The following is a 115,343-nucleotide window of genomic DNA, read 5'->3' on the forward strand; positions in this document are numbered from 1 at the left end:
TGTAGGGATGGCTGGGGTTGGCGAACAGGTCGGCGGTCGGCGCGATCTCGACGAGCCGCCCCTTCTCGAACACCGCGACGCGATCGGCGATGTTGCGCACCACGGCAAGGTCGTGGGTGATGAAGATGTAGGTCAGTCGGCGCGCCTGACGGATGTCGGCCAAGAGCTTCAGCACGCGTGCCTGAACCAGCACGTCGAGCGCCGAGGTCGGCTCGTCGAGCACCAGAAGCTCCGACTGGCAGGCGAGCGCCCGGGCGATGGCAACGCGCTGGCGCTGGCCGCCGGACAGCGCGGCGGGCGAACGGTCGGCATAGTCGGCGGGCAGCCCAACCTCTTCCAGGAGTTCGCCGACCCGCGCCTTGCGCCCGGCCCGGTCGCCGATGGCGTGCACGTCGAGGGCGAGCCGGATCGAGGCCCCGACGCTGCGGCGCGGATTGAGCGATGACAACGGGTTCTGCTGGACGAGCTGGATCGCCTGTTTGAGGGCCAGCGACCGGACGTCGGGTAGCTCCTTGTCCTGAAACAGAAGCGCGCCCGAGGTCGGCTGGTAGATGCCGAGTACGATGTTGGCGATTGTGCTCTTGCCCGAGCCGCTTTCGCCGACCACCGCCAGGCACTCACCGGCCGACACGCTGAACGAGACGCCGTCGAGCGCGCGTACCGAGGTGCCGCCGGCATCGAAGGTCTTGGTGACGTCGATCACCTGGAGAAGGGGCTTCATGGCCTGAGCTCCGCTTCCGAGTAGCCGGGGTGGGCGACGAGCGGGTCGTAGAAGCCGGTCTGCTCCTCGTCGATTTCCGGAATACCCTCTCCGGTGATGCGGGGAACGGCGGCCATCAGCGCCCGCGTGTAGGGATGGAGCGGCGCCTCGAACAGGCCCTCGGTCGGCCCCTGCTCGACGATGCGGCCCTTGTAGATGACGTAGACGCGGTCGGCGAACTCGCGGACGACGCCGAGGTTGTGCGAGATGAACAGCATGGAGGCGCCATGGCGGGCCACCAGTTGCTGCATCAGGGCCAGCGTCTGGGCCTGCACCGTCACATCGAGCGCCGTGCCCGGCTCGTCGGCCAAAAGCAGCGACGGGCTGTTGGCAAGCGCCATGGCGATCAGCACGCGCTGGTTCATGCCGCCCGACAGCTGGAAGGCGTAGGAGTCCAGAACCCGCCCGGGATCGGCGATGGCGACATCATCGAGCGCCGCCACCGCCCGCTCCCGCGCCTCGGCCGCGCCGATGCCCGGATTGCCGCGCCGCAGCACCTCGTGGAACAGCGTGCCGATGGTGTAAACCGGATTGAGCGACGACGTCGGATCCTGAAAGATCATAGAGATGCGGTCGCCCCTCAGCGCCTCGCGCTCCCGGCGCGACAAAGTTCCGAGGTCGCGCCCCTCGAAGGCCATTCGCCCCGAGTAGCGGGCGCCGCGCAGCTCCTGCACGAGGCCCAGCACGAGGCGGGCGGTGACCGACTTGCCGGATCCGCTTTCGCCCACCAGGGCGACGCGCTCGCCCTTGGCGATGTGCAGCGAGATGCCGTGCAGCACCTCCGCCGTGCCGGCCCAGCCACGGAAACCCAGCCGGAGGTCGTCGATGGCAAGCGTCGGCGCGGTCATTGGTCGACCCCCAGGATTTCGCGCAGCGCGTCGCCGATCAGGTTGAAGCCGAACACCACGACGAGGATGGCGAGCCCCGGAAATACCGTCAGCCACCAGCTGTCCGGCAGGTACTTGGCGCCCTCGGCCACCATCGACCCGAGGTCGGGGGTGGGCGGCTGCACGCCGAGCCCCAGGAAGGACAGAGAGGAAGCGATCAGAATGACGAAGCCAAAGTCGATGGTCATCTTGGTCAGGATCGACGGCACGCAGTTCGGCAGGATCTCGCGGAACATTACATGCAGCCGCGAGGCGCCGATCACCTCGGCGGCCAGCACATAGCCTTCCTCGCGCTCCGAGCGGGTCAGGTTGTAGACGAGACGGGCGTACCAGGGCCACCACATGACGGTGACCGCCATCATGCCGTTGGTCAGGGACGGCTCCAGCAAGCCCATCATCGACATGGCCAACACCAGTGGCGGAATGGACAGGAAGACGTCGGTGATGCGCATCAGCACAAACTCGGTCCGCCCGCCAATGTAGCCGGCGATCAGTCCCACTGTGACGCCCACCGGTACGGCGAGCGCCAGCACGACGACGCCGAGGGTGAGCGAGATGCGATAGGCGAACAGGATGCGGCTGAAGATGTCGCGGCCGACCAGGTCGGTGCCGAACAGGTAAGGCCACTCCGGCGCCTTGTTGAAGTTGAGGAAGTCGACGACGGCGCCCTTGTGGTCGGGGAACGGCGCCACGTAGTCGGCGAAGACGGCCGCCAGCACGACAAGGCCCACCAGAGTCAGCCCGAGCACCGACAGCGGGTTGCGCAGGAGGATGAACAGCGCTCGCTTCATGACGACCTCTGGGACAGGCGGATGCGCGGGTTGATCAGCGCCACCAGGAGATCGACCACGATGTTGACGATCAGGAACATGGCCGAAATGATCAGCACGGTGCCGACGATGGCGTTGAGATCCTTGCGCAGGATGACCGCCACGCCGTAGCGCGACAGGCCCGGCCAGGCGAAGATCTGCTCGACCAGGAAGGCGTTGCCCAGCATGGACGCCAGATCGAGGCCGATCACCGTCAGCGAGGGGATCATCGACGGCTTGAAGGCGAAGCGCCGGGCAATGCGCCCCTGCGGGAAGCCGAAGGCCAGCGCCATCTCGATGAAAGGCTTGCGGTAGGTCTCGACCATGTTGGCGCGGGTGAGGCGCGCCGACTGGCCGATTCCGGCAAACGACAGCGCGAAAGCCGGCAGCGCCAGATGCCAGAGGGCGTTACCGAATGCGGCAAGGTCGCCGGAGATCAGGCTGTCGATTGTCAGGAAGCCGGTCACATGAGGCACGGCGAAGCTGTCGGAGATGCGGCCGGCGATCGGGAAGACCGGCAGGAAATAGGCGAAAACCAGCATCAGGATCACCGCCCAGACGAAATCGGGCGCCGACACGCCGAGCATGGTGAACAGGCGGATGGCGTGGTCGAGCGGCCGGTCGCGGTAGCGGGCGGCAAGCATGCCGAGCGGTACACCGATGAGGATCATCGTCGTGCCGGCAAAGAACACCAGTTCCAGCGTCGCCGGCAGGTAGGCGGCAATGTCGGCGGTGACGGGGCGGTTGGAATAGAGCGACTGGCCGAGGTCGCCGCGCGCCAGATCCGCAATGAAATAGCCGTATTGCACCACGAAGGCGTCGTTGAGGTGCAGCTTGTCGCGCAGGGCCTCCACGGCCTCGGTGGACGCGTTCGGGCCGAGGGCGATGCGGGCGGGATCGCCGGGAATGACCCGGGCGATGGTGAAGATCAGCATCGATACGCCCACGAGCACGATGAACGACGTGGCGATCCGCTTGATCAGCAGACGGACGACTGGCGACATTGGGATGGTTTCCGGGGGACGACGGAGGCGGATCGCTCGGATCCGCCTCGGCATCGGTCAGGGATGCATTTCCATGAGGCGGAACGTGAAGCCGAAGGCGGCGACGCGGAACGCCTTGGCCGGATCCTCGAGGGCCGGCACGCTCACCTTGTCGGAAGCCGCAAACACTGCCCGCTGGTTCTGCGCATAGATCGTGGGCGCCAGCGCGATGAGCCGCTTGTCGAGCGCCTTGTAGATCTCGCTGCGCTCGGCCTCGCTGGCACTCGCCCGGCCCTTGTCGAGCAAGCTGTCGACCTCGGCATCCTTCAGATACTCCGGTGACATCCAGGTGCCGCCGGCGCTGGAATGATACATGCTATAGAGCAGCGTATCGGTGTCGCCGTCCATGGTGTCGACGAACACCTGCGACACGTTGGGCGTGTTCTCGGGCTTGGTCACCTGCTCGGTAAACAGCGTCCAGGGAACCTTCTTGATCTCGGACTTGACGCCGATCTGGTTGAGGTTGGCCTGGAGAAGCAGCGCGAAACGCTCTTCGAGCGGAACCTCGCCGATCCAAGACAGCTCGACGTTCATGTCCTCGGGCTTGTACTTGCACTTGGCAAGATGGGCCTTGGCAGCTTCGAGGTCCTGCTTGAAGGCCGGCGCATCGGGGTCGGCGCCCATGCCGCCCACCGGGATGGCGCCGGTGGACGGCGCGCCCTGCGAGACGGTGTCGGTCACCGCCACCATCTTGATGCCGGTCGAATAGTCAAAGGCGTTGACGATGGCGAGCCGGCACTCCTGATCGTCGAAGGGCGGCTTGGCGGTGTTGAGCTTGATGTAGAGCTGGGCGGTGCCGGATTCGGTCAGAAGCTTGAATCCATCCTTGGAAAGCGACTTCAGCACCTCCGGCGGCAGCCACTGCGAGGAGATGTCGTGCTCGCCCCGGCTGATCAGCGTGCGGACGGTCGCCGCTTCGAGGCCGTAGCGCAGGCGCACCTTGTCAGGCGCCACCGCCGGCACACCAAGGAAATAGCCGGGGTTCTTGGCCATGACGGTTTCGGCCTGGGGATCATGCGAGACGACCGAGTAGGCGCCGGAGCCGGCCGTGTGCAGGTTGAGCCAGCCTTGGCCCCAGTCCTTCATCTCACCCTCGCCATCGCCGAGGTGCTCCATCACCAGCTTCTTGTCGACGATCGGCAGGCGAACCAGCGCGGCGACGAAGGGCGCATAGGGGAACTTGGTGGTGAACTTGACGGTCGAAGCATCGACCGCCTCGGCCTTCTCGACATTATCGAACAGGAAGGAGAAGCCGCTCTTGATCGCCATCATGCGATCGAAGGAGAACACCACGTCATCGGCGGTCAGCGCGTTGCCGCTCTGGAACTTGACGTCCGGGCGCAGCTTGAAAGTGAAGCTGTTGCCATCTTGGGTCCAGCTCTCGGCCAGGAAGGGCTGGTAGCCGGCTTCGCCCTGCTTGGGGATGACCAGCGTGTCGTAGACATTGAACATCAGGATGGAGTCGGCGTAGTCGGTGGCCTTCGCCGGGTCGAGTTCGCCGATCGGCGTCTCGTCGAGGCGCAGCGTCGTTTCGGCCGAAGCGACACCGACGAGGGCGGCGCTGGCCAGCAGGGATGCGGCTAGCAGTCTTGAAGGCATGTTCATGTTGCGGTCCCCTCTTTTTTGATTGGCTTTGTTGAGTATCGCTTCCGTTTGGCGGCTCGGTTGATGGCAATCGCCCCCTCGCCCTTGGCCGACGCCGGCGGGTCGGAATAGACGTCGCCGAACACGTCGACAGTGCAGGTGTGCAGCACCACCGTCGTCTGGTCGGTGTGGTTCCAGGTGGCGTGGACGCGCGACGACGGAAAGTGTGCGCTGTCACCCTGGTTGAGCACAGTGGAGACGCCGTCGATCTCCAGCGTCAGCGAGCCGCTGACGATGTAGAAGATCTCCTCGCCATCATGGGAAAAGCGCTCGCTCTGATAGCCGGGCGGCTCGTGCATGATGACCGACCGCAACACGTTGCCGGGAAAAGCCGCCGACAGCCGCTCATAGACGACGCTGGTCTTCTGCGGACCGCCGAGCCCGAAGGTGATGCGGTCGTTGTGGCGGGTGAAGGGCTCCGGCGTCGCCTTCGAGGACAGGAAATCGCTGGCCTTCATCTCAAGGATCGAACAGACTGATATCAGTGACGTCAGCGACGGTATGGTGAGCCCGCGCTCGATCTGGGAAATGAAGCCGTTGGAGAAGCCCGAGCGCGAGGCGACTTCGCTGAGCGTCAGGCCCAGCTCCTTGCGGCGAAGCCTCAGCTTCTGCCCCAGTGAGCCGACGGAGTTGTCATCTTCCCCAGTCTGGTCCTGTCGCGCCATGCCGCCCGTCCGTTTTTAGCTATAGTGAAATAGTCGGGTGGATAGAGCGCATCGGTCAAGGCAGATTTTTAGGCTGACTAAAATCCACTAAGTCATTGTTCAATGTAGGCATGCCCTGGCGTGCTTGCTCAGAGTGCAACAAGACTGCTTGTATTTTGTGCATTCCATGCCGCACGGGCGGACTGCTTGGGCGACATTGAATGGCGCCTTTTGCCAAAACTCAGTGCTTCGGATTCATTTGCCGCGGTGAGAGCGTGCCCCGCCCGCGCCTCGTCTCCCGGAGGCTGTTCGGCCGACGAGACGAAAAATGTCAGGCTATCTTCGCCACGCGATCCCTCGGAAAGCGGACCTCCACCCTGAGACCGCGCGCATCCGTCCGGTTGGCGATGATCAGTCTCGCTCCGATACGCCGAGCGGCAAGATCGGCAATGGTCAGGCCGAGACCACTGCCCGTCCCGCTTCTTTGGCGGCCACGAAAAAAGCGCCTGGTCACCTCATCGAGCTCGTCCTCGGGAATACCGGGACCATCATCCTCGATGGCCATGCCCAGGTTCTCGGGAAGCGCCAGCCAGGCGATACGGCCGGATGCACCGATGTACTCGACGGCGTTCTCATGAAGATTGCGGATGACAAGATAGAGATTGTCATGATCGGCAAGCACCTCCAGCCCGTCGAGCGCGTCGTCAACAACAACGGCAATATCCGGACGATGCGGCAAACCGGCAACGACCTCGCGAACCAAGGCGGCGAGGACCAACCGCCCGCCGTCGGGCTCGCTTTCAGTCAGTGCCTCCAGCCGCGCCAGCGCCAGGAGCTGGCGAACGAGACGGCTGGCGCGGTCGACCGATGTGATGATTTGTCGAAGCGCTCCATCGCGGACCTGCTCGTCTTTTGCCGCCAGGGCCACCTGCGCTTGGGTTTTCAAACCCGCGAGCGGGGTCCTGAGTTCGTGGGCGGCAAAGGCGGTCATCTCCTTCTCGTGGCGGCGCGCCGCGTCGACCTTGACGAGCAGGCCGTTCAGAGAGGCGATGAGCGGTTTCACCTCGTCCGGCGCTCCCTCGCTCGCCACCGGTGTTATGTCGTCGCCATCGCGGCGGGCTATCTCACCGGCGATCCGGCTGAGCGGCGCCAGCCCACGGCCGAGGCTCGCCCAGATCATCAGCCCCAGCAACGGCATCGCCAAAAGCGCCGGGCCGACGAGACCGACGATCAAATCGCGCGCCAGCCGGGCCCGCAGGCCGATCCGGTCGCCTACTGCCACGCGAACGTCATGCACGGAATCCACGACGGTATAGACGCGCCAAGTCTCGCCGTTGACCAGACGATCGGAAAATCCTTCCGCCTCCTCGGCCAGATTGCCCTCCGGCGCCCCATCCGACCGGGCGAGCAACCGGCCGCTCAGCGACCAGACCTGGCAGGACAACTGCCGGCTATAGGTGAAATCGGCAGCCGTTACGGCAGCCATGCCTGCCGTTTCCAGGCCGGAACTTGCCACCATGGAATGAACCATGCGGGCCGCCTCCTGCAGGCGAGTGTCAAGCACGTGTTCGAGTTCGGCCCGGTTGGCGTAATAGATCCACCCGACGGCGCATATCCAGATGGCGGCGGTCGCGGAAACCAGCAGCAGGAACAGGCGGCGGCGCAGAGAGGTCATGGTTCGGTCCTCAGCCTGTACCCGAGGCCGCGGACCGTCTCGATCGCCGCTCGACCGACCTTGGTGCGCAGGTTGTGGATGTGAACCTCGACGGCGTTGCTCTCCACCTCCTCCTGCCAGCCGTAGAGCCGGTCTTCCAGCTCGGTGCGCGAGCGGATGGCGCCGGGCCACTCCATCAACGCGGCGAGCACCGCAAACTCCCGCCGCGACAGCGACACCGCCTTGCCCGCGACTGTCACGACGGAGGTCGCGGGGTCGAGCACGATGCCAGCCACGGCGAGCACCGGACCGGCCCGCCCCTCTCGGCGGCGTGCAATGGCGCGTAGTCGGGCGGCCAACTCGTCGAGATCGAAAGGTTTGCCGAGATAGTCGTCGGCGCCGGCATCGAGACCGGCGATCCGGTCCACCGTCTCATCGAGGGCGGTGAGCAACAGCACCGGCGTCGCATCGCCCTGTCGCCTGAGGTCGGCCAGAATGTCGAGGCCGGCACCATCTGGCAGCATGCGGTCAAGCACCACCGCGTCGAACCGTGTGGCTGACATCGCGGCGCGTGCGTCGGCCGCCGTGAATACCACGTCGACCGTCGATCCCGTCAGCCCGAGCCCGACCTTCAGTCCATCGGCCAGCACCGGATCGTCCTCGACAACCAAGATGCGCATCGCGCTTTCCCCAGACTCCAACACACGTTCGCTCGAAGGGCCTTGCCTGCCTTAAGGCTGGCTTAAGGTCGAGCGACACTATGGCCTTGTCCAGCGGAATCAGCGAGGCGACCGGCGGCATGTTTTCTTCGATCAAGGCGAGATTGGCCCTCATCCTTCTGGTGCCGCTTCTGTTTTCGCCGTTGACCGCCCGAGCCGAGACGCCGCCGACGGCCGACAAGGTGTTCGTGCTCAACGCCGGTCGCGACGGCGGCGGCGCGTTGCGCCTTTCCTGGGCGGTGGCGCCCGGCGCCTATCTCTACCGCGACAGCCTGAAGGCGACGCTCGCCGGCTCCGACCTTCCGCTGACGCCGCCGCCGGGCGAAACCAAGGACGACCCCAACTTCGGCCCGGTCGAGGTCTACCATGACGCCGTCGCCCTGGCAGTTCCCGGCCTGCCGCAAAACGGCGTCCTCGATGTCACCTATCAGGGGTGTGCCGAGTCCGGCATCTGCTACCCACCAGTCAGGAGCCAGGTCGATCTCGCCTCGCTCACCATTACGCAGCGGCCGCGCGCCTCGCTCCTGGCAGACACGCCGCAGCCGCCCGTTTCTCAAGCTCCCGTCCCGCCCCCGAGTGGAACGCCGGACGACGCAAAGGCCGACGCGGCATTGTCCGGCGGTCTCTTTGCCGTCATTCCCGCCTTCGTCGGTTTCGGGCTGCTTCTCGCCTTCACCCCTTGCGTCTTCCCGATGATCCCCATCCTCTCGGGACTGCTGGTCGGTGCCGGGCGCCCATCGGCTGTGCCCGGCTTCTTGCTGTCGACAGCCTATGTGCTGGCCATGGCCTCGGCCTACGGTCTGGCCGGCCTCGTCGCCGGCTGGAGCGGCGCAAATCTTCAGGTCCTGTTGCAGACGCCGTTGGTGCTCGGCTTCTCGGTCGCCATTTTCGTTGCGCTGGCGCTCGCCATGTTCGGCTTGTTCGAGCTGGCGCTGCCGTCGTCCATCGTGACGCGGATTGCCAACCGGCCGGTTCGCGGCGGTTCGATTGGTGGCGCGGCGCTCCTCGGCTTCGGTTCGGCGCTGGTAATCGGCCCCTGCGTCACGCCGCCACTCGCCGCTGCCATGCTCTACGCCATCGACACGGGAGATGCGGCGCGCGGTGGCGCAGCGTTGTTCGCCCTCGGGCTCGGCATGGGTCTGCCTCTGGTCCTGGCCGGCACCTTCGGCGTGCGCTTTCTGCCCAAGTCAGGTCCCTGGCTCGATGGCTTCCGCCGCGTCTTCGGCCTCGCTTTTCTTGGCGTCGCCGTCATGCTGGCCGCTCGCCTTCTGCCGGGCCCGGCCGGGCTGGCGCTTTGGGGAATCTGGGCTCTCATCGTCGCCGTCTTCCTCGGCGCGTTCGATCGGCTGGAACGCACGAGCCCCTGGAATGCCCGACTTACCAAGGCGCTGGGTTTCTCGGCGGCACTTTACGGCGCGGTGCTGATCGTCGGCGCAGCCGGTGGCAGCGGAGATCTTTACAGACCGCTCGCCTTCCTCTCCGACCGCGAGGTCGTAGAAGCGACCGCCTCGCCCTCGACATTGCCGGCCGACTTCAACCGCGCCTTCGCCGCCGAGGCATCGTCGGGCAAGCCGGTGCTCGTGCTGTTTACAGCCGACTGGTGCTCCATCTGCAAATCCAACGAGAAGATCCTCGCCAAACCCGACATCAGCGCTCGCCTCGCCCGTACGGCTCGGATCACCGTCGACATCACCGCCCAGACCGCCGAGGCCGAGGAACTGATGGAGCGCTTTCGCGTAGTCGGACCACCAGCTTTGTTTCTGCTCGATACCAACGGGCGGGAAATCACCGGTTCACGCCTGATTGGCGCCTTCAGCGCCGACGATCTGGCCGCCCGCCTCGGCGCCCTTGGCGCCTGACACTTCCACGAAAGGAACTCCATGCAACGACGCACCTTCCTCGCTGGCGCGACCGCCACGCTGGCCCTCGGCCTTGGCTCCGCCCAGGCACTCGCGGCCGACGTGAGCCTTGACGACGTCCTCCACGATCCCGATGCGCCGGAAGTCGGCAATCCCAAGGGGGACCTCACCATCGTCGCCTTCACCGACTACAATTGCCCATTCTGCAAGAAGGCTGCGCCGGACCTCACCCGCGCCGTCCGCGAGGACGGCAACATCCGCCTCGTCTACAAGGATTGGCCGATCCTGACGCAGGCCTCCGTCTATGGCGCCCGCATGGCCTTGGCCGCCCAGTATCAGGGGGCTTACGAGCGCGCTCACCACGCCCTGATGGCGATCAACGGCCGCGCCGTGTCGCAGGAAGACATGGAAAGGGCGATTGAGGCAGCCGACATAGACATGCCGCGCCTCAAGGCCGACCTCGAAGCCAGGAAGAAAGACATCACTGCGCTGCTCGCACGCAACATGGATCAGGCCGACGCGCTTGGTCTCCAGGGCACGCCGACCTACCTCATCGGGCCTCTTCTCGCCTCTACTCTGGACTACGACGGTTTCCGGGAAGCCATTGCCGAAGCCCGCAGCCGTCAGGCCGGAGACACCCAATGAGACTTGCAGCCATCTTCGCCCTCGCCCCCCTGTTGCTCGCAGCCTGCGTCGCTTCGCCATATGGGCCGACCATGCCACCCCTGCCGGCGGTCACCGCCGCAAGTCCCGGTGCCGGGGTCACCGTTCCCCCACCGCAATACCGTCGCCAACTGGTCGCCGATCCGACGGGCGCCGCTCCTGGCACCATCGTCGTCGATCCGGCAAGCCGTTATCTTTATCTGGTGCAAGAGGACGGCATGGCGCTTCGCTACGGCGTCGGCGTCGGCAAGGCCGGCATGGAGTGGTCCGGCAAAGCCAGGGTCGCCTTCAAGCGGGAATGGCCGCGCTGGACGCCAACTCGCGACATGATCGCCCGCGATCCCCAACGCTATGCCCAATGGGCCGGCGGCATGGAAGGCGGCGAAGGCAACCCGCTTGGCGCCCGCGCCCTCTATCTGTTCGAGGGGGGCAAGGACACGCTCTACCGCATCCACGGCACCAACGAACCGGCCTCGATCGGCAAGGCAATGTCGTCGGGTTGCATCCGCCTGATGAACGAGGACATCATCGATCTCTACAATCGTGTCCCCGCCGGCACGTCTGTCATCGTCCTTCCGGTCCAGCAAGCGGGGGCGTGAGCGCACAACAGCAAGGTGCAGGATGGGGATCGGTTTCAGTCGGCACGCGCACGACACTTTTCGACATTCTGGCTGATCGCCGCCAGAAGTGTCGATCGATTGAAGTTCGTCGTGTCGACCACTGCCCCCAGGGCGCCCTCCGTCATGACCGCAATACGATCGGAAAGGCTCAGGAGCTCGTCGAGATCGTCGGAAATCAGCAAGACGGCGGTGCCTGTCTCAGCCAACGCACGGATCTGGCGATGGGTTTCGCTCTTTGCACCGATATCGACGCCGGCAGTCGGCTGATCGAGGAGCAGCACCTTGGGCTTGGCGAGCGCAGCGCGTGCCATCAGCACCTTCTGGGCATTGCCGCCGCTGAGATGCCCCACAGGGCGTCCCGGATCTTTTGGCAGGATGCGGAAGCGATCAATGGCGTCTTCGATGACATGGCAGGCGAGATCGCGGCGCACCAGTCCCCAGTACCCGAGATAGGTGCCGAGCGCCGTCAACTCCATGTTGGAAGCGATCGAAGCCTGAAGCGCCAAGCCGGTCAGCTTGCGATCCTCCGGCACCATGGCAATGCCATAGCGGGCCGCCCGCCCCGGCGTGATCTTGCCGATGGCCTCCCCGTCGATGCGCAGCGTGCCGCTGGCTGCGATATCGCCGAGGATGGCGCGGGCAAGGCTGGTGCGTCCCGAGCCCACGAGCCCGGCGACGCCGACAATCTCGCCGGGCGCGAGCGCAAGGTTGGCGGGCGGTCGCCCATGTACCGAGAAGTCGATCAGCTCAAGTATCGCCTTGCCGATCGACCGTTCCTGGCATTTGTCGGCGACCGGGCGAGCGGCACTGACCATCGTCTTCTCATCTCCGGTCAAGAGGCGCGCCATGTCCTCGATATCCATGCTCTCGGTGGCAGCGGAGGCGACGACGGCACCGTCGCGCAGTACCGTCACTCGGTCCGTCACCTCCTTGATCTCGTCGAGAAAGTGGCTGACGTAGATGATGCCGACACCTGAGGCGGCGAGCCGTCTCATGATCTCGAACAGGCGGGTGCGTTCATGGGGAGCAAGGCGCGCCGTCGGCTCGTCCATGATCAGCACACGGGCACGACGCGCCAATGCCTTGGCGATTTCGGTCATCTGCTTGCCGGCGACGCCGAGGTGGCGCACCGGCGTATCCAGCGGGACATCCAGCTCAAACTCCGCGATTTCGCGTTCGGAGCGCCGGCGCAGATCTCCATGCGGCAGCAAGAAACCACCCAACCTACCGGGTTCTCGTCCGAGGGCGATGTTTTCGGCAACCGTGAACTCGGGAACCAGGGCAAAATCCTGATAGATCACTGCGATCTGGTTGTCGGCCGCGGCGTGCGGTGTGCGCAGGTCCACGGATTTGCTATTGATGGCAATGGAGCCTGAGTAGTCCGGGTAGAGACCGGAGACGACCTTGATCAAGGTCGACTTGCCGGCTCCGTTGTGCCCGATCAAGGCGTGGATTTCGCCCTGTCGGAGATCGAAGTCGACTCCCTTCAGAACCTCGACCGAGGAAAACGACTTGTGGATGTTCCTCAGTTCGAGCAGGTGATTTTCCCGCCGAAGATCCGTCGAGGAGCCAACTTCGGTCATGACGTCAATCTCCCCAAGCTGCCGGGAACTTGTCGGCGTTTTCCTTGGTGACGATCGGCAGGTCCAGGTAGTGGTTGGGCTGCGGCACGGCGTCCTTGTGCCCGTCCAGCCAGAGGATCGCGTCCTTGACGGCATTGGCGCCCTGCGGCGACGGATCCTGATTGACGGTCCCGTAGACGGTGCCCTTCAGGATGGCGTTGCGGACGTTGGCGGGGTAGTCGCCCATGATGAACTTGACGTCGGTGCGGTCGTGCTGGACGGCAAAATTGGCACCGTTGACCGCTTCCGGCCCCTGGTCGAGGATGACGTCGAGCGCGCCCTCGGGGTACTTGCTCAGGAAGTCCTGCGTGACCGCCAAGGCCTGGGCGCTATCCCAGTTGGCGACCTGAGTTTCGACAAGCTTGATGTCGGGATAGCTCTTGAGGGTGTCCTCGAGGCCGGCCTTGCGGTTGAGCTGCGGCGACATGCCGAGCGTTCCCATGATGTAGGCGACCTTGCCCTTGCCGCCGATCGCCTGGGCGAGAAGCTTGCCCTGGATCTGGCCGAAGGCGTAATCGTCTGCCCCAACGTAGGTGACGATCTCGGCGCCGCCGCTTGTGTCGACGCGGGTATTGACGGCAATCACCGGGATGTTGGCCGCATTGGCCAGACGAACGGCGGGGACAATGCCCTTGGGATCGCTCGCCGTGAGCAGGATAAGATCAACCTGCTGGGCGATGAACTGCTGCACCAGCGAAATCTCTGTGGTGAGGTCGGCCTTGCCACCCTGGATGTCAAGCGAGACGCCCTCGGCCTTGGCCGTGTCGCGCGCCGCCTTCATCATGTTGGAATAGAAGGGCTGCGCCGTATCCCAGACCATAAATCCGATGCGGTAGGGCTTGTCCGCGGCGTTGGCCCATTGGGCACAGCCGATGAGGGCCACCGCGGCCACCGATGCTATTGTTGTCCACTTCATCATGCTTCCTCCACTTGTTGATCCGTTTCAGTCTCTGCCTGCTCGCTTGCGCTGGTAACTGTCGACACCGACGGCGACGAGGATGACGACGCCGGTGATCGCGGGTTGCCAGTAAGGAGAAATGCCCGTGAGATTGAGGATGTTGGCGATGATGCCGAGCAGAAACGTCCCCAGCACCACGCGCCCCACGCTCCCAACGCCCCCGCTCAGCGGAACGCCCCCGACGACGACGGCGGCGATGGCCGAGAGCGGCCAGTCGGTGGCGCTCGCCGGCTGGCCGATGCCAGTGGTGCCGAGTAGCACCACGCCGGCCAACCCGGCATAAAGGCCGCCGAGGCCATAGGTCACGAGGGTGACGCGGTCGACGTTGACCCCGGCGAGGCGCGCGGCATCCTTGTTGCCGCCGACCATGAAAACGTAGTGACCGAAGGTGGTGAACCGCAGCAGCGCCCAGGTCGCCAGCGCAATCGCGGCGAAGATCAGCGTCGGGATCGGCAGGAAGGCGATCTTGCCGAGACCGATGGTCGTGAAGGACTCCGGCACACCATAAATCGGTTCCGCCGAGGTGGCGATGAATAGGAGGCCGGTGACCAGCACCTCGACGCCAAGCGTCGCGACGAAGGGCGTGATGCCCACCTTGGCAATGCAGAAGCCGTTGAGAAGGCCGACCGCCAGCCCGAGCGCCAGCGCCGCGACGATGCCGAGCGGAATGGACACCCCGGCGACGAGGGCGGCGGCGGCCACCGACGACATGGCTCCGACCGCCCCGACCGACAGGTCGAAACCGCCAAGGATGATCATCAGCAACATGCCGCAGGAGACGATGCCGATGATCGAGTTGCGCTGGAGAAGATTGGACAGGTTGCCCCACGTCAAGAAGTAGGGAACGAGCAGGGAGGCCAGCACAAAGGCCAGGACCAAGATCGCCAGTAGCGCGAACTGCGAATGCCGGACGAGCCGAGTGATACCGATGCGGCGTCGGCGCGCGAGGTCGGAGTTACCGTTCAGAACCGCGGTCATCTTGTTTGTTTCCGTGAGAATGTGTGAGCCTGCGTTCGCTAGGTCCCGCGGCGAGCCCCTGTCGGGCCCGCCACGGCCAGACAGACGGTCCCTCACTTCAGGTAGCCGAGGTGCGCCTTCTGAAGTGAGATCATGGTGTCGAGCAGATCGGCGGCGGCCTTGGCGTCGTGGCAGACCGGATCGACCAGGATTGCCTGCAACGCCGCCTCCTTGGACCCGCGCAGCACCGCCTCGGTGGTCATGTCGTTGACCGGCACCTGCGTCATCAGCAACGCCGCGAAGGCCTTCGGATAGGGATCGAGCCGGACGCCGTGGATGCCCTTGCCATCGATGATGCCCGGCACCTCGACCATCTGGTTGGCCGGCAGGTAATCGATGAGGCCGTCGTTCGGCACGTTGACCGCCAGCTCGCCATGATGGCTGTCGTTGAGGATGCCCTCGATGATCGGCACCACGCGCCAATACTCTTCCGGTGGCGTCCCATCGGCGATGCGGCGCAGCGCCTCGTCATGGTTGGAGCGCATGGTCGCCTTGTAGCTCGAATAGAACTCCAGGATACCCCGGTGATCGACGACGCTGGCCGCCCAAGGGATGTACTCGCCGAAGTGGCTATCGGTGGTGATCGGCAGATGTCCGAACCGCTTCAGGATTTCCTGGAACAGGGCGCGTTCGCCAATATAGCCGAACACCGCCGGCGCCTTGGCAAAATAGGCTGGAGCCTTGGCGCGGATGTCGGGATAGGCGTCCTTGCCGCTGTCCTTGTAGGTCGCCTCTACCAGAACGCTGAAGTGATTGAAGCCACCAGCCTTGATGTCGAGATTTTCAACAGGGGTGTTCAGCAACAGCGGCAGATGCTCGATGAGCGAGGCGACCTCGTGGCAGATGCCGACATATTTCAGATGCGGGAACTTGGTGTGGACCGCCTGGGAGATGCGCACCATCGGGTTGCTGAGGTTGAAGACGAATGCGTCAGGGCAGACGGCGGAGATCCGCTCGCAAATGCCAAGGATCGGCGGAATGATACGCAGGGCATGGAACAGGCCGCCCGGCCCGCCATTCTCCCCGTAGACCTGGCGGAAGCCGTATTGCATCGGCACTTTCCAATCCTCTTCCCAGAGGGTATGGCGATCGCCGACCTCGATGGAGATCATGCAAAAGTTGGCCGACTTGAGTGCATCGTCGAGCGAGGTCGTCGCCTCGATCTTGTAGGGCAGCCCCTTGTCGCGAACGTAGCGGCTGGCGACGCCCTCGACGAAGGCGAGCGCCTCGGGGTTGATGTCGTTGAGAACGATCGTGGCCCCCTCCAGCGACTTGCAGCGCAGGATGTCGCCGACGGTTCCCAGACCGAACATGGCACTGCCGGCGCCGATCAGAACGATTCTTGTGCTCATGACGAGCCTCCTTGGTTGGAACTTGAAAATGAGGGCCCCGTCGGCCGCACCGATGGCGCGTCCGCGAAAGCTTTGAAACAGTGAACCTTGGCTACCGACCGAAGCGGTATTCGGTGTGGTGGGTGTAGACCTCTCCCGGCCGCAGCACGGAGTTGGGGAAGTGCGGTCTGTTGATTGAATCCGGGAATACTTGCGGTTCGAGACAGAAGCCGGAGCGCGCCGTCAGGCGCTCGCCGTCAAGCCCGGGCGCCGACACGTCCAGCGTCTCCGCGTCGAACACCTGCAAACCTGGCTGATCGGTCCAGACCTCCATCGCGACGTCACCGCTCGATGATGTCGCGCGCGCCGCTCGTGCCAGAACACCGTGTGAGCGCAGCACGACATTGCCGTCGTAATGGAACGGCTGGCCATCCCTCTCGAACAGGAAGGGCCGTTCCGTGCGGAAATCCCAGGGCGTCCTCTCGACGGAGCGGATCTCCCCGGTTGGGATCAGGTCTGCATCCGTGGGCGTGAAGAAATCGGAGTCGAGCGCGAGGCGCTGATGGAGGACGTCGCCACGGCCGTCGAGATTGAAGTAGGCGTGATTGGTGAGGTTGATCGGCGTCGCCTTGTCGGTCGTGGCCGAGTAGACGATCTGGAGCGTTGCCGGCTCCAGTAGGCGATAGGTGACGGTGGTCGTCAGCCGTCCAGGGAAGCCGTCCTCTCCATCCTCAGCAACAACCGCCAATGTAACCGATCGGCTATCGACATCGACGACCGTCCAGTTGCGAGCGCCGAAACCGTAGTCGCCACTGTGGAGTGTGTGCCGATCTTCCTGGTTGCGCGGCAAGCCGTATGACCGTCCGTCGAGTTCGAAGCGACCGCCCGCGATGCGGTTGGCCACCCGCCCCGGCACCGCGCCGAGGTGCCAATGCTTGTTGTCGATGTAAGCCTCGAGCGTCGTGAAGCCGAGGAGAACTCGTCGCAAGCCTTCCGGCGCGGGAACCTTGAGGTCGCGAAGGATGGCCCCGAAGGTGATCACCTTCATCTCGGTCCCGGCTTCGGTTCGCAGCGTCAGCTCGTGAACCTCCTCCCCCTTGAACCGGCCGAACGAAACGAGTTCCTTCATGACTTCTCCTCGCAATCTACGTGCGGGACTACGTCTGACCAAGGCATCCACCGACAGGACTGAGATGTTCGCTCGGACGAGCGAATACTCCCGTAACAACCGCCCTTGGCGGCCGAGTGCCGGTCCTGCAAGGGAACTTGTCTAGGCTATCTCACCCTGACGCAACTTGGCGTAGTGCTACGGTTAAATACCGAAGCCTCCTCCCACACCTCGTTTCCTGTTGCCGCAACCGATATACCGGTATACTGATCGCGTCAAGAAAGCTGGCGACCTGTTAGGTATTTGCGCAGATGCCTGCATCGATCGGAGTTGGTGGAAACGAGGTGGGGGCTATGAGATCACATAGGAGAGAAGCCGGAGTTGAGGGCGCAGCTCTCCTGCGCCGCTCAATGACCGCCGGGGTCATATCGACGGATCGATACGATCTCACTAAGTTGGCACTCGAAAACCGATCTCAGGAAACCTGAAAGATGCGTGCGCCCTCTTCTCTGCAAGCTCTTGCCGCGACCGGCTCGGAAGGTTCGAGATTCGGCTTCTCATCGGATCTGCTCGACAACGGTCGCCCCAAGGCCGGGCAGATCTACGAACTGATCCGGGAAGCAATCATTTCCATGAAGCTGCTTCCCGGGGCGCCGATCCCCGAGAAGGAAATCTGCGAAGCGCTCGGCACATCGCGAACCCCACTGCGCGAGGCCATCATTCAACTCGCCGCCGAAAACCTCGTCGTGGTCAGGCCGAGTGGCGGCACCTTCGTCAATCTCATTGTGGTGCACGAGGTGCTCGATGGTCAGGTCACGCGCGACACTCTGGAAAAGCGCCTCGTCCGTCTGGCGGCCCGACGCTTCACCTCAGCCGCTTCCAGCCAGTTCGAGATCTCGCTGTTCCAGCAGAAGAAAGCAGCAGAAAGAAGGGACATCGACGAGTTCTTCGCCCTCGACAACGGTTTTCACAAGATGATCTGTGACTGCTCGGGCTTTCCGAGTGCCTGGCGCACACTCCATAGCGCGACCGGCCAGCTGGATCGTATTCGCCGTTATGCTCTTCCCAAGGGCGATCACTTCGTGGATAGCCTCAAGGAACACACCGAGATCTTCCATCACCTGCAAAACCGTGACGAGGACGCGGCCGTCACGGCCTTTCAGGTGCATATCGACAGCCTCTTTCACGAAGTTGACCTGATTAGCCAACTCGACCCAGACATGGTGTCCGCTGCGTCGCATGTTACGATCGCCGACATCAGATAGCCCCACCAAGTTCTCTCCGACCAACCCGCTCACGCTTACAGGGACTATCGCCGCATCGGTCCGCTCATCCCGGCGCGAAGAGCGCCCCACCTGCCCGGTAGATGACGTAAGCGGCGACGATGAAGACGACGGCGGCGAAAACGCGGTTGAGGGCGTCCTTGTTGGCTGACAAGCGGCTCGCAAGGCTGAGGCCGACAAGGCCTCCCCCGAGACCGCCGGCCAGGAACTCGGCGGCGACGCCCCAGTCGATGAGACCGGAAACCGCATAGTTGGCAGCCGTCGTCAATCCAAAGACTCCGACGGCCATCAGCGAGGTGCCAACAGCGTTGATGGTGGCCATGCCGGTGGCAAGGATCAGGGCCGGCACGATGAGGAAGCCGCCACCGATACCGAAGAAGCCGGAGGCGGCGCCTGTCAGCACGGCCATGGCGGCGGCGCGGTAGCAGCTTCCTCGGGTGATCGGCGGCCGCTCTCCTGGCATGAGCTTGCGCGGCCGCAGCATGGAGGCGCCGACGGCGACCATGGCGAGGCCAAACAGGAACAGAAGCGCATCGCCGTCGATCAGCTTGCCGAGCGTTGATCCGAGGAAGGCGCCGACCATGCCGAAGGCCGAGAAGACGAAGGCGCAGCGCCAGAGCACGTGGCCCTTGCGCGCATGTCCAGCGAGATTGGCAAAAGCGTTGAGCGAGACGGCCAAAGCGCCGGTGCCAAGCGCAACGTGCGGCGAGGCGACGCCAACGAAATAGAGCAACAGGGGCGTTGCCAGCACCGATCCGCCCCCGCCGATCAGGCCGAGGACGAAGCCGGACAGGGCGCCGGACAACACGGCGGCAAAGGCTTCAAACAGCACGTCGGTTACTCCCTCGGTCGCATTGGCGCATCCCCGCCCCGAAGCACCTTTTCCGAGCCGACGTTTCCGCCGGCTCGGTCGTCGCTTCAGGAAAGGCGCGGCCGTCAGGCCAGCGTCTTCTTCGAGAAGTACCAGTCGGTGGTTTCGAGGCCGGCGGCGAGGCGGGCCTTGACGTCATCGACGGTGACCGGCGCGCCAACCAATACCTTGTCGCCCGGCTGCCAGCCTTCGGGGGTGGCGACGCCGTTCTTGAGGCTTGTCTGCAATCCCTTGACGAGGCGCATGATCTCGGCCACCGACCGACCATTGGTCATCGGGTAGTATACCATGGCGCGGAGGATGCCTTCGGGATCGATGATGAAGGTGGCCCGCACGGCCGACGTGTCGCCGGCGCCCGGATGGATCATGCCGTAGGCCATGGCAACGTCCATCTTCAGATCCTCGATGATCGGGAAGGGAATGGCGACGCCGAACTTCTCCTCGATGTTCCGAACCCAGGCGATGTGCGAGAAGATGCTGTCGATGGACAGGCCGAGCAGCTCGGTATCGATCGACTTGAACTCATCGGCGGCCTTGGCGAAAGCCATGAACTCGGTGGTGCAGACCGGCGTGAAGTCGGCCGGATGGGAAAACAGCACCAGCCACTTGCCCTTGTAGTCGGCGAGAGAGCGAGGGCCGAAGGTGGTCTTGGCCGAGAAGGCGGGCGCCGGCTCGTTGATGCGCGGCAAGCTGACGACCGGGGCGGTCGCCGCCGGAGCTACGGGAGCGGCCGCAGGGGCGGCGGCGACAACGGCCGGCGCGGCGACGGCCTTGGGGGCGGAATCGGTGCAGCTCATAATGTTTCCTTTCGGTTGGGGTTGATTGGTGGTTAGGATCTCAAAGGCCGTCGAGCGGCACCTTGAGGAAGCGCTTGCCAGCGGCGTCCGGCTCGGGCAGACGGCCTGCCTTCATGTTGACCTGCAGCGAGGGCAGGATCAGCCGAGGCATGGAGAGCGTCGCATCCCTGGCGGTGCGCTTGTCGACGAACTCCTGTTCGCCGATTCCGTCACCGACGTGGATGTTGCGGGCGCGCTCCTCGGCCACCGTCGTTTCCCAGGCCATGCCGCGCGTCTCTGTGCCGTAGTCGTGGCACATGAAGAGACGTGTCTCGGCCGGCAGTTCGAGGATGCGGCGCGCCGAGCGGTAAAGGGCGCTCGCGTCGCCACCGGGGAAGTCGGCGCGAGCCGTTCCGGCGTCGGGCATGAACAGCGTGTCGCCAACGAAGGCGGCATCGCCGATCACATGCGTCATGCAGGCCGGCGTATGACCGGGCGTCGACAAGGCGACGGCCTCGATGTTGCCGATGCGGTAGCGATCGCCATCCTGGAACAGTCGGTCGAACTGACTGCCATCGCGGGCAAACTCGGTGCCCTCGTTGAACACCTTGCCGAAGGTGTCCTGCACGACGGTAATCCCGTCGCCGATGCCGATCTTGCCGCCGACACGGGCTTGAATGTACGGGGCAGCGGAGAGGTGATCGGCGTGGACATGCGTTTCGATCAACCATTCCACCGTAAGCCCCCGTTGTTCGACGAAGGCGATGATGGCGTCGGCTGACCGGTAGGACAGGCGACCGGCGGCGTAGTCGATGTCGAGGACGCTGTCGACGATCGCCGCCTTGCCGGTCTCCGGATCGCTGACGACATAGCTGATGGTGTTTGTTTCGGATTCGGGAAAGGCCTTGACCTCGGGCTTGCCGCCCCGCTCTCGGGTGATGTCCATGGCTCTCGACCCCATGCGTCGTGCGTTGTCTGTTGCTACTTACATAAGAACATTCTAAATCACTTGGAAACGAATAATTCTTGTCACAATGATCGAGGATGACGATCACGATGAGGGCCTACCCCAACCTCCGGCATCTCGCCTATCTCGTCGCCCTGGCCGAACACCGTCATTTCGGAAAGGCGGCGGAAGCGTCGTCGGTCACCCAATCGACGCTCAGCGCCGGCATCCGCGAGCTCGAAACGGCTCTGGGCGTTCAGGTCGCCGAACGCACCAAACGCTCGGTCATCCTGACGAGGATCGGCCACGTTCTGGCGGAGAAAGCCGCGGCGTTGCTGCGTTCGGCCGACGACATGCTGGACATCGCAGCCGAGGCGACCGCCCCCTACTCGGGCACCATTTCCCTCGGCACGATCCCGACGATAGGGCCCTACCTCCTGCCGAGGATCATTCCGGCATTGCGCGGACGCTTTCCCGAGCTCCGCTTTGCGTTGCGGGAGGACAAGACCGGGGACCTGCTCGACAGGCTTGCCCGTGGCTGGCTCGACCTCGTGCTGATCGCCTTTCCCTATGAGACGGACGGGCTTGAGACCATGATGCTGTTCGAGGACGCTTACCGCTTCGCCTGTGCCGCGGACCACCCTTTCGCAGGTGTCGAAAGCGTCGCGATGGAGCAGCTCGGCGGCGAACCGCTGATGCTGCTCGAAAAGGATCACTGTTTGCACAGCCATGCATTGCCGCTGTTGCAAGGCGCTCCCGGCATCGCCGAGACGACCTTCTCCGCCACCAGCCTGCCGACTCTGGTCGCCATGGTGGCGGAAGGCATGGGGGCGACGCTGTTGCCGGATCTCGCGATCAACGCCGGCATCGCAGGCGGTGGCGAGATCGCCATCCGGCCGATTTCGGGCGAGGCGAACGTACGCCGCATCGGCTTTGCCTGGCGCCGCCAGTCGGGCCGGGCGGACACCTTCCGGGAGATCGGCGACTTCCTCAAGGGATGGGCCAAGGCCGAGGTTGTCCCTTGGGACGAAAGCCATCGATGATGGCGGCTCTCGGGCGATCATTCCCTTATCCATCGACCGTATCGATGGCGAGGCGCTCAGCCACCGCTCCCCAAACCGAACGGATATCGCCGGCCGAGGCCGCTCCTTCCTCCACGGCCGTCCGGGCGCGCATCTGAGCCTGCGTGACGCCCCGATCGTATCGGACGCGTCCGGCGAAATGCCCTCCAGTGGCCCGGATGCGTCGTTCGATAATGGCGCTTTTCTCCGCGTCTATGTCCCATTTGTTGACGCAAACCGACGTCGGCACCTCGAAATGCCTGGTGAGCGCCAGGATGCGATCGAGGTCATGGAGGCCGGACATGGTCGGTTCGATGACGACCAGGGCATGCGAACACCCGGTCAGCGCGGCCATGGTTGGACAAGCGAGACCAGGCGGCCCGTCGATCAGAACAAGCGGGCAGCCCAGCTCTTCCGACAGTCGACGCGCCTGCTGGCGAACCCAGGAGACGAGCTTGCCGGAGTTGTCGGCCCCGGGGTTGAGACGGGCATGGGCCATTGCGCCACACCGAGTTCGCGACGTCATGACCGATCCCGCCATGCGCTCGCTGAAGTCGATTGCGTCGGCCGGACAGACGAAGACGCAAACGCCGCACCCTTCACAAGCGAGAGGATCGACCATGGCGGAATCGCTCGGACCGTCCAAGCTCATGGCGTCGAAACGGCAAGCGGCGGCGCACCTCCCGCAGCCACGACAGGCTTCGGAACGGACATGCGCTTCCCGTCCGGCATGGAAGGTCTCGCGACGCTCGGCTTCGGGAACGAGGACCAGGTGAAGATTGGCGGCGTCGACATCACAGTCCGCCAGCACGGCGGGTTGTGCGAGAGAGGCAAAGCAGGCGGTCAGACTGGTTTTGCCGGTTCCACCCTTGCCCGAGAGAACGACCAGTTCCTTCATGCCGTCACCCTCTCCAGGCAGGCTTCCAGGATCGAACGGAACAGTGGACGGTAGCCCGGAAGAGCTTCGACGATCAGCCGGCCGGCGGCATACGCCTCAGCTATCCTTCGGTCTTCGGGGATCTCGCCCAGAACCTCGATCGCTTCGTGATGACAGTAGTCATGGATCAGGCTTTCGGATCTCATCGAACGATTGATGACGACGCCGAATTCCATGTTCATCTGGCGAAGAACCTCCACTGTCAGGCGAAGGTCGGACAGGCCGAACGGCGTCGGCTCGGTGACCAGGAGCACATAGTCGGCGCCACGAAGCGTGGCGACCAGCGGGCAAGACGTTCCCGGCGGCGCATCGTAGATGACGAAATCACCGTCGGCAGCCGCCTTGGCCGCCTTGATGACCGGCACCGGCGACGATACGCCAACCTCCAGACAGCCCTCCACCAAGGTACAGCGACCAGCGTCGATCCGCCTGACTTCACCAAGCGGGCGCGCCACCTCGACAATGGCCCCGGCGGGGCAGACCAGGCGACAGCCGCCACAGCCGTGGCACAGATCCGGGAAAAACAGCGGTGGTCCGCCGAAGGAGATCAGGGCATTGAAGCCGCAGAACTCGACGCAGGCCCGACAGCCGGTACAGCGGTTCTCTTCGATGGCGGGGACACTCATCGAGACCGTATCCGTGCTGGAAACATCTCCCTTCAGGAAGATATGGGCATTGGGCTCCTCCACGTCGCAATCGACCAGTGTTGCGGTGCGACCGGCGATGACCGCCAGGTTGACCGCGACTGATGTCTTGCCTGTACCGCCCTTGCCCGACGCGACGGCGATCCTCATGCCGGCCGCGCCTCGCGGAGGTTCCCCTGCCGCAAATCTTCGAGGGCATCGGCAAAGGTCGTGCTGTCGGTGGAATAGACCTTGACCCCGGCCCGATGGAGGGCGTGCAGCGCCTTGACGCCGCATTCCCCCGTCACCAGTGCGACGGCGCCGAGTGCGACGATGCTTTCCGCCGCCTTGAGCCCGGCCCCCATGGCGGCGTCGACGGCGGAGTTGGCAACCAGCCCCCTTTCGTCCGTCTCGCTATTGTAGACTAGGAATGTCTCGGCCCGCCCGAACCGGCGGTCCATGAGACCGTCGCGGCCATCGCCCTGCATGGTGAAAACGATCTTCATGGTGAGGCTCCTGCCGTTGACTGAGGATGGCTTCGGTCCGGACGGCTCGTCCCAAGCTGGCGCCATCCGCATGAATTATGGGAATGCACCCATAATAGGAGTTGACCTCGGCCCGCACAATCGGGTTATGCACATACGCCCATAATAGAAAGTGCTAGAATGTTTGAAGTTGCCAGCAAGCCCCTGTCGGATGACGCAAGGCGGGACACTTCTCCCCTCGTCGTCGAACCTTACGCAGTGGCAAAAGAAGCTCACGCCGCCTGCATGGTTTGCGGCATTGGCGGGCCAGAGTCTCCCAGTTTCGGGCTCAGCTTCACGCCCGACCAAGCGGGTGACGTTCAAGCGACGTTCAGAACCGCAAGTCGATACCAAGGCTATGAGGGGATCTTGCATGGCGGAGTGATTTCAACGCTCCTCGACGCCGCGATGGCTCATTGCCTGTTCGCTCGAGGGGTGACGGCCGTGACCGCCGAGATGACCGTGCGCTTCCTGCGTGAAGTCCCCGTGGCCTGTGACGTGAGCGTCGGCGCGAGACTGATCAGTGAGCGCCACGGCGTATTCCAGCTGGCCGCAAGCCTTTCGCTCGCAGGACAGCGCCTTGCCGTGGCGAAGGGAAAGTTTTGCCGTACCGTTCGCTAAGGCTTCCGCAGAACCCTCCTTCGGGAAGCACCGACCCTGCCTTGTCCTCTTGGGAACCGCGGCGGTTCGATCAAAGTCGACCAAATGAGAACAGGACTTTCCCGATCTTGTTCGCGGTATTTTGGGAGAATACCCATAACTGAGCTGCCATTTTCGTCACCGTGGTGACGTGGCATCACGCGGATTGGCGGACGAGTCTGCCGCCCAGGGGCGGCCTCCGTAGAAATGCGGATCGCAACGTTATCTGCATATAGTGTTTATATAAGAACGTACGAATTTAATAAGCGAGGAGTCAGGCATGAAGATCATCATCATCGGCGGTGTGGCTGGCGGCGCAACGGCGGCAGCTCGCCTTCGCCGCTGCGACGAGCAGGCCGAGATCATCCTCGTCGAGCGCGGGCCGTACATCAGCTTCGCCAACTGCGGGCTTCCCTATCACATCTCCGGTACGATCGCCGAGCGCGGCAAGCTGCTGGTCACCACCGAGCAGATGTTCGAAGCGCGTTACAACATCGACGTTCGCTCACGCACCGAGGCGCTGTCGATCGACCGTGCCAACAAGACCGTCACGCTTCGCAACCTCGACAGTGGCGAAGACACAGTCGAGAGCTACGACCGCCTGCTGCTGTCACCGGGCGCCGAGGTGCTGAAGCCACCGATTCCAGGCATCGGCTCTCCGCGCATCTTCACGCTGCGCAACGTACCCGACCTCGACCGCATCATGGGAGCGATGGCTGACAGCAAGCCGCGCCGAGCCGTGGTGATCGGCGGAGGCTTCATCGGCCTTGAAGTGGCCGAGAATTTCCATGATCGTGGGCTTTTCACCACGGTCGTCGAGGGGGCTTCGCACATCCTGCCGCCGTTCGACGACGAGATGGCGGCCATCGTTCACGCGCACATGCGCGAGAAGTCGATCGAACTCTATCTTGGCGACAAGGTGTCGCACTTCGAGGATCGAGCCGACCATACCATCGTCTTCCTTGCCTCTGGCAAACGCATCCAGGCCGACATCATCATACTGTCCATCGGTGTGCGACCGGAAGTGAAGCTCGCCCGCGAAGCCGGTCTCGCGCTCGGCAACATTGGCGGCATCAAGGTGGACGAGCATCTTCAGACCTCGGATCCCTCGATCTTCGCAGTTGGCGATGCCGTCGAGGTGGTCAACCGGGTTTCGGGCAAGCAGTCGCTCATACCGCTCGCCGGTCCGGCCAACCGACAGGCCCGCATCGTGGCCGACAACATTCTGGCCGCCGATCCAGGCGCCTTCAAGACCTATCGCGGCGCCATGGGAACGGCCATCCTCAAAGTGTTCGATCTGGCCGCCGCCTGCACGGGCCTCAACGAAGCCACCGCCAAGGCGTTGGGCATTCCCTATCGCGCCAGCATCACCCATTCCGGCTCGCATGCCTCCTACTACCCCGGTAGCCAGCAGATCAGCCTGAAGCTGGTCTACGGGCTGGATGGGCGCGTTCTCGGGGCGCAGGCGATCGGCATCGACGGAGCGGACAAGCGGATCGACGTCATCGCCACCGCCATCAAGGCCGGCATGACCGTCGAGGATCTTGCCGACCTCGAACTTGCCTACGCGCCGCCCTTTGGTTCCGCCAAGGATCCGGTGAACGTGGCGGGTTACGTGGCCAGCAACGTTCTCGACGGCAGTCATGACATCATCAGCTGGACCGAACTGAGGGACGTCCTTCACGATGCGCCCGACACGATCGAGCTGATCGACGTTCGGACGTCGGACGAATATGCGATCGCCAGCTTGCCCGGAGCCCGCAACATGGAGCTCAACCGGCTTCGGCAGCGGCTTGGCGAAATCGACCGCAACAAGCCGGTGGTCGTCTTCTGCCAGGTCGGCCTTCGCGGCTACGTCGCCTACAGGATCCTGAAGCAGTCCGGGTTCAAGAACGTGCGCAATCTGACCGGCGGCTTCAAGACCTACGCCTGGGCGACTGAGAAACAGTCCAACCCCGACCTCTTCGACTACGAGAACATCCGACTGCTCGACGCCAGCGAGATCGAAAGCCGGCGCAACGGTTGAGATGTGACCGATGCCCAGAACCGTTTGGCGGCGGCCTACGCCGACGCCAAACGCCCATAAACACCGTTACGTCAACGCAAGGGGTGGGCTAGACCTTGACGCCGACGAAGCGGACGATGGCGCCCATGCCGACGTGGCCGCGCCCCTCGTCGAGATCGACCTCACCTTCGAACGCATGGACGGCACGAATGTCCGGTCCGAAGTCCTCGGCGAGAAGCGCTAGGTCGAACAGCATGTCGATGTCCTTCGGTCCGCCGCTCGACCGGCCGAGCTGATCGCGGTGGAAGGCTTCGAGAATGACCAACCCGCCCGGCTTCAGGGCGCTCACCAGATTGCGGTGGGCGGCACGTCGGACGGCGGGTGGCATATGAACGTAGATCAGCACCACCGCGTCGGCGCTTGCCGCCTCGGGCGCGTATGTCGAGAGATCGACAACTGCCGTTTCGATGGAAACGCCGCGTTCTTCGGCCAGCGCCCTGGCCTTGGCAAGACCGACCGAGGAGGCGTCTAGCGCCAGGACGCGATGCCCCTGACCTGCCAGCCAGACACCGTTGCGCCCCTCGCCATCACCGGCGGCAACTACGCGCGAAGCTTTCGGAAGACGCCCCGCCATCTCGACGAGAAAACTATTGGGCTCCGTGCCATAGCGATAGCCCGGCTTTGAGAACTCTTCGTCCCATGACGGCATTCAGGCTGTCCTTGCGTGTCGTCGAAAATCGACCTCCGCATGCCCTTCCCCACGGCGCTGTCCGCCTTCAGACCAAGGGCATGCTCAGTCAACGGATACTCCGATACGGCAAGAAAGGCCACGTCTCCACCTCACCCTCCAGGACCGAATCCAAGCCTGATACCGCTTCCGTCGGGTTTTGACCTTTCGGGTCGGAAGCTGACGGAGGCGGAAGCGCCCGACCGGGCGCCGGCCGGTCAGGTCGAGACCCGCTTGAGCCGGACGAGTCCGGATCAAGCGGAACGCGTATGACACGTCGCGACAAGCGAAGCGTCATCCCTGGGACGCCCATGGAACGCACAGCCCTTTGAGGAAGAGGAAGGATCCGTGGCCGATCGTCATCTCTGCAAGTGATAACCGCTCAGCCCATTCACGTTCAGTAGATTACTTTACCGAACTTGGTTGGGTTGTAGGGGTGCGCAATAACTCCTCCCGCGACGAGGTCGAGATCCTTTTCCGACAGCTCTCCCCCGTTGGAAAGCTTTGCCAACCCAGCCGCGAGTTCTTCCTCGGAAAAGCTGAACCCCTCACGGGTGCCCAGGGCAACGACCGCGGCCGGTCCATCCTGCATCGCCGCCGTGGCCTCTGCCTCCAGCGCTTCGCTAGCCCGCACCTTGTCGTAAAACTGCTCCAAAGCTTCAATGCTCATGACGTATCGCTCTCCGTTTCATGTGGTTTCATCCCCTCCGTTCGCGGAGGCGGGTTTGGCTTGGCCGAGGCATGGGAAGCACCAGAGGAGCGAAAGTGCGAACTCGCACATCGTTCACATTCCTCCGCCCTTCATCGAGCGCGGCCCCTTGACTTGGCGAACGGCGCGGTTAGCTCCGCCGCACCATTTCCTTTCTTGAGCCGGGCATGATGGCCTGACTAGCCGTGCCACCAGCGACCAGATCCAGATCCGTGTCGGAAAGCTCCATCGACCCCCCGATCGCGTGTTTGGATAGAGCAGCCATAAGTTCGTCCTCGGAAAACTCGAAGCCTTGCAGCCGTGCAAGCGCAACGACGTCTCCAAGCGTACGCCCTAACGCCTCAGCCGCCTTTGCTTCAAGGACATCATCTTCCTGGATTTTTTCATAGAACAACTCTAGCGCTTCGACACTCATGGCTCTCTACCCTCCATACGTATCACCGATTTCCGCAAAACTAAGTGAGAACAGAAAATCAGCATGTTAATTGAACGAAAACACCCCCTATACTGCACGATTTTTCTCACGTGAATACTCGAAACTATTACACACTCCACCCGCAACAAGATCTATATCTTCGTCCGAGAGCTCGCAATCTCTCAGAAGCTCTCGATGCGACATGGCAAGAACCAGCTCCTCTTCCGTAAACTCAAAGCCATGCAACAGACCTAGGACAACGATGGCCTCCGGGCCATCTCCCAGGGCACTCGACGCAAGCGCCTCGAGTTCCGGATCGGAACGAATACGGTCATAGAATGCTTCAAGCGACTTATTACTCATATAAAATGACCGCAACCCTGCACTATACTACAAAACTTCACTAGAAGTACATTAATCTATACACTACAGACATAGTCAGAATACACTCAGACGTGAACTCACGGGCAGAACACAGACAACCGACTGCCGGCGCAGAGAATCGTCTCGACGCGCTCGGCAACTGGAGCAAACCGACGGAGTGTCAAAGCGACCATGCGGGGACGGCTGTCGTGGCTGGTGTAGTAGATGGCAATCGAGTCTCTGCCAAAACGCGCCATCTGCCTCGAGTAGCAGTGATAGTAGGCTCCGACCATGATGCCACTCTGCCGATAGGCCGGATCGAGATAGGCTTCGAGATAGCGGATCGCCGGCACGTCCGAGCTTGCCTCGATAAGTGGGTGGCGCGTTTCCGTGGCAAGCAGCCAACCGACGAGCTGACCGTGGCGCCGAATGGCGATACTGAAATCCAGCGCCAGCGGTTCCGCTTGGCGAAAAGGGCCCAACATGTCCGCCGCTTCGGGATCCGAGAGGTAGCGCTCGACCGCCTCGATGTCGGCCGCGCTGAGCTCCAGGGGCTCGAAGGAGCAAGATCGGGGCATAGCAAGGCGACCGGCTACGCTGGGCCAACCGCCGACCTCATCGACCATTTTCCCAACGCGACCAATCACGACAACGCCACTGGCACGAGGGCGTGTCCACCCACCTCTAGCCAATACGGCCTCCAAGGCCGTCCGCCCCGTCATGGACTCATTGTAGCTCGCCCGGCATTCGGCAGCCCCACGCTCAAGTGCTTCCGTCTGCCAAGCCTTTAGGAGACGCCTGCCAAGCCCCTGCCTGCGCACCGGCGGGGCAACTGCGATCGACAGCAGCTCGGCCTGTGTCCTTCCGGGCGAGAACGTGCCCACAGCAAGCCCGACTGGACGCGCACCGGCAATGACACCGACCGCGATGACGTCGTCCCGGACCGGCTCAAGCCAACGGCCAATCCGCCCGAACGTGAACGAAGAAAATAGCCCTGCGTGCCCCTTGAGCACCGGAAACGAAGCTCTCGGCTGTGTCACTGCCGACGCGTCCTGTGATCCGACGCGCAATCGTGTCCGTGCCTCCGCAAGCATGCCGCACCTTTCTCCGTACTGCCTTGCAGCTATGTGCATGTACTCAGTCAGGAAATAAAGCGGGGCACGGGCTGGTGGGACAATATCGGCGGAGTTTGGGATAGGATGTTGGGAGAGGGGCAAACTCTCTCGCGGTTCAGGCCTTGGCGTGAAGTTTGTCGAGCCAGGCCTGCATCCAGTTGCTCTCCTGAGAACCGATATCGGTCTTCAGACGGATGCCGTCCCGAGCGTTCCGAATAGCCTCGCTCGGGCGAAGGCCATAGTATTGCTGGAAAGCGCGAGAAAAGGCATTCTCGCTCGCAAACCCAGTCGCGTAAGCGAGCTTTGCCACCGCCCCTCGCGACATTCCGACCGAGGCGAGCTTCAGCATGGCGAGCTTCAGCCGCCTCTCGCGAATATAGTCGGCGATACCGCCAAGCGGTTCGAACAGGCGATAGAGGGCAGAACGCGACAGAGCGAACTGGCGCATGATCATTTCCGTCGAGAGGGACGGGTTGGTCAGATTGCGCTCGATGAAAACCTGAATCGTTTGAAGGCTTGCATCCATGAGCGTGCCGCGCTCGGCGGCCACTGCGGCCGAAAGACCGCTCGACACAAGGACGGAGGCGACATCCGCCGCCAGTTTCCCATCCGGGCCGGCAAGCTGTGGCGCAAGCCTGGCCATTGTCATCATGTGCTCGCCCAGCAGGGTGCCAAGCGTGGAGGAACCATCCAGCCTCGCCCCGTGCAGTTCGTCGATGACCCGGGGCATCAGCCGGATCATCGCGCGCGGCAGGATCAGACTGATGATCTCCATGTCCGTTGTCTGGCTGCGCATCGGGCGGCTTAGGTCGAAACAGACGATGTCTCCGGCAACGCCCTTTGCAATCCCCCCATCGGCGTTGTAGGCGCACTGCCCGTTGACGTAGAGCTGTATCAGCAGGTGATCGACGCCAGTGGCGGCTACCAGTTCGCTTGACCGATGAAAGCGTTGCGCGACCGCCGACGACTTGCCGATCAGAAAATGCCCGAGATTGTAACTCGCAAGGTCCGCCTTGAAGCCATCGAGCCCATCCGTCGCGGGGACGGCATCGAACAGGCTGGACACGCCAATTCGCCAACGCTCGTAGTTTTCTTCATGGCTCAAGTCCGACGATCGGATCAATTGGTATTCGATTTGACTGCCGGTCACCTGGGTCGCTCTCTACAGGTATTCGCATTCTTCACAAGGACAACAATCGTGAAGTCCATGCGTCAAAAAAAGCGAATAGCGGAAGGTTCAAGACAAACGCGTTCTCAGACCCAACCGCCAACCACCATCACCGCCCATACTACCTTGCATGCAATGTGTAGCGCTTGGTCCCCATGAATAGAAATAATCCCTTTGTTCTTGAGGGAGTCAACGAAAAAATGAGCTACGGCCTCCAGAATTCCGACGATAGGTGAAGCCGTCGCGAGCCCTGCCAGTCCACCGTGGATGACCGAATGGGCGCCCAGCAGATAGAACCAGGGCACGCCGGGTACCGGCGTCTTCCAGTTCTTGCCGCGTGCCATGAAGTCGTTCTGCAGCGGATAGTCTCCAAGCGCATGACAGAAGATCAGCAGCGCCAGGGAAACGAGAAAGCCGTCCTCGATCATGTCGGGTGTTCCTCGCTGCGAGACAGGCGGGTCAACATGTGCTCGAAACGGGCGCCGGCCAGCGATATCGTATCGAGAATGCCGTCATCCAGCTCGTCTTCCATCACGGCTCCTGCCTTGAGTCCGGTTCGGGAGTTCATGCGCTGGGTGGTGTTGCGAAGGCGATCGGCGAGAAAGATCGCCAGCGCCTTGTAGAAGCGTCCGCAGAAGGCCGGGTTTTCGCTCAGCCGTGCCTGAAGGTCCCTCTTGTCCACCGCGAGAATGAACGCGCCATTCGTGGCCTCGACGGTGGCAGATGGCGGCGCGGAATCGACCAGGGACATTTCGCCAACCACCTCGCCGCGACCGAGCCTAGCAACCTCTCCGATACCGGAAACAGTCACCACCACCTCGCCCGACAGAACGAAGAACAGGTCACTCACGATCTCTCCCTCGCGAATGAGAACCTGCCCGGCGGACGCCGAGAACCGGCGTCCCGTGCGGGCCATCCACTCGATGTCCTCGTCGTCGAGCTGCCCAAGGATGTATAGCACTTTGCGCATCAGGCCTCGTTCTCCAGAAGTTGGCGCCGGGCGAGCGCATGGAAAAGCCCCCCTGCCTCGATCAGTTGGTCATAGGTACCGCTCTCGACGAGGCGACCCTTGTCCATGACCAGAATCCGGTCGACCTCGCGAATGGTGGATAATCGGTGTGCGATGACGATCCGAGTCACTTGCAGACGCGCCAGGGTATCCGTCACCACCTGCTGGGTACGGTTGTCGAGGGCGCTGGTCGCCTCGTCGAGAAGAAGGATCTTGGGCTCGCTCACCAGAGAGCGAGCAAGCAGGATCCGCTGCCGCTGGCCGCCCGAAAGCGCGCCACCGCCGTCGCTGAGGACCGTATGCATGCCCATGGGCATGGCCTCGACGTCGGGCGCAAGCGCCACCAGCCGCGCCGCCGCCCAGGCCGCCTCCAGACCAAGCCCCGAGGCTCCCGCTATGTTCTCATAGATCGAGCCCGGCGTGATGCGGCCGTTCTGCAGGACGACGCCGATCTCCTTGCGGAGCAGCGTGGGGTCCAGCCGGTCCGACGGTTTGCCGTCAAACAGCAGCCCGCCTTCCTCAGGCGTCTCGAAGCCCAGCAGAAGACGCATGATCGTCGACTTGCCACTGCCCGACTCCCCGACGATGCCGATATACTCGCCGGGCCTGATGTGGAAGCTGACGTCCCGAAGGACCAAGGGACTTTCGGGGGAGTAACGGAAGTGCACCCTGTTGAAGGCGATCTCGCCGGAAAGCCTGCCCGGAGCCTCCCGTTCCCTGGAGATTTCCGGCTCCGCCTCGACGATCGGCATCGTCCGCTCCACGAGAGGGTCGATGGTGAGCAGTTCGGAGACGGCGGTGATCGTTCCCGTCAGGGCCGCCGACACCTGGCCGAACGCCGTAATGAAGGCAACGAACATGCCGGTGGAAAGGCTCGCGGCTTCGCCGGCCGCGCCACTGCCCATGACCATCGCTTCAAGGGCCGCGTTCGCGGTTTCCGATTTCATGACAAGGAGAAGGCAGCCGAAGAGGAAAAGCAGCGACAAAGGGCCGAGAACGGCAACGCCGACCATCTGCCAGCCCTGCCAGCGTCGCGACTGTTCCAGCTCGCGGCGCTCGTTCACGGTTCGCCACGTCCATTCAGCGAAAGCGCGCATTTCCGCAGCTGCCGCCCTGAGCTTGGGCAAGCCAATCAGGACCTGAAGCAGGAAGCTTCCACCGCGACGCTCGAAACGGGCGCGTTCGTGGCGCAGTTGCCGGCGGGCGATCCATCCCGACACGACCACGGTGATCAGAATGGGCGCCAATGCGAAAAGGGTCAGCCGCCAGTTGATGAAGGCCATGGTGGCGAGGCCCGACACCGTGCCGATCAGTCCGAAGATGCCGGCAAGCGTCGAGCCGGTCAGAAGCTGCCGCACCTCCTGCAAACCCAGTGTACGCTGCCCGAGTTCGCCCACCGCGTATCGCTGGAAGAAGCTTGCCGGAAGCCGGAAGAGACGCAGCACGATCGCGGCCTGCATCCTGGCATCCAGGGTGGCTTCAATTCGCTCGACCGTCATGGCGCGTGTCAGCTCGAATATCGATTGTCCGAACGCTGCCGCGATGAGCAGCAGCGCGACCTGCCAAAGGCCGGAGCGATCGTTGAGCGGCGCGACCGTGTCGAACAGAATGCCGGTCGCGACGGGTAGCAAGGCCATGGTCAGCGCAGCCAGGATCGATGTGACGACGACAATCTGCGCCTCCGCCCCCATTCCGCGCGTGGCGAAACGGGCGAGATCCCGGAAAGCGAGTCGCCGGTCCTCGAGCAGCGGATAGAGTTGCAGAGCCTTTTGGCGAAGCGTCGCGGCGACGGCTGCATCCACCCTGCGTTGACCGTCGGAACCGATTGCCAGAAAGCCACCTCGTCGCGCCGGCACCAGGGCCAAGGGCTCTCCCTCGACAGTTTCCGCCAGCATCGGAAGGCCATCGCGCTTCCACCATCCCTCTTTGAGGACAACCTCCCGGTAGTCGAGCAGCAAATCGCGCAGAACCGGCTCGAACGCCCTTGCCTCCGACAGCTTTCGTCGCGTCTCGTCAGGAAGAATGCGTGACGGCCGACCAAGGGATTTCATCGCCGCCTCGATCGCGGCGTGCCAGGGGTTCAGAACCGGCGTCCAGTTGTCGCCTACCTTGGCAAGGGTGCCCAACGCCTCCGAGAAGCGGCCGGTGGACGAGGCCGCCCGCATGTCCTGCCGCCTGTTCGCCTCCGTTCGCTCCGCTTCGAAAATGGCGAGTACGGCGCCCACCATCATGCGGGACAGGTTGGCAAGCCCTTCGGCCATATCCTGTAGGCCTGGATCGACGACCGGACGCAGGCGCCCTTCTTCCCGGGCCTCCAGCTGACCTGGCGCGGCGATCAGGAAAGGTGATGCCGGCTCGAGGACGCGACCGTTCCAGACGAATGCCGGTTCGTCTGCAGCGACCAAGGCGAAATCACCGGCAGCCGCCGAGCAGGTTTCTCCCGGCCGAAGATCGATGGCTTCCGTCTCGATCAGCCGGGTCGGCCAGTCGCGCGAGCCGCCGAGGGCGCCATTCATGCAGCGCACCCACTCGCCGACTGACGAGGCCTTCGCCAACCCGACCTCCAGGCCAACCCGCTCGAAACAGGAGCCGAGCCCTCCGATGGCGACCAGGCACCCCTCCGCCTCGGCCTCCGTCGAGAAGAGCATCCCACCCTTTTCCAGCCGGAAGAGGTGACGGCGCCGATCTCCGACGCGGTCGACAACGAATATGTCCGCATAGCCACGGAGCAGCCTGTAGGCGGCAAAGCCGCCGTCCAGCGCCAGAGGCCGGTTTCCACCGCCCTCGATGACATGTGCCAGCGGCTGGCCGCCTTTCATCGCTTCCGCGTTCTGATACATCAGGCGCCCCCTCGCACCAGCCGGGCATACTCTCCGTCGAGCCGCATCAGCGTGTCATGATCGCCCCGCTCGACGATGCGCCCCCGGCTCATGACGACGATCTCGTCGCAGTCGCGCACGGTACTGAGCCGGTGAGCGATAATGAGGCAGCCGCAGCCGCGGCGGCGCAGGTTGTCGTCGATCTGTTTCTCCGTCACCGGATCGAGCGCCGCCGTGGCCTCGTCCAGCACGATGAGGGAAGGGTTGGCACTCAGGACCCGCGCCAGTTCCAGCCTCTGGCGCTGGCCACCTGAGAAGTTCAAGCCGCCCTCGGCAACGCGCGCGTCGAGCTGTCCAGGCCTCATCAGCACGTCGTCGAGTATCGCGGCGTCGGAGAGAGCCGAAATCAGCGCCTCCTGCGGAATGGTGTCATCCCAGAGCGTCAGGTTGTCGCGGACTGTTCCCTCGAACAGGAATATCTCCTGGTCGACATAGCCGATCACCTGGGATCGGCGCGACTGCGCCAGCGCCTGGGCGTTGATGCCGCCGATACGGATCTCGCCGCTCCAAGGCGTTTGCAGGCCGGCGATCATGCGGCCAACGGTCGTCTTGCCACTGCCGGACCCGCCAACGAGGGCGACGCGAGCGCCGGGTTTCAAGCTCAGGGAGAAGTCCTGGATGAGAGGCGGATCAAGAGGAGAATAGCCGAAGCTGACGCAATCGAGCTCGAGCCGGCTCGAGGCCGGCACGAGGGAGACGTCGCCCTCGACAATCCTCTTGGCCCGGTTCACATCGGCGATCTTCACCAGATCGGCGCGGATCGTCTGTATCTGACCGGCGAGACCGATGAGCTCAAGCATCGGCGCATTGAAGTTTCTGGCAAGCCCCTGAAAGGCGACGAGGGCGCCGAGCGACATATGGCCATTCATGACGCCAATGGCGCCGAGCACCAGAACGAGGACGTTGGCAAGGGCCTGAATCAAGGAGGGAATGGCGTTGATCAAAGTCTGCGCCTGAGCCAGACGCGCCCTGGTGCCCAGTACCTTGCTGTGCAGCCCCGTCCATCGACGGTAGGCCTGCGCCTCCATGTTGGACGCTTTCAGGGTCTCGATCGCCCGGATAGGACCGAGCGTGGCGGCGAGCAGCGAACCCATTTCCACACCGAGTTTGGTGCTTTGTGTCCGCTGGACCTTGCCACCTTGATGGATGACGATGCCGTAAAGCAGCTGAATGGCGAGCATCCAACCGGCCAGAACCGGATTCATCATCCACATGATGGCCGCATAGGCAAACAGGTTGGTCAAGTTGAAGACAGCCGACGACAAACGCCCCGACAAAAGATCGGCGACCCTTTCGTTCGCACTGAGGCGACCGGAAAGCTCGCCGGGGTGGCGCTGAGCGTAGAACTCGGCCGGCAGGAGAAGCATGTGCCAGAGTAACTTGCTCGACGGCACGACGACCTGCTTCATTTCCAGCCGTCTGAGGCCGACCTGTTGCAGCAGCGTGGCAACTCCACGCAGCAGCACCACGAACAGCAAGGCGATCGCGAACGGCAGGAACCAGTCCTCCTGCTGCGCAACCAGGATCGTGTCGATGAATGCGCGCGTGAAGACCGGAACGGCGATGCCCGGCACCACCAGGGCCAGCGAGGCGAGCAGAACGAAGAGGAGACCCTTCCTGGACCCCGTCAGGCGCTCGAGCATCAAAGGCAAGGCGAGTGGCTGCTCCCCGGCGGGGCGAAACTCTTCTGAAGGCTCGAAGGCGAGCACCACGCCCGTGAAGGCCTGCGAGAGCTCGGCGATCGAGACGGTTCGGCGACCTGACGCGGGGTCGTTGATATAGGCCTTTTTTCCCCGAATCCCCTCAAGCACGACGAAATGGTTGAAATTCCAGTGCAGGATCGCGGGCCAGGGAACATCGATCAGATTGTCGACTTCCTTTCGGAAGCCCTTCGCGTTCATGCCGTAGCCACGGGCGGCCTTCAGAAGATTGCTCGCCTTGGTGCCGTCGCGAGAGACGCCCGCGGCGATGCGCATTTCCTCAAGCGTCACCCAACGGCCATGATGGGCGAGGATGATCGCCAAGCATGTCGCCCCGCATTCGACGGCCTCGATCTGAAGGATTTGCGGCGTTGCCCGCGTCCTCTTGCGACCGACCACACCGCCGAACAGCTTGAGAGCCCCTGCCCCGCTCATAGGCCGACCGCCTTTTTCAGGAAGGGCAGCAGGAAGGAAGCGGGTTTTCGGCTATCGACGGTAACCTTGGCGGTGCCCGTCGTTCCCGGACTCAGGCTGGCGAGTGCCCCCGTTCCGCCCGACCAGCGGTAGCCGCTGGCGGTCGCCGCGTCCTTCTCGAGCTCGACCAGAACGGCGAAAGGAGCCCCCTCCTTGGAAAACCGACCGACCAAGGCGTCGTTCTGCAGGATCGCCTGCATGCCCTCGTGAGTGGCAGGAAAGTCCGACACCGACTTCACGCGCCCGACCAGCGTACCCCACTCTTCCTTCTGCATGCCGCCGAGTTCGATATGAACAGGCATGCCGGTCCGAACGCGCTTTCCTTGCGCGGGCGGCACGTAAAGCATGAACTGAAGCGAGCCGTCGCCGCTTGCCACGGACGCAATGCGGGTTCCGGCCGCCGTATAGGCGCCGAAAGGGGCCTTCCACTCGACAAGGACTCCGTCCGCAGGGCTCGTGATCTTGCCGAAGGCCGAAAGCTGCAAGCTCAATTGCCGAACCTCGGCTTCTGCCGCCAGAACCTTCTGTTCCTGCTCGAACAGCCGGCGCTCGTCTTCCGACCGGACGGCAAGTTGCTCGGCCGCGAGTGTCAACAAGCCGGTACGAGCAGTCGCAATGTCGAGGCTGGCGTTCGAAAGCTGTTCGCGGGCCTGCTGAACGGCGCTCGCGGTCGTCACGCCCCCAGCCGCGAGCTTCTCCTGGTTTTCGACGAACTTGCGGTAAGCCTCCCGACGCTGCTCGGCGGCCAGGATCTGTGCCTCCAGGGCTGCCTTCCTGGCATCTGCGTTGTCCCCACGCGCCGCGCCCAGAACCTTCTGCTCACGGCGCAAGGCTTCCATGGCCTCGCGCGCCGCGCTCGCCTGTGCCTCGGCCATTTCCAGACGGCTCGACACGTCCGGCTGGCTGATTTCGGCTAGCACGTCGCCTTGGCGGACCCGACTGCCAATTTCCGCGTGGCGATGCGTCAATGGTCCTGAGGCCGCCGAGATTGCATCGACGATCTGCCCGCCCCCGTAAATGAGGATACCCTGGCCGGAGATGCGGGTTGGAATGCTCGCCGTGAAGCCCCACACGACAAAGGTTGCCAACAGCACGACAACCCCGGCAAGAGCCATCCAGCCCCCCGGGCTGGTTATGACGATAGCCTCGTCAAGCTGTTCGGGAGAGGACAGCCGGTCCAGTGCTTCCTGTCGGTAGAGGTTCTTGTTCTGAGCAGACATGATCCAGCGTTTCCGGACTACTTGGAGCGTGCGACATAGACGCCGTCCCACGCGCCGGGCGGGTCGGCGAGGAGGGAGGCAAGGCGTTCGGCGTAGATCTCGTAGAGGGTAACCATCGTCGAAGGGGCAACGCCGCGCAGGGCGGTGAGTCTCTCCCGCGCGGCGGTGAAGCTTCCCTCACGGTAGAGATGGAGGAACTTGTCGTGCTGCTGTCGCAGGGAGATGAACTCCTGGCGGCGCGCCATCGTTTCATCCCCCAGGAGTGTGTGCAGGCGAACCGGCGCCGACCTGCCCTTGACGCGAACGAGATCCAGCTCGAGGAAGGCGAAGTTCGGAACCGCCTCGCAGGTGAACTCGCTGACGGCGATATCCACCCCGTAGAACTTCGTCAGGCTCTCGATGCGCGAGGCCAGATTGACGCTGTCGCCCAGAGCCGAGTAGCTGAAGCGCTGCGCCGAGCCGAGATTGCCGACACAGGCCTCGCCGGTGTTCAGGCCGATGCCGATGCGGATCGGATCGGATCGCGTGCTATTGAGAGCTTCGACCACGCCGAGCATGGCGAGCGCGGCGCGGCAGGCTTTCTCCTCATGCCCGTCGATATCGAGCGGTGCGTTCCAGAAGGCCATGATCGCATCGCCGATATACTTGTCGATCGTTGCCTCGCCCTGCAGCAATACGTCGGTCAGCGGCGTCAGGATGTCGTTGATGAGTGCTGTCAGCGCCTGCGGATCCATCCCCTCCGACAGGGTCGTGAAGCCGCGAATATCAGAGAAGAGCACCGTCAGGCGCCGGGTTTCTCCGCCGAGCTGCAAGGCGCGCGGCTCGTTGGCCAGGCGCTCCACAAGGGCCGGTGCCAGGTATCGCCCGAAGGCGTTCTTGACGAAGCGCTTCTCGCGATTTTCGAGCGCAAGGCGCAAGGGGGTGAGGATAAGGAAGACGACAAACAACGTCGCGATCGGCCCGACCGGATCCACCAGGTATTGCGCCCGAGCGAAGGCAAGCCAGGAAATGGTCGCCAGCGTCGCCGACAGGAACAAGAGGGCGGCGCTGCTGAGCAAGGCTCCGCTGCGGCTCGCAACCCCGATCAGGATCACGCCCGACAGGAAGGTCGCGAGCAAGGTTCCTCCCTCGGCCCAGTCCGGCTCCCTCAGAAAGGCCCCGGCGACGATCTGGTCGATGATTTCGGCGTGGACATTCACCCCCGGCATGGCCGAGGCGATGGGCGTGGCGACGATGTCGCGAAGCCCTACCGCGCTGGTGCCGATCAGGGCGATCCGCCCCTCGACCGACGCCGACGCCTCGGCGCCCATCCGCCCTGCGATGAGGTCCGCCGCACGGATTACCGGCATGTTCGGCATGCCCGAGTAATAGATGCGCATGCGACCTTCGGCATCGGTGGGCACGGTCAGGTCCCCTACCCGCAAGTCCACCATTGCCGCGGCGCCACCGCCACCCTGACCGCTGGCATCGCTGGTTCGGATCACGAAACCCGATGCGCCCTGCGCGATCCGCAGCGTCTCCACGCTGAGGGCTGGAAATATCTCGTTGCCCGCCACCGCCGCCAGAGGCATGGCTCGGATCACGTTGTCCCGACTGGTCGCAAACGAGAAGAAGCCGGCGCCGGCAGCGGAGGTTTGCAAAAGATCGAGGTTGCGCACGGCACTGGTGAAGTGCGTGAGATAAAGGCGCGGGTCGGTCCCTCCATAGGCAAAGCCGGCTTTGGGCTTCGGTGGTGGCTCTCGCCCCTCGTCCGTCAGAGCAAGTCCCATCACCGCGTTGGCGTTTGAAAGGGCCCTTGCAAGAAAGGCGTCGCTGTCCAGTTCCTCGGCTGCGGGCGGGAGGCTGACAATTGCGCCTTGTTCGCGCAAATCGTCGACTGCCCTGCTCAAAGAAAGGCGATCCGGTTCCGAGAACACGATGTCGAAGCCTATGGCGGCCGCGCCGAGTTCATGAAGACGATCGACGATCGAAGCGATGCCCCGTCGCGACCAGGGCCATTGGCCGAGTTCGGAGATGGACGTCTCGTCGATGTCGACCACAACAACCGGCGGCTCGGTCGCCGTTCTCGGCAAAAGCCTCTGGTAGCCATCGAAGACCTGATTGGTCAGCACCTCGGTGACCGCAGGCCACGTGCGCATTCCGATCAGGCAGATCGCAAGCGCCATGAATCCCGCCAGCACCGTCAACCGGTTCAATGAAGACGGGGGCGCTGCCCCCTGCCCGGTGGTCGGTTTCATTCGAGTGTGCCGTCGGCTGCCTGAGACATCAGTTTCTGTCTCCAGCGAAGATGCCGGACGCCGACCACCCACCGTTCGAGGTCGTGAAGGCCCCCATCAGACCTTCGGCGGACAATCCGTTGCCGTTCACGAACGAACCGGTCAGCGAGGTTGTGCCGTCCGTCCCCGTAAAAGTGGAGGAACCGGCAAAGGAAACGCTACTGCCGAAACTGCGCCCATCGAAATCACTGATAGCCACGTTGCCGGTGCGGGATCCGAAGTCCACGGACGCCGCCATGTCACCAGTCGCGATATACTGGTTGCCGCCATCGAGGACAGTTCCAACGGCATGTCCGGAGTAGGTGGCGGTTCCCGACGCGGGCATGTCGATGTTGGCCGTGACGTCGCCGATCACCCAGTTGCCCATGTGCGACGAGGTAATCGAGCTGTCCGCGCTCTCAGCTTCTCCCCACCACCCCCAGCTCAGATAGGAGCAGGAGCAAAGCTCGGAGGAGGCACCGCCATCGAAGATCTTGGCCGGAGCAAGCTTCGAGTTGACGACGTAGGAGCGATGGCTGGAACCCGAGGAAGCAAAGGTTTCGTCATCGAGGTAGACGGCGCCACCGTAGCTGTCGGTAAAACCTATTTCGTCGTTATAGGCGTTTCCATCGTCGTCGAACTGCTTGAAGGTCGCGCCGAAGGTGCCGTTGGCTCCATTGAATGTCATGCTGGCGGTACCCGCTTTCAGCACGGTCGACAAGTTCACGGACATGGCGACGGAACTGTAGCCGGTCAGCGTCTTGCCATCATAGCTCCGGGTCGTGGTCTGGTCGGTCGAGACGAGATTGGCCACATGCGCCGTCGAGAAGCTCGTATCGCCGATGGGCAAGGACGTCCCGTAGTTCGGGGTATCGGTGAACGTTGCATTGGCATCGCTGAGATCGTTGGTCAGAACGAGATTCTGTCCATTCGATCCAAAGATCGACGTTCCGCCTCCGGACCCGGCGGCGCTCGCCACGGTGCCGTAGTAGGAAGTGCTCCCATCTGAGGAATCGAGCCTCTGACTGCCGCCTCGCTTGCCGACGAACCCGTAGGAAACGCCGTCACTGAGGCGCTCGATATTGCCCGTCGTCACGCCGATTGCGCTTTTCTGGCCGGCGCCCGTCCCGTCGATCACGAGCCAGGCCTGAAGCGCCTTGGCCGCAATGTTCGTGTTGCTGTTGGCTGGAGTTCCCGCGATCAGCAAGTCGCTCGACTGGGCGCCGCTCATGTCGACGCCTGAGAGACTCGGTCCGTAGGTGAAGGGGATCGCGGCTCCCGCTCCCGTCGTCACCGCATTCAGGGCATCGGCGGTCAGGGAGTAATGGCGTGTACCCGAGGCGGAAAAGGCGCTGGGAGTGTTCGCCGTGGGAGTTCCGGCAATCGCATAGAGCGGATCCGAACCACTGGTGAGCATGTAGGCCCTGAAGCCCTCCAGTCCGACATAGCCGAGGCCGGAGTAGGTCGAGCCGCCATAGGCGATGCCGCTCAGGGCATGGCTCGTGAACGCGCTGTCGGCATAGACCGGCAATGCCAACGTGGAGCTGTCGTTCAGTGTTGCGGTGCCGTCCGAACCTTCCATACCGGTCAGCGTTCCCTGACGATCCGTCGCGGCCGAGCCACCGAGAATGCCGTTGCCGCCACCGTCAGCGGGATCGCGGGACGTCAGCACGCGGATCGCCGCGGTGCGCGTGCCCGCCGGCGCATCCTTGGCTTTCTCCGCAGCGCGCTCCGCGGAGTCTGTCTGCGCGGGTTCCACGACCTTTTCGGAGGCCTTTTCCGGACGAGGAAGCGGCACCGGTACGTTCGAGGCCAGCGGACTGCCCGAGTTGTGCCGTTCGACCCCACTGCTGCGTACGGTCTGATCGCTCGGAGGCGTCGCGGCGCCTCCGGTCGTACCGGGACGCCCCGCAAGCCGGTCTTGCACGGACCGCAGGAAGGACGGCGGCGTGCGGATGACCTTGGCCTGCCCACCATCGACAGTGATCGAATAACCGGCCTTGAACAGCCTGTTGCTGACCCCGTTCGCGGACAGCGTCACTTCATGCCCGAAGATCAGCGAGACATGAGGCGGAGCCGAAGAATCGCTTCCGTCGCTCCGTGCCTTTCCGCCTCGCTTGCCCTTGTCGCCGGACTGCTGGCCCATCGCGCCGAGGTCGATGTCGACGACGGCGCCGCGAATGCCTGCCGTGCCGATAGGGGTGTTGATGGTCGCGCCGCCGGGCGTCTTCGATGTACGCCCGCCGATGAAGCGCATGAAGCCTTTGGAGAGGCTCGCGGAAACCTTGGCCGTCCCGGCTTCCGGGTCATAGACGAAGCTGTCGATGGTCAGACGGGAGTTCGGCCCCACTGTAAACGTGGTTCCATCGGCGAGGAGAATCTGTACCAGACCTTCGCCGCTGGTGTTGATCACCTGATTGTGGATCACCTCGTCGCCCAGCGTGATGGTCTTCGCCGAGCGCCCCGGACGCAGAGCCTGGGCATCCGGATTGACGGCGGAGGTGACGCCGACGCGCGTCGCCGCGTGAGCGTACTCCGTGGGTACGGCAACGCAGAGCGCAACCCCGACGGCAACGAGGTACTTCCTTGACTGCGCCATGTCAGAAAACCTTTTTCAAACCAATGCTTAGGAAGAAGTTGTCAGACTTGGAGGTATCGTAATTGGACCAGGCGTGCTGGTAGCCCGCCTGCAGTTGAGCCGCGAGATCGGTCTCAATCGGAATTGTCTGGGTGAGGTTGACGGCCCATTTCGTCGTGTCCTGGCTGTCGGTGCTGACCATGGGATCGGCTCCGTCATAGACGCGACGGGACAGCTGACTGGATATGGCGAAGTTCCACGCGCCCGGCAGGGCGTCGATCGGCGAGGCGTAGTCGATGGAAAAGCCGGCGACACCGCCAACCTGCCAGTAGGTGTTGTAAGCCGCCTCGGCCCGGAAGCGATCGGCTATACCGGCAAGCCCGACGCTGACCGAGGGAGTGAGGCGATAGGTCCCGGCCATCTGGAGCTGGAAACGATCACCGCTTTTCGCGGCCATTGTCGGGTGATCGTCGGAGTTGAAGAAGGTCTCGTGGCGATACTCGCCTCGCAGGCCATAATAGACTTCGGTTGTGGGTCTCGCACCGAGCAGAGCCCCTGCACCGAAGGAGGCAAGGAAGGGGTCGCCGGAAAGAACGGCGCCGGCTCCCACGCCATAGAGATCCAGCGAGTAGCCTTCCAGTCCGAACCGATTGAGATCGAAAGAGGGGCCTGCGGTTACTTCCAGAAAGCCAAGATTGAGGTCGGAGCGATCCTTGTAGAATTCGGTCTGCCCCTGGCCGCTCAGCTTGAACTCCACGCCCTGAGCGGGGAGGTCGAAGGTCGAGCGGACCTCGCCGTTGACGAAGACATTCGCATCCGGCGAGCGCCTCGCATCATCGGACAGCTCGTAGCCAAACCCTCTCAGGTTCACCAGCGACGAGGTCGGACCACCGTTCGCGTTCGTCTGGTACCTTGTCCCAACCGTGTACGACCCTGACACGCCGACCCCATCGCTCTTCTGGTCGATGGCGGCCAGATAAGTGGCGACCTTTTGGCGCACCTCCTCAGGAACGTCGGGAACGGCAACGGCCGCATCGAAATAGGTGCGGGCGGTTTCATAAGCGCCCAGCCGGAAGTAAAGAACGCCGAGCTCCAGTTGCAGGCGTGGCAGGCCGGGCGCGAAAATCAGCATGCGCTCAAGCGTCGCGATCGCCCCCTCGAGGTCTCCGACCTGGGAGGACAGGGCCGCGTACTCAAAAGCCGCGTCCAAGTTGCCCGGGTTGTCGAGCATCACCTGAAACAGCGCCGTACGCCGCTCTTCGATCTTGACCAAGTCCTCGGCCGAAGCGCGTGGCGGGCGATTGTGATCGGTGGATGCAGCGCCCGCGACTTGGGCCGCCGACATCACCGCCAGGAAAGCAAGAACTGCATACAGAACAGGGCGTCCGTCTCGAAAAATCATATTGATCAACATGGGGTCATTGAAACTACCTATAGCGTCCCGTCCCTCTAGCACGAAGCTTGGCGACTTGACGCGAAATCAACGACTTACGAGACGCCCTTCCGTCCCAGATTAATTGCATTTTGTCCCATGGGGCGCTTTCCACTGCCATCGCCCCCTGCGGTCGGCTATTGCGGCGGTGCCAACAGAGGCATCGCATAGCCACAAACATGGGATTTTCGTTCCGCCCATCACCGCGTCGAAAGACGGAAACGCCTGACATCCGTCAGGGCGAACACGCAGAGTGCGGCCTCGCGGCCCTGGGAATTCTGCTCGGCTACCATGGGGTTCACATTTCTCTCGGCGAACTGCGCCAGCGTGCCGGTTCGACGCTTCTGGGATCAACCTTGCGTCAGCTGCGTCAGATTGCGGAAAGCGAGGGCTTTACCACTAGCGCGCGCCGGGCCGAGCCATCCGACCTAGAGAAACTGGGTCTGCCACTTATCGCCCACATGCGCTTCATCCACTTCGCCGTCGTCGAGAGAATCTCGGAGAAGGCGGTGCACCTGAACGACCCGTCCTCCGGACCGATCGTCGTGACGCGAGAGGAGTTCTCCCGTGACTTCACGGGCATCGTTCTCCGGCTATCGCCGCGCGATACAGTGCCGCGCGGACGTCCCTTCTCGCTCGCCCGCGCCATCATTGCCGCGTTCAGGCCGCAGATTCCCTTGTTCCTTTTGGCCTGCGCCCTTGCCGCGACCAGCGGCGGCCTCGCCTCGACTGGACTTTGGGCGTTTGCGGGGAAGGAAGACGCCGTGACGCCCCCAGGCGGTCTTTTCCTGCTCTCAGCGTTCGCCCAAGGGGGTGCCTTTCTTCTTGCAGCTCTGTTGGCATACGACGCGGCAAAAGGCGTCCGGCAACTGCTCATGTCCGCCCTCGCCAGTGCGCCAAACCGCTACTACCTCGATGCCAGGCCGGACAGGACGCATGGCTTTTTCAATGCCCTCAGAGGGCTCCACCGGAACGGCGCTCCGTTCGGCACAGTAGCGCTTCTGTGGCTGGCGTCCGCCCTCACGTTTTCAGTGGCGATCGCGCCAATCCAGACCCTGCCCACGGTGGCGCTTTCCCTTCTTCAGGCGGCCATCCTTCTTGGAACGGCGTACCGGCGCAGCAGCCACGCCGCCCGCTTCGGCAGAGATGCGATGCCGGTTCACGCAGTGAGCGCGGGCTATTTGGCGGACTCGGAGCGGTTCAAGATCGGGCGCGGAGCCGACTCTTTCTTCGCTTCGCTTGCGGGAAGCCACGCTAGAGACGCCTCATACGCCGTGGAAGCCTCCGAACAGTACGACACCACGGATACGATCGTCGCGACGCTCGATCTCTGCAAGATCGCCTTGCCGATAGGCCTGTCGGCTCGGGGAATCGGCGCGAGCGAAGACCTTTTGTTTGCGCTGATAGTCGCCGCCGCGAGCAGTATTGTGCTCCATTTCGCGACCTCGGATCTGGGCTTCCGGCCAACCAAGGAGGCCTTGCTGCGCCTGCTCGACCCTCCACCCCAAGCGCCGGCGAAAACACTGGCGCCTCGGCGTGAGCCGACGGACATACGACTGATCATGGAAAATGCCGAGTGGGCGCCGTCCAGCTCCATTCCTGCCGTGATCTCGGGACTCTCCCTTCATCTCCGCGCTGGCGAAACAGCCATTGCCCATGGGATGCCCGGTTCGGGAGCCACAAGTTCGGATCTGGGCTTCCGGCCAACCAAGGAGGCCTTGCTGCGCCTGCTCGACCCTCCACCCCAAGCGCCGGCGAAAACACTGGCGCCTCGGCGTGAGCCGACGGACATACGACTGATCATGGAAAATGCCGAGTGGGCGCCGTCCAGCTCCATTCCTGCCGTGATCTCGGGACTCTCCCTTCATCTCCGCGCTGGCGAAACAGCCATTGCCCATGGGATGCCCGGTTCGGGAGCCACAAGTTTCGCCCGGTTGGCGGCGGGCTTGATTAAGCCGACCTCAGGACTTGTTCGCCTTCAGTGTCCGGCGGTCCTCATCGATCATCAACGGTTCCTGGTGCCCGGAACGCTGCGACACAACTTGTCGCTGGGAGAGCCGGATATCGACGAGCAAACCTTGAGATCGGCACTCGAAGCGGTGAGGCTAGACAAGGTGGTCGAGCATCGAGGCGGGCTCGATTTCGTTCTCAAGGGCGACAATCCTCGGCTCAGCGGCGGGCAGATCCGACGGATCATGATCGCACGCGCCCTCTGCCGGTCTCCCGGGATCGTGGTCCTGGATGGCGCGCTCGACAACATCGAGACGGAGCTAGCCGGTTCCATCCTCGCCAATCTCGGCAAACGCGGTCTTGCAGTTGTCGTCACCACAAAGAACCGCGACCTTCTTCGTTTTGCCGACCAGTCCGTTGAACTGGGAGCGCAGGCGTGAGCGACGGAGGCTTTCCGGACGAACGGGTCCGCAGTCGCCGGATTCGTTTCACGGCGCCCCCCAAACCGAACCGCGATGCTGGACCGCTGCTGATCCGCCTGGCGGACGGAGCAAGGCTTTTCCATAACGGCAAGCTGCGAGGAATCCTTTCGGCCGGTACCGACCGGATCGACATGGTCTATCCGACGGCGCCAACCGGGCGGCTTTCTCTTCGCCCATGGATAGCCCGATGGTGCCCCGCCGCCCCTCAGCCAGCCTATCTGGTCGATATGCTGCTCTGCGGGGTTCCGAGCTACCTGTCGTTCTTGCCCTTCCTGCTGCTTCAAGCGCCGGATGACGCCATTCGGGGCGGCCTCATCGTCGGCACTATGTTGCTTTTCCTCGCCTCCCGGCGAAGCGAGAACCGGCTAAGGCGGGACGAGAGCTTGCGCATTCACGCACGGTTCTGGGACCATCTGCTGCGGTCACCTCCTCTTTCGGCAGACCCCGACGATCTCTCAAGCGACGCTCGAAGCCAAGCCTTCCAGCTGAAACAAGCACTCAATGGCGCCCTTACGGCGGCCAGGGCCGTGCGACGAGTTGCTGTTGGCGCGGTTTCGCTGGCGGTAGCGTTGCTTGGGCTGACCTTCGTTCAACCCTCCGTTTCCTCCTCAGTGCTCTGGGCTTTCCCGGTCGGCGCGTTTCTGCTGGGAGCGCTGACGGCACAAGGGCGCGGCTGGGTTCATGCTCGGCTTGACCTTGAAACGGACAAGCTCGATCGGATCGAGAGCCGATATACGTCACGCATGCCTCTTCTGAGACAGCTCGGTCTCGGAGAACGCGTCTTCGCAGAGTTGGAGAACTCGGCACGGCACCAGGCGCGCATGGCGTTTTGGGGCGCACTCGCCCGGACCATCGACAAGCTCCTGCCTGGCGTCGTGGCGGCGAGCGCTCTTGCTTTCACGCTCCAGGAACCCGAGCCAAGGGGGAACGAGCTGCCAGCTCTTCTTCTTTTCATTCCGGCCGTTCACGGCTCGGTCCGGCTTGGCCAGCACGTTGCGCGTCTGTGGGCGGCCCGCTGTCGGATCGTGGAGGCGCAGGCGGTCCTTATCCCCTCCACAGCCAACCACGAACCTGGCCCGAGCGTGGTGAGCGAGGTCGGGCTGATCGATATCCGCTTTCGCCACAGCGCAGCCGCCGCCCCATTGATCGACAACGTCTCCTTCGTCCTGAAGCGCGGGGACGCCGTTGCGTTGACCGGGCCCTCCGGTTGCGGAAAATCGACCCTACTCGACATTCTGACCGGCCTCTGTCGCCCTCAATCCGGCCGCCTGTCGGTCAATGGCCACGAAGTGCCCTGGGACTCCCTCTCCGGCTATCGCACCCGCATTGCGCGCGTCTTTCAGGACAGTCTGGCCGCCGCGTCGACAATTCGCAACGCGATCAGCTCCGTCGCTCCCGAAGCGAGCGACGAGGATATTCGCCGGGCAGCCGAGGATGCCGGCCTCTCGCCGCTCCTCGCCTCGCTCCCCATGGGGTTCGAAACGCTGCTGGTCGAAGGCGCGCTGCCTGCCAGCCTGCTCCAACAGGTGCTTGTCGCTCAAGCGCTGGCACAGGAGCCGGACTTGCTCGTCCTCGACGAAACGCTGTCCGTCCTCGACCTCGACGTCGCCCAGGGGATTATCGCCGCGGCGCGGCGACGGAACATCATCCTCCTCTATGCCACCCATCGGGAGGATCTCGCCGCGCTTGCCGATCGGAGGATCGACCTTCCGCCATCGCTGGAACGAAATGCCGGTATTGCGGGATGAAATGGCGGTATTGCGGGATGAAATGGCGGCTTGGCCGTTTTGCTCAGGCAACCGCCCCACCTATAGGATCGTTGCTGCCGTTCCGCTCTCCGTTCCGCCGGGCTCTCTTGTGAGTCGGCCATCAGGCCCAACCCAACATGGCGATCCGCAAATACCTGCACTCCATCATGTTCGGGCTGATCGCCGGCATAGACAGCCTCGGCACGAGCGTGGCGTTCGCGGCGCTGATCTTTTCCGGAACGCTCGCCAGCGGATTCGGCGAGGGCGTCAGCGTCATGCTTCTGAGCTGCGTCATCCTGGCCGTGTATGTCGCCTGGCGCAGCGGTTACCGCGCCAGCCTCGCGCAGGTGCAGGAAACGAATGTTGGCATTCTCGCAGCAGCGGTTTCGGCCGCCGCAGCGTCCATGGCGGGAGCGACGGACGCCGAGCGGATATCGACCGTGTTCGCCATTCTCGCCATCAGCACCATCGGCACCGGGGCGCTTTGCTACCTCTCGGGGCGCTTCCGTTTCGGCGTTCTGATCCGCTTCCTGCCCTATTCGGTAATCTCCGGTTTCCTGGCGGGGTCCGGCTGGCTGCTGATCGACGGTGCGCTGATGATGATCGGCCACGCAACGAGCTTGGCAAGCATCGCGCACTCGGCAACCGACCCCGCCATCCTCGCCGTTCTCGTTCCGGCGGTTCTCCTCGCCATCGCCATGAGCGTGGGCCTGCGGTTGACCGTCAGCCCGGCCTTCGCGCCTGCGATCACTCTTCTGGCGATCGGTCTGTTCTATGGAGCCATGCTCTCGATCGGCCTGTTGCCCGAAGATGCGCGCCATCTGCACTGGCTTCCCCAGGTCACTCCCGATCAGGCCGGACTTGCCCTGCCCTCCCCCATCTCGATCGTGGCACAGGCCAACTGGCAGGTCGTTGTCCGCATCCTGCCGATCATCGCTGGCATACCGTTGATTACCATTGCCGGCCTGCTGCTGAACACCAGCGGGCTGGAGGCGGCCACCGGCCGGGACATCGATGCCAACACGGAGCTGAAGATCGCGGGACAGGCCAACCTCGCGGTGGGAGTCCTTGGTGGAGCGCCCGGTTTCACCGGTTTGGGGATGACACTTCTCGCCGGCCGGCTCGGGGTCAAGGATAGGTCGGCCGGTCTCGCCGCGGCGCTCGTGCTTGCGCTTGCCTTGCCCTTTGCCACCGAACTGGCCTCGGCCATTCCCCTCTTCGTCGCCGCCGGCCTGATGCTCATGCTCGGCGGAGAGCTGGTCTATGACTGGGCTATCGCGTCGCGGCGGGCTTTGCCCACTCTCGAATGGGTGGTGGCTCTGGCGATCGTCGTTTCCATGATGGTTTTCGGCTTTGTCACCGGCATAGCGCTCGGCCTGATCTTCGCGGTCGTCACGTTCGTCTACAATTATGCCCGCCTGCCCGTGGTGCGATTGGAAGCGAGCAGTCGCGAGCGGCGCAGCCGAACGGATCGTTCATCAACCTCCAACCATATTCTCGACGCGAACGGTCACCTCATCCAGATCATCGAACTGCAGGGATATCTGTTCTTCGGTACCGTCGAGCAGATCGTCAGGGCCGTGCAGCGCCGGATTGGCAAGGGTGCCCCGCCACACTGCCTGATCCTGGATTTCCACAGCGTCGGCGGCATGGACTCGGCGGCGATGGCCGGGTTCGTCAAGATTTTCAACATGCTGGCGTCGGCGAAGGTGAGCGTGGTCCTCTCTCCCTCGACCCCCGACGTCCAACAGATCGCGGAGCGTGCGAAGATGACCCGAGGCAGGCCGTTGCCCTTAACCGTGGAAGTCGATCTCGATCACGCGCTGGAAGCGGCCGAGAACGGGCTGCTGGCCGCCTATGGCGACACGGGACGAAACATCGGCATAGCCGCGCACCTGGTGCGTGAGCTTGGTCCACATCCTCGCCTTCCGGCTCTGATATCCGTCATGCGGCGCATCGAGATGAAGGCCGACGAGACGCTGATCTCGGCGGGGGAGGAAGCCAGTGACGTCTTCGTGCTGGCGTCCGGACGGGTGAAAGTGCAGGTCACGCTTGAAAGCGGTCGCAAGCTTCGCCTTCGCAGCATGACCGCCGGCGCCGTGCTCGGCGAAGTGGCCTTCTACCTCGGAGGTAAGCGAACCGCCGATGTCATCGTGGAAGAGGACGCCGTTCTTTTCTGCCTGACAGGAGAGACGCTGAGACGGCTCGAGGTGGACGACGCGGAGCTGGCGGTACTCGCCCATCGTCTGTTCGCCGCAACCCTTGCCGAGCGCCTGTCGCTCGCCAACCGAATGGTGCAGCTTGCCTATGCGTGACCAGGGCGAAAGAGCGCGCATGACGGCGGGTGCGATGACCGAAATCCGAAGCGTCGATTTCCGGAGCGTGGGTCAGCTGTCGCATTTGACTTTTCCCGCTTTTGCCCGCGCGTTCTCGGAGGCTCCGCGCCAAGGCTCGCAGCTCCGGCTCCACCGGTTGGCAGCCTTCGAGCGGGACAACCCGATCGGCCTCGCACTCGCGACGATGGATGCGCAATCCGGACATGCCGAGTTGAGGTCGCTGGTGGTCGACAGGCCCCATCGGCGAATGGGAACGGCGCGGGCACTTCTGCAAGAGATGGAGACGCGCTTGCGAGACGATGGCGGCAAGCTGGTTTCTACATTGTTTTCGGACCAGCTTCCCGGAGCGGCCGGCTTTGCCGCATTGCTCGCCGACGCTGGCTGGAGCGGCCCCAAACCCGAGCGAATTCGCATTCTCGGTCGTGTCGGCAAGACGGGCGACGTATTTCGCGATCGCGAGCGCCTGGTCCAGCGCGCACTCCGCGACGGTCTCACGATCGTCTCTTGGCGCGACCATGATGGCGACCCCCGCTCCCTGATCTTGCGGGAGATCGAAGCCGGACGAGCGCCAGACTGGACTCAAATCGGCCTCATGGCCGACACCGTCGACCCCGACTTCTCGATGATCCTGACCGACGGCACCGGTGAGGTGGTCGGATGGGTCATCTGCCAGTTCCACGCCGAGGTCCGGCGCTGGGGCTTTCCCGTGGGCTGGATTCACGAAGAGCATCAAAAGCGTGGCTGGTTGCTCGTCGCCTATGCACAGGGGGCCCACTTCATAGAGAGCCGCCATGGACCCGACGCGGTCGCCGTCTTTGAAAGCTCATCCGGCCTCCCGATGATGTGGCGGGTGCTGGAGCACCGATTTGCCCCCCATGCCGACCGCGCCGACCTGATGATGATCTCCAAGAAGAGCCTCTGACGTCGTTTCACACGGTTGTCCGAGAAACGGGACGAAAGCCCTGCAACGAGAGACGATTTGCCTTGTTGTTCCGCTGGCGCCTGCTCGCCGACAATCATAGAAATTCTGTGACTTCGATGGCGCGATGCGTTGTGAAACTCATTTTTGAAAGTAACGCGTCGCTGCTTTTGCAAAGCCAACCAAGTCGACGAACCATCTTTCACACAAATAGACACTGAGGGAAACATGTCCGACACAATGACAGCCGTGCGAAACCAGGTTTCTGAAAAGCTGATTGAGCGCGCCCAGACGGACGGCGAATTTCGCGCTCTCCTCAAGTCCGAGCCGCACAAGGCCCTGCAACAGTTGCTCGGCGTCGACCCTGTTCCTAGCTTCAAGATCAATGTGATCGATGAGAAGCCCGGCGAGATCAACATCGTTTTGCCGGCTGAAATCGCTCAGGACGAGCTCCCCGACGAGCTTCTCGACCTGGCTTCCGGCGGCACAAGCTTCTCCGCTTTCATCCTCTACGGCCACGAACGCGTCAGGAAGCCGGCCAAGTAAAAGCGGCAGCACCAGAACGAAGCGAGACGCGTCGCCTGTGTTCCAGGCGACGCGCCTCACCTTCCAAGGCCTTGATCCATACACCTGGCCCCCACCCGCCCGATCAGCTTTCCCGGGCAAGGCGAAACGTCGGCAGGCATCGAGCGTTGTCCCTTATCGGCCAGACACAGCGACGGCGCATCGAACCGACAAGACGATAACCGCGATAGAGATCGCTCGGCGCAACGCGGCCCTCGCTAGGTCCCTTCGCCTCCATCAACCGCCTTTCCCAGTCGTTGCATGTACCACTCGGGGTGCTTCAAGGCGCGAAACCCAGCCTTCTCGTAGACTCCGTGGGCGTCTTCCGTAGCGAGCATCCAGCTAGACACCGTACTGAGGCGCGGATGCGCCAGCGCCGTCTCCGTGATCCAGACACCGAGGCCGCGGCCACGATGCGCGCGGTCGACGAACACGTCCCTCAGGTAAGCGAAGAGTGCGTAGTCGGTGATGACGCGGGCAAACCCGACCTGGTGGCCCGAATGATCGAAAAGCCCCAGTGGCAAGGAGTTTTGCAACGCTGCGACAATCAGTGCGGGGTCGGTCCCGCGCGCCCAATAGGACTCCGTCGCAAGGAACTTCAGAACATACTCAAGGTCAAGTTTCGATGGGTTCGAACTGATAAGATATCCGTCTCGGCGCACTTCCAGAAAACCGGACTCGGTGGAATCGTCACGCACGTCAGCGCCTCCCTTGTTGTTTGACCAGGTGGCCTTGAAAGCCCGTCAGCGCGAAAAGCCGAAACCACCGGGCGCATCACGATGGCGCCGGTAGGCACGCAGGCTCAACTCCGCGCAACTGGATTGACGCCGAGGCTACTCGCGCCTTACACTTTCAAATAGCAAAAACATTTGAAGCCAAACTTCAGGGATTCAAAAGTGAACCCGGCCTTTGACATCGACGCCCTGCGCGCAGTGGTGACCGGCATCGATCTACGCAGTTTCGCCCGGGCGGCCGTGGAGCTTGGACGCTCGCAGTCGGCCATCAGCATGCAGCTCAAGAAGCTTGAGCAGCAGGCCGGCACCCAGCTTTTTGTCCGCAAAGGTCGAGGCTTGGTTGCGACCGAAGCCGGCGAGGCCCTTGCCGCCTATGCACGCCAGATCATCGCACTCAACGACGAAGCGGCGCGCGTGTTGGGAGCCGCCGTAACGTCGGAGACCGTACGCCTTGGTCTGCCGCAGGACTTTTTCGACGACGTGATGCCGGCGACACTCTCCTCGTTCGCGGCGGATCACCCCGGGGTTCACGTGGAGGTCCGCGCCGGCCCGAACCATACACTGGGCGAGGAGATCCAGGCCGGGCGTCTTGATGGTGCGATTGTCTTTTTCCCCGAAGGCGCAGGCGGAGAAGGGGAGCATCTGTGCAGACTACCGATGCAATGGCTTATGCACAAAACCACTGCCGACCAGACAGTGCATGACCGGGTTCCACTGGTGATGTTCGACCATCCCTGTCTGTTTCGGCAGGCGACGCTTGCCACGCTCGATCAGGCGGGCAGACGCTGGCGCGTGTCGGTGACGACACCAAGTCTGCCCGGTATCTGGGGGGCGTTGCGGTCAAAGCTCGGGATCGCGGTGCGAACCGGGCATGGCGTGCCGGACGACATCGCTTGCGTCGGCGACGGCCTCGGTCTGCCGAGCCTTCCGGCAATCGAACTGAGGCTGCTCAGATCACAAAACGCGACGCCTGCCGCCCATGATCTGTGCGAGGCACTCCGCCGGGAGACGCTCGATCGAGTGGCTCCGCATTGAAGTACACAGCCCATGAAGCTTGGTGCTGCATCATGGGATCGTATTTGATATGTCTCGCACCACCGAGGGGGGCCCCGCCAAGGGGCTGAGATACTGTTGGCCGAACGGCAGCACAGTGACCCTTTGAACCTGATCCGGATCATGCCGGCGAAGGGACAGGTCTAGCCGCCTACCGCCTTTGCCGGCCTCGCTCAAGAGGCCAACATGCCTGCAACGATACAGCACAGTTCCGCCCCCCCTCCAATTGCCGCCACGATTGCCGCTGTCTTCCATGAAGACAGGATTCTGCTGGTGCGCCGGGCCAATCCTCCGGATGCCGGTCGTTGGGGCTTTCCAGGCGGCAAGATCGAAGCGGGCGAGCCGATAGAAACGGCCGCCGTACGGGAGCTCCTGGAGGAAACCGGGATCCGCGGGCAGGCGCGCCAGGTCTTCACGGCGGTGGATGCCCTCGATTTTGACGAGAGCGGTGAGCTTCGCCGGCATTTCGTGCTGATCGCCGTCCTCTGCGACTGGATTTCCGGAGAGCCGGTTGCCGGTGACGATGCCCTCGATGCGCGATGGTTTCGTCTCGAAGAGCTCGATGATGCCGGACTTGCCCTCAGTCTCGACGTCGCCAAGGTTGCCCGTCTGGCTGCCGACATCTCCATGAAGGAGGACGACCGGTCATGATCGCCAATATCCTGACCATCGCCGGCACTGACCCATCCGGTGGAGCCGGCCTACAGGCCGACATCAAGACGTTCTCGGCGCTCGGAACCTATGCCACCTCTGCGATCACTGCCGTGGTCGCACAGAACACCCAAGGCGTTCGCGACTATGTCGCACTGGAGCCGGCATTCGTGGCCGAGCAGATCGATGCCGTCTTCGATGACGTGCGGATAGATGCGGTCAAGATCGGCATGATCGCCAATGCCCGGATTGCCGAAGCGATCGCGGAGCGGTTGCGCCACCACGCGGCGCGCAACATCGTGCTCGACCCGGTCATGGTGGCAAAGAGCGGGCATGGGCTGCTCGATGCGGACGCGGTTACCGCAGTGCGCGACCTGCTTGTCCCGCTTGCGACGGTGATTACACCAAACCTGCCGGAAGCTTCCGTACTGCTGGGACGGAACATCGACTGGACCCCAGCCGAAATGCACTCGGTGCTACCCGATCTCCATGCATTGGGTGCGGACTGGGTGCTTCTGAAAGGCGGGCATTTGAAGGATAGCGCGGAGAGCACCGATCTGCTGTTCGGGCCGGAGGGAATGGCGGCCTTTCCGGCCCCGCGCATCGCAACCCGCAACGACCATGGAACGGGGTGCACACTGTCAGCCGCCATCGCCGCACTTCTGCCGTCCCATGGCGTGGTGGAAAGTGTGCGGCAAGCCAAGGCGTTCCTGCATGGCGCGCTGGCGGCAAGCGACGCGCTCGATGTGGGGCATGGTCACGGTCCGCTTCACCACTTCCATCGTCTGTGGTCCACGCCGGAAGCAAGTTGATGGGAGGTGGATCATACAGTCCGTGCTCCATAAATCGCCAGTCAAACGGAAGCTGACACATCCGTTTTCCTGAACTCCCGATCCACATACATTCGATGTTCAGAATAACCGGCGGCGTGTAGACTCGACCGAGAAGCAATCGGGAGCGTGGATATGCCGCCGGATTCCTCAATCGGCTTCATCGGCCTTGGCACCATGGGCACGCCCATGGCCCTAAACCTCGTGCGAGCCGGAACGCCACTTACCGTCTGGAACCGCACGCGCAGCCGATGCGACCCACTGGAACAAGCCGGCGCGACAATTGCCTCTGACGCGGCCGAGTTGTTCGCGAGATGCGAGACGGTCATTCTCATGCTCGAGAACGACATGGCAACCGATGCGGTGCTTGACCGCCGTAGCCCGGAGTTCGCTTCCCGCGTTGCCGGTCGAACCATCGTCTCCATGGGCACCGTATCGGCGGACTACTCCAAGTACCTCCTCGATGACATCCGCTCCGCCGGAGGCCGTTATGTCGAGGCGCCGGTTTCGGGCTCGCGAAAACCTGCGGAGGCCGGGCAACTGGTTGGAATGCTCGCCGGCGATCCCGAAGACCTTGAGCGTCTGCGGCCACTCCTCGCACCGATTTGCAAGGAAACATTCGATTGCGGTGCAGTCCCCGCCGCCCTGCAGATGAAGCTGGCGATCAACACCTTCCTGATCACGATGGTCACCGGGTTGGCCGAGGCGACCCATTTCGCCGTACGGCACGGCCTCGACATGGGCCGTTTTGCGAACATTCTGAACGCCGGGCCGATGGCGAGCGATGTCTCTCGGGTCAAGCTTGGAAAGCTCTCGCATCATGACTTCAGCCGTCAGGCGGGGATCTCGGATGTGCTGAAGAACAACCGCCTTGTGGTCGAAGCCGCCCGCAATGCCGGAATCGCCTCCCCCTTGATGGACGCCTGCTTGTCTCTTTACAGCGAGACCGAAGACCTCGGGTTCGCCGGAGACGACATGATATCGGTCATCCGTGCCATCGAGGCGCGAACCGAACGTGCATCAGTCAGCCCCTGGAGTTCCGCCACATGATGGCTGATATGCTTTGGCATTCCCTGCCGAACTTGCTCGTCATTCTCTCGATATTCACGGTGGGTGTCGCCAGCCCAGGGCCCGCAACGCTCATGATCCTGGGAACCGCCATGGCAAACGGCCGGGCACCGGCCGTCGCATTGTCCTGCGGCGTGGTTGTCGGATCGATGGTCTGGGCCTCTGTCGCAGCGCTGGGATTTGTCGCCGCGCTCAGGACATCCGCGGCGCTCTTCATGGCGCTCAAACTGGCCGGAGGCTTCTACCTGCTCTTCCTCGCCGCCAAGTCATGGCGCTCGGCCCTCACAACGAGCGCGGCAGCCGCACAAAGGTCAGCCGGGACAGGCAGCCTGCGACGTTGCTTCGCCCAAGGCCTTTTGCTGCACCTTACAAACCCCAAGGCACCGCTGGTGTGGCTGGCGACCTTGTCGGTCGGTGTCGGCGAAACGCCCACCGCCACCTTTCTCACAACTGCCATCCTGCTTTGCGCCCTCGTGGCGATGACAGTCTTCGTCGGCTATGCTTTCCTGTTCTCCACGCAAACCGCCGCACGGGTCTACCTCTCGGTCCGTCGCCCCATCGATGCCTTGCTCGGATTCCTTTTCGGCGCCGCCGCGCTAAAGATCCTGACCTATCGGCTGAGCTGACAGTCGCCGGCATGGCGCCGCGCCTTCATTGCTTCAGACGACAACACATCGTCATGCCCGATCAGACATCGCAACGCGTCTCAAGGCGTTACAACCGGACCGACGATCGCCTGATCGAAGGCCGCGCACACCGCCGCGACGTCTCGCGGATCATGCGGCACGGCCATGTCCGATAGCGCCTGGAAGAAGCGCTCGTGGTGGGCCGGCGTCGAAACGAGCGTCATCCTGGCCGGACGTTCGCCAAGGGCGGAGAAGCCGTGTGTGACGCCCTTGGCAACATATACATGCTCCCCCGTTTCAACCGTCACTCTCTCCTCGCCGAGCAGGAACAGAAACGAACCCTCAGCCACATGAAACACCTTCTCCTCATGAAAGGAGATATGTGCCGGCGCTCCCATTCCAGGCGCCACCGTCATGTCCATGACGGTGAACGGGGCCATGTCGCCGCCCAACAGGATATCGGCATCTATACCGGAAAAGCGCGCCCTGCCGACGGGGGACAGCGCCCCGCTGACGAACGTTCTGGCTTCAGCATCGGGGGTCATGAACAATCTCCTTGCGTCTTCTCCCAAAGGCTAGGCGATGGTTACTATCCTCACTAGTTGCCATTCTCGGTCATCATCGGACAGTATTCTGCACAATGATCAAGCTCGATCCTCTGCTGACCTTTGTTGAGGTCGTTCGCGCTGGAAGCTTTTCTTCCGCAGCCATGCGTCTGGGGATGCCGCGCTCGACGGTCAGCCTTCACGTCAGGAACCTGGAAACATCTCTCGGCGTACGCCTTCTCAAGCGTTCGACCCGTTCCCTTTCGCTGACGGACGAGGGGCGAAAACTCTTCGAGCAGGCCGGAGACGGTTTGGCGGCGCTGACATCCGCCCTGGACGCAGTGCGCAACAGGCCCGGGATTCTGGGCGGATTGATCCGCTTGACCGCCCCCGCCGATCTGCCCACCGAGTTCCTGTCGACAGCGGTGGCGGAGTTCCAGGGCCTTCATCCGGCCACTCGCTTTGAGATCACGCTGACAAATACCGCATTGGACATGGTCGGCGACAACGTGGATATCGCCGTGCGGATCGGCGCACGCGGCAGCTCCGATCGGGTGGAAAGGCGCTTGCAGGATATCGCTTGGCGGTTTTGCGCCGGTGCGGAATGGATTCGGAGAAACGGCGTGCCCAACACTGTTGCGGATATCGGGAACTTCATCTCGCCGATGCCAGCACTGAGGTCTCTTCTCGAGCAAACTGTCCTCGGCGGCGCGAGACTGCCCGATGCTTCTATTACCGTCGACAACCAACTCCTGTCCCGCGAACTTGTTCTAAAGGGGGGAGGCGTGGCCCTGCTTCCCGAGGGCTTGCTAGAAGAACACGTCAGCGAAGGGCGCATTGTCACCGTGCTCGATCAAGCCATCCACGCCACGACACGTTTGTGTCTGGCCTTTCCGAGCCGGGCCGACATGGTGCCTCGCATCCGGGCTTTCGCCGACCACCTTTCCCGTTCGTTTCATGGGAAGGGTTAGGCGCACTCAAGCCACCATCAAGCGCTTGACCACATTTGATATTTTGAGTTCAGTGCTTGGCGCGAGCTTGATGTCAGCTGGTACCCAAGCCTCGAGTTCTCTCACCTAGAACGTCGTCAGATACAGTTCGAGTTTGCTGTCGCTTGCCAAGTCGTTTGGCGTAACGATAAACTCGGTTTTGATACGATCCCAGCACGCCTGCTGGGACAACCACTGTGATTGGCAGTCGGGACGCTCGCGCCAGTTGTTCAGGAAAAAACTGCGGCCCGCTTCCGTGTCGAAGTTCAAGTCTCTGATCCTGCGCAGCCTTCCAATCGGATGGCCGATATCCTTGAAAATCTTGAAAATCAGTTCCGCACCGTAGATGGCTCGCGAATCCTGCTGATAGAGAAAATCATAAGGCAGATGATAGTAGTCATATGCCGCCAAGGAAGCTGGACTATTCAGTTGTCCAGCTGGACGGTAGTCTTTCTTTGTCACGTATATCGCGAACTTCTGGCCGACGCCCGCATTTATGAACTCATCCAGAGGCACCTCCTCGACGCCTCCTGTCACCGCCGAAGATTGCATGACATATGGACCGCCGCCGGTAATCCTGATGATCCCGACATGCGTGTAGGGGCTGCCCGTGGCAAGGGCGAGCGCCATTCCTTCAAGGCTGTCTCGCTGCTGGAAGATCAACGATCCGCTCGGCGGATTCTTTGCAGAAAAATACTCTTCCACAACACTTCTGCCGGTTTGTGCGAGTGAACTTGAAGGAAAGCTCAGCGCGGCAACCGCCATAGCAATGGAAAGCCATCTATAATTGCACGTCGTCATCAACTGCCATCCTGAGATTCCAGGGTCAATCAGGTCCACCGTCTCGTGGCGGCTCACGAAATCAAAGACCGTCTTGCGGCCACCGAGATCTTTTCAGAGCGGTACAACAAGCGCTAAGTGCGCACGCATGCGAACCATTGCCAGGGAAGACCCTTCCTATCTTCAAAAATTCAAAACTTCTACTTCAACAATATTCGCTTCCTGAAAGTCTAGGGCACTGCTAGACTCGACGTCAATCCTGATGTGCGGTTCCCCCCGCAGACGCATGGTTCAATGACGAAACGATAGAAGGCGGACGCGAGATGATCGCGAACGTGACGACAACAGGCCGCCATAATCGCGGTGGCTTGACCTATGGCGAATGAACTTCTCCTGCTCTGGCTTGCGGCATTCCCGCTCATGGGAAGTCCCGGGCCGGCAACAATGAGCCTTGCAGGCCTCGGTACGGCTTTCGGCTTTCGTCCGAGCCTCGGCTACCTTCTGGGCATCATTGCGGGGACGACGGCGGTTCTGTTCATGATCGCGACAGGCGTGACCACCCTTGTCCTCGCTCAGCCACTTCTTGTCACCGCCCTGACCATCCTCGCCGGGATCTACATCCTCTATCTCGCCTGGAAAATCGCGACAGCACCTGTCGGCCCGCTCGCCTTGCGATCGGACCATCCGCCGGCGTTCATTCCGGGTTTCAGCCTGGCCATCGCCAACCCAAAGGCCTTCGCAGCGATCGGGGCAGTCTATGCGAGCCACACCCTCGTCGCCGATAACCTCACGGTCGATGCAGTCTACAAACTCGTTGCGCTCACCCTTGTCATCGTGATCGTCAACACAGTATGGCTCGCCTTCGGCGCAACCTTCTCAAGGGTTCTCAAGAACCCGGTTGTTGGACGAGCGGCAAATATCCTTTTCGCCACCTTGATGGTCCTGTCGGTGGGCTGGGCGCTTATACTGGAGTACATAATAGTATGAATTTCATGCAGCAAATCATCACACACCCACTACATTGTTTCTAGTAAAAGCACAGTTTTACGCACGTACAATATTCAGCATTCATAGAATGACAAAATTCGTGCTGAAAGCAAAATTTGATCTTTTTCAAACAAAACGCGCCTATTCTCCTCATCCGCACGTTCCCGCTCAGGAAGGTCCAGGCGATACCGGAAGGTGAGGAGACGTTGATCTCAGTTCAACCGATGACCATCCTTGCCGAAGATATGCAGCTTGTCTTCGTCGGGCAGGACATGAATGACGGCGCCAGGGCGGATGTCCAGTCGTTCGCGAAAAGCACAGACGACAGGTTGTTCCCCGATGCGACCGAGCACTTGTGTTTCGGCCCCGGTGGGCTCGACGACCGTGACGTGCATGGGAACACCGCTATCGCCCAGCCTAAGATGCTCGGGCCGGATACCATAGCTGAGGTCGTCACCTTCGACCGCGGCGTTGGGACCAAGCGGTAGCTCTATGCCGTCCGAGGTCAGAAAATGGCCAGCCTTCGCGTGGCCTGAAAGAAAGTTCATCGCCGGTGACCCGATGAAACCAGCAACGAACTTCTTCCTGGGGAGATCATAAAGGTCCAGCGGCGCGCCCACCTGGGCAACCTCCCCGTTCTGCATCACGACGATCCGATCGGCCATGGTCATGGCCTCAATCTGATCATGGGTGACGTAGATCGTCGTCGTCCCCAAGCGCTCATGCAGCTCCTTGATCTCGGCACGCATCTGGACGCGGAGCTTGGCGTCAAGATTGGACAGGGGTTCATCGAAGAGGAAGACTTGAGGGTCGCGGACGATCGCTCGCCCCATGGCGACACGCTGTCGCTGCCCTCCCGAGAGTTGGGCGGGGCGACGATCGAGGAGATTTTCCAAGCCAAGAATCGCCGCCGCTCGCGTGACCTTGGCATCGCGCTCCGGTTTCGGGACGCGCGCCAACCTCAGAGCGAACGACATGTTCTCGGCCACCGTCATGTGTGGATAGAGCGCATAGTTTTGGAACACCATGGCAATATCACGCTCTTGCGGAAGCAGATCGTTGATCACCTGCCCGCCAATCTCGACTTCTCCACTTGAGATATCTTCCAGGCCGGCAATCATTCGCAACAGCGTCGACTTTCCACACCCCGATGGCCCGACCAGCACGACGAAATCGCCGTCGGCGATATCTATGTTGATCTCCTTCAAAGCATGGAAAGCACCATAGTACTTGTTGACGCTGCGAATTGCTACATTGGCCATGAAACTCTCCTCCGTCATCTCATGGGCAGTGCGCCCGAAAGACGAGTATACTTGCAGCCCAAGCCAAGACGGGCTGCCCTAGGTGGTCTCGCGCGACAGAACCGGAACGCTCTCGCTCCGCCCTTGTGGATGCACCCGCCCGCCAATCACCGGAACGGAACTTGGCAAGCGGATGCATCCGGACGCGTTTAGGCGATCGCGAGTTCGGTGAGCACCGATGCCTTTTCTCGAACGAACACTGGAATGTTCTCCAATGGTGCAGCGCATTCGAACCACTCGCCACCAGTCCGGCGTGTGCCGTCGGCAAGGTCGACCCAGGTGCAGCCCTCAGGCAGCCAGACGCGTCTACTCCGCTGTCGTGCTTCGAGCACCGGCGCGACCAGGATGTCCGGCCCGAACATGTACTGATCCTCGATCTGCCAGCTCTGCTCCTGATCCGGGAAATCGAAGAACAGCGGTCGCATCACGGGATCGCCGCTTTCGTGCGCGACTTGCATCTGCCTCATGACATAGGGCCGCAGCCGCTCCCGCAGTTCGAGGCCCCTCACCATGATGGCGTAGTTTGTCTCGCCGTAGCTCCAGACTTCGTTTGGCGCTCCGCTGTCGCACTGCGCGATACCATTGCGATAGGCTTCCTTTGGCGGTTCCTTCGGCAAACGGTAGCCGTGCAGGCGCATCACCGGGCAGAACGTACCCCACTGGAACCAGCGGATCAGCAACTCCTGGAAGGCAGGATCGTTGACGTCGCCGCCATCAAAGCCACCGATGTCGGTGGTCCACCAAGGAATACCGGCCATGCCCATGTTCAACCCGGCCACAAGCTGGTTGCGCAGGGCGGTGAAGGTGGAACTGATGTCGCCTGACCAGACCAAGGCGCCGAACTTCTGGCTGCCCGCCCAGGCACACCGGAGCAGGTTGACTATTTCGGTCTGTCCGGCCTCGCGCATACCTTCGTAGAAGCCTTGTGCATAGCCGCGCGGATAGAAGTTTCCGACCTCCAGCACCGGACCGAGGTGATAGCGGTAGTTGTCGAAATCATAGACGCTGTATTCCGGCTCGGCCTCGTCGAGCCAGAACATCCTGATGCCGAGATCATGGTAGTTTTTCTTGGCCTGTTCCCATACGTAGCTTCGTGCGCCAGGATGGGTTGCATCAAAGAACGTCGTGTTGCCGAGGAAGGTCATGTTGACGGGAACGCCCCGTTCGGTGCCGACCAGATAACCCTTCGACTTCATGATCCTGTAGTTCTCGGTGCGATTGTCGACGGTCGGCCAGATCGACACCATCAGCTCGATGCCGAGCTCGCGCAGTTCGTCCACCATGGCCTTCGGATCCGGCCAATCGTGAGGATCGAAACGCCATTCCCCCTGGTTGGGCCAATGGAAAAAGTCGGCGACGATGACGGAAAGCGGCAAGCCGCGCCGCTTGTACTCCCGCGCCACTTCGAGCAGCTCGTCCTGGGTTCGGTAGCGCAACTTGCACTGCCAGAAACCAGCGGCATAGGCGGGCAGCATGGGCGCCGTGCCGGTGGCGGCGGCATATTGACGACTGATGTCGGCCGGAGTGTCGCCGGCGGTGATCCAATAGTCCATCTGACCGGTCACACGCGCCAGCCACGTCGTCTGATTGTTGGCGAAGGTAACCTCGCCAACCGCAGGATTGTTCCAGAGCAGACCGTAACCACGGTTTGACACCATGAAGGGGACGCTCGCTTGCGAGTTGCGTTGCGCCAGTTCGAGCGTGCAGCCCTTGAGATCGAGGAACGGCTGCTGATACTGACCCATTCCATAGATCTTCTCGCCCGCCTGCGCCTCGAAGCGGACACGGAGCTCGTATTTTCCGCCAGAGATAGGCCTAAAATCACGACCAGCGAGCATCAGGGGGCTGAAGTACTTCGTACCAGGATCTTCTGGCTGACCAGCAGCAAGGCGAGTTCGCCAGAACTCCTCGAGCAGGAGCTTTCCGTGCTGGTTGTAGAAACTGAGCTGGCCACGGGCGTTGACAACAGCGGTAATATTGCCGTTGACGATGCGGACGCCGCCGCTTTCGTCTTTCGAAATCAGAGCCTGGAACTCCGCGCCCACGGGCAGCAGTGCCCAAGCTTGATCGCTTATCTCGAAGGTTGGTGTTGCGCGCACGCGCAAACTGTTTGCCCCCCAAGGCTCCACTACCAGTCTATGACCGTCGAAGGTCCATTCCAGCCTGCCCGAGGCCACGGTGAACTCGCTCATGATCTTCCTTCCGACATTTGCCCCGGTTGCGACTTCGAACCTGTCTGCCGGAGCTCTTTTTCTCGCGTGGCTTGCTTTCGCCGCCGGTGTGATCCGTTACCGGTCGGCCGCAGCCACTGGAACATTCGCGCCGGCGCGCAGATAAACGGGGATCTGCTCCAACGGCGCCGATTGCACGATGTCCGTTCCCCCTTCGATCACCTCCCCGGTGAACGCGTGGGTCCAGCTTGCACCCGCGGGCAGATAGACGCGTCGGCTGCGCGCACCGGCCTCGAGAACGGGAGCAACGAGAACGTCGGGACCGAACATCATCTGATCATCAACCGTCCATGCGCGCTCATCGTCCGGGAAATCGACGAAGAGCGGGCGCATGGCCGGTAGCCCCTCGGCGGAGGCGCGGTCGAGCTGCTCGTGGAGATAGGGACGCAACCGCTCGCGCATCGCCATAACCTCGGCAATGATGGCGTAGGCCTCCTCACCGTAGGACCACACTTCATTGGGACCACCAGTGGAGTTCCAGCCCGTGTCCATGCGCGGCTCGCGATGCCCATGCAGGCGGAACAGGGGGCAAAATGCGCCATACTGGAACCAGCGGACAATAAGCTCGCGATAGTCGGCATCGCGGGAATCCCCGCCATGGAAGCCGCCAATATCGGTCGTCCACCAGGGAATACCGGCCATGGCGATACTCAGCCCGGCCCGGACCTGGCGACGCAGCGAGTCCCAGGTCGCCGGGATATCACCGGACCAAACCGCAGCTCCAAAGCGCTGCTGACCAGCCCAAGCCGACCGGCAGAGCAGCACCGTCTCGGCATCCTCCGGGCGACCGGTTTCGACGGCGGCGCGTTGCATACCCTCGGCAAACAGCCGCGCGTTCTCCAGCGGGTAGAGGCAGGCGACCTCCGCGCCCGGGCCGGCATGAAAAACAAGATTAGCCGAGTGGCCGGGGTTAAGCTCCGGTTCGCAAGCATCGAGCCACCAGACCCTGACACCGAGATCGAAATAGTTCTTCTTTACGACCGACCATATGTACTCGCGTGTCCGAGGATTGCTCGGGTCGTAGTAAGCGAGAGGCATTGGAGTGGTCATTCCCTTGTCGCGAATGGTGACGAGGAAATCCATGCCTTGATCGGCACCGACCAGCATGCCGCCTTCCCGGAGCTCCTGATAGTTCTTCGACAACGGAGATACCGTCGGCCAGATCGAGACCATGAGCTTCACGCCCATCTCATCCAGCTCGGCCATCATGGCTTTAGGATCGGGATATTCTGCAGGGTCGAGTTCGTAATCGCCCATGGCGGTCCAATGGAAGTAATCGGTCACGATGACCGACAGCGGCAGATCGCGGCGGCGATACTCCCGCGCGGCTTCCAGCAGCTCCTCTTGAGAGCGATAGCGAAGTTTGGACTGCCAGAACCCAGAAGCCCAGCGAGGCAGCTTTGGAGCATGGCCCGTCGCGTCGGCATAACGAGCCAACACCTCGGCCGGCGAACCGGCGATGAACAGATAGTCGATGGCCCGAGCTTGGGTGGCCGTCCAGCGGGTCACGTTGCTGGCGAACTCGACCCTGCCGACGGCAGGATTGTTCCATAGGAAGCCGTAGCCTCGGTTGCTCACCACGAAGGGAATGGATACCTCGGAGTTGCGCTGCACCAGGTCCAGCGACAAGCCTTTGTGGTCGAGCCGACCGTGGGTGCGTTGTCCCATGCCGTAGAGCCGCTCGCCGTCATAGGCCTTGAACTGCTGATGGACCTCCCCTGCCCCGGATCGATTGCCATAAAAGACTCGCGCTCCGGGCCACCAGAAATGCTCCCGTTCCTCGGCGAGCAACTCCGTTCCATCATCGGTGCGCAGAAAACGAACCAACGGCATGGCGATGCCATCGGTCGGCGGTGTGCATACCTCGACCGTCAGCGTTCCGTTGGTCAGTACCGCCCTATCCGAAGCGATCGAAATATCGACAACCGTATCGAGATCTGGCGGCGTATCGAGGGCACCGGGAAGCGAAGGGAGCTTCCCTTGCGCGGCGCGCACACGCACGCCATCTCGCCCCCAGGCTTCAATACGCAGCAACTCATGCAAATGTCGGACTTCGACGGCATTGCCGTCGCGAGAGAAAGTAGCCATGTTCATTCCAATCTTGAAGGAGATTTACTTGACGGCGCCGGCAGTTGTGCCGGCCGCGATGTAGCGCTGAGCGAAGACCAGAAGGACGATGGTCGGTATGGACGCCAGAACCGAGGTCGCCATCACTGAACTCCAGTCGCTGATGAAGCCGCTGATATAAACGTAGAGCCCGAGCGTCACCGGACGCACATCGTCGGTGGTCGTCAGCGTCAGGGCGAACAGGAAGTCCGACCAGGAAAACAGAAAGGTGAACAACCCCGCGGTCACGATGGAGTTGCGGGACATGGGCAGGACCACGGATACAAGTGTCCGCAAGGGCCCGGCGCCATCGATCCGCGCCGCTTCAAGGACAGAAAGCGGCATGGAGCGCATGAAGGCATTCAGGATCAGAATGGAGAACGGAATGCCAGCGCTCGAATCCGCCAGAATGAGGCCGAGGATCGAGTTGAGAAGACCAATCTTCGTATAAGCACCGTAGAGCGCGTTGGCGACCACGATACCAGGGATCATTTGGCTGACCAGGATGGCGAGCAAGACAGCGTTCGCCCAACGGACGCGAAAGACTGCCAGGGCATAAGCAGCAGGCGCCGCCACGAGGAGGCTGAACACGACGCTGCCGCTGGCGACGATCAGACTTGTAAGCAGATGCCCGCCCTGATCCTGGAACGCCTTGGCGTAACCGTGCAAGGTGATGTCGATTGGAAGCCATGGCGTCATCGCCGCGGCGCCACCTTGCTGCAGCGAGACGTTGACCATCCAGTACACAGGGAACAACAGAATGCCCAGGATGAGCACGCCGAAAACGGTATGGCGCCACCCACCATGACGGTTGTTCCGATGGCGTCTCTTGCGGTTGCTTGAGATCTGTAAGGAGGAGGAAGTACTCACGATTTCCCCGCAAACTTATTGATGTAGAGATAAAGGAGGGCGAAGATCAGCGAGATGGCGACGAGAATGTTGGCCATGGCAGCGCCCTGCCCGAACTGAAACTGGACGAAGGACAGATGGTAGGACTGGGTAGCGAGCGTCTGGCTTGAGTTGGCCGGCCCTCCTCCAGTCAGTCCGAGAATGAGATCCATCACCTTCAGCGTGTAGATCACGCCCAACATAAGCACGACGCTGACAACGGGACGCATCAGAGGCCAGGTGATCCAGCGGAAAGCGGTCCATCCCGTCGCGCCATCGAGCTGTCCAGCTTCGTAAAGCTCCTCCGGGATCTCCTGAAGTCCGCTGTAGAGAATGGCGACGTTGAACGGGATCCCAATCCAGATGTTCACAAGGATGCAAGCGACCAGAGACAGAGAAGTGGTGGTAAGCCATCCCGGCCGATCGGCGAGCAAAAGCAACTCCAGGATACGATTGAGAGCGCCGTTGTCCTGATCGAGCAGCCAACGCCAAATCGCGCTCGATACGATCAGCGGCAGCAGCCAGGGCAGGAGAATGAGCGACCTGAGAAGATCGTTCAGCGGGAAGCGCTTTCGGAAGTAGAGCGCGATCGCCAGCCCGATGACAAACTGACCGGCGATCGAGCAGATCGTAAAGACGATCGTGTTGATGAGTGCAGAAGAAAAGATAGGCGACGAGACGACGGACTCGTAGTTTTGCAATCCCACCCAAGGGGCTTTCCCAGTGAAGAACGACTTCATGGAATAATTCTGAAACCCCATGACAACGTTCTTGACCACAGGATAGCCAAAGAAGATGAGAATGTAGGCGACGGCCGGCAACAAGAACAACTGTTGGATGAAACGTTCTCTTCGCCGGCTCCCCGCCCTGCGCGCAACCGCCACCGACGGTCCATTCGTACCGAAGCCCGGCATGGTGCCCATCCTTCTGCTTGAGCGACTTACTGCTGGACCTGCTTCAGCGCGTCGGTCGGTGACGCCTCTCCGGTCAGGGCCAGCTGGACGGCGGTGTAGATGGCCGTTGCGGCCTCAGGCCAGTCATTCCCCAGCTCAGCGGTACGAGCCCGAGCGGTTTGAACCATCTCGGCGAAGGTCTTCATCGACGGCGCCTGCTTGAGGTACTCATCGAGTACGGCTGCCGACGTCTTGGTGGGCACCGTCTGCCTGAGCACGCCGAGCTTGACCTGATTGGCATCGCTGTTCAGACAGGCAATCATCTTGGCAGCTATTTGTTCGGTCGCTTCGTTGCCAGTATTCGGGACGGCCCAGGTTTCTCCGCCCAATGGAGCGATAGACTTACCACCGGCTTCCGGCGTCGGAATCGAGACCACGGCGTAATGCAGCGACGGGTCGGAGTTCAGGACGGGGATCTGCCATGGTCCATTGACCATCATGGCTGCGTTCCCTTTGCGGAACTGATCGTTGACGTCGGACTGGGCCCAGTTCAGGACCGAGCGTGAGACCGATCCATCCGTAACGAGATCGACCCAAAACTGTATCGCGCCAGCAACTTCCGGTGTGGCTAGATTCTTCTCGTCCCCGCCGTTCGACCACATGAACGGGAGAAACTGCCAAGTTCCCTCGTAGTTGGCGGGGGCAGAGAAAGCGAGCCCGTAGCGCTTGCCAGTTGTCAGCTTCTTCGCTGCGTCACGCAGCTCGGCCCAGGTCGTTGGCGGGGTGACACCGGCCTCCTTGAGCACATCGACGTTATAGAAAAGAGCAATAGTATTGGTAATAGGCTGCAGCCCATAGAGCTTACCCTCGTAGGTGGAGGCTGCGATGACTTGGGGCAAGTAACCATCCCCGCTGAGGCCGAGGTCGGTCAGCGGGACGAGTGCGCCGGTAGACGCGATCTGTTGCAGATCGGGATTATCGATCATCAGAAGGTCAGGTAGAGTACGCGATGCCCCCTGCTGAAGGATCTTGGCAATCAGCGTATTTCCTGGAACGACTTCGCGGTTGACAGTAACACCGAGCGTATCGGCGCAGGCATTGAGCATATCGCCATATATCTCTCGATCAGGCGAGTCGTTATAGTAGTCGAGTACCCGGATGCTTTTGACGTCGCTGGCGGCGGCCCCAGTGGGCATAGAGACAACCGTCGCCAAGGGTAACGCCAGGGCGAGAACGGCCAGAAAACTTGAACGAGACTTGAGATACTCTTTGGTCATGGTGATTTCCTCCGGGAGCGAGCCCTACGATCTCCAACTCGCAGGTCACCTCCGTCTCCTTGCTTTCGTGCGCCTCCGGACGGGACATGGAATCCCGCTCCTCCCGGAGTTGCTCTAAGTCTGGCGCCGTTGCCCGGAGCTCGTTGTTGTTGTTCTGCGACCAGACCCTCGTGCCCTCTTTCTCAAAGGCAATCAGCGGATCTATTGGAGGGTTATGTTCAGGCGCCCTTGGGAGGCGGCATTACCGTTGAACGACGCGTCAGCCGAGACGGCACAAGATCAACGATCTCTTTAGGGCGCGACCGTTTGCTGTCGAGAAGACGAAAGACAGTTTCGATGGCGCGCCGAGATACTTCTCGCGGTTCGAGCGATACATTCGTCACTGGCGGTTCAGCTTCCTGGGCCACTTCGTCTGTGCAGTGAGCAATGACCGAAACATCCCGCCCAGGTACAATGCCGTGCGCGATCAGCGCATTGAGGATCGGCTGCATGGTCTGGCTGTTTGAGATGACAAGACCTAGCCGTTCCTTGCCAAAATCCGGGAGCAAACGAGCAACAACCTCACGCGCCGCAGTACGTCCCGGCTCAACGGGAGAAATGAACTCGAGGGTCAAGCCGTGACGACGCGCTGCCGCGACAGCGGAAGCATTGAAGCGTGGAATATAGTTCAACTGCCGGCGTTCAAGTTCAGCTGGATATCCAACAAAAAGAACACGATCGTGCTGCGCCGCCACCATTTCTTCTACGGAAAGCTTCGCTGCGAGCTCGAAATCGACGTCGACGCACTGTAGACCGGAAGAGTCCGCGGGAATGCCGATAAGCACCACCGGAACTGAAAGCGAAGCTGCCAATGGTATGCGTTCGTCTTCGACCTGGACATCCATGAGAATGATGGCATCGGTCAATGATCGCCCGGAAAGTCGACGCAAGCCGTCGGCCCCTTCATCGGCAGTCACGAGAAGGACATCGTAATCATGAGCCCGCGCAAGACTGGCAATGGTCTCGATGAATGGAAGCTGACCTGCCGTATCAATCCCCGGGCTGAAGGGCACCATCAGGCCAATCACGCTGGTGCGCTGACTGGCCAACGCGCGCGCCCCGGCATTGGGTTGGTATGTGAGTTGGTCGATAGCCTCTTGAACCCGACGGCGCGTATCTTCGGAAATCGATCGCTTGCCTGTGAGTACGTAGGACACGGTGCTCTGGGCCACGCCCGCAACCCGCGCCACGTCCTTGCTTGTGAACTTCACCATCGAGTTCTCCCTTTCGGGTAGCGATCGATACGTATCGACAACTTTCGCTAAAAACTCGCGCCGCCTGTTGGTTTACTGCGACGCGTCATCAGTTGTCGATACGTATCGATTGGGCGAATTATTTGCCTCTGTTCCTTTACTGTCAATTCCCCTCCGGCACCGATGCGTTACTCCTTTATGCTAATGCTTTTGCCGACGAGGACGTCGCGATGCTCGTGACCGTGCTTGGCAGCCACAGATGGCGGGATCGCCGCCGCTCGGTTCATGCCAGACCTGGACGAACGACAATGGCGATACTCGGCAAGACAATGCCGAGGGACACCTTCGTGAGTTCGGCCCAGTTTGACGCCGTCAACTTCCCGTCGAATCTTTTGCGGAGCCGAGCCTTCATAACTTTCCGCCTCATCACACGGGGCAACTGGCGAGCATTGCGCTTACAAGGCAGGTATCTTCTCCCACGTTCATTTCAGCGACTGTAGAGAAGACATGCCCAGGCGGCCTCACGCTCAAGACGCGACTTGGACGAGACGGTTTTGGCTTTGAGAGCGTGACAAGATCCGAGCTCACTTGCAGTCGTCCGCTTTCGACCGGATTCCGGAGCTTGATCGGTGGGTACTCCAGCAAACGCCATACATGAAATGCACCACGACGCGAAACGGTTGCGGACTACAAGGAACGTCTCGCGTGGTGCTCCGTCCTGCCGGAGGCAGACCTCTGGTCTTTTTCCCCACAAACAATTGACATTAAAACACTTATGCGCGAGGATTTGACACTATTGGGGCGCTATGCGACCTGCCGATCTGATGGCGGATCAGAGAGGGCGCCTTCAGAGGAGACTGCAATGTCGGATTCCGAGAAAGTCGTCCTTTCCCCGGCGGAGATCGACGCGAAGGCCCAGCGACTGATCAAGAACACGGCGTGGGGTTCGGCTGGCCTCGGGCTAGTGCCGGTGCCGATCGTCGACCTTGTTGCGATCGGGGGGCTTCAGGTGTGGCTGGTGCGCGAACTTGCCAAGCTGCATGGCGTGCCGATGGCCGGCAATCGCATCAAGACTCTGGTTTCCGCCCTCGTCGGTGGTGGTGCGCCGTCGCTGATCACTTCCGGCACTGTCTCGCTGTTCAAGGCCATCCCGCTCGTCGGTCCGGTTCTCGGTCTTGCGCTTGCGCCCAGCTTGTCGGGCGTTTCGACCATGGCCCTCGGCCGGGTGTTTCACGCGCATTTCAAGACTGGCGGCACGCTGCTCGACTTCGATGCGGACAAGATGCGTGCGTTCTATGAGGCCGAGCTCGCCAAGGCCAAGGAAGAGACAGAGGAAGCCCAGAAGGCCGAACCTGCCGCCGCCTGAGGCCTCCCTCGTCGAGCCGTGCTATCCGATCGCGCCGGACCGTATGTCGACCGGCGAGATTTTCTTGTTGGCAGCCAGACTGCCGACCAGAATGCTCTGCGGCCAGCCCGAAGCACCCAGCTGCCAGTCAAGCACGCCGGGTTCGTGCGGCGAAGAAGCCGTGTTTCGATCAGGTCGAGTAAAACTGAACGGCGAGGGCTGGAGGCCCGGCACCAGCGCGAAATCACGCAACGTCCATTTTTGCCCGGCGAGCTCCGGTGTGCTGGGCTCGTTTCCGAGCCCCACCTCGACACTGCGCGGATCCAGGACAAGACCGCAGCCCAAAGCTTTCAGCAAAGCCTCCTTGCGAGTCCATGCCCGCAAGAAAGCCGCGTCCCGGGCATCGGCGGGCTGAGCGAGAAAGGCCTCCATCTCACCTTCCGCCAGCACGAGCTTGGCGATCCTCAGGGTATCGGTCGCCCGCGCCTCTATGTCTATGCCGATCTCTGCCTCGAACGAGGTCGCCAGCACAGCATGGTCGCCAGAGTGCGACAGGTTGAAGCACGGGCTCCCGCCGGCAAGGGCTGGCTTGCCATACTCTCCGGTGACAAAGACGAGCTCGTCCGGCCGCCAACCGGATGCTTGCGCCAGGATACGCCGCATCGCCGCATGCGCCCGCACGTAGCGTTGACGATCTTCCTCACGCAGGAATCGCTCGGCACGCCGTCGCTCGGTGGCGTCGAGCAGGGCATGATCGTCCGCCGTCGGCTTCTGGCTCAACGGGATATGCCAGACCGTGACCGCTGCCTCCATCAGAGCTCCATCAGATCGCCGATGTCCCGCAGGGTCAGACGCTTCCTGGGTATCGTGTCCGACGTCTGTCGGGATACCCAGTCGAACGCCTGCCGGGCCGCCGCCTGTGCAGCCGATGGATCGTCGCGCAGGCAGAAATGCCCCCCCGGCAATCGAATTAGCAAAAAGGGGCCGGTTGTCGCCGTTTGCCAGGCCGCGACATCCTTCTCATCGACGAGGGCATCGGAGCTTGCAGCGATGGCGACGACAGGACAGGAAACCGAAGGCGGATCTGACAATGGCGCCGTTTCGACCAAGGCAAAGTCCGCTCGCAACATCGGGCCGGCCAGTTCGCGCAATCCGGGATTGTTCAGCGCCTCGCCCGGCGTTCCTCCGAGATCGGCAAGGCCGCGCCAGAAATCCTCGCCGGGAAGGTTGTGGATGCATGGTCTGCCATACGGCAAATGTGGCGCCGAGTTGGCGGCGGCGATCAACAGGCGGGGCGACCGGCCAGCAGCCTCGCAACGGCGGGCTACGGCGTGGGCAATCCGCGCGCCCATAGACCATCCGAAAAGAGTGAAAGGACGGTCGCAAAGTGGCAGGAGGGCTTCGCAAACCTCATCGGCGAGCCGGTCGAGCAAGGCAATCGGCGGCTCGCGAAGCCTTCCTTCCCGACCTGGAAGCTGAACCGGCAGCACGTCGATGTCGGCGTCGAAGGCACGACCCCATTGGCGGAAAAGACTGCCACCGCCGCCAGCGTAGGGAAACAGGAAGACACGCATCCGCGCGTCGGCGCGCGCGGTGGCATGGGCGAACCAGCCCTCAGTCATGACGCGGCCGCGGCCACAGCGTCGGCGAGGATGTTCAGGCCGGCATCAAGCTCCGCATCGGAGATGACCAGCGGTGGCAAACACTTCAGTACCTCGCCATGCGGTCCGGCCGTCTCGATGACGAGGCCTTTCTCGAAGGCGATCGCCGACGCGCGGCCGGCGATATCGCCCGAAACCATGGCGATCCCCTGCAACAGCCCGCGACCGCGCACGCTCGGGTCGGCAATCGCCGAATGCTCCTCGACGATGCCGGCCAGGCGTTCGTGGAGCCAGCGAGCCTTGCGGGCAACCTCGCGTTCGAGCTCGTCGTCTCGCCAGAAACGCAGCGCCTCGGTGGCCGTGACGAAAGCGAGATTGTTGCCTCGGAACGTTCCGGTGTGCTCACCGGGCGACAGGCAGTCGTGGCCCTCCCGGACAAGGACCAGCGACAGGGGCAACCCCATGCCAGACAGCGACTTGGAAAGGCAAACCATGTCCGGCTCGATGCCTGCCGGCTCGAAGCTGAAAAAAGACCCCGTCCTCCCGCAACCGGCCTGAATGTCATCGACGATCAGCAGCATGCCGTGGCGGCGGCAGATATCGGATAGGCGCCTCAGCCAGGAAAGAGAAGCGGTGACCACCCCGCCCTCGGCCTGGATGGTCTCGACAATGCAGGCAGCGGGAAGCTGCGCGCTGTCCAAAGCATCGGCCAACAACGATTCAAGCCAACCGAGACCGTCGCAGCCCAGGGTTCCGTCGTAGGGCAGGAACACGGTGTCACCCGCAGGAATCGCGGATTGATGAAATGGTCCGCGAGACACGGCCATTGAACCGGTGGTCATGCCATGGAAGGCGTGGACGAAGCTGACGATTCTCGATCGGCCCGTTGCCTTGCGTGCGGCTTTCAGTGCTACCTCAACCGCGTTGGTTCCGGTGGGCGCTGGAAACAGCATGCGATAGGCAAGGCCACGCGGCTTCAGGATGACATCCTGGAACCCCAGGATGAAGGCCTCCTTGGCTTCGGTGGCGAAATCGAGGGAATGGGTGATGCCGTTCCGTTCGATATAGGCGACCAGTCGGGCCTTCATGCCGGCGTCGTTATGGCCGTAGTTGAGCGTGCCGGCTCCCGAGAAAAAGTCGATATACTGCTTGCCGCTTCTCCCCGAGAGGCGACATCCTTCCGCACTCACGAAGACGTCCGGGAACTTCCGGCAGTAGTAGCGAACACCGGACTCGTGGTCAGCAAAGGCCTGCATCGGACCCTCCGGCCGATCACGTCGGCCATCGGCTTGTTTTCGCCAGCGACTATACACCGAGACCCTTAAGGAGCAATTGCTTAGAGGGAAGACCGCGTTGTCGGGCGTGGACATGGCGCGCCGTGTCGCTATAGTGCCATCGGGCTTTTGTCGCGGATACACCGGCGTTCATGAACCACCTCATTCGGCTCCTGGCCTCGCAGCCCTCGTTTCCGCGCGCGCGCATTGTCGGCGCGGCCCTGCTGTCGGGCGTTTCCGGCGTCCTGGTATTGATGATCGTCAACGTCGCCGCCCGCGAACTCTCGGACTCGGGTCAGGCGCGCGTAGATTGGCTACTGGCCGCGCTATTCGCGGCTGGAATCGCCGTATACGCCAGCAGCGAAATCTTCGTCACCTCGCGGGTCTGCTCGGCGCTTGAGGACGCTATCCATCAGTTGCGTTCGCATCTGCTGGCCGGCCTCGCCCGAGCCGACTTCGAGAAGGTCGAGGCCATCGGCCGGTCGGACCTCAGGGAGGGCATAACCCAGGCAACGCAGACGATTTCACAGAACTCGCAGTTCCTGGCGCTGAGCCTTCGCTCCTCCGTCATGGTCGTGACGGTGCTGGGATACATTGCCTGGATATCCCTCTCTGCCTTCCTGCTGGTCGGCATCGCAACGGCGATCGGCGGCTTCGTCTACCACCGGGCCGGGCAACGACTTGCCATCGGCTTCGTCAAGATGATGGACACCGACAAGCGGCTCATGGAGAGCCTCGGCGACCTGCTTGATGGGTTTCAGGAAATTCGACTCTCGAGTGCCCGCCGCCGCGATCTGGCTGAAGCCTTCGATGCGGTGGCCGCCGACGCCACCGAGCTCCGCGCCGACGTTCAGATTCGCGCCATGCAGCAGTTTGTTCTGGGGCAGGTGGCGATCTATTTCATGCTGGCGGTGGTGGTGTTCGTCATCCCCATATACTCGCCAGGCTTTCGCGGTCAGGTGGTCCAGGTCACCACATCGGTTCTGTTCATGACCAGCGCCATCGGCGCGCTGATACAAACCGTTCCATTGCTCGGCGCCTCGGAGCAGGCGGCTCTTCGCATACTGGCGCTTCAGGAAACACTGGCCGCCATAGCCGACGCGCCCATGACGACGGGCGACGAAACGAGCGATTTCCAAACCATCGGCCTCAGGACGGTCTCCTATGCCTATCCTGCCCCCGAGGGCGAAACCCCCTTCTGCCTCGGGCCGGTCGACCTGACCATCCGGCGCGGCGAGATCGTCTTCGTGACCGGCGGCAACGGCTCCGGCAAGTCGACGCTGATCCGCCTCATCACCGGCCTTTACCATCCCCAGGGCGGCATCACGACCATCGACGGTCTGGGCGTCGGAGCCGAGCGGCTGCGCGCGCTGGTGGCGCCGGTCTTCGCAGATTGTCATGTCTTTCCCCGCCTCTATGGCGCGGCGCCTTTCGACGAGCGGGAAGGCGCGCGCCTGCTCGCCCTGATGGAAATGGACCAGATCACCCGCATCGTCGGCGACCGGTTCGAGCGCATCGCCCTGTCGACCGGCCAGCGCAAGCGTCTCGCCCTCATCGCCGCCCTCCTGGACGATCGACCATTCCTGGTGCTGGACGAGTGGGCGGCAGATCAATCGCCTCACTTCCGGCGCAAGTTCTACCGCGAGATCCTGCCGGAGCTCCGAGCACGGGGCAAGACGATCATCGCGGTGACCCACGACGACGCCTATTTCGACGCCGCCGATCGGCGGCTTCATCTCGAGGAAGGGCGCCTCACCGAAGTCACCGCCCCGGAGGCGGCCTGACATGCGCCTCTTTGCCCTTCTTCGTAGCGAAGCCCGGATCAATCCGAGAGCCCTTGCGTCCCAGACGGCGATCGGCGCCGCCTCGACCGTCGGCGTCCTCGGGCTCGTCAGCTTCAGCGCCGTCATTGCCGACCACAGCGATCCCGGCCTTCGCATGCTCGCCATGCTGGCGGTGGCCGTGCTGCTGAACGCCGTCTCGCAGAATGCCGTCATGTCGGCCTCGGCCAGGGAGGCGGAAAGGATCATCCGCAGGCTGAGGGCCCGGCTTTTCGACCGCATCCAGTATGCCGACTACATGACGGTCGCCTCTACTGGCCGGGCGGTACTGTTCACCGCCATGGCGCAAGAAACGCAGACCCTGTCACGCACCGTGCCCATCCTGACGCTGGCCGCCCAGCAGGTGGTGACGTTGGTGATGGTGGCCGCCTTCCTTGCCTATCTCTCGCTGGCCGCCTTTCTGGCCGCCACCGTGTTCGGCTCGCTTGCCGTACTCGTCCACGTCCGACGCAGCGGCACCATGGCCGCTGCAATGGGGGAGACCATCGCCGAAGAACAGCGACTGTTTCAGGCATTCGAGCATTTCGTCGACGGCTACAAGGAAGTGCGTGTCAACCAGCGTCTATCGGACGCACTTTCCGACGAGATCGTCGCCCATTCCGATCGAGTGCGTGCCGCACGCAGCAGTACGAAGCGCCGCTGGGCCATCGACTTCGTGATCATCCAGTCACTGTTCTACGCCCTCGTCGGGCTGATGACCTTTGCCGTGCCGATGTTCGACGATGGCTTCTCCGACGTGGTACTGCAGGTGACGACAGTCGCCCTGTTCATGATCGGGCCGATCTCCACCATCGCCCAGGCCATCCCGGCGGTAGCCGAGACCGACGCCTCGCTCGGGCGGATCCTGGCCGTGGAGGAGGCCCTGTCGAGCGCAGCCTCGGCCGGAGCCGCCGAAGAAAGCCGCTCCCTCGACGAGCCGACGAGGGAGATAGCCCTCTCGGACGCCACCTTCACCTACCGGACGACCGATGGAGCGCCCGGTTTTGCCCTAGGGCCGGTCGACCTCCAGGTACGGGCCGGAGAGATCACCTTCATCACCGGCGGCAACGGAGCCGGCAAAACCACGCTGTTACGCCTTCTGTCCGGCCTGCTGGCGCCTGATCGCGGCGCCCTGCTCGTCAACGGCGCGCCCCTCCAACCCGACCAGCGGCAAGCCTACCGCGACGGGATCTCGGCGGTCCTGTCCGACTACCATCTGTTCCGTCGTCTCTATGGTGTGGCAGACCCTCCCCCCGAGCGGCTTGCGTCGTTGCTCGGCCAACTGGAAATCGCCGACAAGGTGGCGGTGCACGACCGTTCCTTTTCGACCATCGATCTCTCCAGCGGACAACGCAAACGTCTGGCGCTGCTGGTCGCCGAGCTGGAAGACAAACCGGTCCTGATGCTCGACGAATGGGCGGCCGATCAGGATCCATCGTTCCGTCGCAAGTTTTACGAAGAGATTCTGCCGGGGCTGAAGCGACCCGACCGCATCGTCCTCTGTGTTACCCACGACGACCGCTACTTCCACGTGGCGGACCGCGTCATCCAAATGGATGAAGGACACCTCAGCCGCGCGTCGACAGGCTGAGTTCCGGGGGCGGTCCTTCCGTATTGATCGCCAGTATCCTGCTCGACCGATCGAGCTTGAGCATCCGACGACAGGTGTCGTCCGACGCCGCGGCGACGAGTCCAGCCAGACCGGCGACGCCGGTATCCCAGGTGGCAAGCGGCGCATCGCCCCATGCCCCAGCAACCAAGGCCGTCTGGACCGTTTCGGCGATACTTTCGTCAAGCGCCAGCCCTGCGAAAGCCGTATGCGACAAGATTTGCCACGACGGGACCGACATGCGGCCACAGGCAAGGCCCGCCATGCGAGTTCTGAGATCGCCGCCAACCGGCGTGGGCGCGCCGGCCCGAAGGCTGGCCAGAACGCAGGCCGACGACGCGGGCTCCACCGTGACCATCCGAGGCACCATCGGAGACATGCGACGCCATAGCGACGCAGCCACACCACCGGCCACGCCGCCGACTCCGCACTGCACGAAGACATGGCTTGGCGGCGCCTCGGAGAGGCCTTGCTGCCAGGCCTCCTCGGCAAGCACGCCATAGCCGGCCATAATCGCTGCGCAGACCGCGCTGTCGCCGTCATAGTCGGTATCGGTGACGAGCAATGCGCCATTGCGGAGGGCCGCTGCCTCGGCGGCCAGGACCGCCTCGTCATAGGTACCGTCCACCACGACCACTTGAGCTCCCTCGGCCCTGATCCGTCCGAGCCGGACCTCGTCTACGTCGCGTCCGACGTAGATCCGCGCGAGGCCGCCCTGCCGCCGGGCCGCCCAGGCGAGCGCCAGTCCATGATTGCCATCGGTGGCAGCGACCGCCACGAAGGGGCCGCCCCCCCCGCGCTGGCGGAGGAGAACCCGGAGACCGTGCGGCGCGCCGAGAGCCTTGACGCCGCCAGCTCCGAAGCGACGCGACTCGTCCTTGCAGACGACGGCTCCAAGGCCAAGCCGGTCGGCCAGGCCCGGAAGAGCGAGAAGCGGCGTCGCACGGTAATCCGGCTCTGCGCGGATGGCGGCAAAGGTTTCATCCATGCGGTCGGATAACGGAGCAGGGAAGGCGAGATGGGCGCGAAACGCATCGTTGACGGCAAGATCGGCGATGCCAGTCTCGGAACAGGTCAGGATCATTCTTCCCTCTCGTCAAGCTTTCGGAGCCTATCACTATGGCCCTCAGTCGGTTAAACTATTGCGCCTGGCGAGGAAAAATCCCTTGAAGTCCATACATGTCATCGCGGTGATCGCCGCCATCTGCGTCCTGACCGGCCCCGCCGTCGCACTTGCGGAGGATTCGACCGAGTTCAACCCCGACGCCATCCCGACCGTGCAGACGGTCCCGGACGACCCCGGCTTCAGTTCGGCTCTGCCGCAGACCGAACGCTTCATCGCCATTTACGGGGGCAGCACCAAGGGCACTTACTACCAAGTCGCCAGCGCCATTTGCGCCGCTGTCGAGGCATCCTTCTCCAAGCATCATATCCGGTGCGTTTCGCTGCGTTCGCAAGGCGATCTGAGCAATGTCAGCCTGATGGCCGACGGGCGCGCCCAGTTCATCATCGTGCAGTCGAACACCAGCAACGACATCGCAGAAAAGCGTCTCGACCTACCGACGGCCCGCTCGGTCATGTCACTCCACGACGAGCTCGGCCTCATGGTTACGGCTGCCGGACAGCAGATCGACAGCGTCGGCGACCTCAGGGGCAAGCGTGTCAACCTCGGTCCGGAAGGATCCTCCTCGCGCCGCCTCTGGAAACAGCTGCTGTCGGCCGAGGGGGTTGGGCTCTCCGATCTGGCAACCATCTACGACGCCGCGCAGGATCTCAACCAGCGCGGCCTGTGCGATGGCGACATCGACGCGTTCGGCCTGTGGATCGGCCATCCCGCATCGGCGATCGCCACGTCCATCTCGATCTGCAATGCAAAAATCGTCGGCATGCGCTCGCCCGCCACGGACCGGCTAGTGGCCGAACACCCGGATTTCTTCAACGGGGAAATCCCGACCGGCACCTATCCCAACCAGGACAAGCCGATCCCCTCCTACGGCTTCAAGGCCACCCTCGTCGGCGACAGCCGCGTTGACCCGGATCTCGTCTACTGGCTGACGCGCAGCGTCGTGGAAAATATAGATCTGTTCCGGTCGCGTCACCCCGCGCTTGCCGGCGTCGAGCCCCGCGCGATGTTCGAAAAGGGCAACTTCCTGCCCTTTCACGAGGGTGCAGCCCGCTACTGGCGCGAGGTCGGCTGGCTGACGAAGTAGGCCCTGATCGCCGAAGCGTCAAAGGTAAGCGCCGTGCCGCCGGTCTCGAAATGCAGCACGAACGCGCGCCCGATGGTCCGCGTCATGGCTGCCGCGGCGACCGAGGACGTCATGATGCCCAGAATGTTGGCCCCAGGCACCAGCTTGGCGAACGCGGCGGTGGTTACTACCCCGGCGCCAGCCTGCCCGAGCCCACCGGCGAGACTGGCGACCAGCGCTCTCACACGATCCTTGCCGATATCCTGACCGTGGAGCTTGGCAAGCGCCTCGATCATCAGCGCGACCACCGCCATGACACCTAGTGTATCGACGAAGGGCAATGGCAACAGGCCGCCGACGGCCGCATAGGCCGCATGGCGCTCCACGATTTCGCCTGCCCTTGCGCGCCTCAAGGCCGCAGCGTCACCGACGGAAGCGACCGTCAGGGGGGGCTTGGTGTCGGATACGTCAGATGGCGGAGGGCTCGGCGCTTCTGGCGGAGCCTGGTCGTCTTGGGCGGGCAGTGGCTTGACGGGCACGGCCCGGGTGGTCCGCGGCCGACGACGGATGTCCTCAAGGGTCTCGGCCGTCGCCTTGGGAAGCTTACGACTCATGGGGCGCCCTCGCCTCGCTCAACGCCTGTTCGACTTCCTCAGCCAACGCGGCAATCTCCCGCGCCGCAGCGCCTCGCGGCTCGGTCATCGATGGCGTAGCGCCAAACAGTGCCGCTTCACCATAGGCAATCCGGTTGACGAGCTCGGATTCGAACAGCGGAAAGCCGGCCCCGACGAGTTCCGACCTTATGTGGCGCGCGATGACGCTGTCACGGGTGGTCTGTGTCAGAACGCAGCGGAACTTCAAGCGCCGCCCCTCCTGACCGGAAAACAGCGCGTCGGCCGTGTCCAGCATCACGTCGACGTCCAGCGGCGACGGCTTTACCGGCACGACCACAAGATCGGCGACTGTCATGGCGGCCAGAGTGGCCGCCGTGCGGAAGCCCGCGGTATCGACGATCACCGGACTATGCCTCAAAGCCTCTTCCCGCGCCGTCGCCACGACGGTGCCGCGAGAGTTCTCGATCACGGGCACACCGGCGAGCGCCTGTTCACGCCGAGCCAGACGAACCAGCGAACGCTGCGGATCGGCATCGATCAACGCCGGCTGGCCGCCCGCAAGGCGCCAGTGAGCCGCAAGGCAACTGGCCAGCGTGCTCTTGCCGCTGCCGCCTTTCAGCGTCGCCACCGCGATGATTGCCCCCCCGGCCATGACTTCCCCTCGCCCCGCGCGAACCAACAGACAGATGTCAGTTTCCCGGCGCATCCCTTTCGCAGGCGTACCAGATTCGCGGCCCGTCCGCCGCCTCCGACAGGCTCCACCCTTGGTAGCCCGATATCAACGCCTGGGCGGCGTCGGCGGTATCCGCCAAGGCGATCCAGCGGCCTTCCCTGGCCGGCTTCGGTGACCGGTCGAGATCGCGGCGCACCAGAAAACGGAGCCCTCCAAAGGCAGGACGCAGCGCACGAATGGTCAATCCCTCGGCGAGAAGATTGCGGAGGCTGGGCAGATTACCCGGCGCCACCGTCGAGACGGCGATCCGTCGGAAGGCCAATCGGGCTGCCTCGATGCGCGCGGCCACCAGCCGACGCTGCAATCCATTGCCGCGCCAGCGCGGCAAGACGCCGGCGCCATCAATCGTGGCGACTTCGGCTCTTTGCTGTACCGTCAGACCGAACTGATCGGCGAAGCTTTCCTGGTCGGCCGCGGGCAAGCCGAGCACGCCGTAGGCGATCATCTCGCCATCCGCGAACAGGCCCAAGATGCGGCCGCAGGCACTGCAATGCTCGTGAAAGAAGGCATCGGTCTCGCGGCAGAGCAGATCCGGCGCCACCGCCTCCCGTACGGCGTGATGGAGGGCGATGACGCCGCCAACCTCCTGGGGCTCGAGCCAACGGCCGACATAGGGAACGGCCACCGAGGGCCGGCCGTCGCAGCGGTGGAGATAGCCGGCCAGGACCGTCTCGGTCATCGGATCATCTCCGCGTAATCGATGAGCTGCAGCGATGGATAGCGGCCGAGTCGCAAGGCTACCGGCAGTCGGACAAGATAGGAAAACCGCTGCAACGTCTCGATGGGAATCGAAGACGGGGACTTGCCGTCCACCAGAACCTGCCTGGCCTTGTCGGCGGCGAACTGGCCGACCGTCGCGTAGCGGCTGACAAGGCCAATCATCGCCTGGCTTTCGCGAATTTCGAGCTCGGTAGCGGTAAAGGCGGGAATACCCGCCTCAATGCCGGCGCCCGTCAACGCATCGCGGTTGGCGCCGACGAAGTTGTCCGGCCCGATGTAGAGAATGTCGGCGCCGCGACGCCCGAGATCGGCAACGAGGTCGGGAATGGCCGTCGCATCAGGTTGACCGTCGGCGTCGGTCGGCACGGGGGCTTCGAGAAGCTGGAAGCCGGCGGTGGGCGCCAATGCCCTGAGCTCGGAAAGATTGGCGAGTGAGTTGGTTTCGGCCGGATTGTAGACGACGCCGAGCCGCCGCATCGGCAGAAAGGCCTTGATGGCGTTGATCTGAGCGGGCAGCGGCGCAATGTGCGATACGCCCGTGACATTTGGCCGTGGCGGTTGGCCTTCGGGAGGCTGGATGCCCGCCCCGCGCGGCGACGACACCATGGTGAAAAGAACGGGCACGTCCGTGAGATGAACCGCCGGATCGACGGCGTCCCATCGACCGACAAGGCCAAGGGTCACGCCTGTGCCCCAGGCGTAGACAAGGTCCGGTTTCGAACGGCGGAGATCAGCGATCACGGCGGGCAGTTGGTCGAGATTGCGGGCAATGTCGTGCACATCGATGTCGGCCTCGATCCCGAGGGCCGAGAGCTCCCTGCGGAAGCCTGCCTCGGCATCGGTCTCCCCCCTCCAGAGCACCATTGCGATCCGGAAGCGCCGCCCGCCGGTCGCCGGGGTGGCCGCGGGGGTCGCTGCCGAAACCGGTCGGCCAATCAGCAGGCCGGCAGCGCCAGTGCACAGGCCAACGAGAAGATCGCGCCGTCTCATGGTACGATCTCCTTCGGCATGACACGCCATCGTGCCGTCAGTCCCGCATAGGCCAGCGCGCTCAGGCAGGCATAAAGGCCCAAAACGGCGATCGCGCCAACACTGCCCAAAGAGGCACTGAGCGGGGCGGCGATCATCGGGCCGAGACCTCCGCCGAAGCGCTCGACGAAGCGCATGACGGTCAGTTCCGGGGCGTGCCCCTGTCGAACGTCGGCTTCCGATGCCATGTCCACCACCATGGAGGTCTGGGCGCTGATCGACATGGCTTGCCCCGAGCCGAGGGCCGCCACCATCAAGATGGCGGCGGGAAGGGTGAGCGCCTGCGGCACGATCGGCGCCGCGAGAAGCGGCAACGCTGACAAAAAGAGTCCCAGGGTCACCACCGCTGCGTGGTTTTGGCGGCGATCGGTGAGGCGGCCGAGCCACGGCCCACCGAGCAGCACCACCACGCCATAGACCATCAGTATGCGACCGACATCCGCCTCACGCCAGCCGTTACCGATGAGCGTCACCGGCAGAAGATAGTAGAGGAAGCCGGTGAGCAGCAGCTTGGCCGGTATGGCAGCGAAGATCATCTGCACTGCGAGGCGACGATTGGCGAGGGCGACGGCAAAGTCGCCAAGCGTGACGCTGCGTGGCCGCTCGTCGGGCGACCGTCGAGACCCAGCCATCAACCAAGCCGCGACGACCGCCGACAGGGCGGCAACCAGTGCGGCGAAGACGAAGGTCTCGTTCTGACCGAAGCGCTCGGCCAGCACGCCGCCAAAGGCTGGACCGCAGATGTCGGCCAGCGTGATGCCGCCGACCATCATCGCCGAACCGCTGGCCCGGTTGGTCGAGTTGGTCTTCTCGATCACGAAGCCCTGGCAAGCGATGTAGGTCGTGCCGTACCCGATCGCCGACACCGCGCGCCAGGCGAGCAGTTCCCAGTAGCTGCCGGCGAGCCCCGTGCCGCCCAGACCGATCGTCGCGATCACCGCGCCCGCCGCGTAGAGGCGAGCCTTGCCAAGACGGGTATAGAGCAACGTGGCGAAGGGCATGGCCAGCGCGACGACGCTCATGTGAAGGCCGACGACGACACCGGTCGCGAAGTTGGCGTCAAGACCCGACGTCGACGCCGCGATCTCGCCGGCGTAGATCGGCATGAACGAGCGGCCAAGTTCTTCGGCGAAGACGAACAGGAAGGCGAGGAGACGGATAGACACCAGAGGGGCCGAGCGGGGCGACGCGTCGGAGCCGGTCGATGGCGCCCCCAGAAGACCTGCAAGCCGGCTCGCCAGGGATCGTATCCATCCGCTTGCGCGGGGAATGGCGAGGGTCGCCGCCTCTCCGCTGGCCACAAGCCGCAACGCACGAGCAACGGCCCGCGCCGGCTCCACCACGTTGAGAACCACCACGAGAAGCATCACCTCGAAGGCCAGAAGACAGGACACCAGAACGATCACGCCGGCGTCCACAAGATTGTCGAAAAGAGGTTTGAACAGCGCGTCGCTGTTGTGGCCGAGGTAAATGGACCCGGTGCGCAGCGGCAGCTCAGTCACGAGATGCCCGCCTCTCAGCGATTGCGACGGCGCAAGTCCATCAGACGAAGGCTCGGCTGGTCCGTCGAGGAGACGTTCCAGCGCATCACCGGTCATCCCCTCGCTGAACAGTACCTTCTTTCCATCGGTCACCGCGAGAAAGGCAATGTCCGGATCCCTTTCTTTCAGCGAGTCGAACAGCCAATCGACACCGACCATGCGATCGACGGGAATGCCAAGCTCGACCGCCGCGTCGATCTTCGCCCTGCCCTGGTCAGCTTCGGCCAACGCCGTTCTGGCCAGTTCTGGAAGCAGAAGCTGCGTGCTACTGGCCATGGTCAACCAGGAAACACAGGCCAGCGCGGCGGCGAGGGCGAGCGTCGCAATGGCCAGTCCCTGAAACATGGGATCGAAAAAGCGCCTCGGCATTCAGTCGCTCCCAGCTCGCCGAGCGGCGACAAGCGCGGGACGGGCCGCGCGGTAGGCCTCGATCAGGTCAGCTTCCCACGCATTGCCGGGAACAACGTTTGCGACCCCGACGGGCTCATCCGACGCGTCGTCGCGCCCGAGGGCTTCGAGATCGGCATCGAGTGCCCGCAGGGAAGGCGGGGGGCGGGAGAAGACCAGCGCTGCGACGATCATCGTCAGGCTCGCCAGACCGGCGACCCAAGCCCCAAGCATCAAGTAGCGCTGGGTCAGCGACGCCATCGCCTGCCGAAAGGGAGCGGCCGCCCGGGACACCACCAGTTCGGCGGCGCAACCGCCCGTGGCATCAGTCACCCGCATGCCGATGTCGAACTGCTCGTCATGTCGCCGCATCCAGGGCGAACCTGCCGCGGTTCCCGTCTTCGTCGCGTCACCGGCCTGGAAAAGGACCTGTCCGCCACAATCCCGTACCGTGATGGCGGCGAGGTCCGGATGGGCTGCAAGACGCTGACGAAGCAGATCGGGAATGTTCTCCTGCGCATCCACGGGAAGGCCGAGGTCCAACCCGACCGACAGGACACGCGCCACTTCGCCTGCAGTCAGCTCCATGCGCTGGTCGACCAGCGCTCTGTAGGTCTCTTCGAAGCGGAACAGACTGAGCGTCGAGGTCAGCGCGATGACGGACAACGCAACCACCACCATCGCCGCTCCCGTCCTTACGGCGAGGACGACCGACTCGCGTTGTTTCATCACGACACCCGCGTATTGACCACGAGTCATGGTCTTCCGCGTCCCCTGCCCCGTCAATAGAAATCGAATTGACGGCTCCGTCCGGCATTCGTATCGTAACCAGCGATAAAACGACGGGAATTTCCTTGCCCGTCGCCTGGCGGGGCTCCGTGATGATCATCATCGGTATCTTGTACCTTATGGGATGCGCCGTCACCGGTTTCATGGGGCGTCACACGGTCTTTGGCTTCGTCGGTCACTTCCTGCTGTCGATCGTCGTTACCCCACTCATCGACTTCCTTATCCTTGCGATCAGCCGCCCGCGTCGCAATGCCGAGCACGGATGACGATCGGCGGGGCGATGCGAGGCAGACGATGACAGCGGGCAAGCGGGCGAAAAACGATGGCTGACACGACCTTGACGCAGGGCGAGGCGGCTGTCGGCTCAACCGGGCGCGGCAAGGTGGGGCGCGCAAGGCGCTTCTGGAGCCGGCTTTACGAACGGCTTCACCGGCATTCGATCAGCGTCTATGCCCTTGTCCTCAGCTTCATCCTATTTCTTCTGGTCCTGGCGCCGCAGATCTTCGTCAACGTGCCCGCCGGCAATGTCGGCGTGCTGTGGCTTCGCTTTTTTGGCGGCACGGTCACGACGTCCTACCTCGACGAGGGCCTGCACGTCATCTTTCCCTGGGACGAGGTCTACCTCTATGACGCGCGCCTTCAGAACCGCGCCCGCGTCTACGACACGATTTCCTCCAACGGCCTCAGCATGCAGGTGGAGATCGCCATCCGCTACAGAATCAACCGCGACACGGTTGGCCTCCTGCATCAACAAATAGGCCCGAGCTACGACGAAGTGCTCGTTTATCCGGAAATCGGTTCGCACGCCCGCGAACTCATCTCCCGCTACACGCCCGAGCAGCTTTATTCGGAAACCCGCGCCTTCATCCAGGCTCAGTTGCTGGAACGGATGGTGACCCAGCTCGGAGCCTCGCTTGGCAACCAAAGCTTCCGCGGCCGCCTCGTTGACGTCGAGGACGTCCTGATTCGCAGCGTCAACCTTCCAGAGCGCGTACAGGACGCCATCGAGCGCAAGGCCGAACAATATCAAGCCATGCTGGAATACGACTTCCGCCTCGCCCGCGAAAAGAAGGAAGCCGAGCGCAAGAAGATCGAGGCCGACGGCATTCGCGAGTTCCAGGACACGGTGGCCCGCACCATCACGCCGGAGTATCTGCGCCTGCGCGGTATCGAGGCAACGATGACCTTGGCCGCATCTCCGAACAGCAAGATCATTGTCGTCGGCGGCAAGGACGGCTTGCCGCTCATCCTGAACACCGGCGACGAGCCGACCACACGAACCGAACAGCCGGCGGAATCAGGAGAGACGCCTGCCGGCACGGAGGCCCTTCAGCCGGCGCCGCCCAACGCGAAGCTGGACGATGTCCCCCCCACCAACGCCGCCGTTCCCTTGAACCTGCCGGCGTCTTCACCAACCGGGGTACAGGCCGATCCCCGCGGGCGCAGGGACACCGTGTCGTCGAGCATTGAAAGCAGCGTCCAACAGGCCGCCGGTGAGCCAAAGCCCGCCGATACGCCGCCCCCCGACCAGAAGACTCCCGCGTCTCCCTGACGGCCCACTCGGGCGTTCCGTACCGCCAGACAGACCGTTCGCGGCTTCCGATCGCGAGATGTTCCGCAGCAAGCGTCGCGAAATGACGGAACCAGGTCACCTGTCCGAAAACGGTAAAGGATTCAAACACCAAGGCGCGGGCCACGGGACCGGCAGTTGTGAACATTGGGTATGTTCCCTCTTGCCGAAATCGGGAAGGAGCAGGTAGGCTCTACACGGGGTGGAGATTATTGAGTTGGCTGGCGATTTTCCCTTAACGGCACCACAAGTCGCTATTTGGCTCGATAATCGGTCCCGGCCAAACAAGGCAGCCTATAATCTCGCCGAAATCAATCGCTTCGACGGGCCGTTGCGTCCGGACCTCCTTCGGCGCGCGGTGCTTGCGGCCGATACCGAAGCGGATGCCTGCGCACTCCGAATCCTCGACATCGACGGCATCCCCCGCCTCAGGCTCGGAACCGTGGCCGGAGAGTTTCTGCATGTCGACGTGGCCGATGCCGGGGATTACGGCAGTACGCCGGAAAACGCCGCGCTCGCTGAATGCCGCGCCGTCATAGCACGCCCGTTCGATCTTTCCGGCGAGACGCTCGTTCGTCATCGGCTGATCCGGCTCGGCCCCGAGCAACACTGGTGGCTGCGCGTCAACCATCACCTCATCAACGATGGCTTCGGCAGCGCCGCGCAGGTGCGTCGTGTCGCCGATATCTATAACGCCTTGCTGCGAGGTTCGCCGCCACCGCCCTCATCGATGGGGCGATATCTCGACCTGATCGCCGCCGATGCAACCTATGCCGGTTCCGAGCAGTTCGCGAGGGATGCCGCCTATTGGCGCGGGCGCCTTCTTCAAGGGGGGACAGCCAGCCGCTTCCACCCGGGGCCATCCGTTACGGCCACCGATATGGCGCCCTTCTTTGTGAGCGATATCCCTTTCGGATTCATAGATGAGGTGAAAGCGTTCGCCACTTCGCTTGGAACGACGCCCTCGATCGTACTGCTGGCGGGTTACCTGCTGCTGCTCGGGCGCGCAACCGGTACGTCTTGCCCGGTCGCCGCCACACCGCTTCTCAATCGTCACGGTCGCATCGAGCGGAATACGGTCGGGCTCTGCACGTCGGTCGTACCGATCCATGCCCGGCTTGACGAAGCTGCGACCTTCGCCGACCTCGTGAAGCAGCTGTCCACCCGACTGCGCGCTGATTTCCGGCACATGCGAATGGGCGCCATCCATATGCGCGAAGCCTCCATCACGCCCTGGAGCGACGGCGACTCCAGGGCCGCGATCTTCAATCCGATAGATTTTCCTCGAGCGGCTTCATTCGATGGCCTGACCTCGATCCGCACGACGCTGGCCAGCGGCCCCGTGGATGACATCAGTCTTCATTTCGATTCCACGCACAGCGATATCGATGGGCGTCCTGCGCCCCTTGTCTGGCGCCGGAACCCTGACATCCATAGCGAGGCGGCCGTCAGTCGGCTATCGGACCGGTTCGTCACGCTGATGTCTTCGGCCATGGCGACCCCGGATGCGCCGATCGGCGACCTGCCCGGCACCGGCGGGCGCGAACTCGTCGAGATCGTCCGCTGGGAGAACGGTCCGGAGGCGGCTCTCGAAGATCGACCGGTTCACGAGCTCTTTCTCGAACAGGCAGCGCGCCGGGCAGAGGCCATCGCCATTGCCGACATGAATGGCGACACAAGTTACGGTGATCTTTCGGCGTTGGCTTGCGCCGTCGCCCGGCAGCTTGCCGACCAGAATGTCCTCCCCGAGGAACCGATCGGGCTGTGCTTGGCCCCCTCATCCCTGCAGATCGCAGGCTTTCTCGGCGTCCTGATCTCCGGCGGCGCGGCGCTGCCGCTCGACCCCATCCAGCCCCCCGCACGCCTCGCCACCATGATGGATGGCGTCGGCTGCCGGCTGATCTTGACCGACCGGGTCTCTCTGGCCGCCCTGCCGACCGATGGCGGACGAAGAGTCGTCGTCCTCGACGACCTCAAGCCGGGCATGCCGGAGGTACGCCGCACGGATGGCGCACGCTGGTCACCCGACAGGCTCGCCACCATCTATCACACGTCAGGGTCGACGGGCCGCCCCAAGCCGGTGGGTATCACCCACCGGGCGCTCGCGACGAAAATGCGGTCCCTGTCGGGTCTTTTCGGCATGACCGCAGACGAGACCATCGCCGTCACCTTCTCCATCGGCTTCGATCCATGGCAGGAGCAGGTGTTGTGCCCGCTTCTTGTCGGCGCGCGCCTGTGGATGCCTCCGCGTCTGCAAGTCATCGATGCGCAGGCCATGTGGCGGGAAATGGAGACACGGCGGGTTACTCATCTCAATCTCGTGCCGTCTATGCTGGCGAGCCTTTTGCCGACCGCACCGCATGGGGGCATGCCAGGCTTGAAGCGCCTTGTCCTGGGAGGCGAGCGACTGACGGCGGATCTGGCCCGCGAGGCGGCTGCGGTGTTGAGCCCCCCGGCAATCTGGAACGTCTACGGACCAACCGAAGCGACGATCGAAGCGACAGCGACGCTGGTCGATCCCACGGCAGGCGAGCCTGCCATCGGCCGACCGGTGCCGGGCTATCGGATTCGAATCCTTGACGCCGACGGTCGCCGCGCCCCGATCGGCGTGGTCGGCGAGATCGCGATCGGCGGTTATGGCCTGGCGCGCGGCTACCTGGGGCAGCCGGAGCAAACGGCCGAAGCTTTTGTCGACGATCCCTTTCTGCCGGGAGAGCGCCTCTACCGCACCGGTGACCGCGGCCTCTGGAGGGAGGACGGGACCATCGCCTATCGGGGACGCCTCGATGAGCAACTGAAAATCCGGGGCCAGCGACTGGAGCTTGGCGAGATCGAGACGGCACTGTCCGGTTTACCGGGGGTGGACCAGGCTGCCGTCCTTGTCGATCGCACCGGTGCCAGCACCCGTCTTGTCACCCATTTCGCTGGTACGGCCTCGCCAGCAGAGCTCAGGTCGCGGCTCGCTTCCCTGCTTCCCGCAGCGGCCATTCCCGACAGGTGGGTGCGTCATGCGCGCCTTCCCCTTCAGCCCTCGGGCAAAATCGACCGCGCATCGCTGAAGGCGGACGCATCCCCTGGAGACGAACCCGACAGTCGCGCGACAAGAGTCGCGCTCGCCGATCACGGCCGCCTCGCCACCATGCGACGCCTGATCACGTCGGTGTGGTCCGAACTCTTCGATCGCGAGGACATCGACCCCGATGCCAGCTTCTTCGAGCTCGGCGGGCACTCGCTCATGGTCCCCCAGGCACAGGCCCGCCTCTCGGCGGCGACCGGTCGTGAACTTACGGCGGTCGACATCTTTCGCTATCCCTCGATCAACTCGCTGGCTGGCTATCTCGCCGACGTCGATGCGTCGCAGCCGGTGGAGGCTAGAGATGAACCGGCGCAAGCAGTCGACAAGACCATTGCCATCGTCGGCATGGCATTCCGCCTGCCGGGGGCAGACGACCCGTCATCGCTCTGGCGATTGCTCGTCGACGGTCGTGCTCCCTTCACGAAAGCCGACGCCGACACAATGCGAATGGCCGGGATCGATCCGAAGCTTCTCGGCAACCCCTCCTATGTCGGCACCCAGGCCCGGCTCGACGACATTGCCGGCTTCGACGCCGGTGTCTTCGCCTACACGCCGGGCGAAGCCGCCACCATCGATCCGCAACAGCGCCTCCTCCTGGAGGTCGGGCACCACGCTCTGGAGGACGCCGGTTGCAACCCCAGCCACGAAGGACCGGTCGGGGTCTTTGCCGGGACCGGTTTCAACAGCTACGTCTTCGACAATCTGTTCGACCGTATCCACGGCCGGTTCGATGCCGAGCGCTACGCAATGGTCATTGCGTCCGACAAGGATTTCGCGGCGCTTCGCCTTGCCTACAAGTTCGGCCTGACCGGTCCGGCGATTTCGGTGGCCACCGCCTGCTCCACGGGCCTGACGGCTCTGACGCTGGCCGTTCAGGCCTTGCGCAGCGGTCAATGCAGGGCCGCCCTGGTCGCGACCGCCTCGTTGGGGCTGACCTCGGCTGGAGGCTACCACGCGGTCGAAGGCGGCATCGGTTCGCCTCGGGGGCGGTGCCGCCCCTTCGATACCGAAGCCGATGGCACGGTGGGCGGCAGCGGTGCCGTTGCGCTTCTCCTGAAGCGCCTTGCCGACGCCGAGGCCGATGGCGACTCCATTCACGCCGTGATCAGGGGCATTGGCGTCTCAAACGATGGTGCCGACAAGGCGGGTTTCACCGCACCCTCCGTTTCCGGGCAGACGGCCGCCATTTCCGCGGCGCTTGCCGACGCGCAAGTTGATCCCGCATCCATCGGTTTCGTTGAAGGACACGGAACAGGGACCGCCCTTGGCGACCCCATAGAGGTTGCAAGCCTCAACGAAGCCTACGCCGGTCTTCCTGCGGGCTCGGTGCTTCTCGGCTCGGTCAAGGGCAATTTCGGCCATCTCGATGCCGCGTCCGGTCTGGCCGGGCTTGTGAAGACGATCCTTGCCGTCCGAGAGGGAATCGTTCCGCCAACCGTCGGATTTAGGACGCCTAACGCCCGCGTTCCGTTTGCGGCCGGCCCGTTCCGCGTCAATGCCGCGCCCGAGGCCTGGCCAGCTCGCCCCGACGGAACGCCACGGCGAGCCGGTGTGAGTTCCTTCGGCCTCGGCGGGACCAATGTCCACGTGATCGTCGAGGCACCGCCTGTCAGGAAGAAGGCGTCGGATACGACAAAGGAACGCCCCGAAGTCCTCATCCTGTCGGCAGCGGACGGCGAAAGCCTCGACCGTTTGGCCGACACACTTGCCGGCCGCCTCGGCGGTACCGAAGACGCCCCCCCTCTCGCCGACACCGCCTTCACCCTTCAGTCTGGCCGGCGGCGGATGCCCCATCGCATGGCCGTGGTCGCGCGATCCTCCAAAGAAGCCTCGGCGAAACTCATGGATCGCCCCGGCCTACGTGGCGAGTGCCGCAAGGGGGCGCCGGGCGTCGCCTTCGCCTTTCCTGGACAGGGCACCCAGGCGCCAGGCATGGGCGCGGACCTCTACAGGACCGAGCAGGCCTATCGGGTCATTCTGGACGAGGCGGCCGAGCTTCTGGTCGGCACCGGAGCATCGTCGGTCCGAGACCTGTTGCTCGCTCAACCCGACGACGCAGATGCGGCTCGCCGACTTGCCGAGACGGCGCTGACCCAGCCCGCCCTGTTCGTGACCGAGTACGCCATGGCGCAGTTGTTGATCGGTTGGGGGGTGGTGCCGATTGCACTGACCGGCCATTCCATCGGCGAGCTGGTCGCCTCCTGCATTGCCGGAGTCATGTCCTTCGAGGACGCCCTCCGGCTTGTCGCCGCACGAGGTCGACTGATGGGGTCGACGCCACGCGGCGCGATGCTGGCTTTGTCCCTCGGCGAACAGGAGGCCCAGTCCCGCATCGCTGGACTTGGCGCCGAAGCAGCCGGTGGACTGTCGCTCGCGGCCGTCAACGGGCCGCGACAGTGCGTGGTGGCGGGACCAGAGGATGAGGTGGCGCGCGTCGAAGCGCTTCTTGGCGGGCGGCGACTCAACACCTCGCGCGCCTTCCATTCCTCCCTGATGGACGGCATCCTCGACGAGTTCGGCGACCTGCTGTCGCGCGTCCGGCTCTGCCCGCCCGAAATACCCTTCATCTCGAATCTGACCGGTCGGTGGATATCGGCCAGCGAAGCGACGGATCCGTCCTATTGGGTTCGCCATCTGCGCGGCACCGTTCGCTTTGCCGATGGCGTCAAGGAACTGGCAGCCGACGCCGGGCTTTTCGTCGAGATCGGACCGGGAGCAACCCTGTCACGCCTTGCGAGAGCCTCGGGCATTCCGGAGGCCGACGTCGTTACCGCGGCGCCACGTATCGGCGACGAAGCCATCGGCATCCGGGAAGCCGTGGCAAGGCTCTGGGTTCGCGGCATCGAACCCAACTGGTCGACCATCTCGCCCGGAGAGCGTCGCAAGGTTGCACTCCCCGCCTATCCCTTCCACCGTCGGCGCCTGTGGGTGGATCCGGCCGAGGGCGGAGGCGAGGGCGCTGCGCCGGAGGTACCCTTGGGGAAGATGGCCCCTCGGCCTTCAGCCCTGACAACCGTTCTTTCGGTTTGGAGAGATGTGCTCGGTGTGCAGGACGTCGCCGAGGATACCGACTTCTTCGCATGTGGCGGCGACTCCATGAGCGCCATGCGCGTTGCTTCGCGCCTCAGCGAAAAACTCGGCATGCCGGTCTCCACCGCGCAGGTCCTGACGGAGACCACGCCTCGCCGGCTGGCCAATCTACTTGAGGGAGCGCCCCTCGACTTGGAACGCGGAACGATCTGATGCACAGCAATCCAACCGGTTCCGGCAGTATCGAGACACTCCTTCTGGAGCTATCCGCCCTTGGCATCCGCTTGTGGGCGGAAGGCGACAATCTCGGGTTCGAGGCCCCGCCCGGCGCGTTCACGCCCGATCTCAAACAGCGCGTTCGCGAGGCGAAGGCCGATCTGCTGGCCCATTTCTCCGCCGACGCCATGCCTGCCCTGCTCCACGAGCTGTCGCCAGCACAGGAAGCCATCTGGCTTGCCCGTCTCGATCGGCCGGATGACGTGGCCTACACGATCATCTTTCCCGTCCCCCTGCCGCGTGTCGGCGAAGAGGTGGTGCGGCAGGCTGTTCAATACATTGTCGATAGGCACGAGGCGCTCAGAACGGTTTTCACAGAAAAGGACGGAAGGACATTTCAGCGGGTGCTACCGACCGTAGCGCCCGTTCTTCTGTTGCACGATTTCACCAATGCCGAGAATCCGAAGGCGACGGCCGAGCTGGTGTTCATCCGGGAGGCTGCCCGCCCCTTCGATCTCAGGAACGGACCGCTTGTCCGATTCCACCTGGCTCATCTCGGAGCGGATGGGGACCAACTCGTCCTCGCCGCCGATCATCTGATTCTCGATGGCATATCCTGTGCTGTCCTGTCGGCGGAACTGAGAGCCGTCATCGGCGATCTCCGGGACGGGCGCCACCCCGCGTTGCCCGCTATCGCGGTTTCATCGGGGCAACTGGCTCAACGGCGCCTCGATGCACTCGACGAGCGGCGCAACGCCATCCTCGAGGGCTTTTGGGGACCGCGCATCGCCCGCTTGTCCGAAAACGAAGAACTGCCTTGCGACGGCATCGCCGAAGGCGCCATCGATGGCCGTCGGCTCGTCGTCGAGCTTTCAGCGGCGACACAGGCGGCCCTGCGCAAGCTGGGCGCGCGGTCGACCATCAACACGCTGTGTTGTTCCGCCGTCGCCGCGCTGCTCGGGCGCTACAAGAACAGCGGGCTCGTTTCACTGGGAATACCCTTCTCCGGGCGCATCGAATCGGACTCCTCGTCGACGGTCGGCTGTTTCGCCTCGGTCATGCCGGTGATCATCGACGCGCTCTCGGCATCGACCTTCGGTCGTCTGGTCGAGTCTGTCGCCGAGGAGGTGTCGGCGGTGATCGACTATCAGGACATCCCCAACGCCCGCCTGCATCGGATGGCGATGGCGGCGTCGGCGCCGGCTCTCATCGACGCGGCCGTGGTCGTTGAAGAAGCCGCCTCGATAGCGTTCACCTACGAAGCCTCCAATGTCGGCACCGGCAAGTTTCCGCTGCTGTTCACATTCGAGCGAAGCGGCGCCAACGTTACCCAGCTCTGCATCGAGTACGATACCGGCCGGTTCGGCCGTCGGCGCATCGAACGCATGGCTGGGCACCTCGACCGGCTGATCCAGGCCGCAGCCGATCGGCCTGAAACACCTCTCGCCAAGCTGCCCTTGCTCACCGAGGATGAGGAGGCCGAACTCCGGCAGCTCAATGCCACCAGCCGCCCCTATCCCGCAGACCTGTCGATTTCCGAACTCTTTCGCAAGGTCGCCCGCCGTGAGGGCGACCGGCCGGCGCTGGTGACCGACGAGGCGATCATCACCTATGCGGACCTCGACCACCGCTCGGACGCGACCGCGCAGTGCCTGATCACCCATGGCGTCGCGCCTGGCGAGGTGGTGGGGCTGGCAACCGGTCGAGGGCCGGAGGCGATCATCGCCGAGCTTGCCATTCTCAAGGCGGGGGCCGTCTACATGCCCCTCGACGGAAGCATGCCTCCCGACGCCATCCGCCGGCTGATGGCGACCGCCGGGGCGACCCGCATCATCGCCGATACAACGGCCAGAGGGCGTCTTCAGGGACTTGAGGCCGCGTTTCTCGACATCGAGGGCGACGCCCCGGTATCGCCCTCGTGTCTCGAAGACATCATTCGAGGCGGTGACGATCCGGCCTACGTGATGTTCACGTCAGGCACGACTGGGGAACCCAAGGGCGTGCTCGTGCCACACCGCGCCATTGCCCGGCTGGTCATCAATACCGACTATGTTGCGCTGACGCCCGACGATACCGTGGCGCAGGCCGCGCCTCTCGGCTTCGATGCCGCGACCTTCGAAGTATGGGCTCCGCTGCTCGCCGGCGCCCGGCTCGCCTTTATCGACGATGAGACGCTCTTCGACCCGGCCGTACTGCAGGAAGCGCTGGTGCGCCATTCCGTCGATGTGATGTGGCTGACGGCCACCCTCTTCAATCGCGTCGCCGACGAAGAACCGGGGGCATTCCGCTCCTTGCGTCAGCTGATCTCCGGCGGCGAGGCGCTGAGCCCGACGCATGTCGCGCGCGTCATGGCGGCCTGTCCCGACCTTCGCCTCGTCAACGGCTACGGCCCTACCGAGAACACGACCTTCACGACCACGCACCCGATCAGCCAAAGCGATCTCGGCGCGTCGTCGATCCCCATTGGACGCCCCATTGCCAACAGCCTCGCCCTGGTGCTCGGTCGGGGCGGCATGCCCCAGCCGATCGGCGTCTGGGGGGAGCTCCATGCCGGCGGCGACGGCCTCGCGCTCGGCTACGTCGGCCGCCCGGACCTGACGGAACGAGCCTTTCCCGAGATCGATGGCCTACGCGTCTACCGCACGGGTGACATCGTGCGCTGGACCGAGAGCGGCGTGCTCGAGTTCGCAGGCCGGCGCGATGACCAAGTGAAGATCAGGGGGCACCGCATCGAGATCGGCGCCATTGAGGCCGTATTGTCGGCGCTGCCGGGCGTGCGCGACGCTGCCGTGCTGACGGTCGGCGAGGGCGACCGCCGACACCTCGTCGCCTTTGTGGCAAGCGGCGCGGCCGACATCGATCGCTGGCGCGCGGCCGTGCGCGACAGCCTGCCCGACTACATGCTGCCCGGCCGCTTCGTAGCGGTCGATGTCCTGCCGGCTTCCACCAACGGCAAGAAGGATCGCCAGGCCCTGCTCGCACTCGTGGCCGAACAGGAAACACCCACCGATGGGCGGGCCGCCTCGACGGATGCCGAACGACTGGTGGCGCGCCTCTTCGGCGAACTGTTTCCGGATACCACTATCGACGCCGAGGCCGACTTTTTCCGGCTTGGCGGCCACAGTCTGCTCGCCATGCGCCTCGCCGCCCGCTTGGAACAGGAGACTGGCGTCCGGCCAAAGATCCAAGGCCTCGTCGCAGCGCGCACGGTCGAGCGGATTGCCGAACTGCTCGAGGCATCGACGGGTTCGCTGCCACTGCCTAGGGCGGAAGGCCCCGACTTCCCCCTGTCGAGCGGTCAGGCCCGGCTGTGGGTATTGCAGCGCCTATACCCCGACGCCGCCGTCTACAACGTCTGCGGCGCGCTCGATCTCGAGGGTCAGCTCGACGTCCCAGCTTTGGAACGCGCCTTGACTGCGCTCGAAGACCGACACCATGCCCTCCGGCTGCGCATCGTGCGACGGCCCGACGACCCCGTAGGAGCCCGCCAGCGGCTGGTTCCTGCCGGCGATCTCCGCTTGCTCCAGACCGATCTCGGCAAAGAGCCAGATCCCATCTCCGCGGCCGACGCTCTGGCCGCCGCCGATGCGTCGATCGCCTTTCGCCTTGAGGACGAACCGCCGGTTCGAGCCCGGCTGATCACGCTGGGACCGAGCCACTGGCGCCTGGTGGTCTCGATCCACCATTCGGCCTGCGACGGGTGGTCGATGCCGATCCTGCTGCGCGATCTCGGCAGTCTCTATGCCTGCGAGCTGGGCCGGCCAGCACCACGTCTGCCGACGCTCTCGCGCCACTATGAGGACTTCGCCGTCTGGCAGCGCGGGTTCGTCGAGTCCGACGAGGGCCGCGCCCTGATCGCGCGCCGCGTCGCCGATCTCACGCCGCCGCCCGAACCGCTCGCCCTGCCGACAGACGGCCGACGGCCGGCGACGCAACGCTTCCACGGACGATTTGCCGCCTACACCCTGTCGGCCGAAACGACGCGGCGGCTGGACGAGCTCGCCGCTGCCGAGGACGCAACGCCGTTCATGGTGCTGCTCGCGCTTCTGCAGGCGCTTTTCCATCGATACACAGGACAGACCGACTTTGCCCTAGGAACCCTTGTGGCGGGGCGTGGACGATCGGAAACCGCCGATCTGGTCGGTTTTTTCGTTAACACGCTGGTGCTGCGCGCGCGTCTCGACCCCTGTCTCGCATTCCGAGATCTTCTGGCGACAACGCGGCGGGACTGCCTGGATGCCATGGCCGACCAGGATTGCCCGTTCGAGGCCCTTGTCGACGCGGTCGCTCCGGTCCGCGATCGCGGCCGCAACCCCCTTTTCGACGTGATGGCCACCTGGCAGGAAGGCGCCCCCGGAGTGCCCGAGCTGCCGGACGTCGCGGTCGGCCTGGTCGATGTGTCCTTCCCCTTTGCCAAGTTCGACCTCGCCTTCCATTTCCTGCGAGGCGTGGATGGTATCCGTGTTCAGGTCGAGCATGACGCCGACCTGTTCCAGCCGGAAACCATCGACGATCTGTACAGGCGACTGCTCCTCGTGGCCGACGCCGTTCTCGGCGACGCGGCCTGCCCATTGGGCGACTTACAGCTGCTCGACGAGGAGGAGCGGCGTCGCGTCATTGAGGACTTCAACGACACAGACTTCCCCCTGCCAATGCGCAGGACGATCCCCGAGCCGTTCATGGACATGGTCGCGGCAACGCCCGACGCTCCGGCGGTTCTCTTCGATCACGGTCATTTCGACTATGCCGGCTTTGCCGGTCGGGCCGCCGCCGTTGCCGACCGTTTGCGCGAAGAAGGGGTTCGCCCCGGGGAAGTGGTCGCCATCTGCGCAAAGCGATCGCCGGACCTGCTCGTCGGCATCCATGGCATCCTGATGGCCGGCGCCGCCTACGCACCGCTCGATCCCGATCATCCCCAGCAGCGGCGCGACGACATGCTCGCCGACCTCGGCGGTCCACTGGTGCTCGGATCGGCCGACCTTGCTCCCCTGTTTGCCGGGAGCCGCTTTGTCGCTCTCGGCGGCGATCAAATCGCCACTCCCGTGAGCGCCACCGCCTCACCCGACGATATCGCCTATGTAATCTTCACTTCAGGCTCGACCGGACGTCCCAAGGGTGCGGCGATAGAACATCAAGCCGTGCTCAACCGCATCCTCTGGATGCAGTCGACATTTCCCATCGGGCCGGGCGACGTTATCCTGCAGAAGACGCCGGTCACCTTCGACGTCTCCGTATGGGAACTGTTCTGGTGGTCGTGGGCTGGCGCTACCGTCGCGCTGCCGCCACCGGGAGCCGAAAAGAACCCTGAAGAGCTCGTCGCAGCGGTGGAGCGCTTCGGCGTCACCGTCATGCACTTCGTGCCGTCGATGCTGGCGGCCTTCCTCGGCTGGCTCGACGGTCATCCAGAAGAAGTCGGTCGTCTGCACCGGCTGAGATACGTCTTCGCCAGCGGCGAGGCACTGGACCTAGCCCAGGTCGAGCGCTTCAATCGGCTCCTGCACGCCGCACATGGCACCGAGCTTCACAACCTCTATGGCCCGACCGAGGCAACCGTCGACGTCACCTGGCAACCATGCTCACCCTGGGGCGGGGGCGACGTCGTGCCCATTGGCCGGCCCATCGCCAATACCCGGATCTACATACTCGACCCGGAGGGAAATTCGGCGCCGATCGGCCTGGCCGGCGAGATCCATATCGGCGGCGTTCAGGTGGCGCACGGCTACGTCAACAGACCCGAACTGACCGTAGAGCGCTTCCTTCCCGATCCGTTCCGGGCGGGCGGCCGGATCTATCGTACCGGCGACCTTGGCCGTTGGCGGCACGACGGCAGCATCGAGTATCTCGGCCGGATTGACCAACAGGTGAAGGTGCGCGGATTCCGCATCGAGTGCGGCGAAATCGAGCATGCGCTTGAGAGCCATCCAGCGGTGGAGCGGGCGGTCGTCGTTCCGGAACGAGTAGGCGGTCTCACCGAGCTGCACGCCTATGTCGTCTCGACTAGGCGACCCGATGTCGCCGAACTCAGCGCCCATCTCTCCCGCTCGCTGCCGGATTACATGATCCCGGCCCGCTTCTTTCACCTCGAGAGACTGTCTCTGACCACCAGCGGCAAAGTCGATCGCAAGGCGCTGTCCGGCAAGCCGCTCGACGAACCTACGGAAGCGGTTGTCACCTCTCCTGTCGAAGAGGCCGTTGCCGCCATTTGGCGCGGTCTCCTTCCGGACCGCAGTTTCGGCCCCGCCGACGGCTTCTTCAACGTCGGCGGCAACTCGCTGCTGGTCATCCGGCTGCACGAACAGCTCGATCAGCGTTGGCCGGGCGTGTTCACCATTGCCGACCTGTTCGGCGAGGCGACGATCGCCGCCCAGGCACGTCGTATCGCCGCATCGAAGGAAGCCGTGACCGTTCGCCAGACCGGCGCGACGGCCGGGCCGGTTGCCATCGTGGGCATGGCGATCCGTCTTGCCGACTTCGAGGATCTCGACAGTTTCTGGCGCGACATCGCCGGAGCGGACGACCGCGTCGCTCGCCTGTCGCCGAAACGGGCCGAGGACGCCCGGCGCCTGTTCGAGCTGATGGGGCGCGAGGCGCCCTCGGATTTCCGGGAGGCCGGTTACCTCAACGAGATCTTCGCCTTCGAACCGAGCCGGTTCCGAATGTCACCGATGGACGCAGCATTGCTCGACCCGGAGCAGCGCCTGTTCCTCGATACGGCGAGTCGGGCCCTTGACGACGCCGGCTATGGCGGGGCAGCGCTTCACGGACGACGTGTCGGAGTCTTCGTGGGTGGGGCTCCGTCCACCGTCTATCGCGACGCGATGTTGGGACTGCTCCCGGAGAGAAGCGAGCAGATCTTCATTCTCAACGTGCCCTCCAATATCGCGACCCGGCTCGCCTTCCTCAACGACTGGCGAGGACCGGCGATGGTTGTCGATACCGCCTGCTCGTCGGGTTTGACCGCGGTGCATCTGGCCTGCCACGCCCTCGCCGAAGGCGAATGCGAGGTCGCGCTTGTCGGTGCCGCCAAGCTGCTGCCGGTGCCTCCGGAGGCAGGCGGCAGGATGGCCATCGATTCCTCCACCGCCCGGACGCGCGCCTTTGCCAGCGACGCCGACGGAACCGGAATGGGGGAAGGAGCCGTGACGCTGCTCCTGAAGCCACTCTCGCGTGCGCAGGAAGATGGCGACCCCATACATGCGGTAATCCTCGGCAGCGCCGTCAACCAGGATGGCGCTTCAAGCGGCCTGTCGGCGCCCAATCCGGCCGCCCAGGCCGAAGCGATCCGGACAGCCGCCCATGTGGCCGGCATTTCCCTCGCCACCCTTTCCTATGTGGAAGCGCATGGGACGGGTACCGTGCTGGGCGATCCGATCGAGATCGCAGGCCTGACGAGCGCTTTCGCGGACCACACGGCGGAAGTCGGGTTCGCCGCCATCGGTTCGGTCAAGGGCAACTACGGGCACCTCGACGCGGCAGCGGGCATTCTCGGCCTCGCCAAGGCGGTGCTCTGCCTGCAGCACGATATTGCGCCGCCGCAGCCGTTCTTCGACGCGCCCAACCCGAAGATTGACTTCACGCGCGCGCCGGTCGTGGTCCCCAAAGCGATCATGCCGCTTGCCGATCGCGGCACGCCACGGCGGGCGGGCGTCAGCTCGTTCGGCCTGAGCGGCATCAACGCCCACGTTATCCTCGAAGTCCCTCCCTCAAGGGTACCAACCGTCATCGGAGGCCACTTCGTCATCGGTCTGTCGTGCAGCGAGGCAGGCCAGCTTCGCACTGCCGCCGAGACCTTGGCCTCGCGCCTCCGCCAGGGCAGGCCGCCCATCGCGGACGTGGCGCGCACCCTTGCCGAAGGGAGGGCCCATCTCAGACACCGCTTCGCCTTTGTCGCCACCACGCTCGAAGAGGCGATCGGCACGTTGACCGAGTTCGCCATCACCGGCCGCGGAGCGGTCACAGATATCGCGCCGACTCCAGGCCGTCGCCCAAGTCAGGAGAAGGCGATCGCGGCAACGCATGCCGAGGCGCAGCGCGCGGTCGCGGCCTATCTTGCCGGTACCGATCTCGTTTGGCCGTCCGACATGCCCGCCGGGCGCGCCCATCTGCCGCCGACGCTGTTTCACCGTGTTCCCTGCCATCCGGATTTCGGCGTCGCGCGACCTCGTGCACATCGAGCCACCGGACCGCTCGGCCGACCGGTGGCAACCCGCGACGGGTGGCTCATTCCCGTCGACTTCGGCAGTCCCGATTACTGGCCCGTCGCCGAACACCTGCTGAGTGGTCGGCCGACTCTGGTCGGCATGGCGCTTCCCGGTCTGGCGCTCGACGCCGCGCGAACGCTGGGCCTCGACGGTGACCTTGAAGTTCGCGCCTTGCGCTGGCGAAGGCCAGTCCGCCCCGACGAAATCTCCCCGCATGGCTGCAGTCTCGACATCCATGCCGATGGCGATGGCTGGATGCTATCGCTCGGAGCGCGGGTTTCGCCGGGTTCCGACTGGACGTTTCTCGCCGAGGCCCGGATCTCGCCGCGCCAGGGCACCATCAAACGGGTCGATCTCGCAGGATTGCGTGCCGCCTGTCCCTTTGTCGTCCCGGTAGCGCCCTTCTCGCCGGAGCAGGGTACCATCAGGGTCAGCGAACGCTGGAACCGTCGACTGGCCTGCTGGCAAAACGAGAGCAAAGACGAACTGCTGGCCGAACTGAAAGGTGGCGGCCACTGGGATCCGGCGTTGCTCGACGTCGCGGCCAGCGTCGCCCTCGATGGCCTGGCGCGCGTGCCGGTCGGCGCAGGCGCCATTCGGTTCTTCGCGCCGCCATCGCCGCGCCTCCTGGTGCATGCCCGCCGCCGTACTGGTCGAGACGATTTACTATCCGCCGACGTCGCTCTGATCGACCCCGATGACGGCCGGGTTCTTGCGGAGCTTGAAGACCTCAAGTTCGCGGTCCTCGGCAATCGGATGCGGGCTCCTGTGTCCATCCCGACCTGGATCTCGCTTCCCCTATCCGGCCAACCTCAGGCAGCGCCGATCCTGCTGCTGGGCGACGGCCCGCTCGCCGATCGCCTCGCCGACGGACTTGCCAGTTCTGGTCGCCTTGCCGGCAGAAACGGAACGCCGGCGAACGCCAGTCTCGTTCTCCTGGCTCCAGATCTTTCGGCCGATCCCTTCCGGCAGTCCATTTCCGTGCTGAGGACCCTTGCGGCCAATCTTCGCGCACCACTGCGCGTGATCGCCGTCGGCGAAGGCGCCTACGCGCGGACGGGCGAAGCCATTCGCCCCAACTCGGCCCTGCTCGCCGGTGCGTGTATCGCCTTCGCCCACGAAGAGCCCCTCATCTCCCTTCGCTACGTCGACCTCGACGAGCGGGTAAGTGCGCTTGCCGTCGCGGCCGAGTTCGAGTTCTTCGGTCCGAAGGATGCCATCCCGCTCGTGGTGGCGCTCAGAGGGGACGAACGCTTCGTGCGTCGCCTGGCGGTATTGCCGGACAGCACCAACCGGGTCAGGTGGCCGGAAAACGGCGTCTGCGTCGTCAGCGGCGGACTCGGAGGATTGGCGCTGTCGCTGGCTGAGGAGATGTCGGCAGGTGGTCAGGTGACTCTGGCCCTGCTCAGCCGAAGCGGCGATATCCGCGGAGAGAGCGAGGAGGCGGCCAGTCGGAGGAACCTCCTGGCCAACCTCGCAAAAAGGGGCATCCGCCATCGTATCTACACCTGTGACGTTTCCAACGTGGATGCGGTGTCCGCTTGTCTCGCGACCATCCGCGCCGAACTCGGCTCCATCACCGCCGTGGTGCACGCTGCCGGGATTGCCGATGGCGGTTTCCTCGCCATACGCCCGGATGCCGACATGGCGGCCGTGCTGGCGCCAAAACTCGACGGTGCCCGCCATCTCGATGAACTGACGCGCCAGGATCCTGTCGAGGCCTTTGTCCTGTTTGGCTCCACTACCGGGCTCGTGGGCGCGCCGGGACAGGTCGCCTATACGGCTGCCAACGCCTGGACCGACGCTTTTGGCGCCCAGCTCCGGGCAGAAGGGCGCCCGGCGCTGGCCATCGACTGGTGTCGACTTGCCGAGGTCGGCATGGGCGCGCGCTCCAAGCTTGCGGTATCGGCCGAGACCACCATCACGCCGGCCACGGCGGTGGCGGTGTGGCGCCGCGCATTGGCTACCGGCTCGCCGCAGGTCGTAGTCGTCGACCCGTCCTTCGACACGCAGGCCGCTCCCCAGCCGCAGCGGAAGGCCGAAACACCAGCCCAACCGAAGCCTGCCGGCGATGCGCTCGAAACCGCGCTCGCTTCGATCTGGGCCGACGTGCTCGGTTATCCGTCGCTGACGCCAAGCGACGATTTCTATGCCCTCGGAGGCGACTCCATTTCGGGCATGCAGATCGTCGAGCGCATTGTCCGCGAGCTCGGGCTTGCCGCGACGTTGCCGGACATCCTCGGTTCAGCGACGGTGGGCAATCTCGCCAAGGTGCTGCGAGGCAGCAAGTCCGAAGCTCCGACCGACGCACCAGAGGCAACCGAGGCTTACGATTACCCGGTCGGCTTCGAACAGGTCGGCGTACTCAACGCCGAGGCCGCCGCCGACGTGGGCACGGCCTACAACCTGCCCAATCTCATTCGTCTTCCCGACGACCTCGATGTGTCCACAATCGAGGTGGCGGTCACCGCCCTGATCGCCCGCCACGACATCTTGCGCAGCCGCTTTCTCCGATCGGCCGACAACTGGCGGATGGAGGTCCTGCCGGCGGGTCCATTCCATCTGCCACAGGTCGACTTGACCGGCGAGGTCGATCCCTTCGACGCCTGCCGTCGGCGAGTGACGCGGTTCGATCTTCTGGACAAGCCACCGGTCCGTCTCGAGCTGGTACGAGCTACCAACTGGCAGGCCCTGTTCATCGATATCCATCATGCCCTGGCCGACGGACTGTCGATCGAGCTTCTGGCCGGCGACCTGTTGCGCCTTCTGAGGGGAGATGCCCTGCCCCCTCTGGCGCGCCAGCTCAAGGACTTCACCCGCTGGAGTACGGACGGGGCGGGCAGCCGGCAACGGGAAGAAGCGCGACGCTACTGGTTGGAGCGCTTCCAGGCACCGCTGCCTCTGATAGACCTACCCGCCGACCGGCGCCGGCCGCCTGTCCAGACCTTCCGTGGTTCGATATCCAGTCTTGAACTGTCGCCCGTCACCGCCGCCGCGCTGCGCGCCTTCGCATCGCAACAGCGCGTGACGCCCTTCACGGTGATGCTGACCGCCTGGATGATTCTGATCCACCGGCTGGCCAATGCCGCCGATGTCGTCATCTCCGTGCCGGCCGACCGGCGCGACGACGGCGGCTTCTACGGCACGCCGGGCATGATGGCGACCTTGCTGCCGCTGCGCGAGACGCTTGTGCCCGACATGCATGTCGGCGCCTTGCTCGAACGCGTCCATGCCGACCATGCCGACGCCTTGCGCCACCGGGCTTACGGATTGGGCCAGTTGCTCGCCGACCTCGCCCCGCCGGCGGCACCCGACCGAACGCTGCTGTCCGAAGTGACGCTGTCCTACATGAACTTCGCCCAGGGTTCCGGCGATGGCGGCGCACTGACCATCTGGGGCCTGGCGCGAGACGCCTGCAAGAATGATCTCGCCATCTTCGTTCGCGATCTGCCGGCGGCGATATCCCTGACGATCGAGTATTATGCCGATCTCTTCGATGCCGAGCGCATGGAGCGGCTCGGTCGCAGCTTCTCCGTGCTGTTGGAAGCGCTGGTCGCCTCGCCGCCCGGCACGCCCATCGGCCGCTTGCCGCTGCTGCCCGCCGACGAGCTGGAGCGGATCCGGTCGTTCGAAGAGGGCGCATCGCCAGAGCTGCCGCGCGGCATCGGCCTCTACGATCTGTTCAGGCAGCAGGTGGAACAGCGGCCGGACGCCGCCGCCGTGGCCGATGCCGAGGGGGAACTCAGTTACTCCGCACTGTTCCGGCGAGCCAATGGACTCGCAAAGGCTCTTGTCTCGACCGGTGTCGTCCCGGGAGACCGGGTTGCGATCCACACCGACCGCGACGCCAATCTCGTGGTGGCGGTGCTGGGTGTGATCGCTTGCGGCGCCATCTACGTGCCGCTCGACCCGGAGTACCCGCCCGCCCGCCTCGCCCTGATCACCTCCGATGCCGGCTGCCGACTGGCCGTGGCCGGCACAACCACCGGTCCGGTTCTACGCAAGCTCGGAATCGGGGTGATAGACGTGGAGGAGGCGCGCCTTCTCGAAGCCGACGAGCCGCCGGACATTCCGCGGCCGGCCGATGCCGGATCGCAACCAGTCTATCTGATGTACACCTCCGGTTCGACCGGGGTCCCGAAAGGCGTACTGGTGCCGGCGCGCGCCGTCATCCGTCTTGCGATCGGCGACGACTATGCCGAGCTCCGCCCGGGGGACAACGTCCTGCAGGCCGGTAGCCTCGCCTTCGACGCCTCGACCTTCGAAATCTGGGGCGCCCTGCTCAACGGTGCCCGCATCTGCGTCGCATCGCGAGACGACCAGCTCGATCCGGCACGGATGGCCACAGCCATCCGTCGCTTCGATGTCGACGCCCTTTTTCTGACGGCCAGCCTGTTCAACCGACTGATCGAGCACGATCCGTCGGCCACGAGAGGCGTCAGAGCATTCCTGTCGGGCGGTGAGGCCATGAGCATGCCGCACATCCGCCGCGCATTCGAAGCGGCGAGCGACGTCCAGTTCTACAATGGCTACGGACCGACCGAGAACACCACTTTCACCAGTATGCATCGCGTTCGTCGCGAGGATCTCGACGCATCGTCGATGCCCATCGGTCGTCCCCTGCCCAACAGCTCGGTGCGGATCCTCGATGCGTCCGGCAACCGGATGCCGATCGGCGCCTGGGGAGAGCTTCATGCCGGTGGCGACGGTCTTGCGATCGGCTACTGGAACCGGCCGGATCTCACGGCCAAGGCCTTCGTCGAGCCAGCGGACGAGCCGGGCACCGTCCTCTATCGCACGGGTGACCTCGCACGATGGCGCGCCGACGGCGTAATCGAGTTCGGCGGTCGCGCCGATGCCCAGGTCAAGATCCGCGGCTTCCGCATCGAGCTCGACGAAATCGAGCAGGTCCTTCAGGCGTGCCCCGGCGTCATGCCGGCCGCCGTCGCCTTTCTCCAGAAGGGAGCAAACGAGGGCCATCTCATCGCCTGCCTCACCGAGCGGCGCGATCGCCCACCCCTCGCCGACATCAGGGCATGGCTTGCCGATCGTCTGCCCAGCTACATGATCCCTGCCTTTTGGTACGAGCTTTCCGAGCTGCCGCTCAACAGCAACGGCAAGACGGACCGCCAGAAGCTGCTGGCCTTGATCGACGACCTTTCGCCGCTGTCGGCAAGGGGTGAGGGCGACATCGAACCGCCGAGGGGGGAAGCGGAGACGCTTGTCGCCGACATTCTCACGGAGGTGATGGGACAGCCAGTCAACGATCGGAGAACCAGCTTTCTGGACCTTGGCGGCCACAGTCTTCAAGCGATCCGCATCGTCAACCGGCTGGCCGAGCGGACCGGCGTCCGGCCAAGGATGGCCGATTTCTTCGCCGAGCCAACCGTCGCCGGGCTCGCCCGACTGATCGAAGGAGGCCAGAGCAAAGACATCATTGCGACGGCACCGGTCCTAGACGTTTATCCTGCCAGCCACGCTCAACAGCGGCTTTTTCTTCTCGACAGCATGGATCGGGGCTCAGCGGCCTACAACATCGCCTTCGTGTTCCGATGCCGGGGAGACCTGGACGTCGCCGCGTTCAGGCAGGCGCTGGGCGCGCTGATAAACCGGCATGAGCCGCTACGCACCGGGTTTGACACGATCGACGGCGAGATCGTCCAGCGCATTGCCGTCGGAGTGGAACCGCCCGTCGCCGTGGACGACCTGCGGCAGGCAGCCGATCCGATCTCGGAAGCGGTCACCCGCGCACGGCGCGACATCGCAACCCGCTTCGATCTCCATGAGCCACCGCTTCTCAGGGTACGGCTTGTCCGGCTGACCGACGACGACGTGGTGCTGCTTCTCCTGCTCCATCACATCGTCGGCGACGGCTGGTCGTCGCGCCTTCTGGCACGCGAGCTGTCGGCCTTCTATGGCGCAGCGCGAACCGGACGAAGCGAGGCGCTTCCTCCCCTGCCGATCACCTACAAGGACTTCGCCGTCTGGCAACGAGGTCGCGACTGGAGCGCGGCGGCCAGCTTCTGGCGGAATCGCCTCGACGGCGCACCCGATCGCATCGTGCTGCCTAGCGAGCGGCCGCTTTCGGACATCCAGTCCTATCGGGGTGGAACCAGCCGGCTGACGGTGCCGGAGACAACGCTCACCGCTCTCCACCGGTTTGCACTTGATCGTCGCATCACCATGGCCGCCGTAGGGTTGGGGCTTTTCGCCGCCCTCCTCTATCGCCTGACACGCCAGACCGATCTGGTAATCGGCATGGGCGTCGCCGGCCGCGACCGTCGCGAGTTGGAGGGGCTGATCGGCTTTTTCGTCAACGTGCTGCCTCTGCGTCTGCATCTGGACGAGGACACCGAGATGACGGAACTGGTCGACGCGGCGCACGGCGCCATCCTCGAGGCGATGGAGCATCGCGACTATCCTTTCGACCTTCTGGTGCGCGATGTGGCGCCACAACGCCGCTCGAACCGCCAACCGCTGGTCAACGTCGTCTTCGAATATCAGCGCTTCGATGCTCTGGCCGACGAAATTCCGGATGGTCTGCCACTCCGACCGGCGGAAGCCACACCGGATCGCCTAGACGAGGAACTCGCCCCGCTGATCGATACAACCACGGCCAAGCACGACCTCATCCTCTACTGGCAAGAGAGCGGCGTTCGGGGTGAGCTGGTCATGGAGTACGATACCGATATCGTCGACGCCGGTACCGCAGAGCGCTGGCTCGGCTATCTGCTTCGCTTCTCGGAAGCCGTTGCTGCCGAATGGAAGCCCAGGGAGAGTGGTTCGTGAAGATCGGCGACCTCGACTTTGAGACGACCAAACTGGAACATGGCCAAGCCATGCCGAACACCGCGATCGAGACAATCGGTTCGGCCTTCGAGGCAGAGGCGGCGCGCCATCCGTCACGCATAGCGGTGACCGATGAGGATGGCTGCGCGACCTATGCCGAGCTCGCGGCCGAAGCCAGGCGCATCGCCGGCTTCATCACTCGGCTTGGCCTGCCGCCTGAGACGCCTGTCGGCGTCATGTTCGGCCGCAACCGCCGCTTCGTTGCCGCGGCGCTCGGCGGACTGCTCGCCGGCGTCGCCTATGTGCCGATCGACCCGCTGCTGCCCTTCGAGCGGCGGCGGCGCATCCTCGACATCAGCGCCGCGCCGCTCCTGATCTCCGAGGCAGCGTTCTGCCGTGACATCCACCGCCTGCAATGGCGGTGCCCTGCCCTTCGCGACCTCTTGATGGTCGACGCCGAGAGGGTGGACGAGATCGTCGAAAAGGCCGGCGTTATGATGACCGGCGAGCTCTGGGACCATCTGGCCGGCGACACCGCCGACGATACAGCGGCCGGCGGCTGGAAGAGCGCCTTTACCGGTGAGCCCCTGACAGACGCCGCCATGGCAGCCTTCGGAGACAACGCTCGACGCAAGACGACACCACTTCTGGCTTCAGGCGGCAGCGTTCTTGAAATCGGCTGCGCTTCGGGGTTCACGATGCGCCATGTGGCTCCGCGGGCCGGGCTCTATGTCGCTACCGACATTTCCCGTCGCAATGTGGAACGCGTCGACACCTGGGCGCACGCCCACGGCCTCGGACAGGTGACGACCCGCCAGCTACCGGCCCACGATATAGATGTCTTTCCGCCAGCGAGCTTCGACCTGATCGTTCTCAACAGCGTCATCGAGAATTTTCCCGGCTTTTCCTATCTGCGGCAGGTTCTGGACAAGGCGTTGGCCCTGCTCAAGCCCGGCGGCGCCATCTTCGCCGGCAGCATCTGGGATCTCGATCGCCGCGACGCCTATGTCGGCGATCTCCATGCCTTTGCCCGCGCGCACGCCGGCGAGGGACTGAAGACGCTCTTGGACTTTTCCGAAGACCTGTTCGTGCCACGCTCTTTCTTTGAGGATTGGGCCGCCGAGCGGGGCGGCAAGCCGAAGCTTGCCTTCAGCCCGGTTGAAGCGGAAGGTTTCGAGCCGGCCTCATATGCCTATGACGTCGTGGTCCGGTGGGAGAATGAGCCGGACGTTTCCCCCACCGCCAGCAAGTTCCGCCATGGTTCCGCGGAGCTGGATACCCCCACCGCCGCGCTGCCCCGTCTGACGCCGGATCGACTGGCCTACGTGCTGTTTACCAGCGGCACCACCGGCGATCCGAAAGGGGTGATGATCGAGCACCACTCCGTGGTCAACCTGGCACGGCACGTCGCCGACAGCCTGTTCGCGCTCTTGCCGTCAGACCAAGGTCTCAACGTCTCCTGCGTGTCCTCCTTCGCATTCGACAGCTCGGTCAAGCAGATCTTCGCCACCCTCATCAACGGGCACACGCTTCACATCGCCGACGACGAGACCAAGAGGGACCCGACCAGGCTGAGGGCCTTCATAGAGGCGCGAAAGCTCGATCTCTGCGACATGACGCCCAGCCTGTTCGCCATGCTGGTCGACCATCTCGTCGATGCGGGCACCGCGAGCTCGGCGCGCCTATTCCTGCTCGGTGGCGAGGCGGTCCCGCCCGACCTGCTGAGGCGCTTCTATGCGATCGCCGGCCATGGCGACTGCCGCGTGGTCAACGCCTACGGCCCGACCGAGACCTGCGTTGCCGCCTGCCAGCACGTGATGACGTCGGTAAGCTGGAGCCAAACGCTGCCGCCGCCCATTGGCCAGCCGATCCATGGCGCGGTGATCGATCTCTGCGACAAGACCGGGCGGCCGGTGCCCGACGGGGTACCCGGCGAGCTCCGCATCGGCGGTGCTGGTGTCGGACGAGGCTACCTCAACGCGCCGGAGCAGACGAGCGCGCGATTCGTCGGGTCCGGCGCTGACCGCCGCTATGTGAGCGGCGACATGGGCCGCCGCCTTCAGAACGGTCTGATTGCCTTTCTGGGACGCGTGGACCGACAGGTGAAGATCCGAGGCAACCGCATCGAGCTGGGGGAAGTCGAGGCGGCCATCGCCGCCCATCCGCTGGTGCGTCGGGTAGCAGTGACGACGTACGATCCGCACGGCGGCGGCACTCCTTCGCTTGTCGGCTACGTGGTGCCGCGCCCCGGCTTCGATATGGCAGACTGCAAGGCCGAGCTCGATGCCCGCCTGCCGCCTTTCATGGTGCCATCATGGCTGATCTCCGTGGAGGATATTCCGCTCAACCGCAGCGGCAAGCTTGACGAGTCCCGCCTGCCAGCACCGACCATGGCTGCTTCCGCCCAGCCGGCACGCGCGCCGACCAGCGAAACCGAACGCCGACTCGCCGCCATCTGGTCCGACGTTCTCGGCGCCGACGTCATCGACGCCGAAGCCGATTTCTTCACCCTGGGCGGGCATAGCGTCCTCGCCGTGCGGATCGTCGCGGAAGTCCAGCGCGTTTTCGGCTTGCGGCTGCCGCTTGCCGATTTTTTCGCCTTCCCGACGCTCGCGCAGCTCGCGTTTCGCATCGAGGGCCGCCGTCGCGACGAGGAGTGGCAGCCGGTCGTCGCTCTCAATGCCGGGGGAACGCAGCCTCCGATCGTCTGCTTCCATCCGGTGGGTGGCAACGTACTCTGCTACCAGCCGCTTTCGGAACTGCTCGGCCCGGATCAGCCGCTCTACATGGTGCAGTCCTACGGACTTGAGGAAGGCCAGCCGTTGCTTGCCTCGGTCGAAGAAATGTCATCGACATATCTTGCCGAGATACGGGAGCGCCTGCCCAAAGGACCGCTGGTCATGGCCGGCTGGAGCTTCGGCGGGCTTCTCGCCTACGAGGCGGCCCAGCAAATGCTGCGTGTCGGCGGCGACGTGCGGGCGATCCTGCTGTTCGACACGGTGGCCGTTCCCGACCCGGTGCGCGATCTCCTGCGCAAGGATGAGGCCGAGTATCTGGCTGCCCTGTTCTCCGAGCTCGGCATCGTCGATGCCGACACACTCCGCCCGCTGACGCCCGATGCGCGGCTCGATCTTCTCGTCGAAAGAGGAAAAGGCTCGCACCTGCTGCCCGACAGCACCGATCGCTCGGGCATGCGCCGGCTGCTGGGCGTATTCCAGAACAACGCGCTCGCTGCCGTGCGCTACAGACCGTCCAGGTGCGAAACACGGAACGTCCTGCTCGTTCGCCCAAGGATTCCGACGGCGGCCGCGCCCGGCATCGCCGGGGACGACAACAACGGCTGGAACGACGTCGTGGCGGGTGGCGTCGACCTGCGCTGGATCGACGGCACCCACGGGCAAATGCTTCAAGCGCCGCACATCACCGAACTCTGTGCCCATGTGGCGGACTATCTGGCTCGGACTGGAGTTTTACTCTCCGATTCCTGACGACGCGGAGAATGCTATGTTATTCATGCCACAGGCTAAAAGTTGTTTTTCTTGAGTAGAGTTCCGAGAGCTCTCGTCGACCCTTAGCCAAACCCGGTTTGAAGTTACGAAGGAACATCACTTACTGGGGACGAGGTCATCAGCTTTCACCTCAAGCGTCGCCCTTTTCGGAAAACAGTAGTTCGATCCGGAGGGAGACAGCTCCTCGTCGCATGTTAGGTGCGGACTACCGCCCCCCGATGTGAACCTGCAGTGCAAACTATCTGTTTTTTAGGCGCAGGATAGACATACCAAAACAAAACCCCAGCAACTCGTTGAGTTTGCTGGGGTTTATAGTTGTTTGGTTGCGGGGGCAGGATTTGAACCTGCGGCCTTCAGGTTATGAGCCTGACGAGCTACCGGGCTGCTCCACCCCGCGTCAAGCGCCGTGTTTGCGGCGACGGGCGGTATATAGCGGCTTGCCGGCGAAAGGGAAAGCCCCGTCAGGCATTTTTTCGACTAAATAGACAAGCTTGCTCGAAAAAACGGAGGCGACCTTCAGAAAACCCCGGAAATCCGGGATTCCGCCGATGAGCCGTTTGCTATTCCATCCAGTGGAAAGCAGGCCTGCGCTCCGCTTTCCAGCCATCGCGTCAGCCGAGACCTTCCTGTTTGGGACGGAAGCGCATCAGTCCGTGGCGATTAGGCCGTCAACCTCGCCCTCCCCGCCGAACGCCATTTGCGCTTCGGGGCAGCCGGCGGCCAGCACACCGCGCAGAGCGGCGGCTATCTCGTCGGCGAGCGACCCCGGTCCGGCCATCCGGCCAGCTTCGCCGTGCATCCAGGTGGCGAGCGCCACCGCCTCGAAGGCCGGGCGATCGGCCGCAAGCAGCCCACCAATAATGCCGGCCAAAACATCGCCCGATCCGGCGGTGGCGAGCGCCGCCGTGCCGTTCTCGTTGATGACGGCGCGGCCGTCGGGATGGGCGATCACCGTATCCGGCCCCTTGAGCAGAACGACCGCACCGGATCGCGCAGCCGCCTCGCGGGCGCGATCGAGCTTCGAGCCACCGACATCCGGAAACAGCCGCCCAAACTCCCCCTCGTGCGGCGTGAACACAACTCCCCCTTCGCGCTTCTTTATGAGAGCGAAGGTTTCCTCGGGGTGACGAGAGGCCTGGGTGATGGCATCGGCGTCGAGCACGAGCGCCATTCTGCCCTCGAGCGCCGCGCGCACCGCCAGCCAGACGTCATCGCCGAGACCGAGCCCCGGCCCCAGCACCGCGGCCCGAAGCCTCGGCTCGCCAAGGAGTGCCGCGAGCTCCGCCATGTCGGCGGCGGGCCTGACGACAAAGGCGGCGCGCCAGCCGGCAACCGTGGCAACCGCATCCGGAGGCGTTGCCACGGTGACGATGCCAGCTCCCGCCCGAAGCGTCGCCTCGGCGGCAAGACGGGCCGCGCCACAGGAGGGGAGCGGCCCCGATGCCACCAGCGCAGCGCCCCGACTGTACTTGTGGCTGTCGACGGCGGCCGCCGGCCAGCAGTTTGCCCAAAGCGCTGGGCCGTTCGCCGCGGTGTTCGGTGCGATCTTGGCCAGCACTCCCGAGTCGATGCCGATCTGGGCCAAACGCAGGCGACCGCAATGCGTGCGCCCAGGAAGAAGCAGATGTCCCGGCTTGCGGCGGAAGAAGGTGACCGTCTCGTCGGCAAGGACTGCCGTTCCACGAACCTCACCGGTACGGCCGTCGATGCCGCTCGGAAGATCGACTGCATAAACCCGCGCGCCCTCGGCGCGAGCGGCGTTGACGGCAGCGATCAGCTGGGCATCGCGCCCGGATACGTCACGGCTGAGTCCGGCGCCATAGAGTGCGTCGACGATGACCGTCGCACCATCGAACAGCGCTGGGGTTGCCGGCACGGTCTCGCCGCGCCAGCTCCTCTCTGCGCCAGCGGCATCGCCCTTGAGATCACGAACGGTCATCCCCTCAGGGAGGGCCAGCGCCACGCGCACGACAAAGCCGCGTTGTCTGAGAACGCGGGCAATGACGAAGCCGTCACCGCCGTTGTTACCCATGCCGCAGAGTACGATGGCCCGAGCGCCCTGAC

The 115,343-nt window shown here is 63.6% G+C and carries 82 protein-coding genes, 1 tRNA gene, 1 pseudogene and 1 riboswitch (2 of these 85 running past the window's edge); of the genes and pseudogenes, 28 read left to right on the plus strand and 56 right to left on the minus strand.

Annotation, left to right across the window (positions count from 1 at the left end; translation table 11 throughout):
• The 8 genes from M4J40_RS14715 to M4J40_RS14750 all read right to left on the minus strand — a co-directional run.
• Positions 1-721, minus strand: the 5' portion of a protein-coding gene (locus M4J40_RS14715; protein ID WP_251754961.1) for an ATP-binding cassette domain-containing protein. 92 nt of this gene lie to the left of the window's left edge; the window shows 721 of its 813 coding nt (coding positions 1-721); the start codon lies at positions 719-721; its stop codon lies beyond the left edge, outside the window.
• Entirely contained in the window at positions 718-1,608 is an 891-nt protein-coding gene (locus M4J40_RS14720) for an ABC transporter ATP-binding protein (protein ID WP_251754962.1), read from the minus strand. The genes M4J40_RS14715 and M4J40_RS14720 overlap by 4 nt, the downstream gene beginning before the upstream one ends.
• Positions 1,605-2,438 carry an ABC transporter permease gene (locus M4J40_RS14725; RefSeq protein ID WP_251754964.1) on the minus strand — a complete coding sequence of 278 codons (834 nt, stop codon included), beginning with the start codon at positions 2,436-2,438 and terminating at the stop codon, positions 1,605-1,607. Before M4J40_RS14725 ends, M4J40_RS14720 begins: the two co-directional genes overlap by 4 nt.
• Positions 2,435-3,460: an ABC transporter permease gene (locus tag M4J40_RS14730; protein WP_251754965.1), complete on the minus strand. Its 1,026-nt coding sequence runs from the start codon at positions 3,458-3,460 to the stop codon at positions 2,435-2,437. The genes M4J40_RS14725 and M4J40_RS14730 overlap by 4 nt, the downstream gene beginning before the upstream one ends.
• A gap of 57 nt (positions 3,461-3,517) precedes the next feature.
• On the minus strand, positions 3,518-5,104 hold the full coding sequence (locus M4J40_RS14735; RefSeq protein WP_251754967.1) for an ABC transporter substrate-binding protein: 1,587 nt from the start codon (positions 5,102-5,104) through the stop codon (positions 3,518-3,520).
• A complete protein-coding gene (locus tag M4J40_RS14740) occupies positions 5,101-5,808 on the minus strand; it encodes a helix-turn-helix domain-containing protein (protein WP_251754968.1) in 708 nt (235 codons plus the stop codon). Before M4J40_RS14740 ends, M4J40_RS14735 begins: the two co-directional genes overlap by 4 nt.
• Before the next feature lie 310 nt (positions 5,809-6,118).
• The gene (locus M4J40_RS14745; protein WP_251754970.1) at positions 6,119-7,462 is read right to left on the minus strand and encodes a sensor histidine kinase; all 1,344 of its coding nucleotides are present in this window, start codon (positions 7,460-7,462) and stop codon (positions 6,119-6,121) included.
• Positions 7,459-8,121 carry a response regulator transcription factor gene (locus tag M4J40_RS14750; protein ID WP_251754972.1) on the minus strand — a complete coding sequence of 221 codons (663 nt, stop codon included), beginning with the start codon at positions 8,119-8,121 and terminating at the stop codon, positions 7,459-7,461. Before M4J40_RS14750 ends, M4J40_RS14745 begins: the two co-directional genes overlap by 4 nt.
• A gap of 80 nt (positions 8,122-8,201) precedes the next feature.
• Between M4J40_RS14750 and dsbD the strand changes: the two genes are divergently transcribed.
• Genes dsbD through M4J40_RS14765 form a run of 3 tightly spaced genes read left to right on the plus strand, consistent with a single transcriptional unit; the run spans position 8,202 to position 11,281 of the window.
• A complete protein-coding gene (dsbD, locus tag M4J40_RS14755) occupies positions 8,202-10,019 on the plus strand; it encodes a protein-disulfide reductase DsbD (RefSeq protein WP_251754973.1) in 1,818 nt (605 codons plus the stop codon).
• Between the two features lie 21 nt (positions 10,020-10,040).
• Positions 10,041-10,664: a DsbA family protein gene (locus M4J40_RS14760; RefSeq protein ID WP_251754975.1), complete on the plus strand. Its 624-nt coding sequence runs from the start codon at positions 10,041-10,043 to the stop codon at positions 10,662-10,664.
• Complete coding sequence (locus M4J40_RS14765) at positions 10,661-11,281, plus strand: L,D-transpeptidase (protein ID WP_251754977.1); 621 nt, start codon at positions 10,661-10,663, stop codon at positions 11,279-11,281. Before M4J40_RS14760 ends, M4J40_RS14765 begins: the two co-directional genes overlap by 4 nt.
• A gap of 35 nt (positions 11,282-11,316) precedes the next feature.
• Here M4J40_RS14765 and M4J40_RS14770 read toward each other — a convergent pair whose 3' ends face one another.
• From M4J40_RS14770 to M4J40_RS14790, 5 genes are all read right to left on the minus strand, one after another.
• Positions 11,317-12,885, minus strand: a complete 1,569-nt coding sequence (locus tag M4J40_RS14770; protein ID WP_251754978.1) for a sugar ABC transporter ATP-binding protein — start codon at positions 12,883-12,885, stop codon at positions 11,317-11,319.
• Between the two features lie 4 nt (positions 12,886-12,889).
• Complete coding sequence (locus M4J40_RS14775; RefSeq protein ID WP_251754980.1) at positions 12,890-13,843, minus strand: sugar ABC transporter substrate-binding protein; 954 nt, start codon at positions 13,841-13,843, stop codon at positions 12,890-12,892.
• A gap of 24 nt (positions 13,844-13,867) precedes the next feature.
• Entirely contained in the window at positions 13,868-14,860 is a 993-nt protein-coding gene (locus M4J40_RS14780) for an ABC transporter permease (RefSeq protein WP_251754981.1), read from the minus strand.
• Positions 14,861-14,952: 92 nt separating this feature from the next.
• Positions 14,953-16,251, minus strand: a complete 1,299-nt coding sequence (locus M4J40_RS14785) for a hypothetical protein (protein WP_251754984.1) — start codon at positions 16,249-16,251, stop codon at positions 14,953-14,955.
• A 91-nt stretch (positions 16,252-16,342) separates the two neighbouring features.
• Positions 16,343-17,359 carry an aldose epimerase family protein gene (locus M4J40_RS14790; RefSeq protein WP_251754986.1) on the minus strand — a complete coding sequence of 339 codons (1,017 nt, stop codon included), beginning with the start codon at positions 17,357-17,359 and terminating at the stop codon, positions 16,343-16,345.
• 578 nt (positions 17,360-17,937) lie between these two features.
• On the opposite strand from M4J40_RS14790, the gene M4J40_RS14795 reads away from it, so the two are divergent.
• On the plus strand, positions 17,938-18,603 hold the full coding sequence (locus tag M4J40_RS14795; protein WP_311134146.1) for a GntR family transcriptional regulator: 666 nt from the start codon (positions 17,938-17,940) through the stop codon (positions 18,601-18,603).
• A gap of 64 nt (positions 18,604-18,667) precedes the next feature.
• Here M4J40_RS14795 and M4J40_RS14800 read toward each other — a convergent pair whose 3' ends face one another.
• The 3 genes from M4J40_RS14800 to M4J40_RS14810 all read right to left on the minus strand — a co-directional run bounded on the left by M4J40_RS14800 (position 18,668) and on the right by M4J40_RS14810 (position 21,214).
• Complete coding sequence (locus M4J40_RS14800) at positions 18,668-19,453, minus strand: TSUP family transporter (protein WP_251754989.1); 786 nt, start codon at positions 19,451-19,453, stop codon at positions 18,668-18,670.
• Between the two features lie 104 nt (positions 19,454-19,557).
• Positions 19,558-20,289: a peroxiredoxin gene (locus tag M4J40_RS14805; RefSeq protein ID WP_251754990.1), complete on the minus strand. Its 732-nt coding sequence runs from the start codon at positions 20,287-20,289 to the stop codon at positions 19,558-19,560.
• A 40-nt stretch (positions 20,290-20,329) separates the two neighbouring features.
• Positions 20,330-21,214 carry an MBL fold metallo-hydrolase gene (locus tag M4J40_RS14810; protein ID WP_251754992.1) on the minus strand — a complete coding sequence of 295 codons (885 nt, stop codon included), beginning with the start codon at positions 21,212-21,214 and terminating at the stop codon, positions 20,330-20,332.
• 110 nt (positions 21,215-21,324) lie between these two features.
• Here M4J40_RS14810 and M4J40_RS14815 point away from each other — a divergent pair, with 110 nt between their 5' ends.
• The gene (locus tag M4J40_RS14815) at positions 21,325-22,257 is read left to right on the plus strand and encodes a hydrogen peroxide-inducible genes activator (RefSeq protein ID WP_251754994.1); all 933 of its coding nucleotides are present in this window, start codon (positions 21,325-21,327) and stop codon (positions 22,255-22,257) included.
• 25 nt (positions 22,258-22,282) lie between these two features.
• Here M4J40_RS14815 and M4J40_RS14820 read toward each other — a convergent pair whose 3' ends face one another.
• Genes M4J40_RS14820 through M4J40_RS14830 form a run of 3 tightly spaced genes read right to left on the minus strand, consistent with a single transcriptional unit; the run spans position 22,283 to position 24,341 of the window.
• Positions 22,283-23,173 carry an ATP-binding protein gene (locus M4J40_RS14820; protein WP_251754995.1) on the minus strand — a complete coding sequence of 297 codons (891 nt, stop codon included), beginning with the start codon at positions 23,171-23,173 and terminating at the stop codon, positions 22,283-22,285.
• Positions 23,170-24,006, minus strand: a complete 837-nt coding sequence (locus M4J40_RS14825; protein WP_251754997.1) for a P-loop NTPase — start codon at positions 24,004-24,006, stop codon at positions 23,170-23,172. Before M4J40_RS14825 ends, M4J40_RS14820 begins: the two co-directional genes overlap by 4 nt.
• Positions 24,003-24,341 carry a NifB/NifX family molybdenum-iron cluster-binding protein gene (locus M4J40_RS14830; RefSeq protein WP_251754998.1) on the minus strand — a complete coding sequence of 113 codons (339 nt, stop codon included), beginning with the start codon at positions 24,339-24,341 and terminating at the stop codon, positions 24,003-24,005. The genes M4J40_RS14825 and M4J40_RS14830 overlap by 4 nt, the downstream gene beginning before the upstream one ends.
• Before the next feature lie 159 nt (positions 24,342-24,500).
• On the opposite strand from M4J40_RS14830, the gene M4J40_RS14835 reads away from it, so the two are divergent.
• Positions 24,501-24,980, plus strand: a complete 480-nt coding sequence (locus M4J40_RS14835; RefSeq protein ID WP_251755000.1) for a PaaI family thioesterase — start codon at positions 24,501-24,503, stop codon at positions 24,978-24,980.
• 298 nt (positions 24,981-25,278) lie between these two features.
• Positions 25,279-27,024, plus strand: a complete 1,746-nt coding sequence (locus M4J40_RS14840) for an FAD-dependent oxidoreductase (protein ID WP_251755002.1) — start codon at positions 25,279-25,281, stop codon at positions 27,022-27,024.
• 88 nt (positions 27,025-27,112) lie between these two features.
• Here the strand turns inward: M4J40_RS14840 and M4J40_RS14845 are convergent, their stop codons facing one another.
• The 15 genes and pseudogenes from M4J40_RS14845 to M4J40_RS14905 all read right to left on the minus strand — a co-directional run bounded on the left by M4J40_RS14845 (position 27,113) and on the right by M4J40_RS14905 (position 44,960).
• The gene (locus M4J40_RS14845) at positions 27,113-27,712 is read right to left on the minus strand and encodes a class I SAM-dependent methyltransferase (protein WP_251755004.1); all 600 of its coding nucleotides are present in this window, start codon (positions 27,710-27,712) and stop codon (positions 27,113-27,115) included.
• 415 nt (positions 27,713-28,127) lie between these two features.
• Positions 28,128-28,400, minus strand: a complete 273-nt coding sequence (locus M4J40_RS14850) for a Nif11-like leader peptide family RiPP precursor (RefSeq protein ID WP_251755005.1) — start codon at positions 28,398-28,400, stop codon at positions 28,128-28,130.
• Between the two features lie 169 nt (positions 28,401-28,569).
• Entirely contained in the window at positions 28,570-28,854 is a 285-nt protein-coding gene (locus M4J40_RS14855; protein WP_251755007.1) for a Nif11-like leader peptide family RiPP precursor, read from the minus strand.
• 87 nt (positions 28,855-28,941) lie between these two features.
• Positions 28,942-29,217, minus strand: a complete 276-nt coding sequence (locus M4J40_RS22630) for a Nif11-like leader peptide family RiPP precursor (RefSeq protein ID WP_405030755.1) — start codon at positions 29,215-29,217, stop codon at positions 28,942-28,944.
• A gap of 98 nt (positions 29,218-29,315) precedes the next feature.
• Positions 29,316-29,795, minus strand: coding sequence for a hypothetical protein (locus M4J40_RS14860; RefSeq protein WP_251755008.1), 480 nt, complete (start codon positions 29,793-29,795; stop codon positions 29,316-29,318).
• Between the two features lie 183 nt (positions 29,796-29,978).
• A pseudogene (locus M4J40_RS22635) lies at positions 29,979-30,350 on the minus strand (GNAT family N-acetyltransferase); the annotation flags it as partial.
• 97 nt (positions 30,351-30,447) lie between these two features.
• Positions 30,448-31,437 (minus strand): helix-turn-helix domain-containing protein, encoded by a 990-nt coding sequence (locus tag M4J40_RS14865; RefSeq protein WP_251755009.1) that lies wholly within the window; start codon positions 31,435-31,437, stop codon positions 30,448-30,450.
• Between the two features lie 149 nt (positions 31,438-31,586).
• Entirely contained in the window at positions 31,587-31,928 is a 342-nt protein-coding gene (locus M4J40_RS14870; protein WP_251755011.1) for a DUF3307 domain-containing protein, read from the minus strand.
• Positions 31,925-32,470 (minus strand): cyclic nucleotide-binding domain-containing protein, encoded by a 546-nt coding sequence (locus M4J40_RS14875; RefSeq protein WP_251755012.1) that lies wholly within the window; start codon positions 32,468-32,470, stop codon positions 31,925-31,927. The genes M4J40_RS14870 and M4J40_RS14875 overlap by 4 nt, the downstream gene beginning before the upstream one ends.
• Positions 32,470-35,349, minus strand: a complete 2,880-nt coding sequence (locus tag M4J40_RS14880) for an NHLP bacteriocin export ABC transporter permease/ATPase subunit (RefSeq protein ID WP_251755014.1) — start codon at positions 35,347-35,349, stop codon at positions 32,470-32,472. Before M4J40_RS14880 ends, M4J40_RS14875 begins: the two co-directional genes overlap by 1 nt.
• On the minus strand, positions 35,349-37,523 hold the full coding sequence (locus M4J40_RS14885) for an NHLP family bacteriocin export ABC transporter peptidase/permease/ATPase subunit (RefSeq protein ID WP_251755015.1): 2,175 nt from the start codon (positions 37,521-37,523) through the stop codon (positions 35,349-35,351). The genes M4J40_RS14880 and M4J40_RS14885 overlap by 1 nt, the downstream gene beginning before the upstream one ends.
• On the minus strand, positions 37,520-38,782 hold the full coding sequence (locus tag M4J40_RS14890; protein ID WP_251755016.1) for an NHLP bacteriocin system secretion protein: 1,263 nt from the start codon (positions 38,780-38,782) through the stop codon (positions 37,520-37,522). Before M4J40_RS14890 ends, M4J40_RS14885 begins: the two co-directional genes overlap by 4 nt.
• A gap of 17 nt (positions 38,783-38,799) precedes the next feature.
• On the minus strand, positions 38,800-41,019 hold the full coding sequence (locus tag M4J40_RS14895) for a CHASE2 domain-containing protein (protein ID WP_251755017.1): 2,220 nt from the start codon (positions 41,017-41,019) through the stop codon (positions 38,800-38,802).
• 28 nt (positions 41,020-41,047) lie between these two features.
• Complete coding sequence (locus tag M4J40_RS14900; protein WP_251755019.1) at positions 41,048-43,636, minus strand: FecR domain-containing protein; 2,589 nt, start codon at positions 43,634-43,636, stop codon at positions 41,048-41,050.
• 1 nt (position 43,637) lies between these two features.
• Positions 43,638-44,960 (minus strand): M48 family metallopeptidase, encoded by a 1,323-nt coding sequence (locus tag M4J40_RS14905; protein WP_251755021.1) that lies wholly within the window; start codon positions 44,958-44,960, stop codon positions 43,638-43,640.
• 266 nt (positions 44,961-45,226) lie between these two features.
• Between M4J40_RS14905 and M4J40_RS14910 the strand changes: the two genes are divergently transcribed.
• The 5 genes from M4J40_RS14910 (at position 45,227) to M4J40_RS14930 (ending at position 53,028) form a co-directional block, all read left to right on the plus strand.
• Complete coding sequence (locus tag M4J40_RS14910) at positions 45,227-47,437, plus strand: cysteine peptidase family C39 domain-containing protein (protein ID WP_251755023.1); 2,211 nt, start codon at positions 45,227-45,229, stop codon at positions 47,435-47,437.
• Entirely contained in the window at positions 47,434-49,227 is a 1,794-nt protein-coding gene (locus tag M4J40_RS22545; protein WP_251755025.1) for an ATP-binding cassette domain-containing protein, read from the plus strand. Before M4J40_RS14910 ends, M4J40_RS22545 begins: the two co-directional genes overlap by 4 nt.
• Before the next feature lie 137 nt (positions 49,228-49,364).
• Positions 49,365-51,542, plus strand: a complete 2,178-nt coding sequence (locus M4J40_RS14920) for a SulP family inorganic anion transporter (protein ID WP_251755026.1) — start codon at positions 49,365-49,367, stop codon at positions 51,540-51,542.
• 34 nt (positions 51,543-51,576) lie between these two features.
• Complete coding sequence (locus M4J40_RS14925) at positions 51,577-52,485, plus strand: GNAT family N-acetyltransferase (protein WP_251755028.1); 909 nt, start codon at positions 51,577-51,579, stop codon at positions 52,483-52,485.
• Between the two features lie 225 nt (positions 52,486-52,710).
• Positions 52,711-53,028: an NHLP leader peptide family RiPP precursor gene (locus M4J40_RS14930; RefSeq protein WP_251755030.1), complete on the plus strand. Its 318-nt coding sequence runs from the start codon at positions 52,711-52,713 to the stop codon at positions 53,026-53,028.
• A gap of 236 nt (positions 53,029-53,264) precedes the next feature.
• Here the strand turns inward: M4J40_RS14930 and M4J40_RS14935 are convergent, their stop codons facing one another.
• Positions 53,265-53,744, minus strand: a complete 480-nt coding sequence (locus M4J40_RS14935; protein WP_251755032.1) for a GNAT family N-acetyltransferase — start codon at positions 53,742-53,744, stop codon at positions 53,265-53,267.
• Positions 53,745-53,942: 198 nt separating this feature from the next.
• On the opposite strand from M4J40_RS14935, the gene M4J40_RS14940 reads away from it, so the two are divergent.
• The 5 genes from M4J40_RS14940 to M4J40_RS14960 all read left to right on the plus strand — a co-directional run bounded on the left by M4J40_RS14940 (position 53,943) and on the right by M4J40_RS14960 (position 58,008).
• Entirely contained in the window at positions 53,943-54,815 is an 873-nt protein-coding gene (locus M4J40_RS14940) for a LysR substrate-binding domain-containing protein (RefSeq protein WP_251755034.1), read from the plus strand.
• A gap of 55 nt (positions 54,816-54,870) precedes the next feature.
• Positions 54,871-54,989, plus strand: a riboswitch (TPP riboswitch).
• A gap of 30 nt (positions 54,990-55,019) precedes the next feature.
• A complete protein-coding gene (locus tag M4J40_RS14945; protein WP_251755035.1) occupies positions 55,020-55,484 on the plus strand; it encodes an NUDIX hydrolase in 465 nt (154 codons plus the stop codon).
• Positions 55,481-56,296 (plus strand): bifunctional hydroxymethylpyrimidine kinase/phosphomethylpyrimidine kinase, encoded by an 816-nt coding sequence (gene thiD / locus M4J40_RS14950; protein WP_251755037.1) that lies wholly within the window; start codon positions 55,481-55,483, stop codon positions 56,294-56,296. Before M4J40_RS14945 ends, thiD begins: the two co-directional genes overlap by 4 nt.
• Before the next feature lie 153 nt (positions 56,297-56,449).
• Positions 56,450-57,364: an NAD(P)-dependent oxidoreductase gene (locus M4J40_RS14955; RefSeq protein WP_251755039.1), complete on the plus strand. Its 915-nt coding sequence runs from the start codon at positions 56,450-56,452 to the stop codon at positions 57,362-57,364.
• A complete protein-coding gene (locus tag M4J40_RS14960) occupies positions 57,361-58,008 on the plus strand; it encodes a LysE family translocator (RefSeq protein WP_251755041.1) in 648 nt (215 codons plus the stop codon). Before M4J40_RS14955 ends, M4J40_RS14960 begins: the two co-directional genes overlap by 4 nt.
• 80 nt (positions 58,009-58,088) lie before the next feature.
• Here M4J40_RS14960 and M4J40_RS14965 read toward each other — a convergent pair whose 3' ends face one another.
• The gene (locus M4J40_RS14965; RefSeq protein WP_251755043.1) at positions 58,089-58,553 is read right to left on the minus strand and encodes a cupin domain-containing protein; all 465 of its coding nucleotides are present in this window, start codon (positions 58,551-58,553) and stop codon (positions 58,089-58,091) included.
• Between the two features lie 95 nt (positions 58,554-58,648).
• On the opposite strand from M4J40_RS14965, the gene M4J40_RS14970 reads away from it, so the two are divergent.
• A complete protein-coding gene (locus M4J40_RS14970; RefSeq protein WP_251755045.1) occupies positions 58,649-59,524 on the plus strand; it encodes a LysR family transcriptional regulator in 876 nt (291 codons plus the stop codon).
• 105 nt (positions 59,525-59,629) lie between these two features.
• On the opposite strand, the gene M4J40_RS14975 is transcribed toward M4J40_RS14970, so the two are convergent.
• Positions 59,630-60,343 carry a YiiX/YebB-like N1pC/P60 family cysteine hydrolase gene (locus M4J40_RS14975; protein WP_251755046.1) on the minus strand — a complete coding sequence of 238 codons (714 nt, stop codon included), beginning with the start codon at positions 60,341-60,343 and terminating at the stop codon, positions 59,630-59,632.
• Positions 60,344-60,742: 399 nt separating this feature from the next.
• Between M4J40_RS14975 and M4J40_RS14980 the strand changes: the two genes are divergently transcribed.
• Positions 60,743-61,309, plus strand: a complete 567-nt coding sequence (locus M4J40_RS14980; protein ID WP_257235258.1) for a LysE family translocator — start codon at positions 60,743-60,745, stop codon at positions 61,307-61,309.
• A gap of 212 nt (positions 61,310-61,521) precedes the next feature.
• On the opposite strand, the gene M4J40_RS14985 is transcribed toward M4J40_RS14980, so the two are convergent.
• From M4J40_RS14985 to M4J40_RS15015, 7 genes are all read right to left on the minus strand, one after another.
• Entirely contained in the window at positions 61,522-62,571 is a 1,050-nt protein-coding gene (locus M4J40_RS14985; protein WP_251755050.1) for an ABC transporter ATP-binding protein, read from the minus strand.
• A gap of 188 nt (positions 62,572-62,759) precedes the next feature.
• Positions 62,760-64,802 (minus strand): TIM-barrel domain-containing protein, encoded by a 2,043-nt coding sequence (locus M4J40_RS14990; protein WP_251755051.1) that lies wholly within the window; start codon positions 64,800-64,802, stop codon positions 62,760-62,762.
• Between the two features lie 96 nt (positions 64,803-64,898).
• Complete coding sequence (locus M4J40_RS14995; protein ID WP_251755053.1) at positions 64,899-66,935, minus strand: glycoside hydrolase family 31 protein; 2,037 nt, start codon at positions 66,933-66,935, stop codon at positions 64,899-64,901.
• An 18-nt stretch (positions 66,936-66,953) separates the two neighbouring features.
• Positions 66,954-67,724, minus strand: coding sequence for an ABC transporter permease subunit (locus M4J40_RS15000; RefSeq protein WP_251755055.1), 771 nt, complete (start codon positions 67,722-67,724; stop codon positions 66,954-66,956).
• Between the two features lie 89 nt (positions 67,725-67,813).
• A complete protein-coding gene (locus tag M4J40_RS15005) occupies positions 67,814-68,749 on the minus strand; it encodes a carbohydrate ABC transporter permease (protein ID WP_251755057.1) in 936 nt (311 codons plus the stop codon).
• A 26-nt stretch (positions 68,750-68,775) separates the two neighbouring features.
• Positions 68,776-70,005, minus strand: a complete 1,230-nt coding sequence (locus tag M4J40_RS15010; RefSeq protein ID WP_251755058.1) for an ABC transporter substrate-binding protein — start codon at positions 70,003-70,005, stop codon at positions 68,776-68,778.
• Positions 70,006-70,223: 218 nt separating this feature from the next.
• Entirely contained in the window at positions 70,224-71,258 is a 1,035-nt protein-coding gene (locus tag M4J40_RS15015; RefSeq protein WP_251755059.1) for a LacI family DNA-binding transcriptional regulator, read from the minus strand.
• 841 nt (positions 71,259-72,099) lie between these two features.
• Here M4J40_RS15015 and M4J40_RS15020 point away from each other — a divergent pair.
• The gene (locus tag M4J40_RS15020) at positions 72,100-72,603 is read left to right on the plus strand and encodes a YcjF family protein (RefSeq protein WP_251755060.1); all 504 of its coding nucleotides are present in this window, start codon (positions 72,100-72,102) and stop codon (positions 72,601-72,603) included.
• Between the two features lie 21 nt (positions 72,604-72,624).
• Here the strand turns inward: M4J40_RS15020 and M4J40_RS15025 are convergent, their stop codons facing one another.
• The 3 genes from M4J40_RS15025 to ectB are packed head-to-tail and all read right to left on the minus strand — an operon-like array spanning position 72,625 to position 75,439.
• On the minus strand, positions 72,625-73,395 hold the full coding sequence (locus tag M4J40_RS15025) for a 4'-phosphopantetheinyl transferase superfamily protein (RefSeq protein WP_251755062.1): 771 nt from the start codon (positions 73,393-73,395) through the stop codon (positions 72,625-72,627).
• Positions 73,395-74,204, minus strand: coding sequence for a thioesterase II family protein (locus M4J40_RS15030; RefSeq protein WP_251755063.1), 810 nt, complete (start codon positions 74,202-74,204; stop codon positions 73,395-73,397). Before M4J40_RS15030 ends, M4J40_RS15025 begins: the two co-directional genes overlap by 1 nt.
• Positions 74,201-75,439 (minus strand): diaminobutyrate--2-oxoglutarate transaminase, encoded by a 1,239-nt coding sequence (ectB, locus tag M4J40_RS15035; protein ID WP_251755065.1) that lies wholly within the window; start codon positions 75,437-75,439, stop codon positions 74,201-74,203. Before ectB ends, M4J40_RS15030 begins: the two co-directional genes overlap by 4 nt.
• Positions 75,440-75,609: 170 nt before the next feature.
• Between ectB and M4J40_RS15040 the strand changes: the two genes are divergently transcribed.
• Together M4J40_RS15040 and M4J40_RS15045 are read left to right on the plus strand one after the other, a co-directional pair.
• Positions 75,610-77,241, plus strand: a complete 1,632-nt coding sequence (locus tag M4J40_RS15040; RefSeq protein WP_251755067.1) for a cyclic peptide export ABC transporter — start codon at positions 75,610-75,612, stop codon at positions 77,239-77,241.
• A gap of 1 nt (position 77,242) precedes the next feature.
• A complete protein-coding gene (locus M4J40_RS15045; RefSeq protein ID WP_251755069.1) occupies positions 77,243-78,868 on the plus strand; it encodes a cyclic peptide export ABC transporter in 1,626 nt (541 codons plus the stop codon).
• Here M4J40_RS15045 and M4J40_RS15050 read toward each other — a convergent pair.
• Positions 78,846-79,970, minus strand: a complete 1,125-nt coding sequence (locus M4J40_RS15050) for a pyridoxal-phosphate dependent enzyme (RefSeq protein ID WP_251755070.1) — start codon at positions 79,968-79,970, stop codon at positions 78,846-78,848. The two genes, M4J40_RS15045 and M4J40_RS15050, sit on opposite strands and share 23 nt — an antisense overlap.
• 82 nt (positions 79,971-80,052) lie before the next feature.
• On the opposite strand from M4J40_RS15050, the gene M4J40_RS15055 reads away from it, so the two are divergent.
• Positions 80,053-81,096: a TAXI family TRAP transporter solute-binding subunit gene (locus tag M4J40_RS15055; RefSeq protein ID WP_251755071.1), complete on the plus strand. Its 1,044-nt coding sequence runs from the start codon at positions 80,053-80,055 to the stop codon at positions 81,094-81,096.
• Here M4J40_RS15055 and M4J40_RS15060 read toward each other — a convergent pair.
• The 6 genes from M4J40_RS15060 to M4J40_RS15085 are packed head-to-tail and all read right to left on the minus strand — an operon-like array spanning position 81,063 to position 86,828.
• Positions 81,063-81,689 (minus strand): DUF697 domain-containing protein, encoded by a 627-nt coding sequence (locus M4J40_RS15060; protein WP_251755073.1) that lies wholly within the window; start codon positions 81,687-81,689, stop codon positions 81,063-81,065. The two genes, M4J40_RS15055 and M4J40_RS15060, sit on opposite strands and share 34 nt — an antisense overlap.
• The gene (locus M4J40_RS15065; protein WP_251755075.1) at positions 81,679-82,341 is read right to left on the minus strand and encodes a ParA family protein; all 663 of its coding nucleotides are present in this window, start codon (positions 82,339-82,341) and stop codon (positions 81,679-81,681) included. The genes M4J40_RS15060 and M4J40_RS15065 overlap by 11 nt, the downstream gene beginning before the upstream one ends.
• A 37-nt stretch (positions 82,342-82,378) precedes the next feature.
• Entirely contained in the window at positions 82,379-83,101 is a 723-nt protein-coding gene (locus tag M4J40_RS15070; protein ID WP_251755077.1) for a GNAT family N-acetyltransferase, read from the minus strand.
• Positions 83,098-84,132 (minus strand): ABC transporter substrate-binding protein, encoded by a 1,035-nt coding sequence (locus tag M4J40_RS15075; RefSeq protein ID WP_251755079.1) that lies wholly within the window; start codon positions 84,130-84,132, stop codon positions 83,098-83,100. Before M4J40_RS15075 ends, M4J40_RS15070 begins: the two co-directional genes overlap by 4 nt.
• Positions 84,129-86,081 carry an MFS transporter gene (locus tag M4J40_RS15080; RefSeq protein ID WP_251755081.1) on the minus strand — a complete coding sequence of 651 codons (1,953 nt, stop codon included), beginning with the start codon at positions 86,079-86,081 and terminating at the stop codon, positions 84,129-84,131. Before M4J40_RS15080 ends, M4J40_RS15075 begins: the two co-directional genes overlap by 4 nt.
• Entirely contained in the window at positions 86,082-86,828 is a 747-nt protein-coding gene (locus tag M4J40_RS15085) for a hypothetical protein (RefSeq protein WP_251755082.1), read from the minus strand. It abuts the gene before it with no gap.
• A gap of 152 nt (positions 86,829-86,980) precedes the next feature.
• Between M4J40_RS15085 and M4J40_RS15090 the strand changes: the two genes are divergently transcribed.
• From M4J40_RS15090 to M4J40_RS15110, 5 genes are all read left to right on the plus strand, one after another.
• Entirely contained in the window at positions 86,981-87,154 is a 174-nt protein-coding gene (locus M4J40_RS15090; protein ID WP_251727458.1) for a hypothetical protein, read from the plus strand.
• Between the two features lie 56 nt (positions 87,155-87,210).
• Entirely contained in the window at positions 87,211-88,440 is a 1,230-nt protein-coding gene (locus M4J40_RS15095) for a prohibitin family protein (protein WP_251755084.1), read from the plus strand.
• A 220-nt stretch (positions 88,441-88,660) separates the two neighbouring features.
• Complete coding sequence (locus M4J40_RS15100) at positions 88,661-94,777, plus strand: non-ribosomal peptide synthetase/type I polyketide synthase (RefSeq protein WP_251755086.1); 6,117 nt, start codon at positions 88,661-88,663, stop codon at positions 94,775-94,777.
• Positions 94,777-109,770 carry a non-ribosomal peptide synthetase gene (locus tag M4J40_RS15105; protein WP_251755088.1) on the plus strand — a complete coding sequence of 4,998 codons (14,994 nt, stop codon included), beginning with the start codon at positions 94,777-94,779 and terminating at the stop codon, positions 109,768-109,770. The genes M4J40_RS15100 and M4J40_RS15105 overlap by 1 nt, the downstream gene beginning before the upstream one ends.
• Entirely contained in the window at positions 109,767-113,258 is a 3,492-nt protein-coding gene (locus M4J40_RS15110; RefSeq protein ID WP_251755090.1) for an AMP-binding protein, read from the plus strand. The genes M4J40_RS15105 and M4J40_RS15110 overlap by 4 nt, the downstream gene beginning before the upstream one ends.
• A 341-nt stretch (positions 113,259-113,599) precedes the next feature.
• Here M4J40_RS15110 and M4J40_RS15115 read toward each other — a convergent pair.
• Together M4J40_RS15115 and M4J40_RS15120 are read right to left on the minus strand one after the other, a co-directional pair.
• Positions 113,600-113,676 (minus strand) — tRNA-Met (locus M4J40_RS15115).
• 249 nt (positions 113,677-113,925) lie between these two features.
• On the minus strand, positions 113,926-115,343 hold the 3' portion of the coding sequence (locus tag M4J40_RS15120) for an NAD(P)H-hydrate dehydratase (protein ID WP_251755092.1). The gene runs 136 nt beyond the window's last position; 1,418 of the gene's 1,554 nt are visible here — the last part of the coding sequence; the start codon falls outside the window, past its right edge; it ends in the stop codon at positions 113,926-113,928.

The organism is Pleomorphomonas sp. JP5, assembly GCF_023721815.1.
Lineage (GTDB): Bacteria > Pseudomonadota > Alphaproteobacteria > Rhizobiales > Pleomorphomonadaceae > Pleomorphomonas.

Excerpts from the sequence above, each read along its gene's own strand:
- M4J40_RS14720 (WP_251754962.1), bottom strand. The coding sequence starts at position 1,608 with ATGACCGCGCCGACGCTTGCCATCGACGACCTCCGGCTGGGTTTCCGT.
- M4J40_RS14725 (WP_251754964.1), bottom strand. The coding sequence starts at position 2,438 with ATGAAGCGAGCGCTGTTCATCCTCCTGCGCAACCCGCTGTCGGTGCTC.
- M4J40_RS14730 (WP_251754965.1), bottom strand. The coding sequence starts at position 3,460 with ATGTCGCCAGTCGTCCGTCTGCTGATCAAGCGGATCGCCACGTCGTTC.
- M4J40_RS14735 (WP_251754967.1), bottom strand. The coding sequence starts at position 5,104 with ATGAACATGCCTTCAAGACTGCTAGCCGCATCCCTGCTGGCCAGCGCC.
- M4J40_RS14740 (WP_251754968.1), bottom strand. The coding sequence starts at position 5,808 with ATGGCGCGACAGGACCAGACTGGGGAAGATGACAACTCCGTCGGCTCA.
- M4J40_RS14745 (WP_251754970.1), bottom strand. The coding sequence starts at position 7,462 with ATGACCTCTCTGCGCCGCCGCCTGTTCCTGCTGCTGGTTTCCGCGACC.
- M4J40_RS14750 (WP_251754972.1), bottom strand. The coding sequence starts at position 8,121 with ATGCGCATCTTGGTTGTCGAGGACGATCCGGTGCTGGCCGATGGACTG.
- dsbD (WP_251754973.1), top strand. The coding sequence starts at position 8,202 with ATGGCCTTGTCCAGCGGAATCAGCGAGGCGACCGGCGGCATGTTTTCT.
- M4J40_RS14760 (WP_251754975.1), top strand. The coding sequence starts at position 10,041 with ATGCAACGACGCACCTTCCTCGCTGGCGCGACCGCCACGCTGGCCCTC.
- M4J40_RS14765 (WP_251754977.1), top strand. The coding sequence starts at position 10,661 with ATGAGACTTGCAGCCATCTTCGCCCTCGCCCCCCTGTTGCTCGCAGCC.
- M4J40_RS14770 (WP_251754978.1), bottom strand. The coding sequence starts at position 12,885 with ATGACCGAAGTTGGCTCCTCGACGGATCTTCGGCGGGAAAATCACCTG.
- M4J40_RS14775 (WP_251754980.1), bottom strand. The coding sequence starts at position 13,843 with ATGATGAAGTGGACAACAATAGCATCGGTGGCCGCGGTGGCCCTCATC.
- M4J40_RS14780 (WP_251754981.1), bottom strand. The coding sequence starts at position 14,860 with ATGACCGCGGTTCTGAACGGTAACTCCGACCTCGCGCGCCGACGCCGC.
- M4J40_RS14785 (WP_251754984.1), bottom strand. The coding sequence starts at position 16,251 with ATGAGCACAAGAATCGTTCTGATCGGCGCCGGCAGTGCCATGTTCGGT.
- M4J40_RS14790 (WP_251754986.1), bottom strand. The coding sequence starts at position 17,359 with ATGAAGGAACTCGTTTCGTTCGGCCGGTTCAAGGGGGAGGAGGTTCAC.
- M4J40_RS14805 (WP_251754990.1), bottom strand. The coding sequence starts at position 20,289 with ATGAGCTGCACCGATTCCGCCCCCAAGGCCGTCGCCGCGCCGGCCGTT.
- M4J40_RS14810 (WP_251754992.1), bottom strand. The coding sequence starts at position 21,214 with ATGGACATCACCCGAGAGCGGGGCGGCAAGCCCGAGGTCAAGGCCTTT.
- M4J40_RS14815 (WP_251754994.1), top strand. The coding sequence starts at position 21,325 with ATGAGGGCCTACCCCAACCTCCGGCATCTCGCCTATCTCGTCGCCCTG.
- M4J40_RS14820 (WP_251754995.1), bottom strand. The coding sequence starts at position 23,173 with ATGAAGGAACTGGTCGTTCTCTCGGGCAAGGGTGGAACCGGCAAAACC.
- M4J40_RS14825 (WP_251754997.1), bottom strand. The coding sequence starts at position 24,006 with ATGAGGATCGCCGTCGCGTCGGGCAAGGGCGGTACAGGCAAGACATCA.
- M4J40_RS14830 (WP_251754998.1), bottom strand. The coding sequence starts at position 24,341 with ATGAAGATCGTTTTCACCATGCAGGGCGATGGCCGCGACGGTCTCATG.
- M4J40_RS14835 (WP_251755000.1), top strand. The coding sequence starts at position 24,501 with ATGTTTGAAGTTGCCAGCAAGCCCCTGTCGGATGACGCAAGGCGGGAC.
- M4J40_RS14840 (WP_251755002.1), top strand. The coding sequence starts at position 25,279 with ATGAAGATCATCATCATCGGCGGTGTGGCTGGCGGCGCAACGGCGGCA.
- M4J40_RS14845 (WP_251755004.1), bottom strand. The coding sequence starts at position 27,712 with ATGCCGTCATGGGACGAAGAGTTCTCAAAGCCGGGCTATCGCTATGGC.
- M4J40_RS14850 (WP_251755005.1), bottom strand. The coding sequence starts at position 28,400 with ATGAGCATTGAAGCTTTGGAGCAGTTTTACGACAAGGTGCGGGCTAGC.
- M4J40_RS14855 (WP_251755007.1), bottom strand. The coding sequence starts at position 28,854 with ATGAGTGTCGAAGCGCTAGAGTTGTTCTATGAAAAAATCCAGGAAGAT.
- M4J40_RS22630 (WP_405030755.1), bottom strand. The coding sequence starts at position 29,217 with ATGAGTAATAAGTCGCTTGAAGCATTCTATGACCGTATTCGTTCCGAT.
- M4J40_RS14860 (WP_251755008.1), bottom strand. The coding sequence starts at position 29,795 with ATGCCCCGATCTTGCTCCTTCGAGCCCCTGGAGCTCAGCGCGGCCGAC.
- M4J40_RS14870 (WP_251755011.1), bottom strand. The coding sequence starts at position 31,928 with ATGATCGAGGACGGCTTTCTCGTTTCCCTGGCGCTGCTGATCTTCTGT.
- M4J40_RS14875 (WP_251755012.1), bottom strand. The coding sequence starts at position 32,470 with ATGCGCAAAGTGCTATACATCCTTGGGCAGCTCGACGACGAGGACATC.
- M4J40_RS14880 (WP_251755014.1), bottom strand. The coding sequence starts at position 35,349 with ATGTATCAGAACGCGGAAGCGATGAAAGGCGGCCAGCCGCTGGCACAT.
- M4J40_RS14885 (WP_251755015.1), bottom strand. The coding sequence starts at position 37,523 with ATGAGCGGGGCAGGGGCTCTCAAGCTGTTCGGCGGTGTGGTCGGTCGC.
- M4J40_RS14890 (WP_251755016.1), bottom strand. The coding sequence starts at position 38,782 with ATGTCTGCTCAGAACAAGAACCTCTACCGACAGGAAGCACTGGACCGG.
- M4J40_RS14895 (WP_251755017.1), bottom strand. The coding sequence starts at position 41,019 with ATGAAACCGACCACCGGGCAGGGGGCAGCGCCCCCGTCTTCATTGAAC.
- M4J40_RS14900 (WP_251755019.1), bottom strand. The coding sequence starts at position 43,636 with ATGGCGCAGTCAAGGAAGTACCTCGTTGCCGTCGGGGTTGCGCTCTGC.
- M4J40_RS14905 (WP_251755021.1), bottom strand. The coding sequence starts at position 44,960 with ATGTCGGCGGCCCAAGTCGCGGGCGCTGCATCCACCGATCACAATCGC.
- M4J40_RS14910 (WP_251755023.1), top strand. The coding sequence starts at position 45,227 with ATGGGATTTTCGTTCCGCCCATCACCGCGTCGAAAGACGGAAACGCCT.
- M4J40_RS14920 (WP_251755026.1), top strand. The coding sequence starts at position 49,365 with ATGGCGATCCGCAAATACCTGCACTCCATCATGTTCGGGCTGATCGCC.
- M4J40_RS14925 (WP_251755028.1), top strand. The coding sequence starts at position 51,577 with ATGACCGAAATCCGAAGCGTCGATTTCCGGAGCGTGGGTCAGCTGTCG.
- M4J40_RS14930 (WP_251755030.1), top strand. The coding sequence starts at position 52,711 with ATGTCCGACACAATGACAGCCGTGCGAAACCAGGTTTCTGAAAAGCTG.
- M4J40_RS14945 (WP_251755035.1), top strand. The coding sequence starts at position 55,020 with ATGCCTGCAACGATACAGCACAGTTCCGCCCCCCCTCCAATTGCCGCC.
- thiD (WP_251755037.1), top strand. The coding sequence starts at position 55,481 with ATGATCGCCAATATCCTGACCATCGCCGGCACTGACCCATCCGGTGGA.
- M4J40_RS14955 (WP_251755039.1), top strand. The coding sequence starts at position 56,450 with ATGCCGCCGGATTCCTCAATCGGCTTCATCGGCCTTGGCACCATGGGC.
- M4J40_RS14960 (WP_251755041.1), top strand. The coding sequence starts at position 57,361 with ATGATGGCTGATATGCTTTGGCATTCCCTGCCGAACTTGCTCGTCATT.
- M4J40_RS14965 (WP_251755043.1), bottom strand. The coding sequence starts at position 58,553 with ATGACCCCCGATGCTGAAGCCAGAACGTTCGTCAGCGGGGCGCTGTCC.
- M4J40_RS14970 (WP_251755045.1), top strand. The coding sequence starts at position 58,649 with ATGATCAAGCTCGATCCTCTGCTGACCTTTGTTGAGGTCGTTCGCGCT.
- M4J40_RS14975 (WP_251755046.1), bottom strand. The coding sequence starts at position 60,343 with ATGACGACGTGCAATTATAGATGGCTTTCCATTGCTATGGCGGTTGCC.
- M4J40_RS14980 (WP_257235258.1), top strand. The coding sequence starts at position 60,743 with ATGGGAAGTCCCGGGCCGGCAACAATGAGCCTTGCAGGCCTCGGTACG.
- M4J40_RS14985 (WP_251755050.1), bottom strand. The coding sequence starts at position 62,571 with ATGGCCAATGTAGCAATTCGCAGCGTCAACAAGTACTATGGTGCTTTC.
- M4J40_RS14990 (WP_251755051.1), bottom strand. The coding sequence starts at position 64,802 with ATGAGCGAGTTCACCGTGGCCTCGGGCAGGCTGGAATGGACCTTCGAC.
- M4J40_RS14995 (WP_251755053.1), bottom strand. The coding sequence starts at position 66,935 with ATGAACATGGCTACTTTCTCTCGCGACGGCAATGCCGTCGAAGTCCGA.
- M4J40_RS15005 (WP_251755057.1), bottom strand. The coding sequence starts at position 68,749 with ATGCCGGGCTTCGGTACGAATGGACCGTCGGTGGCGGTTGCGCGCAGG.
- M4J40_RS15010 (WP_251755058.1), bottom strand. The coding sequence starts at position 70,005 with ATGACCAAAGAGTATCTCAAGTCTCGTTCAAGTTTTCTGGCCGTTCTC.
- M4J40_RS15015 (WP_251755059.1), bottom strand. The coding sequence starts at position 71,258 with ATGGTGAAGTTCACAAGCAAGGACGTGGCGCGGGTTGCGGGCGTGGCC.
- M4J40_RS15020 (WP_251755060.1), top strand. The coding sequence starts at position 72,100 with ATGTCGGATTCCGAGAAAGTCGTCCTTTCCCCGGCGGAGATCGACGCG.
- M4J40_RS15025 (WP_251755062.1), bottom strand. The coding sequence starts at position 73,395 with ATGGAGGCAGCGGTCACGGTCTGGCATATCCCGTTGAGCCAGAAGCCG.
- M4J40_RS15030 (WP_251755063.1), bottom strand. The coding sequence starts at position 74,204 with ATGACTGAGGGCTGGTTCGCCCATGCCACCGCGCGCGCCGACGCGCGG.
- ectB (WP_251755065.1), bottom strand. The coding sequence starts at position 75,439 with ATGCAGGCCTTTGCTGACCACGAGTCCGGTGTTCGCTACTACTGCCGG.
- M4J40_RS15040 (WP_251755067.1), top strand. The coding sequence starts at position 75,610 with ATGAACCACCTCATTCGGCTCCTGGCCTCGCAGCCCTCGTTTCCGCGC.
- M4J40_RS15045 (WP_251755069.1), top strand. The coding sequence starts at position 77,243 with ATGCGCCTCTTTGCCCTTCTTCGTAGCGAAGCCCGGATCAATCCGAGA.
- M4J40_RS15050 (WP_251755070.1), bottom strand. The coding sequence starts at position 79,970 with ATGATCCTGACCTGTTCCGAGACTGGCATCGCCGATCTTGCCGTCAAC.
- M4J40_RS15060 (WP_251755073.1), bottom strand. The coding sequence starts at position 81,689 with ATGAGTCGTAAGCTTCCCAAGGCGACGGCCGAGACCCTTGAGGACATC.
- M4J40_RS15065 (WP_251755075.1), bottom strand. The coding sequence starts at position 82,341 with ATGGCCGGGGGGGCAATCATCGCGGTGGCGACGCTGAAAGGCGGCAGC.
- M4J40_RS15070 (WP_251755077.1), bottom strand. The coding sequence starts at position 83,101 with ATGACCGAGACGGTCCTGGCCGGCTATCTCCACCGCTGCGACGGCCGG.
- M4J40_RS15075 (WP_251755079.1), bottom strand. The coding sequence starts at position 84,132 with ATGAGACGGCGCGATCTTCTCGTTGGCCTGTGCACTGGCGCTGCCGGC.
- M4J40_RS15080 (WP_251755081.1), bottom strand. The coding sequence starts at position 86,081 with ATGCCGAGGCGCTTTTTCGATCCCATGTTTCAGGGACTGGCCATTGCG.
- M4J40_RS15085 (WP_251755082.1), bottom strand. The coding sequence starts at position 86,828 with ATGAAACAACGCGAGTCGGTCGTCCTCGCCGTAAGGACGGGAGCGGCG.
- M4J40_RS15090 (WP_251727458.1), top strand. The coding sequence starts at position 86,981 with ATGATCATCATCGGTATCTTGTACCTTATGGGATGCGCCGTCACCGGT.
- M4J40_RS15095 (WP_251755084.1), top strand. The coding sequence starts at position 87,211 with ATGGCTGACACGACCTTGACGCAGGGCGAGGCGGCTGTCGGCTCAACC.
- M4J40_RS15105 (WP_251755088.1), top strand. The coding sequence starts at position 94,777 with ATGCACAGCAATCCAACCGGTTCCGGCAGTATCGAGACACTCCTTCTG.